The following is a 115,343-nucleotide window of genomic DNA, read 5'->3' on the forward strand; positions in this document are numbered from 1 at the left end:
TTCTCCCCCAGGGAGAAGGGGAATTGAATCTCTTGCTCCCCTCTCCCTGAGGGAGAGGGGCTGGGGGTGAGGGCAAAACCTTTCAACCAAGTGGGTTTCACGTTAAGTTGACACCACTGAAAACTGCCATGCCCTGTAAAATATATTGATGGGTCGCCAACATTATTTGATATTGTACCGTTTTGAAAAAAGAACGCGACAAATGGGTAGGGCACGGCACCAGTAAGATATTTGATATGCCAAAAGATTGTGGATGCCGTGCCCCTACAAAGAATTTATCTGTCGCCAACATTATTTGAATTGGTATTAGCTGATCGTTGGCGGTGCGTTACTGTAGTAACTTGCGCCTCAACATTTTCAGGTTCTGCTTAAGTTGTAGAAACTTCAGTTAAAGCTGTAGAAGCTTCAGCTTTAACGTTTCCGTGTTCCGCGCAAGCTGTAGAAGCTTCAGCTTTAACGTTTCCGTGTTCCGCGCAAGCTGTAGAAGCTTCAGCTTTAACATTTCCGTGTTCCGCGCAAGCTGTAGAAGCTTCAGCTTTAACGTTTCCGTGTTCCGCGCAAGCTGTAGAAGCTTCAGCTTTAACGTTTCCGTGTTCCGCGCAAGCTGTAGAAGCTTCAGCTTTAACGTTTCCGTGTTTCGCGCAAGTTGTTACAGAGTAAACCAACGGCGAATCAACTCTATACCAAAGCCATAATCTTGCCCAACTTCCTCAATCAACTCCCTTGGCAACAGCAACTTGAGAGTCTGATCAGCATTAGGAAACTGTTACGATATAGCTTGAATATTCACCTTGCAACAGCAGTGAGTACTTGACTCTGGCTGTAAGAACTTCTCTGATTCAGAGCAGCATCTACATTCTCACTGAATTTTACTGAAAATATTTAGCAGAGTGCTAACTGGGCTATCTAGTTCGGCAGATGTCAGACTGCGATGAGACTGGCGGATAGCTTCCATATTTGTACAGCTTTCTCAACGTCGTGCATTCAGTTCAATTTGTGCTGCTTGTGCTGCCCAGCGTTGATGACTGGTAGTTAAGTATTCCAGCGCTGCTTTTCCTTCAACTGGGTTATGTTCGATAACGAAAAGCAAATACTCATCTAAGCCTGGCAGATGTAAACGCTGCCACTCATCCCAGAAAGCAGAGTGATAGCGAAATAAGCAAGGGCTTTTAGCATTACGTATTTTGTCTAATCTGAAGAGTCGATAATTCCATACTGTCAGAAATGGCAAGAATAAGAAAGGTCGCCATGAGTGAATAGTTAAACCCAAGCCTACCGCCAAGCCGAACGTCAAGCCTACCGCCAAGCCTCCCACCAAGCCTACCGCCAAGCCGAATGCCAAGCCTACCGCCAAGCCAAACGTCAAGCCTGCCACCAAGCCTTGCGCCCAGCCTACCGCCAAACCAAAAGTCCAACCGAACGCCAAGCCAAACGTCAAGCCGAACGCCAAGCCAAACCCTAAAACAAACGCCAAGCCAAAAGTCCAACCAAATGCCAAGACAAACATCAAGCCGAATGCCAAGACAAACGCCAAACCTACCGCCAAGCCGAACGCCAAGCCCACTACCAAGCCTACCGCCAAGCCGAACGGTACGCTAATAAATATAGTTGCAGTTGGTGTACCTAATGCCCACAGCACCAAACCCAGCAGTAAGTTAACCAGGATAGGTAAGATGATGTATCCCTGAATAAAAAGTCGCCACAGAGCAAGATTCCGCCATCTTCCTTGTCCTATAAAGGTAATTAAAGAGATATCGGTGTCTAACGTTGAGTCAATGCGTTTGAGGTGATTACGCCAAGCTGCGGGACGAAAGAATAGCCAAAATAGCAGTTGCAGGCTACCCAGTATCAAGTTAGGGTGTTGCTCTGGTGCATCGGTGTAGGCGTTGTGGGGTATGTTTGGTGATACCATAGTTTCCCGGTTCGGGTTGACGCTAACTTTTTGATACATCAAATTATCTTACTGGTGCCGTACCCCTATGGGTATACCTTGGTTGTGAATGCGATCGCCTTCTCTATGAATGCTCATTCATAAACAAACCTAACTCATACCAATTCAAATAATGTTTGCGACAGATAAATTCTTTATAAGGGCACGGCATCCTCAATCTTTTGGCATATCAAATATCTTACTGGTGCCGTGCCCCTACTCATCTGTCGCGTTCTTTTTTCAAAATGGTATTAACTTTTCTACGAATTTACACGCTACCATCAACAATCGGCGGTGCGTTGCGCTACGCGACAAGACACCCTACGCATCCTATTACCAATTACCAATTACCAATGACCAATTACCAATTACCCAATGACAAATTACCCAACTTTCTCTGCTTGAAACAATTCAATCACATCACCAGCATGACGGGCGTGCATATCAAGCAGCTTCATTTCCCAGGGTAAAAATCGGCGTGGTTCGCAAAAATGTGTAGATAATACGCCGACTAAATTACCTGTGCGGCTGGTTAGGGGTGTGGATTGGACGGCGCGATATCCTGCGGCTTTAGCGATCGCACGCCCAGGTGCAAAATTGGCATCGGTTTCGATATCTTCAATAATCACAGTTTCTCCAGAACGCAAGGCGCTGATACAAGGCGAATGTGCTGCGAGACTGACTGTTTGCAAGTTATCGATGGCAGTTGCATTAAAGCCGCGTTGAACTGCAATCTGCTGCTAGCAGGTATCTCTATCAAAAAGATGAATGTAGCCCATATCTGTGCGATGCATAGCGATAGTCCCCAATCCCTAGTCCCCATTACCCCTTATCCCCAGAGGGGGCCCCGAGTTCCCCAGTCCCTAATCCCTCCCCGCCAACGAAGCAACAATCAACACCAACTGCCTCGGTTCAACGGGTTTGGCAATGTGCATTTGAAATCCGGCTGCTAGGGCTTCTGTGCGTTCAGTATCTTCAGCGTAGGCGGTGAGGGCGGCGGCGGGAATTTGTCCGCCAGCTTCAGGACTTAAGGCTCTTACTTGACGAATTAAATCGTAACCGTCTTGTTCTGGTAAACCAATGTCGGATAATAAAATATCGTAGCTGTTGGGGTTGGCTATTAAGGTGGATAGGGCTTCATGGGCGGATGCAACGGTTGTTACTTCTACTCCGTACTGCTGCAGGGTAACGGTAAATAACTGGCGAATATCGGCTTCGTCATCGACAACTAAAACCCGCACACCTGCTAATGATCTAATATTCTCAATGGGGATTTCTGGCTCGTTTGGTACAGGGGCTAACTGTGTAGCCACTGGCTGAGAAGTTGCTGGGGGCTGTGTTTGCAAAGGTAGCCTGACTGTAAAAGTTGCACCTTGGTTTTCACCAGGGCTTTCTGCTTCAACTGTACCGCCGTGGAGTTCTACTAAATGGTGCACTATGGAAAGTCCTAGCCCTAAACCAGGGTTTGAGCGTTTTCTGCTACCATCAGCTTGCCGGAAGCGCTCGAAAATATAAGGCAGAAAGTCGGGTTTAATACCTTTGCCTGTGTCGCTAACTTGAATTTGAGCAGAGAAATCGGTGTAATTTAGGGTGATATTAATTCTGCCCTCGTTTGGGGTGAATTTAATGGCGTTAGAAAGCAAATTCCACATTACCTGCTGTAAGCGATGGGGATCGCCGTTGATGCTTCTGGGTGTGGAATCTAGCTGCGATTCAATAGAGATATTTTTGGCTGCAGCGGAGAAGCTAACTACTTCAATGGCGGCTGTAATTATCGGTAAAAGCTCGATAGGCTCTGCATCCAGGCGCAGCCTTCCGGCGCTGATGCGTGAAATATCTAACAAATCTTCTATGAGCTGGGCTTGAGCTGTAGCACTGCGGTTAATTGCTTCTAGCCCTTGATTAATTATGCCTGGCTCGAGATTGGGCCGCTGGAGTAGTTGTGCCCATCCCAGTAAGGAATTGAGGGGATTACGCAGTTCGTGAGAAAGAATTGATAAAAACTCATCTTTGGCGTGGTTAGCTGTTTCCGCCGCCGCCCGGGCTGATTGTTCTTGTGTGAGCAACTGAGCGCGTTCTGCTTCGAGTTGCTTTTGTTGGGTGATATCTTCAATTACCAGCAAAATCAATTGCATATTCTCGATTTCCGGCATTCTGCGGGCATTGAGGCGCATGATTTTATGCCCAATAGATTCAAAGTTATGCTCAACTTCCAAATCTTGAAATGGGGCATTGCTGGGAATCACATCATCTAAGAGCAATCTCAATCGCGGGATATTCCATTGTCCATTGCCGAGTTCAAATATCAAGCGCTGTTCTGTTTCTGTGGGCAATACTTCAAAGGTTTCGTAGAAAGAGCGATTAGCTCGAATTACTCGTAAGTCTAAATCCAGCACCAAAATCGATTCCCGCACTGTATCTACAATTGCTTCGGCGTAATCTCTGGATGCTCTGAGCTGCTCGGTGCTGCGTTTGAGTCCGTCAATGTCAACTAATACCACCACAGCACCGTCAATTTTATCATCTATTGTGCGATAGGGTCTGATTCGCAAATCATACCAGTGTCCTTCCGAGTCTTGTAATTCTTGGGTTTTAAAGTTGAGATTCCCAATAACTTCTAAAATTTGTTGCTCTAAATCGGAGATATTTAAGTTGTGATTAATATCACTAATTGGTCGCCCGATATCCGTGGAAATTAAGTTAAAAATTGTGCCAGCCACCGGAGTAAACCGCCGAATCCGTAAATCACCCCCTAACATGAGAATGGGAATATTAATATTACTGAGCAAATTCTGCAAATCGTTGGTAACTTGAGTTGACTCAATATTGCGCCGTTGCAGTTCGTCGTTAATGGTATTTAATTCTTCGTTGGTTGCCTGAATTTCTTCTTTAGCGGTTTCTAATTCCTCATTTGTGCTTTGTAATTCTTCGTTACTAGAAAGAATTTCTTCATTAGCTGCTCTCAGGTTTTGATTAGTAGCTTGCTGTTCCTCAATGATTGATTGCAGATATTCTTTAGTAGTTGCTAGCTCTTGCTTAAGTGCGTTAATCTCATTCTCAGCCGCAGCTTGTTTTCCCCGCCGAGATTTACTACCAGCGCTAGCTGACTCTGAGGAAATAGCTGTTGCCGATGGCATATCTGCAAACATTACTAAAAAGTAGCTTTCATCGTCACGGACAGATTGAAACGGCACCACATCAACCTGCACCACCCTAGCTTGGCCGTTCTCAATAATTTGAATACCTTCTTTTGTTACTGAAGTTTGTCGCTGTTTTGCTTGGTGGATAGCGGTGCGTAACTCTAGCCGCAGTTCTTCTTTGGCCATCTTCAACAAATTAAAGCTAGGCCTACCTGCAGGGGGTTGGAGATAGGAACTAGTCTGCCCGCGAAATTGCACAATCTCTAAATCTTTGTTAATCACTACACCCACCGGAGCATACTGATTTAACACTATTTGGTCAGCAGTTCTCTGCATTTCCATCTCATCCCAATCATTCTCATTCACTGGTGAGCGTTGGGTATTTGGTTTTAGAAGATAGTTGCTGGCGATCAGATCTATACCTAACTGAGCCGGAGCCATTTTGCGGCTATAAATTTTGAACTTTCTATCTACTAAAGTGAATAAATTAGCAAACTCCCCTACTGTCTCTGAAGTACCTAACATCAAGAAGCCAGTGGGTCTGAGACCATAATGAAAGATGGGTAGAAGTTTCTTCTGGATAGGAGTTCCCAAATAAATCAGCACATTGCGACAGGTAATCAAATCCAGGTGGGAAAAAGGCGGATCGGCAATCAGGTTTTGCCGAGCGAAGATACACAACTCCCGCACTGGCTTACTAATCTGGTAGCCACCTTCTACCTGCACAAAAAAGCGGTGTAGACGTTCTGGCGAAACTTCTGTGACTTGGCTGGGCTTGTAAAAGCCCATTCTCGCTATTTCAATGACCGCTTCATTAACATCTGTAGCAAAAATTTGGATTGATGTATTCATTACCTGATCAGCCAAAAACTCTAGCAAGCAAATCGCTATTGAGTAAGCTTCTTGACCAGTGGAACATCCCGCCACCCAAATGCGGATAGGTATATCTGGCGTGCGATTTTGGGTAATAACAGGAAATACTTTGGTTTTTAAGGCTTCAAAAGATTCGGGATCGCGAAAAAAACTAGTGACGGTAATCAGCACATCTTGATATAACGCCATGACTTCTGTCGGATTTTCTAGAAGATAGCTGACATAATCTTCCAATCTTTCCAGTTTGTATAAAATCATCCGCCGCAGAATGCGCCGCTTGAGCGTATTTTGCTTGTATTGGTGAAAGTCAACCCCTGTAGCAGAGCGTAGCAAGCTAAAAATTGTCGATATAGCATCGCTGCTTTCTGGGATGACTTCAGCCTTTGCTGCTTGCTGCTGGCTCTTGATATAGGGATGACGGCTCAACTTTGTCAGTTCCTCAGCAATCTCTCGTGGGCTGAGAATAAAATCTACATTACCCGAAGCTACAGCATTACTCGGCATCCCAGTGACTTTTGCCGAGTCTTGAGTCTGGGCAAAGGTAATACCACCAGCTTCTTTGATATGTTCTAGTCCCCGTGCGCCATCGCCATCGCTTCCTGAAAGTACTACGCCAATTGCTTTACTTCCCCGTTCCTCTGCTAAGGAAATCAAGAAAGCATCCACCGACATAAACAACCCATAGGTTTTGGCCCGGGGAGTCAGGTTCAGCACTCCCTGAGAAATGGTCATCTTGGCATTAGGCGGAATCACATACACATGATTTGGTTCCACAACCATGCCATTCTGGACTTCTACTACAGGCATTTCGGTTGAGCGTGAGAGAATCTCGCTTAACAAACTTTTTTGATTAGGACTCAAGTGCTGCACTATGACAAATGCCATCCCGGTATCATTGGACAAATGGCTCAACAATTCTGTAAAAGCTTCCAATCCCCCCGCTGAAGCACCCATCCCCACAATCGGAAATAATTCATCTTGATTATTCTCCTGCTCATTATTCGATAATTGAGTAGCCGGGGCATTAGCTAGAGATTTTTTAGCAGACCGCTTAGAGTTCATTATGTGAGCAGTGATACGGTTGGATGTTACATAAAGTTAGTGCTTGCTTGCCCACTTTTCCCACAGATAAAATGAGCTTTAGTCTTGAGCAATCACAACAACAGATATTGTTTGCACTTTATCAGAGATAAGTCCGAGCAGCTAGCCAGTCAGAATTTGAGCTTACAAGTGATAATCGAGCAATTCGATTTAAGTTCTCAAATTATATGCCTAGGCAGGTAACTTTTAATAGAGAACAGCAAATAAATAATCAGGCTCTACTGATTTTTTTGATAAATCAAATATGAGTTAGATATATATGTAAAATATTGTTTATGTACATTTAGTAGATATTACTTGAATACATAAATTAATTGATTCCCTCTTTAGGCAGAAATTTGCAGCGTTGCAAAGACGCGATTAAGAAGACGCGATGAATCGCGTCTCTACAAGATTTATGATGCCTTTGCTAAATTCTTCCCTGATGCTCAGTTTTAATCCAACGTGATCGCGGTTTTTGGAAACATAACTTGAATGTGGTCACAATCATCGCCGGAATCCAATGCACCATGTAAATTGAACCTTGGATAGTTGCCCAAAGTAAAGACCATCCTTTTAAATTTTGATATTGGTAAATCCCCGCTATAAAAGCTACTGTGAGAATAATGCTGAGTAAGGTTTGTAGGGGTAACAAAACTGGGCGATCGCTTTTGATGATTGTCCACAATAAATCAGGTATCAGCCCAATAGGAAGTAAAAATTGTAAGAGAAAAAATAAGAGTAAATCAATAGATTTAGCCCAGCCCAAAGTTAAAATTTGGGGAAAATAATCAAGGTAACGCTGATAGCCACCTTCCGCCCAGCGACAATGTTGCAGCCATAAGTTTTTCCAAGTTGTCACCGCTTCTTCTTGAATTGTGGGAAAGGTAACAAACTCAATTTCTGTACCTGCTAAATACAACTTAAAACAGAGATCCAAATCATCAGTAACAGTGTCTTCACTCCAACCTTGACACCTTTGCAGCAATTCTCGCCGCACTAACATTCCATTACCTCGCAGTTCCGACATTCCCCCAACAGCAATGCGATGAGTTTGCAAAAAACTATCGCAATTCATCTCCATTTGCTGACAACGAGTTAAGAAATTAGTCTCTGCATTCATAATTGCTTTTCGCACCTGTACAGCACCAACACCAGGTTTCTGAAATACAGGTACAGTTGCCATGAGAAAATTAGCAGGCAGTAGCGCATCAGCATCACAAACTAAGATAATTTCTCCTCGCGTCAAAGGAAAAACTGCATTTAAAGCGCCCGATTTACCACCTTTTGATTCCCGTTGATGAACTTGTAGCGTCGGAAATTCAGCTTGTAATTGCTGTAAAATCTGGGGTGTAGCGTCCGTACTACCATCATCTATCACCCAAATATCCAGGCGATCGCGCGGATAATTTAATTCATATAAACTGTAAACTAAATCAGTTAAGACAGCACTTTCATTTTTAGCCGGAACTAAAATTGATACCTGTGGCAAACCAGCATCACTCTCAATTACCAAAGGCGCAGGCTTAACTATCAGCATTCGCAGAGTTTGCACAGCCAAAATTACCGTTAACCCCACCATCAACCATTGCGTTTGGGGTAGCCAATGCCACAAACTGACAAAACCCCACACCAGTAATAATACTAGAGTTGCCTGCAAACGGCGATCGCGATGAGCGCGAATATCCTTCCTGGGCTGATAGATGCTTCTTCCCACTGTTTAGCAATTATCTTCAGTTTGCATATATATTAACGTGTTCAGTACTGGCTGAGGAGCAAGGAAAGCAGAGGGATAAGGGGAAATAACACTTACCAATTACCCATTACCAATTACCCATCCCCAGTAAAGATTTTTATCATTTTAATTTACCAAAGACTTGTATTACTATATAGTTATATCATATAATAAGAGTTATAAGGTAAAACTGCTGTAGGATGTCAGTCGCAAACCGCCTTATGGTGGTATCAGTAGGTGAACCTTGTAACTAGTATGAGGAGCTGGTTGACTCTGGCTGTATTAAATAGTTACCGGGGGGAATTTTATGGCTCGAATTGTAGTGATTGGTGCTGGAATCGGGGGATTACCCATTACCTACGAATTGCGACGACTACTGCCAAAAGAGCATCAAATTACACTGATTTCCAATACCCCTAAGTTTACTTTTATTCCTTCCTTACCTTGGGTAGGCTTGAATATTAAAGAACTTGAGAGTATTCAATTAGATGTAGAAAATCTGCTAGTAAATCGAGGAATAAATTGGATATTAGGAGGAGTTAGCCAAATTCAGCCAGAATTACAGCAAATTGTTGTCAACGATACTGTAATTCCTTATGACTATGTAGTGATTGCTACAGGTGCAGAGTTAGCATTAGACGCAATACCTGGATTAGATCAAGGATATGTGCAGTCAGTGTGTAATCCACCACATGCACTCAAAGCCGCGGAATGCTGGAAACAGTTTCTCAAAAAGCCAGGGCCGATAGTAGTAGGTGCTGTACCCGGCGCTAGTTGTTTTGGCCCAGCTTACGAGTTTGCATTGCTAACAGATTGGCTGTTGCGGCGGTATGGGATACGGAGTCGCGCCCCCATTACTTTCGTCACACCAGAACCCTATGTTGGACATTTGGGAATTGGTGGGATGGCAAATTCTGCGGAATTGGTAACCAAATTACTCAAACAAAAGGAAATTACAGTACTTGAGAACACCGCTATTAGCCATATTGGGCCAAACACAATTTACCTATCAGATGGGCGTTCTCTACCCTTTGCTTTTAGTATGCTGCTACCGCCATTCCGAGGGCCGCGATTTTTAAGAGAAGCATCTTCTCTAACCGATCCCAAGGGATTTTTACCTGTATTACCCACTTATCAACATCCTCAGTTTCCCTCAATTTATAGTGTTGGAGTAATTACCCAACTCAAACCACCCGAACAAACTCCCATTCCTATTGGTGTACCTAAAACAGGTCAAATGACCGAAGCAATGGGAGTAGCTGTAGCTCATAATATTGCTGTGCAACTAAAGGTAATTTCTGCACCTTCGGTAACTCCCACCTTAGAAGCACTTTGTTTAGCCGATTTTGGCGACACAGGAATTGCATTTTTAGCAGACCAAGTTTTACCAGATCCAATTACTAAACAAAGACGCAGAGCCATAGCTAAAGAAGGGCTTTGGGTAAGTTGGGCTAAGACTGCTTTTGAGAAGTTTTTCCTAGCTAAAATGCGTTGGGGTTTAGCAGTTCCTTGGTTCGAGCATTGGGGATTAAATATGATGAATTTAACCCTAGTTAAACCAATTGAAGAATTGGAGATAACACAAAATCATCAACCTGTGAAAATGAATTTTTAAATCGTAATTAGAGATGTAGGGTGTGTTGTCGCGCAGCGCAACGCACCAATGCAGAAGGCACCAAATAAAGGTGAGCTAATGAACAGTGACAAGCGCAATAGTCAGCTAAAAATTTACTTTCACTTAGTAGATATTTTAGCGTTAATTACTTGCTGGACTTTGGCATTCTTGACAGGTTTTTTATTGTGGTTTCTCCCTACAGGAAACAGTGTGAATAGAGTCGCTTGGTTTTTCGGTTTGTTAAAACATGAATGGGGCAAACTTCATTTATTCATGAGTGTAATTGCTTTGTGTATCACAACGATTCATATTGTAATTTCTTAAAGAGTTTTACAAAGTTTGAATCATCGTCACAATTTATGGGAATAATCTTTATTAAAGATGTATGGAAATTGCACTCAACCCGAATGAATTAGAACTACTAGCACGCCGCTTTAAAGTTCTTGCAGAACCCACAAGATTGCAGATTTTAGGGGCATTATGCAATCAAGAGCAGACCGTACAGGAAATATGCGATCGCACTGGTCTTAAACAAGGAAACGTTTCTAGACACCTACAACTGATGAAAGATGCAGGAGTCTTAACTTGTCGCCGCGAGGGTTCATGGCGCTACTACCGTGTGATCGACACCGAACTTTTAGCCATGTGCAAAAATCTTTTCCGCAACGTTATGAGGTGATTTGTCGTTAGTCATTTGTCATTTGGTGTTTATCCCAATTACCAATTACCCATTACCCATTACCCAATCCCTTGGAGTTAAAAACATGACAGAATTATTTTCCCAAGCATGGATGCAAGCTTACGCAGAGAAATGGAATCAAGAACCTGAACTAGCAGATGCGCTCAATCAAATTCATTTCAATTCTGTAATTGGTTATGGTTTTGAAGATGAATCAGAACCTAGAGGTGTACTCACCATTGTGGATGGAAAAGTCATTGAAGCAAGTGCTTACAATGGGCAAAAACTCAACTGGGATCTGCGTGCTGACAAGGATCATTGGCAACAGTGGGTAGCTAAGGGCTTAAACATGATGGGTTTGAGCATGGCTTATATGTCGCGTAAGCTGCAATTCCGTGTGGGAGATTATCTCGCCATGATTAAAGATCCACGCATGGCAGGGCCATTTATCAAATCTTTCTCGGTTATGGGTAGGGTATGAAAAGGGCATGGGGCATAGGGCATAGGGCATGAGAAAGACAGATTTTCATGCTTGGTTGTGCCAAAACCTGCCGTGAATGGCTCATGAGATGAACTCTGCGCCTCTGCGTCTCTGCGTGAGATAAATTATCCCGCATTTATGCAACGCCGAAAATTACTCCCAATCTAAAATCCAAAATTGTCATGAAACGTACTCTCAAAGAAAACGAACAAAATCAAACTCAAACTCAACCTTTCAGCTTAAGCGCTAGACAACTGCGATCGCGGCAAGCAGAATTCGTAATTATCGATGCTCGCAGTTGGATGGAGTACGTTCTTGGGCATATTCCCGGAGCACGTTACCTCAGTCAAAGCTGTATCCTGAAGGAAATTCCTCAAGACCAACTCATAGTAGTCACTTGCCTGTCAGGACACCGCAGTTTATCAACCGCAAATTGGTTAATAGAGCAAGGCTACAGTAAGGTTTACAACTTACAAGGCGGCATCATGACATGGCAACAGTTAGGCTATCCTCTGCAACGCGGAAACAATCCCTAGCTATTTGATGCTGAATTTATAGAAGAGCAGAATCAATCTTATGTTTAACGATCAATCGTCCCTCAACTTGGAACCAACTCATACAGACACTACCCCAGAACCAGCCCCAGAACTACAACCCAAAAAACCCAAGCGGCTGGGGATGATTGCTTTGATTACTGTTTTTGCGTTAGCTTTGCTCGCCGCAGGCATCGCATTTGGGGGTGTGGCTTGGTTCTGGTTATTGCGTCATCCTTCCGAATCTACGGAAACTGCAACGGTGCATCTTGAACCTCTAGAGGTGGAAACTACAACGGCTGCTCAAGAATCTATAGCTGGTGACAGCAGTCTCACTGGTACTATCGAATCTGTAGAGACTGTCACCACTACCAGCCGTATTCAAGGACAAATTAAAAGTCTCCCAGTGGTAGAAGGAGATCAAGTCAAAGCCGGTCAAGTCTTAGCCATCATTGATGTTAAAGATATCCAAGCCCAAGGGAATCAGGCATTAGCAGCCATCGCCCAAGCACAAGCGGGTGTGACAGTCGCGGCGGCGGCGCAAATGCAAGCAATGGCTAGTAAAACTCAGGCAGAAGCACAGTTAAATCAAGCCGAGGCCGGACAACAACAAGCCGAAGCACAATTACAAGAAGCAGCAGCACAATTAGCTGATGCCCAGTTAAATCAACGCCGGATGACAATGCTGCAAAAAGATGGTGCAGTTAGTCAGTCACAGTTGGATCAAGCGAATACACAGGTAGCATTAATTCAAGCGCGGATTAAACAAGCCAATGCGGGTATCGATCAAGCTAAACGCGGTATTGATCGCGCTAAAGCAGGCGTACAACAAGCCAGTTCCCAAGTTCAACAAGCCCAAGGCGGGGTAGAACAAGCACGTTCCCAAGTCCAACAAGCCAAAGCCGGACAACAGCAAACCCTCGCTAATTTAAACTATGGCACTGTCACCGCACCCTTCGCAGGCGTAATTACCAAAAAACATACAGAAGTTGGTGCGATCGCGGGGCCAGGACAGCCGATAGTAACATTAGAAAGCACCAACCGCCTACGTTTAAGTGTCGCAGTCCCCGAATCCTTAATTACTTTAGTCAGACTGGGAGACGAAGTGACAGTACAGCTAGATAGTGTTAACCGTTCTGTTACTGGTCACGTGCGGCAAATTGTACCTTCTGCTAACTTAAATTCCCGTAGTTTTACGGTGAAGGTAGCCTTAGATAATTCCTATAAATTAATGCCAGGAATGTTCGGCCGCTTAGAACTACCGCGAGAAACTCGCACAGTGATGATGATTCCGCAAAATGCTGTGTTTAAGCGTGGTCAATTAGAAGGAGTATATGTAATTGCTGCTAATAATATTGCTCAATTACGCTGGGTAAAAACCGGGAAAGTACAAGATAACAAAGTAGAAATTGTCTCCGGGTTAGAAGCAGGCGATCGCATCATTACTAGCAATGTTGAAGAACTGCGTGATGGACAGCAGGTTATCGCTAATAAATAAAGAGTTTTGTCTCACGCAAAGGCGCAGAGGCGCAAAGAATTAAAAACTCTCTTCTCCTCTTATTCCTTAGTGTTCTTCGCGTCTTCTCTGCGAGACGCTTCGCGAACGTGGTTCGTTTATATCTTCCCCATCTCACAAAACTGCATATTTTATGAACGGTAAAAGTTCAGAATCCAAACTTGGTTTTGTTGGCAAACTAGCCAAAAAATTTATCGACTCTAAATTAACTCCCCTCATTATTTTAGTTTCATTATTATTAGGCATTGGGGCAACGATAATTCTCCCCCGCGAAGAAGAACCGCAAATTACAGTTCCAATGGCAGATGTATTCGTGCAAATGCCTGGTGCAACTGCTAAAGAGGTAGAACAGCGGGTTACTTTTCCAATGGAGAAGTTAATTAAAGAATTACCTGGTGTCGAGTATGTTTATTCTACTTCTAGCCCTGGTTCATCTGTCGCCATTGTCCGGTTTTATGTAGGGCAAAAAACCGAAGATGCTATTGTTCAACTTTATAACAAGTTATATGCTAACTTCGATAAAATTCCGGCTGGTGTTTCTCAGCCATTAATTAAATCTCGCGCCATTGATGATGTCCCGATTCTAACGCTCACTTTGTGGAGTAATGAAGCCAACGCTACCGATTTACGGCAAATTGCGGCTCAATTAGATGAGCAAATCAAGCAAGTGCCAGATGTATCGGAAACAACTTTAATTGGTGGTCAAAAACGACAGTTACGCATCGAAGTTGACCCAGTTAGGTTAAATGCTTTCGGATTAACTCCCTTAGATATTTCCCAAGCATTACAGTTACAAAATACAGAACTAGCCAGCGGTGCTTTGAGCCAAAATAATCAATCATTATTAATTAGAACGCAAAGCTTTATTCGCTCGGCAGAAGATGCACAAAATTTAGTTGTGAGTGTGGCGAATAATCAACCTGTATATTTGCGGGATGTCGCCACTGTTAGTGATGGTGCAGAAGAACCCGCTAGTTATGTATTTTTCGGACAGGGTAAGAAACAGGGTGAAGCGGATGCAGTAACAATTGCGATCGCCAAACGTCCGGGAGCAAATGCAATTCAAGTTTCCCATCGCGTATTGCACAAGTTAAAGGAGATTCAGCACAATTACATCCCCAACTATGTACAGCTAACAGTCACGCGGGATTATGGCGAAACCGCCGCCGAACGTTCTAACGAGTTGTTAGTCCACATGGGTATTGCAGTAATTTCTGTAACAGTTCTCATGTGGTTTGCACTGAGTAAGAAAGAGGCAATGGTGGTGGCAGTTTCCATCCCTGTAACCTTGGCGCTAACCCTAGCTAGTTTTGTATTTTATGGCTTTACCCTTAACCGTGTAACATTTTTTGCGTTAATTTTCTCTATTGGTATTTTAGTTGATGATGCGATCGTGGTTGTAGAAAACGTTGGTCGTCATTTGCAACTTCCCGAAAACAAAACCCGAATGCAGTTATCGCACAATCGCCAAAAGACGCTACAAAAAATTGTTCTCGAAGCTGTAGACGAAGTAGGAAATCCCACAATTTTGGCGACTTTAACCGTAATTGCGGCAATTCTGCCAATGGCATTTGTCGGTGGATTGATGGGGCCTTATATGCGTCCAATTCCTTTGGGTGCGTCTGCGGCGATGATTTTCTCCGCGTTAGTAGCGTTTATTGTTGTGCCTTGGGCAACGATGCGCTTTTTTGGCAATTACAATAGTCACAATCACGGACATGAAGAAGAAGACTTTCTCAGTCGGCTTTATCGCCGCTTCATGGGGCCGTTAATTGCGCGTCGTCAATGGGGAAACGCCTTTATTGCGGTGACACTGGCGTTATTAATCGCAGCCTTGGGATTAGCGGGATTTCGGTTAGTTATCCTGAAAATGTTACCCTACGACAACAAAAGCGAATTGCAGATTGTCCTCAATATGCCAGAAGGGACAACCCTAGAACAGACGGCTAGGGTAACGAAAGAAATGGGGCAATATCTCACCACAGTACCAGAAGTCACAAACTATCAAAGTTATGTTGGTACTGCGTCACCTTACAACTTCAATGGCTTGGTGCGACATTACTTTTTACGTTCTGGTGCCAATATTGCAGATATGCAAGTGAACTTTTTACCGAAGGGGGAACGTAATCGGCAAAGCCATGATATTGCTAAAGCTATCCGCCCCCACCTCAAGCAAATTGCTGATAAGTATAACGGTCGTGTGCAAGTAGCGGAAATACCCCCAGGGCCGCCAGTGTTGCAAACTTTGGTTACCGAAGTCTACGGTGCAGATTATGAAAAACAAATTGAACTAGCTCAACAAATCCGCCAAATTTATAAAAATACCCCTGATATTGTGGATGTGGATTGGTACATGGAATCACCACAAACAGAATATCAATTAGTAATTCAACGAGAAAAAGCCGCCCTCAATGGTATTAGCCCAGCGCAAATTTCTCAAGTATTACAAATTGCTCTTTCTGGGCAAAATGTGGGTTTACTTCATGATGCCAACTCTCGTGAAGATATCGCCATTAACTTGCGGTTAAATAAAGCAAATCGCACCAGTTTGGCAGACCTGAAATCTTTAAAAATGAAGGGAATCAATGGTAATTTAGTCGCTGTCAGTGACTTAATTCAAACTGAAAAGACCACCGCCAATCACAGTATTTATCACAAAAACTTAAAGCCTGTAGTTTATGTCACGGCTGATGTTGCTGGGAAAGTCGAGAGTGCAGTTTATGCCATGCTCAATGTGCAATCTCAAATAGACAACCTCTCCCATACTAAAGGCTATAACATTACTACCCACTTCACCGAACAACCCCCAACTACAGAAAAATTTGGCATTAAATGGGATGGGGAATGGCACGTTACCTTTGAAGTATTCCGCGATTTAGGAATTGCTTTTGCTGTAGTTTTAGTGTTGATTTATGCCCTCGTAGTTGGCTGGTTCCAATCCTTTATTACTCCCTTAGTAATTATGGCAGCAATTCCCTTTTCTCTAGTAGGAATTATGCCAGCCCACTGGCTAATGGGAGCATTTTTCAGCGCTACCTCTATGATTGGCTTTATTGCCGGAGCCGGAATTGTGGTGCGAAACTCAATTATTTTAGTAGATTTTATTGAATTGCGTCTGAAAGAAGGAATCCCTTTAGAAGAGGCAGTAATTGATGCTGGTGCAGTGCGCTTTCGCCCAATGTTACTCACAGCAGCAGCCGTAATAGTTGGTTCCGCAATTATTTTAACTGACCCAATCTTCCAAGGATTAGCAATTTCCTTAATGGCTGGTGAAGTCGCTTCTTTATTATTATCGCGTTCAGCCGTACCCATTTTATATTACAAAGTCTGGCGAGGTAAAAAATCAAAACAAAAAGCTATCCCTATTCCCTCTGCAATTGTCAATTAAATATTACTCAGATTTGATTTTTGCAATCATGTAGGATGCGTTAGCGATAGCGTAACGCATCAGTGACAAAGCTTGTGTACTAGGCTAAAAATTTCATATAGTAGTAAAAGCCTTATTAGACAAGATGTGCTTAAAAACAATCAAACTACTTTATCAAAAATTTATAGTGAAAATACTTACACATTTTAATAATGCATAGGATATGATTGAATTTATCGGATTAGTCATCGATTAAACATTGGGTAATGGTGAACGAGCGACATCATTTTACAAGTCCAGAACAACAAGAAACAGAAGTCTGGATAGATTTAATGCGTGAAAGACTGAAATGTCTGCCTAATAAATTATTGGCTGCAGAAATTGAGCATTATTTAAAAACAATTGAAGAAAATTTGCATAATGAAAGTCTTATTGATAATTGTCTCTACAACATTCAAATCTTACGACTCAAAGGTCAACAACAGCACTGGACAAAGTTAAATTAGCCATCACTGATTGAAATAAGCTAAAACATATCTAATTTGCTGATTAAATTTTATCAATCTCTTGTGGGGGAGCCACTGTGTTGCGAGGGTTCCCCGCGTTGTAGCAAGTGGCGTTGGGCATCTTGCCCGCCCAAGTCATGCAACTTAAATGCTGATTAGCTTAACCTGTTTTATAGACTTGAGTTACAAACTCAAAAATGCGAATGTGGTTCTTTTTTACAACCATCATTATTAAATTTATTAAATTTGTAAGGGTGCAACATTGTTGTACCCTTACTTGTATATCTCACTAATTCACTACTTGCTATGGTTCAGCCTGGGAATTAAATCAAGAATGCTTTACTTCTGGGAGGAAAACTATTGTAATTGCAGATTACTGCCAAATGTAAATCAGAATAAACAACACAATCCAGATCACATCAACAAAGTGCCAAAACAATGAAGTGGCATTGACACCAAAGTGACCAGTATCATAATTACCCGGATTAAAAGAGCGTACCAGAATAATCGACTGTAGCAAAATCCCGGTAAGTACGTGCAAACCGTGAAAGCCGGTGAGCAAATAGAACATCCCACCGAAAACGCCAGAAGTAAAACCAAAGGCGAGGCTGTGCCATTCAAGCGCCTGTCCTAATAAAAAGTAGCTACCCATAGCCATTGTAGCTGCAAGAAACAGACGAAATTTCAGTAAATCGTGACGTTGTAAAGCTCGTTCTGCCAAGTAAATCACGAAACTACTGGAAACCAGAATCACTGTATTGATTGCGGGGTCTTTAATTTCTAATCCAGAGACACCAGCCGGTAGCCAGTTAGGAGTGGTGATTTTGTAAACAATATATCCAGCGAAAAAGCTTAGGAAAATAACACTTTCTGATAGCAAGAAGACGATGAAGCCAAACATCTTATTGCCTTCTTCGTCGTGGGTATGTTCACCACTTATGTGATGCGACTCCCCAGAAGTGAGATAACTGTCCATTGCGGAAATTCTCCTTAACCAAATTCAGTAATGAGTGCTGAGTGGAGACAAAGTAGTCAACACCTTGATTGCAGAGGGTAATAAACGAACCGCAGAGGACGCGGAGGACTCAGAGATATGAAACTCTGCGTTACTCAGCGTTAATCCTGCTTCCTCTGCGGTTAAAAATTACTTACCTCAAGCGAACGGCTTGTAGGCGGAATCGGACGGGGCCTTAATGTTAGCAGTCAATGGTTCAGACTTACCGTAGCCGTAGGGTTCGCTGATAACGATGGGGATTTCTTCAAAGTTTTCTACTGGTGGTGGTGAAGCAACCAACCATTCCAAACCAATAGCGCGCCAAGGATTAGCAGGTGCTTTTTGACCATGCATCCAGGAAACTACCATATTGAAAATGAAGGGTAAGGTAGACATTCCTAAGAGAAATGAGCCAAGACTAGCAATGATGTTCCAGAATTCATACTCTGGTGCATAGGAAGAAATCCGGCGTAACATCCCTTGCAATCCTAATGGGTGCATGGGTAAGAAGTTGAGGTTAGTACCAATGAATGTTAACCAGAAGTGCAATTTGCCCCAGCTTTCGTAGTACATCCGTCCGGTCATTTTGGGGAACCAGTGGTAGATGGCTGCATACAAGCCCATTGTCACTGTTCCGAATAGGACATAGTGGAAGTGACCAACTACAAAATAGGTATTATTGACGTGAACATCTACAGGTACAGAGGAAAGCATAATGCCAACGATACCTGCGAAGACGAACATGATCAACGCACCCAAGGCAAATAACATGGGTGTAGTTAAGCGCATCTTTCCACCCCAAATTGTTGCTACCCAAGCAAACACCTTAATGCCAGTCGGTACAGATACCAACATTGTGGTCACCATGAACAGCATCCGCATCCAAGCAGGTGTACCACTGACATACAAATGGTGTACCCAAACAATGGCGCTAACGACTGCAATTAACAGAGAGGAAATCGCAACTACTTTGTAACCAAATAAAGGTTTGCGGCTATAAACAGGGAAGATTTCGGAGAAGATGCCGAAGATGGGCAGAATGATCACATAAACGGCAGGGTGGGAGTAAAACCAGAAGTAATGTTGGAACATTACTGGGTTCCCGCCTCTGCTGGGGTCAAAAAAGGCTGTGCCAGCAGTGAGGTCTAGTAGCAACATGACTGCACCAGCTGTCAAGGCAGGTAGACCAAAAAGTTGGATAATTTGGGCGCTAAACACTGCCCAAACGAATAGGGGCATTTTAAAGAAGCCCATACCTGGTGCCCGCATCTTGACGATGGTGGTGACAAAGTTAACTGCCCCCATAATTGAGGAGACACCAGATATTGCTACTGCCAACAACCAGACAACTTGACCATTAATTAGGTGACCTGTGGGGTTTTGCAAGCTAACTGGAGGATAAGCCCACCATCCAGCTTGGGCTGGCCCACCTGGGACAAAGAAGCTGGCCATCAAAAGAATCCCGACTACTGGCACCATCCAAAAGGCGACGGCGTTGAGGCGGGGAAAAGCCATGTCTCGTGCCCCAATCATTAAGGGCACTAAATAGTTAGCAAAACCAACTAAAGATGAGCGTACAAGGGACACCCACAGATCTTGCAAGACGGGGAGCATTCATCGGTGATATTTTAAGATAATCTTGTTTTTGTCAATTAGAAATTATGCTGAAAATTGGTAAAAGTCAGTTGTCCAATGCCACCGCCTAAACCGCTATGGTGATTAGGTTGGGCGAATTGTTCTGGTAACCAATCTTGTTTTTTTAGAAGTCTTGCAAAATGGGGTTCTAGGGTATTGAGAGTTGCTTGGCGATCGCCTTCTGTGTATGAGAGAATTTGTTTTGCGATCGCTACAAACTCACGTAAGTCAGGACTATCAATAAACCATTCGTCTGTTGCTAAGGATTCGAGAATAGTTGTATGAGTCATAACATTCCATACAGGGTTGGCGAAATAAGTATTTTTTACAAATATTAAAAAAATATGTAGTTTTTTTAATATCTATTTTTTTTTGATTCCTGCTTCAATGTGCTTGAACAGAAAAATTTATACTCTTTTAAGATGCTGAGAAAAAATATAAATTTTCCTCTCAGCATCTTTTTAGATAGGAAAATTTTGGCTGGTAAAAGGCAGATGTAAATAATGTTTTTACCAGTCAATATCTCAAGATTATGTATCCCAATCGATCCCAGGTTAATACTCAGTACGCATCACCGTAAAAGGGGGTCGTAAATATCGAAGTTTGACGTTGGCTAGAGTGAAATTAAACCCAACTAACTAATGATTGAATTCTCCAATGTAGACTGTTGACTGTTGACTGTTAACAGCCCTGATTAGTAGTTATGCAATTTAGACGGGCGTTAGCTTAACTCTGGTTATACCTATACCTGAGTTGTTATCAATTAATAATTCTCCCAATAATCAACTTTACTCTGCAATATAAAAAGTCAAAGCTTGTCTCAGTTACATCAGACTCAATCTTGAGCTATCGCCTCTCAGTTTTTCAATTATTAACAAATCTCCTCCTGTGGTGAGGTGGTAATTATGACAAACTTGTCAGTTTCGCAAAGGTCAGGAAGCATTCAATTAGCTGAACTGGCTAAAGATACTATTGTGGCTTTAATCATTCAAGTGACTGGTTTAGTTCTGATATATCTCCTGCAAATATTTCTGGCGCAGTGGATGGGAAGAACTGAATATGGCATTTATGAATATGTCATGTCTTGGTCGTTATTGTTGGCAGTCCCAGCAGAATTAGGTTTACCTACTACGGTTTTGCGTTTGCTTCCTGAATACCGAGTTAAGCAGGAATGGGGACGTTTACAAGGTTTAGTGCGTGGTTGTTGGTTACTCGTATTTTCCAACAGTTTACTGTTGATTATCTGCGCTACTGGGACAATTTTAGTTATTAATTATTACCATAGTTTTGTCTATGCAACTCCGCTACTGTTGGGGATGGGATTAGTATTACTACAGAGTTTGGCTAGGTTCCAACAAGAAACAGGAAGGGCGATGGAAGATATTCTTGTAGCCTTTATCCCATCACAAATTATCTGGCCTGTTTTGGTGCTGGTTGGTGGATTTGTATTTATGCAAACCCAAGATTATTTGACTAGCGTACCAATGATTGCGATCGCTTCCGGTATGTTTATGGTGATCGTTGTCGTGCAACTATACTTATTGTGGAAGAAATTACACAGTAACTTTGAAACAGCAACGCCAGTCTATGCTTACCGTGAGTGGTTAAATATTGCTGTCATTTTGTTAATTCAACAAGCATCTTTTGGAATTTTAAGCCAAACAGATACAGTAATGATTGGTTCATTTATTGGCCCGGAAGCAGCAGGTATTTACAACGCAGCCGTGAAAACAGCCGCCTGGACAAGCTTTGTTCTACAAATTGTGAATATGGTAGCTGCACCTGTATTTACAACTTTGTATACCAAAGGTGACATTCCAGAATTACAAAAAGTGGTTTCTTGCGTAACTAATTGGATTTTCTGGCCGACTGTCGCTATGACAATTTTACTCATGACTTTTACGCAACCAATACTCAATCTGTTTGGTGCAGGTTTTATTGAAGCTAGTTTGTCCTTAAAAATTCTGATTATGGGACAGATGGTAAATGCTTTATGTGGTTCCGTAGGGATTTTAATGATTATGACTGGTCATCAAACTAAATCCTTACCTGTAATTGTTGTTAGTGCCTTACTTAATATAGTCTTGAATGCGATATTAATTCCCATATTTAATATTACTGGGGCAGCTATAGCAACAAGTTTCACTATGATTGTCTGGAATATTTGGCTAGGTGCTTTAGTTGTTAAATATGTTGGTGTGCGTCCTTCAATTTTCTACACTCTGTTTGATAGAGAAAATGAATCTGTAACGTAAGGAAGCGCAATTAATCCGAACTATTTAGAGTTTTAGGGGAAAGGAGAAAGTTTAAAGGTTTGTCTTTTCCCCTAATTGTCATCCTGAAAGCATAAATGCAAAAGAAATGATAGCCATAAACCGAAGTTTTATCTCAGCTAATTTCTCTAAAAAACTGGTATTAATCTACCTTTATATTCTTTATTGATGAAATCTCTAACTTGGGGATTTATAAGCAGCTTATTTAACCTTTGAATTTTTTCTTCATTTTCTCGCCCCTGCAATGTGACTAAAGCAAGAGCATATTTTTTGTCCTTAACTGTTTCTGCTCCCATAGAATTAGGTTCTATCCCCGCTAAAGCAACAGTTTGAGCCGAAGAAACGATGAAATCTACATCATTAATCGCTCGGACAACTTGGACACCTTCTACTTCTTTAATTTTCAAACTTTTAGGATTAGCTGCAATATCTCTTTGCGTCACAAATTCGCCAATATTATCTTTTAACTTAATTAAACCATTAGCTGCTAATAATCTTAACCCTCTATCATTATTAATTACATCGTTAGCAATGGTGACAGTGGCATTTTGAGGAATTTCATTCACTGACTTAAGATTTTTAGAAAAAAGGCCCAGAGTATTGAGATAAATTGTATTCAACGGCACTAAATTAATTTTAAGTTCCTTCACAGCATTATTCATAAAAGGTTTATGCTGAAAGAAATTAGCATCAATTACCTTATCTCGTAATGCTGTATTAGGCTGTATCCAGTCATTAAATTTTACTACCTCAATTTTTAATTTCTCTTGAGGTGCAAGATTCTTGTTAACGAATTTCAAAATATCTTCGGAAACTATCCCAGTCACCCCAACTTTAATAATTTCTTCTTGTTCAGTTTTGGCTACAGTTCCAGAAATTCGGCTACAACCTGCAACAACAAGTGAAGCAGTAAATGCACTTCCTGCTGTCAGGAAAAAACGGCGATTAGTTTTTGTCAAGGGAAGTAGATGCTGCTGCTTCTTCATAAAAAAATATTTTTAAAATTCATTAAAATCTCACGCCGAGGCACAGAGAAGCTAGCAAAGTATCTCTAAAAAACTCTGCGTACCTCCGCGCTAACTTTGCGTTTCTCTACGTTAAAAAGTTACTTCTTCCGCAACTGTCGTGCTAACAAATCACCAAAAAACTGGATAATTTGTACTAGCAAAATCAACACAATAATTGTGGCAAACATGACTCCCACATCAAACCGTTGATAGCCGTATTGAATTGCTAAATTACCTAAACCGCCGCCACCAACAGCCCCAGCCATTGCAGAAGAATTCAAGAGACTCACAATTAAAATTGTCACCCCCAAAACAATCGAGGGTAACGCTTCCGGAATCAAAACTTTCAAAACAATTTGCCAATAGTCACAACCCATTGCTTCTGCTGCTTCTATTAACCCTTTATCAACTTCGAGAATACTAGTTTCCGCAATCCTCCCAAAGAAGGGAATCGCGGCGAGAGTCAAAGGTACAAGTGCGGCGGTACTACCGATAGAAGTACCAACAATTAATCGTGTTAAAGGTGTGAGGACTACAAGTAAAATAATAAATGGAAAAGAACGCCCAGTATTAACTATTGCACTTAATATTTTGTTGAGTTTGGGAGCATAGAGAACATTACCAGGGCTAGTCATTACTAACAATAAACCCACAGGTAAACCCAAAAGTATCGCGACAACGGCGGAGACTCCCACCATGTAAAAAGTCTCCTGACTTGCGAGCAATAAACTGTTAATTAATTCCCATCCTTGCATTAATGCACCTCAACTGCATATTCTGAGTTATGTAAGTATTCCAAAGCTTGCGTTACCTTAATCCCTGCAAGTTCAACTTGAAACTGACCGACACGGCGATCGCCTACAGTTTCTACGCTACCATTGAGGATATTCACATCAATATCAAAACGACGCGTCAAGGTAGTAAATATAGAATTTCTCGCACTTTCATTAGCAAATGCGACTGTTGCCAAAACTGTCCCAGGACGAGGTATATAGTTATGAGAACGGGGAAAGAACTCTCTAGCTAATAAAGAATCAGGTTGGGATGCTAAATCGCTAACGCTACCTTGTTCTACAACCTTACCAGCATGGAGTATCGCCACGCTATCGCAGATTTGTTTAACTACACCCATTTCATGAGTAATTAGCAAAATCGTCAATCCCATGCGTTGATTCAAGTCACGTAATAGTTCTAAAATTGAACGTGTCGTTTGGGGATCGAGGGCTGATGTTGCTTCGTCGGAAAGTAATACATTTGGTTCTCCCGCTAAGGCGCGCGCAATTCCCACCCGTTGCTTTTGTCCCCCAGAAAGTTGTGCAGGGTAAGCATTGGCTTTACCTTCCAAACCCACCAATGCTAGCAATTCTTCAACTTTAGCTTTGCGTCGCAATTTGCTATAACCAATCACCTCCAAAGGGAAAGCGATATTTTCAGCTACAGTTCTACAACTGAGTAAATTAAAATGTTGAAAAATCATTCCTATACGCTGGCGTGCTTGACGCAAAGCTACGCCGCTAAGAGATGTGATTTCTTGTCCGTTAACTCTTACATAACCAGATGATGGTTTTTCTAATTGATTAACGCAGCGAATTAATGTACTTTTACCTGCGCCACTTTGTCCTAATACGCCAAATATTTCACCTGCTTTAACGTGTAGATTTACACCATCTAAAGCGACTATTTTGTGTTCGCCCTGGTGGTATATTTTGCGGATATCAATAAACTCTATCATTTACAAACTTCTCCATATATACGAGTTAATTTTTTATATTCTTTGCGTCTCTGTCTTGAAAAGTTCAGATCGGAGGAAACCTCCGCTCCGACTTTTCGCTGCGCCTTTGCGTGAGATTTATATCTTTTGTTCACAGTGTGTTTATAAAAAGAAAAAACGAACCACTAAGGCACAAAGGGCGCAAAGAAGAAATTAAGGAATAGGAAGTACAGCACCTTGATATTTATCTTTGATAAATTGCTTTACTTTGTCATCGCGTAACAATTTATGCAGTTTTTGAATTCTCGGATCGCTTTCTTTTCCTGCTAATGTGGTTACAGTCACCGCATAAAGTGGATTTTGTGCCGACTCTAATGCTAAAGCATCTTTATCTGTTTTCATCCCAGATTGCACAACCCAATTACCTGTAATTCCTGCTAAATCTACATCAGGGAGAGTGGGAATTGCTTGCGATCCAGGTATCTCTTTGATTTGCAAATTTTTCGGATTTTCAATAATATCTTTGGGACTGGCTGGTTGAGCATTAGGTTTGAGTTTAATTAGCTTTGCTTCTTCTAATACCTTTAAGGCGCGATGAGCGTTACTAACATCATCAGGAATTGTCACTAAAGCTTTATTAGGAACTTCTGCTAAAGATTTATGTTTGGTAGAAAATATCCCTACAGGATTTAAATGAATTTGAGGAGTAAAAGCATACATTTTGAGGTTTTTGCGCTTGTCATAATCTTCCATATAGGGAATATGTTGGAAGTAATTGGCATCAATTTGTCCATCTTTTAACGCAGTATTATTTTGCACGGGGTCGTTAAAAGTGACAATTTCAATATCTAACCCTGCTTCTGGTGCGACATTTTTTTTCACAAATTCTAAAATCTCCCCAGCGGGAACAGGCGAAACTCCGACTTTGATTTTTTCTTTTGCTCCGGTTGCAACAGTATTTGCAGCAGTTGTTGCAGTAGGATTAGTTGCTGTCGTCGTTGTACCGTTATTTTGGGGTGAACTACAACTAGTTACCGTAGCTATAAAAGATGCAGTTGCTATAACAAAGAATCGACGTTGAATATTCATGCGATCGCCTCTCTTAAATATTGACAAAATCCCACTTTAATGGATTGATAAATCCAGACACAAATGACCTGAGGACAATCTCAGCCGGTGCGTTGCGCTACCCGACAACACACCCTACAAAATGTATTGTTTTTTCTTAATTACAGATTTTGAGAAATCCCCCTAAAATTAGGGGGAACAACAAAGAGAACACGTTTTCAAACAGTACGCGTCACTCGCTCACACTCACAAGCTGAGGAAGTTCGGCAATGGGAATATCAAGAAAGTAAGACAGTACTTCCCGTCGCCAAGCATCATAAATTACTCCAATTCCTGCAATTTCTGCACCAGTCGCATCGTGGACAATCTGCCAATGCTTTTGCAAATAAGGATTGCGTCGCCTTTGTCCCTCTTCGTCGAGTTCTAATAACTGCGCTGCAATTTCTGCTTTCTCTGTTTGTGAGGCTTTATCATATTTACTTTGCCACCAAGCTAAAACTCCAAAACGGTGGACGGCTTCATCAGGTAAAATTGTTTGACTGGCAAATTTAGAAGTCACTGGATCGACAATTTTTGTAGTACGGCTGTTTAAAATTAACTGGGCGACTATATGCAGTTCATAGTGTAATTCAAAAGCTATGAAACCCAACCAATTACGAATTGGTAAATCTCCCATAAATTCCCAGTGATTTTGGACTTCTTGAACAATTTTTTTTGTAGGGTCTTGTCCAGATAATTCCCAAACTCGCTGACGCGTAAATTGGGCGTGTGCGCCATCATCACCAATTTGACGACTTAAAAATAGTTGCAAGTCTGGGTCGGGTATTTGGTCAATAATCTTGCTACAAACTTGAACAATATACAAGTCGTGGGCTGCGCCACCTATGCGGAATCGATAGAACTTCTCAAACTCTTCTGCTGTGGTTAGTTGTCGCGGTTCTTGAACGCGAGTAGTAGGAAAATTTGGGGCGTGTTTGGCAATGATTTTATCAATGGTTTCAATTTCAAAATCAGTTGTCCAAGCTGGGCGCGTTAAGGTTGCAGTCATAAAGCCTTCCTTGATTATTGCAGATTAAGCTACTAGTTCTCGCGATCGCACTCGTGGCATTACTTCTTCAGCAAAACGTTTCATTTCTGGGGGAAAAGGTTGGAATTGCAGCATGAAAGTATCTACACCAACTTCCACAAAATCTGCAATTCTGGCGGCTACAGTGTCATAACTACCAACTAACCCAGCCGCTGTACCGCCATTACTTCCCACCCCTGGATATTTCGCCATATTCTTGAACATGACTACATCGGGTTCCACGCCTTTCATCAGTTCGGTTCTGTCGTCTTGTTGGGCGAGTTCTCGCAGGTATTCATATTCGGCTTGGGCTTCTGCATCAGTAGGACGCGCAATGACAAAAGCTGACATCGCAAACCGCAGGGGATTGGGTTTTTTTCGTTCCCGCTTTCTTACATCAGCAATAGTTTCCCTAATGACATCTAAGGGGCGACCATTGAGAAAGAATACATCTGCTGTTTCCATTGCCAAATCCTTCGCTGCATCTGATTCTCCTCCCAGATATACAAGGGGATGAGGTTGCGCTATAGAACGCGGACGCAAGCATAAATCACTAATTTGAAAATATTCGCTGTGATAATTAACTTTTTCGCCACTCCATAAAGCTTTTACCACTTCCATCCACTGCTGGGAATAGCGATAGCGTTCATCATGAGGTAGGAAAGGAATTCCGGATTTTTGCAATTCCGGCATAAACCAGGCGCTAATTAAATTAATTGCAAACCTACCACCACTAATGGCATCAATATTTAATGCCATCTTCGCCAACACTACTGGATGAAATAGCAAAGGTTTAATAGCGGCGATAATTTCTATAGATTTAGTTGCTTCTGCTAGGGCGGCTGCGGTTGTCCAAGTCTCTAGCTGGTCTAATTCTTGATTTCTCGGATTGATAATGTGTTCGGCGATGAGAGTGGTGGTAAACCCATAGGCTTCTGCTAGTTGGATGAGTTGCTTGGCTCTGTTATAGCTAGCATCACGGGGTTCATACGGGTGGTTCATCGCGCCACAATTGCCGTAAACGGGAATCCAAATCCCGTATCGTGGCTGAGGCATATTTCTACACCCTCTTATACTAGAGGCTAATTGTGCTGAAATTTAAGCGGGACAGGAATTTGAACGTTTGATTTGATGAATTTGAATAAACTCCGGTTTTTTGACCAATTTACCGTAGTATTGGTATATAATAATTTCACAAATAGCTGACAAAAGCAATGGGTGAAGTAAAGAAAATTTGTAATTGTCAGTAGGTGGGGGTTGGGAATTAGGGAATGGGTAATGGGGAATGGGTAATTGGTGAAGGGGAAATAATCTATGGCTTTTGACTCTTGACCGAAAACCCTTGCCTTTTGTTGTTCAATATGTGAAACTTTCTTTAACAAAATACTAAAAATCTACCAAGTTACTGTATTTTTAATTAGATTGCGTAAATTTGCATAAAATCTCATGGCAAAAATGCCAAAGATTAATGTTCCTTAGCTAAGGATTGTAGGTCAAAAGCTTATTTTTATAACTCAGGGTGACAATGCCGATTGTAATTGCTTGAGACTGCGTAGTTTATATAGTTATCTCTATTTAGAGATATACCTAAGAGAGCAAAAAACGCAACATTGATGGCTCATGAGTAGAGATTTCAAGATAGCAGTAAGCAAAATTTCTACATTTATATTCACAGACAATCACTCATAGATTAGGAGGTTTTATCGCATGGCATTGGAAACACGCGGAATGCACTTGACGTTGAAAGAACTAAGCAAGTCTTTTGGGACAAAAACAGTTCTACAAAATATTGATTTAGAAATTAAGCCAGGCGAATTTGTGGCTATTGTTGGTCGTAGTGGATGCGGCAAAAGTACAATGCTGCGGCTAATTGCCGGCTTAGATGCACCGAGTGCAGGTGGTGTGTTTTTGAATGATGAACAATCCCACCAGCAAATAAATCCCACCATCCGTATGATGTTTCAAGATCCGCGACTTCTGCCTTGGCAACGAGTCATAGCAAATGTGGAACTAGGCTTACTGGGTTCTAACTCTAAAGCTTATGTAAGGCAGACAGCTTTACAAGTGCTGCGGGCGGTGGGATTAGAAGACCGCGCGCATGAGTGGCCATCTGTCCTTTCTGGGGGACAGCGCCAACGAGTGGCGTTAGCAAGAGCCTTGACTAGCAATCCTTCGCTATTGCTGCTAGATGAGCCTCTAGGGGCATTGGATGCCTTAACACGGATTGAAATGCAGCAATTATTAGAGAATTTATGGCAGGAGCAGCAATTTACAGCCCTGTTAATTACTCATGATGTGGAAGAAGCTGTAGTGTTAGCAGACAGAGTAGTTTTGATTGAAGATGGTCAAATTGGTCTGGATGTCAAGATTGATTTTCCCCGCCCTCGTTCTCGGGGAGATGCAGAGTTTGCCAAGACAGTTGAGAAGATTTTACAACGGGTAATGACCAGACAAGAAAGCGATCACGCGTCTGATTATGCCCTTGATTCGGAAGCAGCTTAGAACAATTCCTAATTCGTAATTAAGAGGGGCGATGGTACAACTATTAGCTAAAGAAGAATCTCAAGATTGGATTTCTATAGCATCCTCGATAGCTGCAGAGTTGACGGCTACTGCAGTAGAAAGAGACCAAAAAGCCGGACTTCCAGATGTAGAAATTCAACTGTTGCAAGAAAGTGGTTTACTACCTTTAGTCGTACCCCAAGAATATGGCGGTACTGGTGCAACTTGGGCAGAAGCTTTTAAAGTGATTCAACAACTCTCAACAGCAGATGGTTCTATTGGCCAGTTGTATGGCAATCACCTGAATTTGACAGCTTTAGCTCATGTTTCGGGCACAGTAGAGCAAAAATCAAGATATTATCGCGAAACAGCCGAAAAAAATCTCTTTTGGGCAAATGCGATTAATACAAGAGATACCAGGCTGAAAATTACTCCTGATGGCGAAAATTTCCGGGTTGATGGAGTAAAAAGCTTTGGTACTGGTGTAGCGATCGCAGATTTGCGTGTCTTCTCTGCCCTCCAAGATGGTGTAGAAGTGCCCTGGTTGTTTGTGATTCCTAAAGATAGACCTGGGGTAGTTTCTAACCAAGATTGGGATAACATCGGACAACGTCGCACAGATAGCGACACATTCACCTTTCATGATGTATTGGTAAAAAAAGATGAAATCCTGGGATATCCTCATCCTACTGATAGTGCTTTTGGTACATTTTTGGGAATCATCGCTCAATTAACCAAAACCTACATATATTTAGGGATTGCCGAAGGCGCATTAGCTGCGGCGAAAGAATACACCAAAACTCAAACTAGAGCTTGGATTACCTCTGGAGTAGACAGCGCCAGCAAAGACCCGTATATTTTGCGGCATTATGGCGAATTTTGGGCAGAACTGCAAGCTGCCATTGCGTTGAGCGATCGCACCGCCGCCCAAGTGCAACAAGCTTGGGATAAAGGCGCTGATTTGACTTTTGAAGAACGAGGAGAAGTGGCAATTGCAGTTTTCTCCGCTAAAGCTTTGGTTACCCGTGTGGGGTTAAATATTACCAACGGCATCTTTGAAGTCACTGGTACTAGATCCACAGCTACTAAATACGGCTTTGACCGCTACTGGCGTGACTTACGCACCTTCACCCTCCACGATCCAGTCGATTACAAACTCAATCACATTGGTAATTGGGTACTCAATCAAGAGTTACCAATTATTACTCAGTATTCTTAATTGGGTAATTAGTAATGGGAATTTATTTCCTTGTCTCCCTCTGCTCTCCAATCCATAACGGGAAATTGACATGACAACAACAACAGACCTCGATTTTCGTGCGCGCGAGGCACTACGTTTAATTGGCCCCGATCCCGACAACTGGGTGAGCGATCGCCCAGGCATTGACCACAATGTCACCATAGTAGGTGGTAGTGGTAGCGGTAGCGTCTTCGCATTTGCATTACGGCGTGCAGGTATTGGTCGCGTAACTGTCATTGATGCAGCTAAGGACGAAGCTCTGGCTGGCGTGTGGTTAACAAGAGCGCGGATGAAAAAGCTCCGCACACCAAAAAACCTACCTGGCCCAGAATTAGGGATACCAGAATTATCTTTTCAAGCCTGGTATGAAGCGCGACATGGTGCAGAGGCCTACGCAGCAATTGACCGGATTCCGAGAGTACTTTGGGCTGAGTACCTCAGCTGGTATCGGCAGTTTCTGGGTATTTCTGTGCGATACCAAACAAAGTTGGTGCGAGTTGAACCTGTTGATGATTTCTTTCGCCTGCACTTAGAGGTAAACGGTGTACCGCAGGTGGAGACTACACGCAAAATTATCTTTGCTAACGGTGTGGCTGGTACTGGTGGCCCATACATACCTCCAGTACTAACAGATTTACCACGTACACTGTATGCACATACCTCTGATTTAATTGACTTTGAAGCACTGCGCGGTAAAACTGTCGCAGTGTTGGGTGCGGCAGCTTCTGCTTTTGATGCGGCTGGGGTAGCGTTGGAATCAGGAGCCAAGGAAGTACATCTATTCGCACGGAGAGATGCGATCGCATCTTTACCAATCAATCGCGTGCGTGGCTATCCCGGTGCTTACTTCAACTATCCAGAACTATCCGATGCAGCTCGCTGGTTTCAAGCTTGGCGATTTCGGCAAGTAGGTTCGACACCACCACCTGATGCAATAGAAAGGGTAATCGCTTTTTCTAATTTTTACCTGCACCTGTCTGCACCTTGGAAATCTGCAAAGGATCAAGGCAATCGCATTGTCGCCCAGGTAAACGATAATGTTTTTGAGTTTGATTTTGCGATCGCAGGTACTGGTTACTTTGTTGACCCGACAAAGCGCCCCGAACTAGCCGACTTTTCACAGCATATTGCCCTATGGCGCGATCGCTATCAGCCACCAACCGAACAGCTCGACGACGATTTAGGTACTCACCCTTACCTTGGCAAAGCCCACGAATATTTAGAGAAAGTACCTGGTACTGCACCACACCTGAAAAATATTCATGTCTTCAATCCGGCTGGTTTTGTCAGCTTTGGTCTACCAATTGGTGATGTACCCAGCATTCGCCGAGACATACCTGCAATAGTGTCCTGCATTAGCCATGACTTATTCTTCGCTGATTGGGAACAGCATGAAGCACGCATTACTGGTAATAACATCGCCCCCGACTTTGAAGACTCATTGTACGCCGCAGCAGTTTGGAAACAGCCAGCTAAGGTAGGGACTGGGTACTAGGGAAATGACCGAAGCAATTTTAGATTTTAGATTTTGCGGAAAGTTGCAAGGAGGGTTTCCCTCCGTAGCAAACTTTTCAAGACGGATTTTGGATTAAATGAAAATTTGAAATCTAAAATATTTGGTCTCAAGCCTCTGGGTTAACCCAGAAGAAAAACAAAAATTTTTCAATGTTTAAGCCTCTTCTTCATAAGGAGAGGTTAATCCAAAAGACGCTCGCGGACTTGCTCTAAGCGTTCGCGGTAGCGTCTCGTAGAGAAGCTATGCCGTTGGCGAAGCCTCTCGAAGAGAAGGCTTTACGCTGCGCTATCGTCAATCCAAAATCCAAAATTGAATGACAATTTGAAACAAAAGCTAGACAACATCACCGCAGAATATCGAAGTGTTCAACTAAAGTGAAAACGAGACTTAGACTAGCCGATAAACGAGATGCATCACAAATGCTGGCAATTTATGCGCCCATTGTCCGCGAAACAACAATTTCTTTTGAGTTAGAACCACCTAGCGAAGTTGAGTTTCAACAGAGGATCGAGAGCTACCAACAGCAGATGCCTTGGCTAGTTTGCGAAATTAATGGTGAGATTGTTGGCTATGCTTATGCTAGTCCTTATCGTACTCGTGCAGCCTATCAATGGTCTGTAGAATCTTCCGTATACGTTGGTGAAAAATATCGTCGCCAAGGAATTGCTAAAGCCTTGTATACAGCACTATTGAAGTTACTGCAACTACAAGGATTTTATAATGTAGTGGCTGCGATCGCTTTACCTAATCCAGCCAGCGTAGCTTTACATGAAGCTATTGGTTTTGCGTCTGTTGGAGTCTTTCACCGAGTTGGGTTTAAATTTGGTAAGTGGCTTGATATAGGATTTTGGCAATTATCTCTCCAATCAGAGCCATCTTTCTTAATTAATCACCACAGTACACAATCTATCAATCCACCACTTTCCGTATCAGCAATCCAAAAATCGCCTTTGTGGGATGAAGCATTAACAACTGGACTATTGCAACTGCGAATTTAACTCAGTAAAACTCTGCGGATCTCTGCGCGAACTTTGCGTTCCTCCGCGTTAAAAAACCTTGCTTTCAAAAAACACCTAAAATATGTCAGAAATCACCAACCTCTCTGCATCCCAACTAATTTCACTATACCGCGATCACCAATTATCACCCGTTGAAGTTACCAAAGCTGCCCTAGAAAGAATTGATACTTACAATAACTTAGTTAACGCCTTTGCGATCGTAGATGAAAACACAGCTATTGCTGAAGCTCAAGCCTCAGAAGTTCGTTGGTTAAATGGTAATCCCCTGAGCTTTGTAGATGGAATACCCTTTACAGCCAAAGATTTATTGTTAACAAAAGGTTTACCCACACGGCGGGGGAGTAAAGCAATTAACGCCAATCAACCTTGGGAAGAAGATGCACCAGCAATAGCCCGTTTACGAGAACAGGGTGCAGTATTACTGGGAAAAACCACAACCTCAGAATTTGGTTGGAAAGGTGTCACCGATAGCCCTCTGACTGGTATCACCCGTAATCCTTGGAATACAGAACTTACCCCCGGAGGTAGTAGCGGCGGTGCGGCTGTGGCGGCTGCATTAGGTTTGGGAACAATCCACCTGGGTACAGATGGCGGCGGATCTTCTCGAACACCGGCGGCGTTAACAGGGGTATTTGGTTTCAAACCGACTTTTGGGCGTGTTGCTGGTTATCCCTCAGCCCATACTGGAACTTTGTTTCATATTGGCGTTTTGACTCGCACTGTTAACGATGCAGCCGTCACCTTAAATGCGATCGCTCATCCGGATGTGCGTGATTGGTATGCTTTACCAGATATACAACAAGACTATACTTTAGATTTAGATCAAGGTGTAGCAGGATTGCGAATCGCCTACAGTCCTAACTTTGGATACGCCGATGTCGATCCAGAAGTCGCCGCCTTAGTTAAAGTTGCAGTGGATGTATTTGCCAAACTTGGTGCTGTTGTTGAAGAGGTAGATCCTGGCTTCACTAATCCCCGCAGTATTTTTCAAACATTATGGCAAGCCGGTGCAGCCAAGTTACTACGTGGTTTTAGTGCAGAACAGCAAGCTGTAATTGAAGAAGGTTTACGGAATATCGCTCAAGAAGGCGATCGCATTACATTAGCAGAATATATCAGCGCTCAAGATGCACGGGAAGCATTAGGAAGACATCTGCAACAATTTCACCAAAACTATGATTTATTAATTACTCCCACCTTATCTGTAGCTGCTTTTCCCGTCGGACAAAATCGTCCGCCGTCATATATTGACAATCCCCAGCGCGATTGGTCACCGTTTACATATCTGTTTAATCTCACACAACAACCTGCGGCTTCTGTACCTTGCGGCTTCACCAGTAACGGTTTACCTGTAGGTATCCAAATTGTCGCCGCTAAATACCGAGATTTACTAGTATTGCAAGCCGCTAAAGCTTATGAAACGGTTTCACCTTTCGTTATGCCTTTAGACTTGTTTAAGGCTAGTAAAAAACTCTCGTAGTCATTGTAGTTGGGAAAAATATCAGTCGCACCTTCGTTAAATAATACTTGGGCTGCATTGTCTGAAGCGATACCAATAAATGCATATCCTAACTTACGTGCGGAACGAATATCCCAAACACCATCGCCAATGTAAACAACATCTGAGAAACTTTGATTGTAATAAATTTCAGATCGAGAATGGGCAATCGCCATTATCCCCTCTCGTGAATCGTCATCATCCGAAAATGCATAGGGAATATTATCAATAGGAAGGTGAGCCGATTTTAACTTGAATATTGCTGATGCAGTCCAACCGCCTCCCGCAAAGGCTACCTGATAGTCATCAGACGCAAGTAGCCTTTGCAACATATCAAATGCACCTGGTATGGCGTTGACTCCCCCATTTGCTTGTGCGCCATCAACGAGTAATTCTAAAAAACGCTGTTGAAATACTTCAACCTCTCTAGATGTAGGAATGCGAGCAAGTTTACTCTGACAGACTTCTTTTAAAATGCAAGCATCTGTGACATGTGTATATGATGTCCAGTCCCTTGATACTTCAGAAACAGCAAATACTTCAGACAATGCCTGTAAATATGATTCATCATCCAGGTGATTGGATTCAGTCAGAGTGCCATCAATATCAAACATTACTAATTTCACCATATTCACCGCAACGCATGACTAATCAATTAGCATTTGTCAAATCTATGCTGAAAATATAAAACTTTGATAGATCAAGTCTCATTTTGGGAATTTACATTACTTGTGTTCTGTCGATGGACATGAGATGCTAATTTATATTAAGTACGTTTAACCGATAAAATTACAGTATTTTATTTGTGAAAGCAAATAAAATATAGATTTGGTGCAGCTTTTAATCAAGGATGTAGTAGGAATTTTTTTGCAGACTTACACAATATTCGTGCGAGATAGTAGGGAGTGGGAACATGAATGTAAAATATTTCTTGTCCAGGCTAAGAAAACCCAAGGTTAAGCCGAAAATCTTTGCTGCGTTAGCAATGTTTTTTGCTGTATTATTGATTATTCCTTTATCACCACTTTCAGCATTTTCAGCTAACCCTAGCGCTAAAATTCAGTTTGTTTCCCCCAATTGGCTGGCAGAAAATTCTCAAGATAAAAATTTACGAATTTTAGATGTCAGGAATTTTCCTCTCGACTATATAGAGGGACATTTATCTGGTGCTGTAAATATTGCTGATACTGCTTTTCGCGGGCCAAGAGAAGGTTTACCCGTACAGTATTGGAATAACGAAAAGTTAGGACAAATCTTTGCCAATTCAGGATTAACAAATAATAGCCGCGTGCTTGTATATTCAGATGGTAGAGATGTTTTAGGGGCAACAATGGTTGCTTATTTACTAGAACGTTCTGGATTAAAAGATATCGCTGTATTAGATGGTGGCTATACAGGTTATAAAGCTGCTAACAATGTCACCAAAGAATTTCCGCAGTACAAAGTTGGTAAATTCCAAGTCAAAGATAACCCTTCAGTTCGCGTCAATTTAAATGATGTGAAAAAACTGATTGGTAAACCAGGAGTGACATTTATCGATCCTCGTCCTGAAAAGTTATTCCGAGGCGAAGAAAATATTTGGATACGCAATGGACATATTCCAGGGGCGCGAAATATTCCTTGGGTAACATTTATGGATGCCCAGAATCCTCACAAATTAAAGTCATTAGATGAGATTAAGAAGATTCTCGCTGATAAAAAGATTGACCCCAAAAATGATATTATTGTTTCTTGTAGCACCGGACGAGAAGCAACATTACAATATGTCGTCTTAAAGCATCTTCTGGGTTATCCCAAAGTCAGAATTTATGAAGGTTCTTGGACAGAATATAGCGCCCAAAAAGATTTACCAGTAGCTACTGGAGATGAGAAATTAACCTAATACCAAATCAAGAGAAATCCATGAAATATGCAATTTTGTTAATTGCAGCATCTCTCGTAACATTCTGCCCCATAGCAGATGTATTTGCAGCTAACAATCCTACTCAAGATAACTTAGTTAGCTGTAGAAGAAGTAAAGACCAACCACCAGAAAGTTCTACAAGCGATCGCTCTGGCGCTTAGTATAGTATTTGACCATTTCATAACGAATTAAATTTAGCAATACTCTGCTAACAGGTGTACTGACTCTGTGTCCCCACCGAAATAAGAGCGGCGGTTTCCGTCGCTCTTATTTCTTTGTAATTTTAACAAGATTACGAAACACCCCATATAAATTTGCTTGTCTTAATGCATAATCGGAAAATTTTTGCATCATGATGTAGATAGATTATACATTTCAAGTATTTTTTGATAGTAAGTAAAAGGTTAGTATAATATTGGACAGTAGGCTTATTTACGAGAAAAGCGAGTATGCGACAGTCAGCTTCTAGTTCTCAACAAAACCTTGCTCAAAAAATTGCAAAGTGGAAAGCTGGACTGGCTGACTTGGGAAAACGAAATCCTCTCATCAAATTTCGGCAAGATAGCCCTCGAATTTTAGAAATTCTCACAGAGGAACCAGATGTTCTCTTCAACAGTCTTACAGAAGAGAAAAAATCGCTACATTTTAAAATCGTTGATAGCGAATATCAAGATATTATTCAGTCGAGAAAAAATAAAGCATTACCATCTGAGAAATATCCTCTTGAATTAATTACTCGTCAAATAGGTAACGAGCAAATAAAACGGCTGAATAAATTGCGTCTTGAGGCGCGACGTTCATTTGAGGAACGAGGAGTAAATAGTCTATTTCTGGCGCTTGGAACGTTGACATGGTACGACAAAGATAAGCCAGAGGATGCTTTGCTCTCGCCACTAATTTTAGTTCCTGTGGAATTAATTAAAGAACCTAGAAGAGATGCTTATAAAATATCCGTCTTAGAGGAAGATGTTGTATTAAATCCAACGTTGGTACAAAAGTTAAAGCAAACTTTTGGGATTGAGCTTCCAGAGGGAGAAGCTATACAAACGCTAACTTATAAAGAAATTATTTCTGAGATTAGGGAGCTATTAGCAGAACAAAAGACATGGCAAATTAAAGAGAATGTATTCCTCTCACTGTTCTCTTATGCCAAAGCTGCAATGGTTCGGGATATTATCGAAAATGAAGCTCTAATTTTTGAACACCCAATTTTACAAGCGATTAGTGGTGATTTAACTAATTATCAGTCTAACTATAGAGAACCCCTACCTGCATCTGCTCTAGATTCACAAGTTAAACCTGAACGAACATTTCAAATTCTTGATGCTGATTCTAGCCAGCAAGTTGTGATTGAAGCAGCAAAAGCTGGTTCTAGCTTTGTAGTTCAAGGCCCCCCAGGAACAGGTAAAAGTCAAACTATTGTAAATATGATTGCGGAACTGATTGGCAATGGTAAATCAGTTTTATTAGTTGCAGAAAAAGAGACAGCGCTGAGTGTGGTTTATAAACGCTTGGCTGAATGTGGTTTAGATCATGTGTGTCTTAATCTTCACCATAGTGGTACAACAGATAAGCGAGAACTTGTAAATAATCTATCAAAAACTATTGAATACATTAAACAAATTGATAGTGCAGAAAATAATCACCTTTTCTTTGAAAGGCTTGTTTCTACTCGTCAATCGCTAAAATTATATCTTACTAGTTTACACACTAAAGAAAAACCTTTAGAAAAATCACCGTTTGAGATATTTGGTGAGCTTTTGAAAAAAGAACGCGAAAGAGTTCCCAGTATCAATGTCAGCTTTTCTAACTTCAGTCAATGGAATCCTAGCAGATTACAAGAAGCAAAAAATTTATTAAATCAATTAGCGCAATTCCTGCCTTTCTTTAAAAGAGAAAAAACAACTATTTGGGCAAAAAGTTCTCTAGATTCTTATTCCTTTGAAATGGAATTGCAAATTACAGAGGAAATAGAGGAATTTCAGCAAGCAATTTTTTCAGTCCAAAAGATTAATCAAGAATTACAAGAGATTCTACAAGTTCAACCTTTGTTGAATTTAGAGTCTCTCAATAGGTGTTATCCAGCCCTAGAATACATACGAAAAGCTCCATCCAATCTGCCAGAAAACTGGACTGGAGTAGATATATCAATTGCTCAAGATGCTTTCATTATTCTGCAAACAGACGTTCACGAGATTGAAAAAAATAAGCTTTCGCAAGAAGCACAAAATCTGCTGAGTCGTATTTCTTCATTTCTACCATTTTTAAGAGGAGAAAAAACAACTATTTGGGCAGGAAGTACTTTAAAGTCTTGCTCTGAAACACTGGAATTAGAAATAAATAATAAAATCAATAAATTTCAACAAGTAGTTTCTTTAATTCAGGAAACTAGTCAACAGCTTCAAATAATTCTTAAGCTTCAACCTTTATTGAATTTAGGAGACTTAGAAGCTTGCTTTCCTGCACTTCAACATATATTGAAAGCTCCAAATAATTTACCTGATAACTGGACTGGAATAGATATATCAACTGCTCAGAATACTTTTACTATTCTGCAAGCAGATTTTCAAGAGATTGAAAAAAATAAACTTTCGCAAGAAGCACAAAATCTGCTAACTCAGATTTCTTTATTACTACCATTTTTAAGAGGAGAAAAAACAACTATTTGGTCACAAAGTACCTTAAATTATTGCCCGGAAAAGCTAGAACTAGAAATAAATAATCAAATCAATGAATTTCAACAAGCAATTTCTTTAATTAAGATAACTAGTCAACAGCTTCAAATAATCCTCCAGCTTCAGCCTTTATTGAATTTGGGAGATGTAGAAGCTTGCTTTCCTGCACTTCAACATATATTGAAAGCTCCAGATAATTTACCTGATAACTGGACTGAAATAGATATATCAATTGCTCAGAATGCTTTCACTAAGTTAAAAACGGATGTCACATTTCTAAAAGAAACTGAGCCATATTTAAAGCAAAAATATTATCCTGAATTTTTCTCCGCAGAATTACCTGCTTTAGCTAATAGATATCAGAAATACAGCCGCTTTTGGTTTCTTCGAGTTTTTAATCCCAGATATAGGCGTGATTTCAAGCTTTTAAAAAAACTAAGCATTAAAAAAGGACAGATTTCCCACAACGAATTAAAACGTGATTTGGCACAAGCTGTTCAAATACAAGCTGCACGCAACAAGCTATATCAAATCAATTACCCAGCACGTAAGGTTTTTGGCTCTTTATTTAATCCAGAAGTTTCTAATGAAGCAGAATTAAAAGAAATTGAACAAGCTTTAAATTGGTTAATTGGCTTACAAAAGTATTCGCTGGCTGCTGATTCTGTCCAGCATATTGTAAATTCCCCCTCTGGGCGGCGCGAACTGGCTGAATTAGTTAAAAAACTTGAATCTCTCCTTGAAGATATTAGCCGAGGAATGAATTTCTTATTTTTATACTTTAATGAGAATGATATTATTGGGCAATATCGGCCTCACAATCAAATTTTATTTACCGAACTGGCAAATTTTTTAAACATAGCTCAATCCAATTTACCCGACTTCCGCAAATGGTTAACGTATAAAGAAATCTATGGGCAATTAGAAAGTTTAGGACTCCAAGATTTCTTAAATGCTTTGCGAGATAACAAACCTAATCCTATTGAGTCTGTACAAAATAAGTTAAGTCATATTAACTACCAGCCTCGTCAGGTTTTTGGCTGTTTATTTAATCCAGAAGTTTCTAGTGAAGCAGAATTAAAAGAAATTGAACAAGCTTTAAATTGGTTGGCTGGCTTACAAAAGTATTCGCTTTCTACTGATTCTGTCCAGCGCGTGATAGATTCTCCTGCTAAACGGCGTGAATTGGCTGAATTAGTTAAGAAATATGAATCAGCCCATAACAGTATTAGGAAAGGATTAGATTTCCTATTCTCTCACTTTGATGAACATGACATCACAGATTCTTACCTACCTCGTAATCAAATTACTTTTGTTGAACTAGAGACATTCCTAAACTTGGCTCAATCTGAACTACCTTATTTTCAAGAATGGCTAACCTATAAAGAAACTTACCAGAAAATTGAAAAGCTGGGTAATGATAAATTCTTGGATACTTTGCGTGACAACCAGATTGAGCCAGAAAAGTGGTTTCCAGTTCTCGAGAAACGAATTTATCAAATATGTCTTGATGCCATCCTTGCCAGAAAACCTGAGTTAAAGAATTTTAACTTTGAAGTACATGAACGACAAATCAGCGAGTTTTCTCAACTCGATTATAATCAACTAGATACTGCTAGAAAACGTCTAAAACAGCTTCATGTGCGACGCTGGCAAAACTGGGAAAAGACTCCGCTTTCTCAAGCTGAGTTGCCAAATTTGAAAAGAGAAGCGACTAAGAAAAGACAACATTTGCCTATACGTAAACTCCTCAACAATACACAAAAGGGGATACCAAATTTAGTTAAAGCCTTAAAGCCTTGCTGGATGATGAGTCCACTTTCAGTTAGCCAATATATCGATGCAGATGTAGTACATTTTGATGTACTCATTTTTGATGAAGCATCTCAACTTCGGACAGAGGATGTAGTTCCTGCAATTATCCGTTCTAATCAAGTTATTGTGATTGGTGATAAAAAACAACTTCCTCCCACATCATTCTTTTCAACCGCCAAAGACAGCGAAGAAGATAGTAATGATGAGGATGATGCAAGCTATGAAAGTGTTTTGGATGAATGTTCAAATTTTATGTTTGGGCGAATGCTGAAATGGCATTATCGCAGCCAAGATGAGCGTTTAATAGCTTTTTCTAATAAGCATTTTTATGACTCTCAGTTAGTTACATTTCCAAACCCAGTTCAAAATCCAGATTTGGGAGTGTGGTTTAAGCACGTTCCTGATGGTGTTTATGATCGCGGTAAACGCACAGATAATCGGCATGAAGCACAAGTAGTTGCTCAATTAGCGTTAGAGCATTTTCAACGGTGCCCCGAACAATCTCTTGGTATTATTGCGTTTAGCGAAGCCCAAGCGGATGCGATTCAGGAGCAAATTGAGATTTTAGGCAAAGAACATCCTGAGTTGGAGACATTTTGCAGCGATAATTCACCGCAATACTTTCTTAAAGCACTGGAAAACGTCCAGGGTGACGAGCGAGATGCAATTATACTCAGCGTCGGCTATGCTCGTGATGATCAAGGTAAACTTTTTCTCAACTTTGGCCCCTTGAATCGCCAAGGTGGAGAAAGACGGCTTAACGTAGCTGTAACGCGGGCAAAAAGTAAAATTACGCTGGTTTCTTCCATCCTAGCTGGTGACATTGATTTAACACGTTCTCAAAGTAAAGGTGCAAAAGCACTACGTGATTACTTGGAATACGCAGCAAGTGGTGGAGAACGACTGCAAGGAAACTCTTACACGGATAAGCTTCATTTTGACTCGCCGTTTGAAGAAGATGTTTACCATGCTTTAGTGCAGCAAGGATACACTATCCGCACTCAAGTTGGATGCTCAGGATATCGGATTGACCTTGCCGTAGTCAATAACAATTGCCCAGGAGAGTTTTTACTAGGAATTGAGTGTGATGGTGCATCTTACCATAGTTCACCGACTGCCAGAGATCGCGATCGCCTTAGACAACAGGTGCTAGAAAGGCTAGGTTGGAAAATTTACCGGATTTGGTCAACAGATTGGTTTCGTAATAAACCTAATCAAGTGCGTCTGTTGATAGAAAGAATCAAACAACTTGACAAATAATCATTTGGTTAAGGGGGAAAGGGGAAAAGGGAAAGTTTATACCAATGCCCAATGCCCCATCCCCCATGCCCCAAAATCACACTGTAACTAATTCCCTCCTAACAACTGCTGACTCAGGTTTGACCCAAATATTATCTAGTCCACCACTGAGTATTCTGTATTGCTGATTGGGGTCTTGTTGGGGATAATCTTCCCGTTTATGCATTCCTCTGGTTTCTTGGCGTTGCAAACCACTGTTGTACATCCAACGAGCGGTAGCAACCATCGCCGCAGCTTCGCGCGATCGCACAATTTGGCTATCATCTGGAGTTTGACTGTTGCGAATCTCTTTCCACAGGTGATTGAGTCTATCTAAGGATTCACTCAAACCAGTTGCACTGCGGAAGAGGTTGCGATCGTAGGGGAAGACTTCTGCTTGCGTCGCGGCGATCGCATCTTCTGGCGATACATGATGATTCCCTGCACCTTGCAATCCCGCTTCACCAACACTGCGAACACTCCGCAAGCTAGCTTTCTCACCCAAACTCAAAGCATAGGTAGCTGCCGATTGTCCAGACCAGTAGCCTGAAGACATAGCCCAAGCTGCATTGTGGCTACCTCCACCTGTGAAGCCACCACAAATCAACTCCCTAGTCGCCGCATCTCCCGCCGCATATAGTCCACTCACTGAAGTTGCACAGGTGTAATCTGCAATCCTAATCCCACCTGTACCGCGCACAGTTCCCTCTAAACGTAGAGTTATTGGGAAACGTTGGGTAAAGGGATCAATTCCAGCGCGATCGAAGACCACAAAGAAATTCGCCTGAGAAGACCGCATCCAAGCTTTAGTTTCCTCATCCATATTTTGGTCGAGGCGGGCATAAACTGGCTGAGTCAGCAAAGTTTTGGCAATTACAGAACGACCGCGTTTAGAACCTGCACCCTCAATTACCGTACCATCTTCATAGGTAAAAGATGCCCAGTCATAATAACGAGTCTTGGTAACTGAAGAAAACGCCGGAGAAATTGCATAAGCGTTAGAAAATTCCATACCAGAGAAATCTGCACCAGCTTCAGCCGCCATTAACAAACCATCTCCAGTTAGCACATTACAACCCAGGGCTTTACTTAAGAAAGCACAACCACCAGTAGCAATTACAACTGCCCCAGCTTTGACTGTCCAGCGTTCCCCAGATTGGCGATTGATACCTCTAGCGCCAGCCACAGCGCCTTCTGCATCCAGCAGCAACTCTAAAGCCGGACTATGATCTAAAATTTTGACACCTGCTTGCTTAATCTTTTTCCGCATAAACCGCATATAATCCGGCCCCTGTAAAGAGCGACGGATAACTGTACCATCGGCATCAACGCGGAAAGGATAACCCCAATCTGCAAGCGAATTAATATTGTCATAGGTGCGATCCAAGACACGAGTCATCCAATTGCGATCGCACAAAAATCCACCCATCGCCTCCCGACTCGCCATAGCAGCTTCTCGCTGTTCTGCATCTGGTGGAACATACCACACACCATTCCCCGATGCTGCGGCTGCACCACTTGTACCGCAATAACCCTTATCAGCCAAAATCACACTTGCGCCACTACTAGCTGCACTCCAAGCCGCCCAAGTTCCAGATGGCCCGCCCCCAATTACCAATACATCTGCTATCAAATTGAGATGAGAAATATTCTCTAAAGACCCTTTACCAATAGAACTATTCACAAAATCTACTCCTGACATTTATTTAGACAGTAACTCGTACATTTTTCTCTGCGCCTCTGCGACTCTGCGTGAGACAAAACCTAAATTAGGAAAATGGATAAAGAGTCAAGATAATAGCAATTCCTTAAAATTCAGTAATCGATTCAGCCCTTAAAACCTAGATGATGCAGAACTTTCTGAATTTTGACTTTTGAATTTGTATTGCCTTTTTCCCTTTATCCACATACAGCGAGAGTAGCTTTTAGCAGAAATTTAAAGATTAGGAACCTGCCAATCTTTAATATCAAAATCTGACCTCAATAATTTCTGAACGGTTAAAAACTGCTTTAACGTTTTAACCCTTCTTACTGATAGAGATGATCCTGACTTATTTAAAAATACTGTTTATTGACCAATTAAACGGGGTTTAATTTAGGAGTATTGCATGGCTATGTGTAAAATTCAAGCCTTTAGACAATAAAATATCAGATTGTATAAATTTATGTAAGACCAATATTTAGTTTTACTAAATAAGTTGTTTTCTAGGACAGGTGCTGGATTTGACGTTATTTTCAGCTTACTAGCAGCCTCTTCCCCGATTCTGAACTCAGGTTAAGTTACATATCCTTAATCTTGACTAAATACATGGATTTACTGGAGAATAAGTCTCGCTTATGTCAGTCAAATCCTTTTAGTAAGGAGATAGACCTTGAGTAACGAAAATCTTACACTCAAGAAAATAAAGAACGAGATCAGTGGTACGGTGTTTTCTCTACCATACTACGTAGCTCAAGAGCAGGGCTATTTTGCCGATGAGGGGCTAGATATCGAGTTCGTCCAACGAGGGTCAGGCGATCGCTCACCCGGTATCCAGCTGGTTGATGATCATCGGTTGGTAAGTTCTTTTGGTGGCCCTTCGCTGTTCGAGCAAGGTGAAAGTAGCCTCTATCGTGCTTGTGAATGGGGACAAGTACGTCGTACTTATGATAGTTCCCGTGGTGGACAAGTTGTGGCAAAACGTGCGGCGATCGCTAGCCAAGCAATTATTGTCCGGCCAGACTCCCCCTACAATATCCCACAGGATTTAGCTAACGTTCCCGTGGGCGTGAACTTTCACCACGGCTCCCACTATATCGCTATCCAAACCCTTGAAGGTTTCTTACCCAAAGAGGAAATCAAAGTAGTACATATAGATGGTGGTGGCGATCGCAAACGCTTCAACCGATTTGTAGCTCTACGTGATGGGTTAGTTGATGCAGTTGCAGTCATGGAGCCTTGGATTACAGTAGCCGAAAAACTAGGCTACAAAATCATTGCCGAGGCTCACTATGTAGGGTTGGAAATTGGTAGTCCAGAACTAGATCAAGAAACCTTCGAGGCGATCAATAAGGCAATCCGTCGAGCAGTGAAGGATTTACAAGCCGATCCCATCCGCTATGTGAAGTATCTCATTGATGACGTAGCCGAGGATATTGTACGCCTTGAGCCTTCAGACTTCCGTCGTAACCGACTACGCTACGTAGATCCAGCACCATACCCAGAAGCCGACTTCCGTCGTACCTACAATTGGATGGTAGAGTGGGGACTCATCGAGCCTGATGCCACTTTCCAACAGATTGTTGATAACCGAGTTGTCGCGCTGACATAGTACTGAAAAAGGGTCTAGAGACTAGTACCACCGTAAATTCAAAATTCAAAATGAATATAGCGTTAGCGTTTCATTTATTTGGGATATAGCGTTAATACCAATTTAAACAAAGAATGCGACAGATTGTAGGAGCAAGGGCATTGCCTTGCCCTCTAGAGTATAGTTATATGTCGCAAACATTATTTGATTTGGTATTATTTACGCCGTGATGTACTAGTCCTATAGCCAAGCTAAATACACACACATAAAAGTTGGGGCAAGGAGCATTTAAAAATTCAGAATTTCAGATTCAGAATATCTATCTGATAGTAATTTGAAAAAAGAATGCAACAGATATACAGCAGATGATAAGTTGGCGAAGTACAGATAATTGTAAGTGCAAGGCAGTGCCTTGCACTTACCTCCTTTACCTAAAATAGGCTGTATAGTCTGAAAATTTGCTGATTTTTTTGCTTTCTTAATTTTGAATTTTGAATTATTTGCCTCAATCTTTTCTTATTGAAATCGCTCTTGAATCTCCCAATGTATACACGTAGAAACTTTTTTAAATATGCTTCCATAGGAGCAACCACCGCTCTAGCTACAATGGGTTGGGACAGCATAATTCAGCCCGCAGCCAGTCAGGGAACTATTAATGTCAAACTGGGATCAGTAACTGGTATTAACTCCATTGATGTTTGGATTCCCGAAGATTTAGGTTTTTTCCAAGCTGCTGGTTTAAATGCAGAAGTAATTACATTTCAAAGCAGTGCCAAAATGCGAGATGCTTTGATTGCTGGAGAAATTGATTTCTCGGCACAAGCACCTTTACATGTTTATCTATCTCGCCTGAGAGGTGTGCCTTTAAACGTTGTAGCTAATCGTCGCAATCTTGTTGATACTTCTTTAGTTGTACGTTCTGATTTACGCTCTCAAATTAAGTCAGTTGCTGACCTTAAAGGTAGAAGAATTTCGGCAGGTGAAATTGGTACTTGGAGTTGGGCAGTATTAGTCAAATATCTGCGTCAAAATGGTCTGAGCGATAAAGATGTTGAATATGTGCAAAGTACAACTGCATCTACCTATAGCCTGGTAAAAACTCGTCAGGCTGATGCAGCTATTGCTGGTGCGCCTGATTTGCACAGATTACTTAAAGAAGGAACAGTATTTCAACTACTAAATGCTCTCGATCCCAAGGTGCATCAAAAATATTTTGGTGCTAGGGAAGCTATGACTCGTGCATGGCTCAGTCATCAGCGCGTCACTGAGCAAAAACCCGAAGCAGTTAAGAGGTTGATTGTTGCAGTCAATCGTACTTTCACATATATGCACCAAACTCCACCAGAACAAATCCTCAAAGCAGTGGGCAAACGCTTTGATAATGCGAATTTAGATGCAATTTTGACAGGTCTTCGTACTGAACTCAAGCGCTCAGTTCCCAAAAATGCCTCGATTAGTCAGTCTGCATATCTTGCCGATCAAAAAGTATTTTACGACACGGGAATTATTAAGAAATTAGTTCCCTATTCTCAAGCAGTGTTCGATAAATTTGCTGGAAATAGAGCATAGTTAACAATTCAAAATTCAAAATTCAAAATTCAAAATTAAGAAACTATAAAGGAGGTTAGTCTTACTAATTCATCATACCCAATGCCCAATGCCCCATGCCCCATGCCCAACTCAATGATTGAAACTCAAAATCTCTCCATTTCTTATTGGAGTAAAAATAAGCGGATTGAAGCTTTACATGATGTTAGTTTGAGCATCAATGCTGGTGAATTTGTCACACTTATTGGCCCTAGTGGTTGCGGTAAGAGTACCTTATTGAATGTGATTGCAGGGTTAATTAGTCCTGGTACAGAGGTACAAGGGACTTTTAATACTAGTGGTATCAAACAAATTGGCTACTTGTTTCAAAAGCAAACTTTGCTACCCTGGCGCACAGTTTTAGATAATGTTACGGCTCCTTTAGAGATTCGTGGTGTATCGCGAACTGAAGGGAGAAGAAAAGCCTTAGCGCTACTGGAAAAATATGGTTTGTCTGGTTTTGAACATAGTTTTCCCAGAGAACTATCGGGAGGTATGCAGCAGCGTGTGTTGCTGATTCGGACGCTGATTTATGAACCCGATGTAGTGTTGCTTGATGAACCTCTGAGTAGTCTAGATGCTCAAACACGCGCTTTGTTACAGGATGAATTCTTGCGATTATGGCGTGATACAGGATGTACCTTTTTATTGGTAACTCATGACCTGGATGAAGCGATCGCACTTTCCCAAAGAGTATTTTTATTAAGTTCACGTCCTGGCACAATTGTCAAGGAATTTGAGATTAATTTACCAAAAGATAGATCTGCGATCGCAATTCGCACTGATTCTCAATTTCAAACTATCCAGCGTGAGATGTGGTCAGATTTAACTAAACAGGTATTACAACAACAAGACCAAGGATTCGCACTCTTTCAACGCTAACAAAGAATAACATGAGAACCACCCGCAATAAGAGCGTATCTGTCGGACAATCTGCGCTTTCTGCTAATCGTAAACAGACAAAAATTTCTGGTTCTATTCCCAACACAATTACCTGGGGTCAACGCATAATACAATTAGCAATTCAACTCACTCCTTTAGTAGTAATTTTAGTTATTTGGGAACTGGGTACAGGCGCGTTCAGCTTTCCGCAATTTATTGAACCTGCGCTAGTTGGTAAACCTAGTCTAATTGTCAAAGAATTACAGCAACTATTTGCTGAAGGCACAGTATTTAAACATATATTCGTCACCTTTCAAGAAGCAATGGGTGGGTTAATTTTAGCCATGACTGGAGGTATAAGTTTAGGAATTTTATTAGCTTATTCTCCACAAGGAGCAATTATAACTTTACCTTACGTCCAAGTCTTTAATTCTATACCTCGTATTGCCCTAGCTCCCTTTTTTATTGTCTGGTTTGGTATAGGATTACTCTCCAAAATCTTGCTTGCAGCTTTAGCCGCTTTTTTTCCCATCTTTTTTACCACATATCAAGGACTTCAGAGCATAGAACGCGAATTAGTTGCAGCATTTCAAGTTATGGGTGCTAATCGCTGGCAAATATTAAGGATGGTTGTATTACCTTCAGTTCTAACTTGGGTAATTGCAGGAATTCGTACAAGTTTAGGTATGGCTTTAGTCGGTGCGCTTGTAGCTGAATATATCGGTTCTACTAAAGGTTTAGGCTATCTTTTAATGGCAGCACAAGGAACATTGAATGTTGATAAAGCTTGGTCAATATTAATAGTTTTAGCATTTATTAGTGTTTTACTCGATTGGGGCGTTCGGATTTTAGAAGCGTATCTTTTACGCTGGCGACCTAATTCTAGAGAATTATAAGTTTATGAAATAATCAATAATTGGTGTAGAATATCTGGCGATCGAGAAACATAATGTCAAATTTATATATTTTTTTGTTGCAAAATATTCAACTTGTCGTCATAAACACGGACACAACCAATAGTCCAACATATATGATACTTACTTGTTGCATTTTCTAACTTTCCTCTTGCCAATTGTAGGGTGGGTAGTGCCCACTCTACTTTCCAAATAACTGACTGCTTTAGTGTCTAAAAAATACTAAGGTAAATCTACCTATGGTTTTAGTTAAAAACAAAAGCCAAACAATAAATTGCTGAATCTGAACCCAGAAAAAACTTGAAAAAATATCCAATTTACTTGTGAGTTCATTACATATTTGAGTCCAAAGTATATCTCATGAAAACACTTCCTACCTACGACCCAACATTATTTGAGGGTGCTGCTGAAAGCTATGCTCAATACAGAACCAAGTATCCATCAGAGGTATTTGCTAAACTCACCGAAATCTTTCATATTAACGGACAAGGAAGACTTTTAGATTTAGGTTGCGGCCCTGGTTTAATCGCAATCCCTCTCAGCAATCAGTTTCAGGAAGTAATTGCTGTAGATCCCGATCCAGATATGATCGAAGAGGCTAAACGCCAAGCCCAAATCGCTGGGAGAAATAATATTACCTGGCTTGAGCAAGGTGCAGAATTAATTAATTCTAGTTTGGGTGAATTTAAACTAGTCACTATTGGTAGAGCTTTTCACTGGATGCAACGTGAAATTGTGCTTGAGCGTATTTATGAATTGCTCTCTGATGATGGTGGATTTGTACTGCTCAATACTAATGAAAATCCTTGGGAAAGTTCACTTCCTTGGAAGCAAGCTGCAATCAGAATTGTCAAAAAATGGTTAGGTGAGGAAAGACGAACTGGACAGAGAGGAAAGGGTATTCGCACTCCTGTAGATCCTCCTCATGAAGTTCTAATTGCTCAATCAGCTTTTGCTCGTCAAGAAGTATATGAAGTCTCGTTTGAAAAGAGTTGGACAGTTTCTAGCTATCTTGGTTATTTATACACTACAGCTTTTGCTCTCAAAATTTTCTTTGGTGACAATGTAGAGCCTTTTGAAGCAGATTTGAAACAAGCATTACTGGAAGTTGAGCCTTCAGGAAATTTCACCGAAGAGATTACAGCATCACTGCGAGTTGTTTGGAAGCATTAAATTTTCACGTTCCTAATTCATAGGAACAGAATATTTAAATCTGTAGATACGGAAAAATCAAGGTAAAAAAAGATGAGCAACACTAATTCTACTACTACTACCGCAACTAATGGTTTTGCCCAAGCCGTGCAACCTATTTCTAACCAAGTTATCACCACCGATACTCAAGGTTTGGTTGCAGGATTTGTGAATATTCCTGTCAAAGATGGCGAAATTCCCGTTTATAGAGCGCAACCAGACACAGGTGACAATTTCCCGATTGTCCTGGTAATTCAGGAGATATTTGGTGTACACGAACACATTCAAGATATTGCCCGTCGCTTTGCTAAGTTGGGATATTTAGCGATCGCACCGGAATTATTTATCCGTCAGGGTGATGTGTCAAAATTAAGCAATATTGACGAAATTCGCCCGATAGTAGCAACAGTACCCGATGCTCAGGTGTTATCTGACCTTGATGATACTATAGCTTGGGCTGTCAAATCTGCGAAAGGAAATGGCGATCGCGTCGGAATTACAGGCTTTTGCTGGGGTGGTCGGACTACTTGGCTATATGCTGCACATAACCCGCAAATTAAAGCAGGTGTCGCATGGTATGGGCGACTGCTAGGCGATACAACAGAACGTCAGCCTCAGCATCCCGTTGATGTCGCCTCTAAGCTAACAGTCCCAGTTCTCGGACTCTATGGCGGTCAGGATGCAGGTATTCCCCTGGATACAGTAGAAAAGCTGAAAGAACAACTCAAATCTAGCAGCAGTAAATCTGAAGTCATCGTTTACCCCGATGCACCCCACGCCTTCTTGGCTGATTATCGCCCCTCTTACCGAGAAACAGAAGCTAAAGACGGATGGGAGCGCCTTCAAGCTTGGTTTAAGCAGCATGGATTGTAATATCTAGCGAAATAGCTAATTTTTAAAGTTACAGATGAGTACAGAAGCGATTTTTGTGGCTCATCTGTATTTTTTGCTTACAAAAGAGTTTGTTAATAGGTGACCTGGATAAAATTGGGCAGCAGGGCCGGGAATTACCGCCCATTGTAAATCGTAGGGTAATCCCTCCAGCACCCCAGAGGCGGCAACAGTTTCTTGTAAAGCGTTATCCTGCTGTCCGACGATGAGCTTGACTCGCCCATTGCTAGCACTCATAGGTGCAGCCGTGACTGAAGTTTTACCATTTTCGCTTTTTTTCAAGTCACGGCAGCTAACGATCGCTCCCGCAGTTAATACGCCCAGGGATACGAGAACATCCCGCCGGCTAAATTTCATGATGAGTTCTCACCTGTCAGCGCCTCCTCTAGAATATAGACTTCTGCCCAATTAATCCGCACCAACCAAGCAGCTGTAATCGCCGCTCGAACTCCATCTGCATTATCGACTAAGACAATACGAGAATTTCTGGTTCCTACCCACTGTCCTGTCTGCTGTACCAGCTGTCCGCCGGGTGCTAAACGCGATCCGGGTAAATGTCCGGCTGCAAATTCTTCTTGTCCACGGACATCTAGTAAATAAAGCGATGGCTGCGCCAACGCCAAGGGCGAACGCAATCCAGCATCTTGCTCATTTTGGAAATGGTTCAGGGTTTGCTTGTCTATTGTTTTTAGACCAAAACGTGCTTTTAGTCTATTAGCAGCAGCAATTGCTTCTTCTAAGGCAGAACCAGTAGGTAATGGTGCAAAATTTGACTTCCCAGAATCTAACTCTAAGCCTTCTATCAGCCACGCCATTGTGCCGTTTTCTAGGGATGCAACTTTGTTGGGTACACCTGCATCAATCAGGGCTTGAGCGCCAATGATACTGCGGGTTCTACCAGCACAATTCACTACTACTAGAGAATTGGGGTCTTTGACAACCTCGTGAAAGCGGTAAACGAGTTCAGCACCAGGTAATGCGATCGCACCAGGAATACTGAAGTTTTGAAATTCGGGAAGAGTGCGGCTATCTAAAACTACAATATTATCGCCAGCATCGATACGAGACTTGACTTCACTGACTGACAGGTGAGGCGTACTGTAGAAATGTTCGACAAATTCACCGAACGCTTTGCCAATTACATTTACCCCTGTGAATAGCTCATATCCAGCTTCTCGCCATGCCGCAGTTCCACCACTGAGAATGCTAATGTTGCTATAGCCCAGTTCTGCAAGCTTTTTGGCTGCACGTTCTGCAAGTACATTATCCCCTCCATCGTAGAGGACAATCCGAGTATTACGGCGCGATACTAAGGACGCGATCGACAATTCCAAATGGCTAAGTGGTAGCGATACACTCAGAAGGATATGTCCATCACGGGAATGTACACCAGTCTCGCGAACATCGAATACTGCAAGTTCTTCTCCATCTACGAGTAGTCCCCGCAGTTCCAAAGGTGTGAAGCGCCTAAAAGGTGTATCATCCTTGTCTAGAACGGTGTCAAGTTGAGTTGTGGAAGTCACGTCGCTTCGCTCCGAATTCAAAATTCAAAACTTGTACTGAGCTTGTCGAAGTATTCAAAATTCAAAATTACAATCCCCAAATAATCTATAAACTACTAATAATCTACCGATATACCGTAGATTATGCTCCCAAATTTCCCACAAGTTGTCAATTTGTTGTAACAATCAGTAAGCTTTTAGAAAATGGGCATGGGGCATTGGGCATCTGTGTCAACTTAAGGCAAAACCCAGTTACCGCAAGGAACTGAAGTTTCTTGCTAATAGCCAAAGTCATCGTCAGATTCCTCAATATCCTCAAAATCTTGAGTCTACTTCAGTAGGGGCGGGTTCACAGATATGCTCCAATAATTCACGACTATCTCGCTTAACCCGCCCCTACTTGGGTTATGAGCCTGAGAATTCATTCTCAGGCGGGCGACAAAGCTAAGTCCAAGACTATTTTTAGCTTAAGTTCATTGATTTTCATGCCCTTTTTGTGCGATCGCTCACATCAGAGTCTAGAAAAAGGCTCCTGTGGGTAGAGGTGTACCGTTGATTTCGTAGTTGCCGATCGCACGCGCTTTGAAAGCAGCTGGATTGTGGGAAGATAGGGTGCGGGCGTTGCGCCAATGACGATCTAAATTCGAGCTTTTTTTAGTTGTGGAAGCGCCACCAACCTCAAATAACAAGGTAGTTGAGCGCAATGTCAATTCATCGACAACTAATTTAGCTTTGGTTGTTCGCAAAGAAGCTGCGAGGGAAGCAGCTGATTCATCTTCGCCTTTAGCGCGGGCGGTAATAATTTGATCAAGTCCATCGGCGGCTGCTAACACGATCGCTTCCGCAGCAAAGGCGTTGGCGGAAATTTGCCCTACTGTTTGCTGGATGAGTGGATCGTCTGCTGCTTGCTCGGCTACAGCATGGTAGAAAGTTCGGGGTCGTTTGTGGACAAGGTTTGTAGCATCGCGCAGCACGTTACGAATAATACCTGTGTTAACAGCAGTTAAGAACAATTGCGGAATCGTAGCGTTGTAAGTAAGGAGACTGTTATCTGCATCCGTATCAAAAACTACTTCATCTGCCTCTATGCGAACATTTGTGAATGTTGTAGTTCCTGTACCTGTTAGGCGTTGTCCAAAGCCATCCCAATCGTCTACAAGCTCAACCCCTTCGCGTTTAGTGGGTACAATCGCTGTTGCTGGAGTGCCATCGGGTGCTAATAGGCGCACAGCAACGAAATCTGCATACAAACTGCCAGTACTGTAATATTTTGAGCCATTGAGCCGATATCCACCTGCTTCTGGTGTGAGTTTCGTATTCAATACTGTGCCACTACCAGCTCGTTTAACTTCTAGTTCACTACCAGCAAATCCGAAGAATGCACCATCAACAACCGCCTTCAGCCAGCGACGATTTCTGTCGCTGCGTTCAGATCGCAAAATTCGCTCAATTACAACGAAATGATTGCGGATAATATGAGCAACGTTGGGGTCAGCATCTCCCAGGCGAATTATGACTTCAAACAGTTCGCGTAAAGTGCTACCACCGCCACCTTCAGCTACAGGGACTCGCAATGCACCCAAGCGCGATCGCCTGAGCAGGTCGATAATATCAAAAGGCAAAATGCGATCGCGATCGCGTTCCGAAGCACCCAGAGCAATAAAATCAAAAAGCTGCTGGAGTTCCGGCGAGTTGGCTTTTACAGGGGTTGTAAACTCGAAGGTTTTATCTGCAAGTTTCTCTGGACTCTTAATCATTATTTCTCTCTCTAAATATCGTGGGGAAAATCTACCATTAGCGACTGATGGGTAAATCCAAAATCTAAAATCCAAAATCCAAAATTGATTTACAGTGCTGGGCGTTGTTGATTTACCCATAACTGCACAGATGGCCTTTCCCATTGATGCTTGGCGTAAGCTACCAATTTATCGGGTACTGAGTCGCCGTTGAGAATTAGGCGATGGAGTATTAAGGCCAAATCCACATCAGCAATAGACCATTGACCGAATAGGTTTTCAGTGTTGCTAGCAAGCAGTAATTCAGCAGCAGAGAATAATTTCTCAGCAGCTTTTTTTGCTTCCAAAGAAAGCGGTGGCTTTTTGACTCCGTAGAAAATAACCTCAGTCGAGCGTTCTTGTTTGATGGGCGCGAGGTCGCTGCGTAGCCAAGCTTGTACCTGACGCGCTCTAGCTCGACTCTGTGGTTCTTTTGGGTATAAAGGAGTACCGGGAAACACCTCATCGATATATTCTGCGATCGCAGAGGATTCAGACAAAGCGAATCCGTCATGAATCAAAGTTGGTACGCGCCGCGTTAAGGACTTGGCTGCAAAATCTGGCTCGTTTTGGACATTAGCAGCTAAATCAAGAGTTTGGATATCGAATGCTAATGCTTTTTCATGCAGAGATACGAAAGCCGAGAGCGCATAGGGGCTAGCGTACTGGGAATCGACATAGAGAAGAAGCGATGTAGATGACAATGTATTCTCCTATGGTGGCTAGTAATGTTTTTGACAATTGTTGTATAGATGCAAGTAGAAATTGGGAAATTTTTAATCTGCAATCTTTAAAACGCAGGTGCAATTGTACCTTTAAGATAGTTACTGATATACTCCTTTAACTTGGGATCTACAACTAGCTGATTGAGCTTTTGAACATTTGGATCGTTGATTTTTGATTGCACAGTTGCTAAACCAACTGCATAATTTTTGTTAGCCATACCAACTTCATCTAAGATAATAGGTTCTAGGGTTACCTTTGCTTGGACAAGAAAAGATGCAGATGTCACAGCTAAATCTAAATCATCCAAAGCTCTGACAATGGCGTAATTATCTAATTCCTTAATTTGCAGTTTTTTGGGATGATCAATAACATCCTTGACACTAAAATACTCACTGGACTTTTCTTTTAAATTGATTAAGTCGATGTGCTTGAGGAATTTTAAAGCCCGATCCTGATTGCTATCATCATTAGAAATTGCGATTGTTGCCCCTACAGGAACTTCATTCACTGATTTGATTTTCAGCCGTTTAGAGTAGAGTCCAGTTATAGAGGTATAACTACGATTTAACATCACAAAATCCGCGTTGAGTCTTTTGGCGGCTTGTTTCATAAATGGTTCATGCTGGAAAAAATTAGCATCAATTTCTCCACCCTTGAGAGCATCGTTAATTTTCACCGAATCAGCAATAGTTACAATCTCAAAGTCGAAGCCTTGACTAGGGGCTATTTCTTTTTTAATGTACTTTAAAACATCTTCAGTGGTAGTATTACGAGAACCGACTTTCAGTAAAGCTGTCTTAGCTGGCTGAGTAGTGGATTGACTAACTGCCTGGCCACTTGGCTGACTATTGGAGGAATTTTTATTTGATGAACAACTGGCGAAAAGAACGGATAAAAGCGTGCTTACCGTTACTAGCAGAAAATAGCGGCGGTTGATGCCTGTAAAATTAATTCCTTGATATTTACTCCTCATCTTTTTTATTTCCTAATTTAGAATGAAGGTACGATAGTACCTTTATAGTTGGCGTTGATAAAATCCTTCAATTTGGGATCTATAACTAATTGATTTAATTTTTGAATATTCGCATCATTAGATTTTGATTGTACAGTTGCCAAGCCTGTGGCATATTTTTTATCTGCCATACCAATTTCATCTAAAACAATGGGAGTTAGACTTATTTTGGCTTGGAGAAGTAGAGATGAATAGGCAATACCTAAATCGAGGTCGTCTAATCCTCTGCCGATGGCATAATTATCTAATTCTTTAATTTGCAGCTTTTTAGGATGGGCTATGACATCTTGCACAGTGTAATAATCGCCTGATTTTTCTTTTAAGTTAATTAAATCTAGGTGTTTGAGAAACTTTAAAGCGCGATCCTGATTGCTATCATCATTAGAAATGCCAATAGTTGCCCCTACAGGAATTTCGTTAACAGATTTTATTTTGAGCCGTTTTGAGTAAAGTGCATATACAGTAGTATAGCTGCGATTGAGCATGACAAAATCTGCATTTAGTCTTTTGGCAGCTTGTTTCATAAATAGTTCATGCTGGAAAAGATTAGCATCTATTTCCCCATTTTTTAGGGCATCGTTAATTTTTACAGAATCACCAATTGTCACAATTTGAAAGTCTAAATTTTGACTGGGTGCGATTTCTTTTTGGATGAATTTTAAAATATCTTCTGAAACAGTATTGCGAGAACCAACTTTGAGTTGTGCGGTTTTAGTTGATTGGCTAACTGGTTGGTTGGTTGATTGACTAGTTGAGGAATTTTGGTTTGATGAACAACTGGCGAAAAGAGTTGATGCAATAGCACTTCCTGTTCCTAGCAGAAAATATCGGCGGTTGATTCTCATTGAACGAATTATTTGAGATTTGACACTTATTTTTGATAGTTTGTTTGAGCAGGGGTAATATTAATAGGACTTACGCACAGGTTATAGAAAATTAAACCGCAGAGGACGCAGCGAAAAGTCGGAGCGGCGGAAACCGCCGATCTGAACTTTTCAAGACAGAGTACACAGAGAGAAGTCTGAGCGCTGGCTTCCAGCGAACAGAACTTCGGTGGTAATAAGAGTTTGAGAGGTTTTTGCGTAAGTCCTAATCAATTCAAAATTGAGAAAATTTGAATTTTGAATTCTGCGTAGTGATACTAGAAAAATCCCCCTATCGGTAATGCAGTACCGTTGATTTCGTAATCTCCAATAGCACGGGCTTTGAAGTGGCTGGGATTATGGGATGACAAGGTGCGGGCGTTGCGCCAATGGCGATCTAAGTTGTAAACAGTCTTGGTGCTGGAAGCGCCACCGACTTCAAATAGTAGGGTGGCTGAACGCAGTGTTAGATCGTCTACTATCAATTTTGCTTTGGCAGCCAGCAAAGAAGCATTTAATGCCGCAGCGTTTTTAGCTTCTTCACCTTGAGATAGTGCAAGATTGAGACGATCAAGGGCATCTGCTGCTGCTAAAACGATCGCTTCGGCAGCAAAGGCATTAGCAGAAAGTTGACCGACGGTTTGCTGCAATAATGGATCGTCGCTGGCTTGCTCAGATACGGAGTGGTAAAAGGTTCTCGGACGTTTGAGGACTAGATTTTTGGCATCGCGCAAAACGCTGCGGATAATCCCTGCGTTCACAGCCGTTAAAATTAAATGGGCGACAACTTTGTAGGGTACATTGTCTGCATCTGGATCGGTTTCTTTGATAACTTCATCTGCTTCGACGCGAACATTTGTGAACGTCGTCGTTCCTGAACCAGTCAGCCTTTGCCCAAAGCCGTCCCAGTCGTCTACTAGGGTAATTCCTTCGCGGTTGGTGGGAATGATTGCGATCGCAACAATACCATCAGGAGTCAGCAGCCTTACATAAATTAAGTCTGCAAACAAACTGCCTGTACTATAGTACTTGATACCGTTCAAACGATAGCCATCGCCATCAGGCGTTAATTTCGTACTGACTACTTCACCACTCCCGGCGCGTTTGGCTTCGAGTTCAGTGGCGGCGAGTCCAATAATTGCACCATCAACTACCGCCTTTAGCCAGCGACGATAGCGATCGCTCCGTGCAGAACGTAAAATCTGCTCTGTGACAAAGAAATGATTCCGCAGAATATGTGCAACGTTAGGATCGGCATCCCCCAAGCGAATTACAACTTCAAATAGTTCGCGGACATTAGCACCACCACCACCTTCAGCAACGGGGATGCGTAATGCACCTAGCTTGGAACGCCGGATGAGGTCAATGACATCATAGGGTAAGATGCGATCGCGTTCTCTCTCAATAGCCCCCAGCGCAATAAAATCGAAAAGCGCTTGCAGTGCCGGCGAGTTGGCGGTAACTGGAGTTGAGAACTCGAATGTAGAATCTATAGCTTTTTCTACTGGTTGAATCATGATTTTTCTCTGCAATAGATAGCTTCGGTGGCGATTTACTTAGAAAAATCCTCGTGGTGGGAGTGGTTTGCCGTTAATTTCATAATCTCCCACCGCACGGGCTTTGAAGTGACTGGGGTTGTGCGATGCTAAGGTGCGGGCGTTGCGCCAATGCCGATCTAAATTTGAGCTTTTCTTAGTTGTGGAAGCACCGCCAACTTCAAATAATAGAGTGGCTGAACGTGTTGCCAAGTCATCAACAATTAATTTCGCTTTGGATGCACTTAAAGAAGCTGCCAAAGCTGCTGCTAATTCAGATTCTGCACCTTGGGCTTTAGCAGCAGGGAGGCGATCCAGCGCATCAGCAGCAGCCAGGACAATTGATTCCGCAGCAAAGGCGTTGGCGGAGATTTGCCCGATAGTTTGCTGCAATAGGGGGTCATCTGCTGCTTGCTCGGCTACGGCGTGGTAAAAAGTTCTGGGGCGTTTGTGTACAAGATTAATAGCATCGCGCAACACGTTACGAATAATCCCTGCATTCACCGCAGTTAGGAACAATTGCGGCACGATATTGTAGGGTAGATTGTCTTTGTCTGTATCTGTCTCTAAAATTACTTCATCTGCTTCGACGCGGACATTGGTAAAAATAGTTGTCCCCGTGCCTGTTAGCCTTTGTCCAAAGCCATCCCAATCATCGATTAGTTCAACACCATCGCGATGGCTGGGAATAATTCCCGTAGCTGCACTGCCATCGGGTGTGAGTAAGCGTACATAGAGATAGTCTGCATAAAGACTACCTGTGCTGTAATATTTCGTCCCATTCAAACGATAGCCATTGCCATAGGGTGTTAATTTGGTATTCGCCACTCCGCCACCACCGGCTCGTTTTAGTTCTAGTTCAGTGGCGGCGCTACCGAAGATTGCGCCATCAACTGCGGCTTTAATCCAGCGCCGATTTCTTTCGGTGCGTTCCGAACGCAAAATTCGCTCTGTAACGGAGAAATGATTGCGGACAATGTGAGCAACATTCGCGTCAGCATCACCCAGACGAATAGCCACCTCAAACAATTCCCGTGCAGTACTACCAGCGCCACCTTCAGCAACGGGGATGCGTAATGCACCTAAGCGGGAACGCCGAATCAATTCAACCACATCATAGGGCAGAATGCGATCGCGATCGCGTTCCGCAGCCCCAACAGCAATAAAATCCAAAAGCTGCTGGAGTTCTGGCGAATTGGCTCTCACCGGTGCCGAGAACTTAATTTGATGGTCTAGAACTTTCTCTACAATTTGGGTCATTGTTTTTCTGTGTGAATATTTGATTGAGAAAATCGCGCTTAGTAGTCTGTCGCAAAAATTTCGAGGGGTAAAAAACGAACCTCAAAGACGCGAAGTGGGCTAAGGAAGAGAAGAAGAAACTTACCCTACATAATTAATGCGTCAGACTACTAGAAAAATCCTCGCTGTGGTAGCGGCGTACCGTTGATTTCATAGTCCCCAATAGCACGGGCTTTGAAGTGTCCGGGATTATGGGATGCTAAGGTGCGGGCGTTGCGCCAATGACGATCTAAATTCGAGCTTTTCTTAGTTGTGGAAGCACCGCCAACTTCAAATAACAGAGTTGCTGAACGTAGCGCCAAGTCATCAACAATTAATTTCGCCTTAGCTGCACTCAAAGAAGTTGCCAAAGCTATGGCTAATTCTGCCTCTTCACCTTGACCTTTAGCAGCCGTCAAGCGATCCAAACCATCAGCCGCCGCCAGGACAATTGATTCCGCAGCAAAGGCGTTAGCGGAGAGTTGCCCCACGGTTTGCTGTAATAGGGGGTCATCTGCTGCTTGCTCGGCTACGGCGTGATAGAAAGTTCTGGGGCGTTTGTGGATGAGGTTTGTAGCGTCACGCAAAATACTGCGAATAATCCCTGCATTCACCCCAGTTAGGAACAATTGCGGCACAATATTGTAGGGCAATTTATCTGCATCTGGGTCTGTATCAAGAATTACTTCATCTGCTTCAACTCGGACATTTGTAAATGTAGTTGTTCCCGTGCCAGTTAACCTTTGCCCGAAGCCGTCCCAGTCGTCTACAAGGTCAATGCCCTCGCGCTTAGTTGGAATAATTACTGTAGCAACAGTATCATCAGTTACTAATACCCGCACGAAAATTAAGTCTGCAAAAATGCTGCCAGTACTGTAATACTTTGTCCCATTCAAACGATAGCCATTGCCATCGGGTGTTAATTTTGTAACTGCTACTGCACCGCTACCAGCACGCTTGACTTCTAATTCAGTTAAAGCGAGTCCAATAATTGCGCCATCAGCAACAGCTTTCAGCCAACGGCGATTTCTCTCGCTGGGTTGAGCGCGTAAAAGCCTTTCTGTGACCGAGAAGTGATTCCGCACAATGTGAGCAACATTCGGGTCAGCATCTCCTAGGCGAATTACAACCTCAAACCATTCCCTTGCAGAACTACCAGCACCACCATCAGCAACGGGGATGCGTAATGCACCTAACCGAGAACGCCGGATCAAGTCGATGACTTCAAAAGGGAGAATGCGATCGCGATCGCGCTCACTTGCACCCAGAGCTATATAGTCTAATAGGGTTTGCAATTCCGGCGAATTAGGCGTAACAGCAGCCGAAAACTGCAAGGTAGAATCGATAACTTTTTCTTCAATTTGAGTCATGGTTATATATGGGGCATGGGGCATTGGGCATTGGGCATGGGAAATTAATAAACTTCTTTCTTTTCCTCCTCTTCTTTGCACGCCAGTTGCTTCAAGTCGGCAGAGCCGCCCAACGCACTGGCTTGTCTCTGCGTCTTTGCGTGAGATAAATCATTCCGCAATTATGCAACGCCAAAATTCATTGGCTCACGCTCAAAAGTTTTGGTAGTTGCTCAACGGGAGTATCAAGCAGATAAGCGAGAACTTCTCTGCGCCAACCGTCGTAAACGGCGTTAATACCATCAACTCCGGTAATACCCTTGGCTTTATGAGCAGTATCCCAATGGTCTATCAGATAGTTCGTGCGTCTTTGCTGAATCTCTTCATCTCGCTCTAACAGTCGTTGAGCTAGTTCGGCTCGCTCATTTGCTGATGCTTTATCATAAATTTGCTTCCACCAATCAATGACTGCTAACCGATGCGCTGCTTCATCAGGTAGTATTTTGTCTACAAAATAGCTGGCGGTTTTGGGGTCGCTAATTCGACCTACTCGGCTTTGCAGCAGGAATGGCCCGACAACATGAAGCTCATAATGGATTTGAAATGCAGCGAATCCCAACCAATCCCGCACAGCAGAGTCACCCATAAATTCCCAATGTTCTTTTACCTGTCGCTGAATCTCATTGATGGGGTCATAGCCTAATAACTCCTGTACTCGGAGGCGACTATTAAGGGAGTGTGCGCCATCATCCCCTAATTGGCGACTCAAAGATAATTGCCAATGGGGATCGTCAATTAATTGTGCGATCGCTCTAGCAATTACCTGTACAATAAACAAATCGTGGGCGGCTCCAGCAATGCGAAAGCGAGCAAAATTCTCTTTTTCTGCCTGTGTCTCAGGCGGACGAGTTTCTACTTTTTCTAAGTTGAGTAAATAAGGCGCATGTTGAGCTGCTAGCTTATTGAGAATTTCAGTTTCGTATTCTTCCGTCCACACAGGTTTACTTAAACTTGCAACCATTAGTTTTCTCCTAAATTTAACGAGCAGAAATTATCAAACCTTGAGCTTTTCGTCTGGGCGGTTTAATCCAAAGTGTTCTCACAAGGTCTTTCCTGTATATTCGTAGCGACAAATTACCATCTAATTGAACGAATTATTGTGTTATTTATCCTCATTTTTGTAGCCTCCTAATTTAGAAGACTGGTAACACAGCATCTTGATAGGTACTGTTGATAAATTCTTTGACTTTAGGATCGATAATCATTTGATTCAGCTTTTGAATTCTGGGGTCATTTTCTTTACCCTGCAAAGTTACTAAGCCTAGAGCATATCTTTTATCATTGGTTGATTCTTGAATAATCGGACGCAAATCTAACTGTTTTGCTTGAATCCGTAAACTTCCTAAAAATGCACCTAAATCCACATCATCCAATCCTCTAACAATAGCTGGCCCATCTAATTCTTTGAATTGGAGATTTTTCGGATTCTCTGCAATATCTTTCACAGTGGCGAGATTTCCTGATGTATCTTTCAGCTTGACTAAATTATTAGCTTGTAAAAACTTTAAGGTACGATCCTTATTACTAGCATCACTTTGAATAGCGATTGTCGCACCATTAGGAATTTTGTCTAGAGATTTAATTTTTTTAGAATAAATACCCAAAGGTGTTAAATATGTTTGATTCAACATCACTAAATTCAGGTTGAGTCTTTTAGCCGAATCTTCCATAAATAAACGATGCTGAAAATAGTTAGCATCAATTTCGCCACTCTTTAAGGCGTTATTAACTTGTACCCAATCACTAAATTTTACAATTTGAATTTCTAAACCCTGACTGGTAGCTAATTCTTTTTGAATAAACTTCAAAATATCTTCAGCAATTACAGACCAAACACCAATTTTAATTGTGCTGCTTTGTTGTGAGTTTGATACATTCTGACTAGTTGGTGTGCTGGTAGATTGATTTTTATTTGAGGAACAACTAGCAAAGAAAACAGATGCGATTGCACTTCCACTTCCCAGGAGAAAATAGCGACGATTGATAATAATTGCACGAATTCCGTCACGGTTACTACTCATGTTTGTTTTCTCCTGGCTGGTATTGCAATTAATAAAAGTGGAATAGCATGATCATAAATTTATTGTGGTGCGGGCATCTTGCCCGCTATAATTATCATAATTAAATGCCGATTAGCTTAATCATTCGCACTAACTAACTGAGGCAATTGATCCACTGGAATATCTAGCACATAAGAAAGAATTTCTTTTCGCCATGCATCATAAATAGCTGGTTGTTCTTTGACTTCTCCAGTACCAAGGGCTACTTGATTAATTTTCCAATAGTTTTTTAAATAAGCATTGCGGCGTTTTTGTCCTTCATTATCTAGTTCAATAATCTGTGCGATTAATTCTGCTTTTTCTGCACCAGAAATTTTGCCGTATTGATTGCGCCACCAATCAATCACACCAATCCGATGTTCTGTTTCATCTGGGAGAATTCTTTGGGCTACAAAATTACTTGTTTCTGGGTCGTTAATTTTAGTTAACCGCTTATTGACTAATAAACCTGCAACAATGTGGAGTTCGTAGTGAAACTCAAACGCTAGAAACCCGAACAAGCTACGAGTAGACAAATCGCCAAAGAAATCCCAGTGTTCTTGTACCTGGCGTTTAATTTCATTAATCGGATCGTATCCCAATAATCTCAAAACGCGATCGCGGCTATATTGAGCATGTGCGCCATCATCGCCTAACTGTCGGCTTAAAAATAGTTGCAAGTGTAGGTCATCTGGAACTAAATTAGCGATCGCCCGACCGATAACTTGCACTATATAGGAATCATGGGCCGCACCTGCAATCAAGTACTGTGCAAAGTTTTCCTGCTCTTCTTTGGAAGTAATCGGTCGAGGTTCATCTATAGGTGCAGGTGGAATATGGGGCGCTAGTCGAGCGAAAATGCGATCGGCGGTTTCAGTTTCAAACTCACGATAGCCTGGACGCGCTAAAGCTACAGTCATGTATTAACCTCACTGCAAAATTATATAACTACCAAACTATTTATCTCACCTGACAGCAAGTCGCTCTTTTTCAGGTGAGCGTAAAACTGAGCTAATTAGATTGAGTAAAAAGCCGATGGAATGCCAACAATTGATGAATCTGCGGATTTGAGAATTAAACTCGACAATTAGAATTAGCGATCGCCAATTCTTCTACTCTCTACATTATGCTTAATTCAAAAATCTTTGTGAGAGATATAAACCTAATTTTAATATAGGTTTATAGCAGATTCATTTCAGAAAATCAAGTATGCGTACTAATAAATTCTTGCGAAACAATAAGAGTTAAACCATTCTCAGTCTGGAAAAGTTTATCTACCATACGGTAGCCTATGTTCTGGGTAAATCTTTTGGGAATCTCTCCTGTTTTACTCGTATTTGCTAGCTCTAATTTGCTGTTAAACCTTTGTTAATTAACACAGGTCTTGAGCAAAATGTATAGTTTGTTGACAAAGAGCTTGTAACTTCTGTGTCTTTCAATTACTATTATTGCATTAAACTACTGTAAATCAATCGACAATAAGTATTTTCAATGCTGCTGCAATTGGCATAGTCACTTACAGAAGACATCTACAAAAGATGTCTTCTGGTCTTTACTATAGGATTCCTATGTGATTTTTGACATCTAGATTAGTAGAGTTAGCATCTCAACTCTACAATTAATCTCTTAGTCTAGAGGGCGTTTTCCATAATCAAGCTGGATTCCTATATTCAGAAATTAGGTGTTGAACTTAGTCTCAACAGATAACCTTTGTGTATAAGTCTTGAGTCCAAATTCTTCACACCCAAAAAGGCATGAAATATGAGCTTCAACAGCCAAGTTATCGATAAACTAGCTTCTCAAGATTTGCCATACGTAGAGGCCAACCTCAATTACCTAGTCCCGATGGCGCAAAAACCTGTCAACTATACCTATGAACCACCATCAGGTATTCCCCGTTCTAATACAGCCTATGAGATCCGCAAATCTCGAATCTACAATGCTCGTTCTAGAAGAGAGGATATTCTACTGGATCGAGAAGGATTTGCTTTTACCGAACATAATACCAATGTCCGCGACTTCTATAACGAAGACGAAATACGTCAAGTTTACTACCCAGAAGCAGAGCAATTATTAAAAGAAGTTACAGGTGCAACTAAAGTAGTAATCTTCGATCACACCCTACGCAATGCCGATATCAGCAAGCCAGGTGAAAATAAAATTAGAGAACCTGGTAAGCGCGTACATAATGACTTTACCGCTAAATCTGGCTATACAAGAGCGCGCTGGGAGTTAGAAAAAAGAGGCTTAGGTAATGATGAGATTGAAGCCCTCTTACAGAAAAGATTTGCCATTATCAATGTTTGGCGGGGAATTGCAGATACAATTCAAGAATCGCCATTAGCATTGACTGATGCACGCACTATTGAACCACAAGAACTAGTAGCTGGTGATTTAGTATATCCAGATCGCACTGGTGAAACCTACGCCGTCACATATAACCCAGAACATAAATGGTATTACTTCCCCGAAATGCGGCGAAACGAAGTCATATTTATTAAATGTTTTGATTCTGCAGAAAACGGGCCTGCACGTTTTTCCGCCCACTCAGCCTTTGACGATCCAACTAGCCCCCCAAATGCGCCAGCAAGACAAAGTATTGAGTTGCGAACATTCGTCTTTTATCCTGAGTAAATACCTCAGATGTTACGCATTTAAATTGTATATTTTGCACTAAGGTTGTCAAAAGTCCAGAGTCAAGAGTCAAAGGTTAACTTTTACTCTTGACGCTGAACAAACTTAACGCGAATATATTGAATCGAGGCTGGTATTCATTCTTTAACTCTGCAATTACGAATTACGAATTACGAATTACGAATTATTTGCACTGATTAATTGCATTAGTAAAAGTCCCATCCCATAGAGGCGTAACATTCACCTTAGATGGAATTACACCAGTTTTTGCAAAGGTATCTGCTACCCTTTGTTGAGAAGCGATCGCTTCCTTGGATACGGGACGAATTTGAGAACGGCGTTGTTGTAACCCCTCTTTAGCATCATCTAGAACTAGCTGGAGATCTACACCGATTGCTTGTGCATAGGCTTGAGACCAAGTTTCTAAATTCTTGCTGTTGGCTTCTCGCCAACTTTGAGCTTTTTTGAGCCGACAAAGAAAGTCACCAATTGCAGCTTTTTGATTTTGATCTGCGATCGCCTTCGGAGATGCGAAAATCAAAAAGTTACCACTAAGAATATTTTTGGCTGACTTTAATTCTCTAGCACCATCTTTCTTTGCTTGTTGAATTGCATAACCGTAAGTAGCCCAAGCATCTAAATCACCTCTCCTAAAAGCTGAAAGTCCATCAGGAATAGTTAAGGCAACAGCATTAATATCTTTGAATGAAAGCCCCACTTCTTCTAACATTTTGATGAGGAAATAATGGGCTGTAGTCGCTCGTACATAACCCACTTTTTTACCTTTAAGGTCGGCAACAGTTCTAGCTTTAGAATTTTTGGGTACAAGTAATGTTTGTCCCACAGTCGGCCCTCTGTTAGAAGCAATTAGCTTGACTGCAGCATTAGATTGAATGCCAAAAATGGGCGGTATCTCACTCCCAGAACCCACATCAATTGCATTAGCATTGATAGCTTGTACTATCAAATTTCCGGCGGTAAATTCTTTAAACTCAACTTTGTAAGGAAAGTTATCTTGTTTTGCTAATTTTAAGAGTAAATCCCAGCCACCTTTATATTTAGCAACACGCAAAGTCACATTTGATAAGTTTTGTTTTTGTTGAGCCACTGCAATATCTTGAATATTACTTGCAGTCAACCCCACAATAGACAAGCTCAAAACTGAGCTAAAAGCGCATATAGCCGGAATAGTTTTAAATGAAACTTCCTGAGTTAGTTTTTTAGGTTTTGAAAAATCAAGCCAATTAGCGATCCGTTTCAATGCGGTGAATTTCATAAATGACTCTATAGCTCCTAATTCATGTTTGACAAAAATCTGCTTTATAACAACTACAAAGAAAGATAATTTCCTTGTAATATCAAGAAATAACTATTTATGCTGATTAATTGCATTAGTAATAAATCTATCCACTAGGCAGCTATTAGCCGGATAGAATGATATTTACCAAGCGTAAAATACTGTAATTCTATGTGATTACGTGTGTTAAATTAATATCGCATAAAAATCTATCTAAAGCAATAGACAATGAATCGACTTTTAATTTCTAAAAATTCATAAAATTAGCATAAAATCTATCATGCCTTACTGTTGATATTTAATGCACATTTGATAGTGGGGATTGTGAGATGGCTGAATTATTACAACTACCAGAAGCAAAAGACAGAGAAACTATATATATTGCCTTACTACCGCAAATTAAAAATTTAATTGCAGCAGAAAAAGACTTAATTGCAAACTTAGCTAATATTACGGCTGTTTTGCATCAAGCATTTAACTTTTTCTGGGTAGGATTTTACAGGCGGATTGATGATGAGTTAGTACTTGGCCCATTTCAGGGAACTTTAGCCTGTACTCGCATACATCTTTTTCAAGGTGTTTGTGGTGCAAGCGCTTCTCAAAAACAAACAATTATTGTCCCTGATGTTGATTTATTTCCTGGGCATATTGCTTGTAGTTCTGCTTCTCGTTCCGAGATTGTAGTACCTCTTGAAGACGCAGGAGAAGTGCAACTAGTACTTGATATTGATAGTGACAAAATAAATGATTTTTCTACCAGCGATGCTTTTTATCTTGAACAACTTATAGAATTAATTAAACAACGACATTTTGATAGTTGCAAACATAACTACCAAGAATAGAAGTGGCTGTAATTCCAACTCCATTTTCATTAGAAAACAAAATTGCCCTAGCGACTGGCGGGAATAGCTATGGCATTACTGTTAATGCTGTAGCACCAGGTTGTTTTGCTACAGAAACCAACGCAGATTTAGCAGCCGATCCAGAAATCGCTGATTGGCTGAAAAAACGTACTTCCCTTGGACGTTGGGGAGATCCCAAAGAAATGGCTGGTGCTGTGGTTTTTCTAGCTTCTAACGCTGCATCTTATGTGACAGGTCAGATTTTAGCTGTTTATGGTGGATACTTGAGCCATTTGTAAGCAATAACTCAAATCTGCGATCGCTCTTTTCCTGGTGATGAGAAGAGGAAGAAAATAGCTAAAGAATAGTTTCTTCCTCAGTTTTCTCTAAGGACGATTTCCCGATGGATATTGATGCCCTAAGATAGGATGGGGTGTGTAAGGTTCTTCTAAAAATTTGAGTTCGTCTTGAGAAAGCTCTAAATCTACAGCCTCCGCAGCTTCTTTGAGATGTTCTATCTTACTAGCGCCAATGATGGGAGATGTCACACCTGGTTGATGTAATAGCCAAGCTAGAGCAATTTGTGTCGGTTTAACGCCTCGTTTTCCAGCTAATTCAACGACGCGATTGACTACTTGAAAATCAGAATCTTGATAGTAGAGATTGTGAGCAAATTCGTCAGTTTTTGCCCGCAGAGTTTCGCCATATTCTGATTTACTGCGATTCCCTGCTAAAAATCCCCGCGCTAAGGGACTCCAAGGAATAATACCAAGTCCTTGATCGAGGGCGAGGGGTATGACTTCTCGTTCTTCTTCCCGATAAACTAGGTTGTAGTGATTTTGAATTGAGACAAAACGAGTCCAGCCGTGAATATCTGCTGTATAGAGAGCTTTAGCTAATTGCCATGCAAAAACACTAGAAATTCCTAAATAACGGACTTTACCAGCTTTGACAATATCATGCAGCGCTTCTAAAGTTTCTTCAATCGGTGTTTCATAATCCCAACGATGAATTTGGTACAAGTCTACATAATCTGTCTGTAATCGCCGCAAAGAAGCATCGATACTGTCAAAAATATGTTTGCGAGATAGTCCTTTGTCATTCGGCCCGTCGCCAACTTTACCATGTACTTTGGTAGCAATTACAACTTGGTCTCGTTGAGCAAAGTCTTTCAAGGCGCGCCCAACAATTTCTTCACTCGTACCCAAGGAATAGACATCGGCGGTATCAAAGAAGTTAATTCCCAAATCCAAAGCCAGTTTGATAAATGGGCGACTTTCTTCTTCTTCTAATACCCATTCGCGTAATTTCCGAGAGCCATAAGTCATCGTACCCAGGGTAATACGCGATACTTTTAGTCCAGTTTTGCCAAGATTTACATATTTTGTCATACTGCCTGCTCTACTTTTTGTTGAAATGCTTAATAATGTTGTGTGCGATTTTGCTATAGCCTTTTAACCATGATTTCCCTAGATAATTGCAGGGCTATAAGCATGACGTTGCAAAAGCTAGTATAATACTACTGTAACTTAATCGACTTACCGGAGTTAATGAATATAAAATTAAGAATTGCACATAAATGATAAATAGGGAACAGTATATCGGGAAATATTTAACAGAGGCGGGTTTTGGCAAAATATTCTAGAGCAGAAAAGCGATCGCACTCAGCACAAAATCGAAACAGAAGCTCAGGAGCATAGTGAAAACTATCTCTACTGTGCAAATTTCAAGATAAATTCTCTAGTATAGTCCGGTTAGACTATAGAATTAACGTATATTAAAATTAATCTAGCTATAATAAACTAAAGATAAGTTGTTATTACTGTTAAATAAAATACATTAAAGTATCGATTAAAACTTTAATATATCTGGCTAACCATAAAACACAATATTAGGCACAAATAATGAATGTATCTAATTATTCTGCCTAAAGATTTAAGAATATATGTTTTCTAAATATAAAAACAAGACTTTAGTTGATTTAATTTAGTTATGCTAATATTTAGATAGCCTAATGCTCATTAGAAAATATTAGTTTTCTCGTTTTAGTGAGTTACATCTCCTTGTGTTGAGGGGCTAGAGGTGATGATGTACCTCATGCATATCTTTCTGAAAATACAGGATGCATCAGAGTAGTTACTGTTTTTATTGCAAATGCTATTGCGTTAGTCCTGTTTTGTAGCTTTTCAGCAATTAATTCCCATAAACTTTGTCTTTCACTATCTAGAAAGATAGGTAGATACTAGAAAGCAAAATGCGTAAGTAATGAAAATAGGAGATAGGAAGAAAATAATACTCCTAATTTCTCATGATTAGCTATTTTGTCATCATCTTCAACACTAGGAGAAGCATGAAAAATACTCAAGTCGTCATTAAAAAAACACTTAGCGAAACAGTTTGCAAAGCTAACCAGAAAAAACTCACTTGCAATAAACCACCACAACCAGGTTCAACCCAAGGAAATTGTCCTTTTGATGGTGCAATGGTTTCTGTAGGCGCTATTACTGATGCTATTCATTTAGTACATGGTGCTGTTTCTTGTACTCACAATCCTTGGGCAAATCATGGTAGCCTTTCATCAGGCTCACAGTTATACCAAACTGCTTTTACTACCGATTTTAGTGAGGGTAATATCGTTTTTGGTGGAGAAAAGAAACTCTATAAAGCGATTGTAGATGCTGCTCAACGCTATCATCCGGCTGCTATTTTCGTTTATGCTACTTGTTTGTCTGCTTTGATTGGTGATGATATTGAAAGCGTCTGTCAACTAGCTAAACAACAAATTAATATTCCCGTTATCTATGTCAATGCGCCGGGATTTCTTGGGAGTAAAAATTTAGGTAATCGTATCGGTAACGAAGTTTTATTAAATGCTGTCATTGGCACAGCCGAACCTGAATTTACTACACCATTCGATATTAATATTGTTGGTGACTATAACGTTGCAGGTGAAACTTGGAATATCTTACCCTTATTTCAAAAAATGGGAATTCGGGTTCTTGCTAAAATTACAGGCGATGCGCGTTATCAAGAAGTTTGTTATGCTCATCGTGCTAAATTAAATGTAGTGCTTTGCTCAAATGTAGCCATCCAAATGGCACAAACTATGGCAGAGCGCTATGGAATTCCTTATATTGAAGAATCTTTTTATGGTGCGGCTAACTTAAACAATTGCTTGCGGAATATTGCAACACAATTAAGTATCTCTTTGGGAGATAATATTGTTGCTTATGATTTACAAGAACGTACAGAAAAGTTAATTGCTCAAGAAAATGCTGCTCTCGATATTGCTTTAGCTCCTTACCTTGCTGATTTAAAAGGAAAGCGCATTTTGCTTTCTACAGGCGGTGTCAAAAGTTGGTCACTTATTTTAGCAGCCCAAGACTTAGGAATGGAAGTTATAGCAGCTACAGATGGCAAAACTACAGAAGAGGAGAAAGCTAAAATTAAACAATATCTTGGTGCAGATGGAATGCTGTTGTCTGATACAACTCCCCCAGCAATATTAAAGGTATTAAACCAAAGCAAAGCTGATATTTTAATTACTGGTGCTGGTAATAAATATACAGCACTCAAAATGCGAATTCCTTTTTTAGATATTAACCATGAACGTCATCATGCTTATGCTGGTTATGCAGGTTTGGTAGTATTAGCACGGGAATTACATGAAGCTTTGTATAGTCCTATATGGCAGCAAATTACCAAATCTGCTCCTTGGGATGACAAAATCAGCTATCAGCTATAGCCACAAGTTTCTCCTGTAAAGTTCGGTGTCATGAATCATCTCCTATACACCTTTTGGTTAGTGGGAGATGTTTTTTTATAAAAACCAGGTTTATTTCAAATAAAAGTTAATACAGTTCAGTTAAGGATAATTGTAGGTTGGGGAGCCAGTGCGTTGCGGGGGTTACCCCCGTTGTAGCAACTGGCGTTAGAGCGATAGCGAAACCCAACATTCTCGCGGAAATGTTGGGTTACCCTGCGGGAAGCCGCTGCGCGTCTACGTTCCTCAACCCAACCTACTGAACCGTATTGAAATAACAGTTACTTATTCGCTAAAGTTTAGATTTTAGATTGAGTATATTTTAATCAAAATCCAAAATCTAAAATTAATTTATCGCTCTATCCAACGTCTCACAGTTGCCAATTGTGTAGAGAACCATAACGCACCTAAAATGCTTATACTACCACAGACAATTAAGGCATGAGTCGCACCAAATTTGTCAGCTAAAGTTCCAGCTAGCAAATTTCCAAAGGGGATTGTACCCACTGTTGCTAAAGCATAAAAACTCATAACTCTTCCACGCTTATCCTCAGCAACTAGGGTTTGAATAATCATATTGCTACTTGTAATTTGTAGGATGCTAAAGCAGCCTGTAAACACCAGTACGATGATGGAAAGCTCGACTTGACGCGATAGTGAAAAGGATATCAGACTTAAACCGATCGCAACTTGAGATACTACAATTACACGCTCTAAGCCTCCAATCCCTCGCCGCATACTTAAATACACACAAGCCAGGAACGAGCCAATCGGCGCTGAGGTGCTGAGGTGTGCCATTGTAGTTGCATCTCCATTTAAAACCTTAGCCGCAAAAACAGGCATTAGTGCAATATGAGACATCCCCACTAAACCATTTAACGTCAGCATGAGTAACATGACTTTAATGGCGTAGAATTGGCGGACATATTCAAATCCCTCCCATAATTTCAGCAACGTATCTCTAATACCACTAAGAGCTTCCATCGGTCTAACTGGTAGCCGCATTGCTAGTATGGTGAGGATAGCAGGAATATAGCTAAGGGTATCGTAGAGAAAACAGTATTCTACCCCTAAAGTAGCTATCAAAATCCCGCCCATAGCAGGCCCCAATACTAAAGAAGAACTTAACATGACTGAATTTAGCGCGATCGCATTACTCCAATCAGCGCGATCGTCTACGGTTTCAGTGACGATTGTATGACGCACGGGCATATCTAAGCCCTTCAGCAAACCATTGAGAACACTCAGTACCAATAGGCTAGGAAAAGTAATCCATTTAGTAAAAGTCAGAATTGTTAATGCCAAGGAAACGCTAATTCCCAATATCTGCACCAACATTAACAAGTCACGACGACTCCAGCGATCAGATAATATCCCCGAAAAGGGAATCAGTAATACAGTAGGTAAAAATTGAACAAACCCTGCAACCCCCAACAACCAAGCCGATTTAGTCAAATCATATACCAGCCAAGGAATAGTTAATTGCTGGGTCATAAATGTCCCAGACATTGATAGTAACTGTCCTCCGAAAAGCAGGCGAAAATTACGCCAGCGTAAGGCGGGTAAATAGTGATACGTGATATTCGTGATGCTTTCCCCGAATTGTCTATGCCAAATTTTCATGAGGAAAATTTCATTATGGTCTACTAATAATTAGATTAACTAATGATACTAGAATAATCGCTATTTGCTTGTCTGTTTGCCCTAACACTTTTGCCTACTGGATATTGGCAGAGAAAAATCTAGACCAGAGTATGTATGCAAATATAGAAAATTCCTATTTAGTGATTGCATACTACGTTAAATCTATCGGAATAATGTATGATAATCTCAGTTATGCTCCCAGGATAAGAAAGTTGCTAGTAAATATTGGATATCGGCAACATTTCTCAGGAAATCGGCGAGTGTGAACACCTCCTGACAGATAAAATTCTGGAGAATCTTCATGGGCTATAAACATATAGAAGTTAAACAAGTAGCTGGTTACATCGGTGCAGAAATTGGTGGTGTAGACCTTTCCCGCTCTCTTTCTGACGAGCAAGTCCAAGAAATTCGTAAAGCATTATTAAAGTGGAAAGTCTTATTCTTTCGTAATCAGAACATCGATCATGCTGCCCAGGTCGAGTTCACATCTCGTTTTGGCGAAGTGACTTTCGCTCATCCCTTGGGAGAACCAGAACCAGTTCCCGGATTTCCTCAACTCAAACCTGTAGACCGTAAGCTTTATGAACGCCAGTATGGTTTCCGCACTGGCGGCCCTTGGCACACAGATGTTACAGCAGCCATTAACCCACCAGCCGCATCAGTTTTACGCGCAGTGACTGTTCCTAGTTTTGGTGGTGATACCCAGTGGAGTAACCTGGTTGCTGCCTATGAAGGACTATCTGCACCATTACGCGATTTAGCAGACACACTAAAAGCGGAACATCGCTTCAATGGGAGGGGATATGAAACCCGCGACAACAAATTTAATGAGCGCATTGCGGTTAATCCCCTAGTTTCCATTCACCCAGTCGTCAGAGTTCATCCTGAAACTGGTGAACGTGCTTTGTTTGTTAACCCTGGCTTCGTCTCCCGCATTGTGAATGTCTCCCCAGACGAGAGCAAGTATTTGCTAGAGTTGTTCTTTAAGCAAGTCACTAAACCTGCCTATACTACCCGCTTCCGTTGGAACAGTGGTGATATAGCTTTCTGGGACAACCGCGCCACGGTGCATTTAGCTCCACAAGATTTGGATCATTTGGATGTGGAACGTCTGCTTTATCGCACCACCATCACAGGTGATGTTCCTGTAGGTGTTGATGGTTCTCGTTCCGAAGTGGTTCATGGTGAAGCCTTCAGCGCTGAAGTACCAAGTGTATTCAAGCAAAAAGCTGGGTCTGTGGCAGCACAACCAGCACTTTCATCAAACTAAGTTTTGAGTCATGATTGCTGAGTAAATTTAAAAATACTCAGTAATGATGAACGCAGACATGAGCCCTTGTAGCTCTACAAGGGTAACTTTGCATAACCTAAATCTCTGGAGAATAAATTATGGCGTTGCATAATAGAGGGATTAATTGAGGTCATCTACTATGCAATGTCCATACTGCTGTATCTGCGTTGTATGGGTCATAATGAAAGTCTCCAGTCAATTTGGATAAAAGGCGATCGCAATGTTTCTCAGGCAGGCGATCGCCAAAGTTTTTGATCTACAAAAGAGCGCTGTACAAATCTGGGAATTACGAGCGTATGTGCGATAAATAACCCACAATATCTGCGTCACCTGTTAGAGGTGCAAAGTCCTGATATGCTGTTAATGCATCTTGTTTGACTTGTTCGGGAACGATGGGGAATGTGGTAAGGATGTATGCAAATTCTGCTTCGGTTAAACCGTAGAGGTGAGCTATAATTCCGTCGAGTTCTGCGCGGAGTTTGGCTCTTTCGCTTTCGTCGGTGACTCCGTTGGTGTGGGAATCGAGTCCAACTTCTTGTGCTAGTTCGTCAAATTCTGGCGTGGTGCAGATGAGTTTGGCTGCGCGTTGTACAATTTCGTTGAAGTATTTGCCACCTTCTGTTAAACGTGGGATAGGTAGTTGGTAAACGTAAAAAAAATTTACATTAGCAGTTACTCTTAGACGTAGTAAATAATCTAAAACAAAGCTATTCCAAACTCCGCCAACATAAAGCATTACATCATAGTTGATTTGACGATTTCCTTCATAGTCATATGTACGAACAGATTGAAAACTTTCGGCATGGAAATTAGGAGGAATTATTGAGGAAATCATTGTTCTTGCATCTGTATTCCTCGCAATTTTGCGAAAACCAAGTCGATAACTTTGATAGTCAACTTTTTGTCCTTTATCTTGTTTTCTTCCAAGTACAGCTGCTCTTCCTTCTTTTTCAACAATCCAGTAGCGTGGTTTTTCAAACTGGTGGTTAAATTGGTGAATCATTTTGCCTTCATATAAAGGCATCATTCCAGGTTTGCTATCTTTGCAAAAGAGATAGCTATCATTGGTCATGTGAAATTCGCTTTGTAAACTAATATTCCAACAGTTATTTAGCTTTTGACCTAAAAGTGGATATTTAGAAACTTTTTCTGCTATTGAGAAATCATAATTATTCGCAAATTCAACTATTCCTAAACTATCAGGTGATAGTTTCCGTACCAGATCAATGGTAATTGGCAAACTCTCATTACTTGGGAACATTTGAAGTTCCTGTACATCATGACGCATAAAAGCAGATGGAAATTCTGTTGTTTTTCCACCCTTCACAAAGGTAAGTACAACAAATTTAAAACGACTATCAACTTCTTCAAAAATTGTTTTGCGATTTTCAAAGCAGAATAAACCTGTAATATTTGTTTGATTAAACAACATTTCTCGTAGTTGTTTAGCACCTAAGTCAGTATAAATACCGCTAGGAATTACAATTCCACACTCACCATTTGGACGCAAAAGGTTAAAGCACTGTTCGAGAAATAATTTGTAGAGATTAATATCCGTTCCAGCTTTCTTCCCATTCACAACAGAAATCTGATTTTTGTACTGTTCAGATGAACGAAAATAAGCACTTATATGAGGATATTGGCTTTGATATTCTAACCAAGCTGCTGCAACTTCAGGATTTTCTAAAAGTATTTTCTGTTCTTTTTCAAAAACCTTAATATCCATCTTATTCTTCGTCACTAGTTCATTATGCTGTGCGAAGAATTCTTTCGCCTGGGGCTTAAAAATTTCCCAAGGTGGATTAGTTATAATCGCGTCAAACCCACCCCTTCCCAAAACCTTATCAAAGTGATAACCCCAGTGAAAAGGCTTCAACGCAGCAATATCATCAACATTTAAAACCCGCTTCTTTGGTTTACCAGTTAACTGAACTTCCTCATATTTAATACCTAAGCGCGTGCTAAACTCATCCAAAAGTAAAACATTTAATTTTTCTTGTGACTTATTATTTATCTCATCAATAGATGCACGCAACAATAAAAGTCTTTTATCTTGATGTGTTCCTTCATCTAAACCCCCAACTTTCTCCTTTCCAGGGATGAAAGCGTGTTTTTTATACAATTCAATTGACTTATTCTTCTCCTCTAAAATTGACTGATATGTATAATAAGAACTAGATTGGAATAAACTTAATTGCAAATCGGGATTTTCTTGTTTGTATCCCCGTGCTTTAGCTTTCGCTGTTATTTGAACTTTATCAAATACAGTTGCATCAACTTTCATCAATCCAATCAGCGAATTACCCGCCATAATATTAAAATCAATATTAGGCAATGGTTCTAATTGATTCACATCATGAGCAGAAGACACCAAAGCTAAAAATAAGCGAAGTTTAGCAATTTCTGTCGCTTCCTCCATGATGTCAACCCCATAGAGATTATCAGTAACAATCCGTTTTTTTAAGTAATAAGATATAGATTGATGTCTGTCTCGAATATCTTTAATTTGTTGCTTTAAACTTGCATCTCCTATGACATCAATCATCCCAATTACTGCACCGTAAACTAGGATAAGTGTTTTCATCGCCGCCACAAGAAATGCACCCGAACCGCAAGCAGGGTCAAGAATTGATAATTTTGGCAGAATATCATTAATTAATAAACGACAGATATTTGCATCTAGTTTAAATATCAGTTCGTTATAATCTTCAAAAGGTCTATACTTATCAGATAAAGAATCATTAACGCGGTCTAAAATGAGTTTATGAATCGTTCTATCACAAATATATTCAGTGATTTGCGGACGAGTATAATAAGCACCAAATGCTTTTTGATTGACGTATTTTTCCAGTATGTAGCCTAAAACGTCCGGCGATATTTCGTCGTCTTTACCTTCTGGTGTATCATCTAAGTTCCAAGAATATTTAGCAAATAACTCTAAAACTTTTTCAAATGCTATATCAGGAATTGAAATATTATTTTCTTGTTCAATGCGATGTTGAAGGAATAATCCACCATTGAGGTATTTAATCACCCCGACCAACTTTTCTACTGATGGGTCACGGTCTTCTTCTGGTGTAGCAAAACTGTCAAAAAATAAAACTTTCAGAAAACTACTATAAAAAAGATTCTCACCTTTATCTTTACTTTGGTTGAGCCGATTTTGTAAATAATTTAAATCTCCGTTATCCAGAAAACTCTTACGTTGGAGGAAATAAACGAACATCATCCGATTGAAAATTACCGATGCATACCAACGTTTATCAGCCTCGTTGTTGATTCCTTTTATATGCTGTAAAAACTGCTTATGTTCTTCTTGAAACTCTTTATAAAATTTCTTGGTTACAGGTTCTACATCAAATGCATCTTGAAGACGACGTGCAATTTCTACAACCGAAAGATTATCATCTTCGAGTTCAGTAATATCAATAACTAAAGAACCGAGCTTACTTAAAAATAAGTCTCCCGGTTGACCCTTGACGTACAAAGGCTCACGAACTGTAAAGACGCGATTAATCGCGTCTCTACGTTCTCGCTTCACCCAATACCAAAGACTTCGAGTACGCTGACTATCAATAAATATCAACAGATTTTCAGCGATTAAATTAGTAACTTCTTTGTGAATTTCAGCCCGAATTTTTGCATCAGGAATATTACCATCTGCTGCTGTAACTTCAAAAATAGCTACACCAGAACTCTCAGCAATTCGCTGGTATTGGTAAGTTTTTTCTTCAATTTCCAAGTGTACAGCTTTTTTCTGCGAAGAATCTGACCAACCCAATTGTTGGATAAACAAATCCTGAAATTGAAATTTATGTAATAATTCTCGTGTTTGTTGAAAATTAAGTGTCATGATATACTACCCTGGCAGATAAAAATAGAATTTTGTGTAGTAAAAAACGAGCATAAAAAATATGCCCATAGACCAAAATCTTGGAGCCACGACCCTTAATAAATAAGGATTTCTTTATAAAAATGGAATAATACTGATACTTTGATAACCTTTTTCACTACTAAAAGGCTCAGTCTTAATACTGCTAAATCACACGTTTTTATATGAGCATATAACGCAATTAGCAGTATATTTGCGGTTAAAATTTGGCAGTATAAAAATATTTTTTTAATTAAATCTCAGTTTATCAACCTAATAAAAGCTTAAAAGCTTATCTAATAAGGCTTTAGAGAACTATAGATAATTACTTAGGAAAAGCTAAAGATAGCCTCAGTAACACTGAAATAAAAGATAAAATCAATACGCGCTTTTGCGTGTTTATTTATGGTTATATAAGGAATGCGATCGCAAGATAATTATTTTGTAAGTATTTATGCAGCAAGCTGCCGCACAATTTTTTAACTAAAGCTCAAACAGCCAAAGACATCCTCTACAGATAATTGCCAATTTCCTAATACGCTGAGGACAGGTAAAATATCTTTTCCTTGTTTTATTTCTGGTAATTGATTGGGCTGAAAAACCATTATTGATTCATCATCAGAGTCAAGAAACCAACCTAGCTTTGCACCATTTTGGATAGAAAATGTGATTTTACGAATAACCCGGTTAGCAGATTGTTCTGGAGAAAGAACTTCAATAATCCAATCAGGAGGAATTTCAAATTTGTTGGCAATTCTGCCATTTTGACGTAAAGGAATACGTGACCACTCAAAAATAGCAACATCTGGAACTAACGACATCCCCCCAAATGTGCAGCGTAACTCTGGAAATGCGTAAGCTAACTTTTGTGGTTTGCCAATCTCATTAATACTAGTCACCAAAAAGCTTTGTAAGGTACTGTGTTCTCCCTGGGGCATGGGTTTTTGGTAAATTTGACTATCAATATATTGGCTGGCTGGTTGAGTTTCCGGTAATTTCAAAAAATCTTCTAGGGAAAAATTTGAGGATAAGTGAGATGATAATGTCATAATTAATTACCCAATCCCTATAATTATTGTACGATATGTTGCTATCCCTCAAACAATCCTAAAGAACAAATGATTTGAGGTTCCCTTTTCTCAATTTCTTCGCTGACAATACACAAGCGATCATCCATCCGCAAAGCAACTACTAATTCTGCTAATTGCTGAATACTAATACCGCTTTTTAATTGCCGATTTAAAGTATCAATCGCCGACTGTCTTAATGGGTAACGATAAATATCATCAATCGCTTTTAATAGTTCCTCAGTTACAAATAAAGTACCCTTCATCTCCTGTGCATAACTTTTCAATCGTTCGTAACTACGGAATCTTGCACCCGATGGTCTACCCAATTGACCACCCATATTTTTTTCTTCCTCAGCCAGCAATTGGGCACCTTTTTTAACTAGCTCGTGATGTTGTTTATCTTTAGCTATTGCTGGTGTAGCTTCATCACAAGCTGCCATTTTTAACACAGCTAGTTGCGATTGAGTAACACTATTACCATTGCGATCAACGTAAATTAAAGCATCATTACCCTCAGTGGTTTTCATATACATTAATACCCCTTCCGGTTGCACTGGTTGAGGTGTATGTTCACGAGTAGAATAAACCACATTCGGCATTTCTTCGATAGTTTTTTTCAACCCTGGATTATCATCTGTTGCTTTTTTCCAAATTTGAAATGCTTCTGATGTTAAGTCAACTTCTGTATCCTCATCCCCATCTAAAATACCCGATTTCTCATTATATAAATCCAAAATTACTTGTGCATCATCATCCTCAAAAAATGCCTCATCAGTTCCTACAACTTCGGCATTTTCTTGCAATCTTTGCTTGAGTCTTCCCCGCAAATTAATAATCCGTTCCACACCTTCAGCAGGAAGAAAAGAATAACAGAGAATTTTATCAGCATTTTGTCCAATCCGATCAACCCGTCCAGCCCTTTGAATTAATCGAATAATTGCCCAAGGTAAATCCCAATTGACGATAATTGCACAATCTTGTAAATTATGACCTTCACTTAAAATATCTGTGGCGATTAATATACGTAATTCATCTGTTGATGATACCCTATCTCGCTGATTATTACTCACAGGGCTAAATCTTCCCGTCAGTTCCGTAGGATATTGCGATCTCCCGGTTACTCCTGCTACTTTGGTAATATTTTTTGCCTGTAAGTTATCTGTTATGTAGCGTACCGAATCTGCAAATTGTGTGAAAATTAATACCTTTTCACCAGGGTGAGTTTTTGTTAACAGATTGATTAAGGCTATCAATTTTTCATCTGTTTGAGAATTCCATTTACCAATATTTTGTAATATATTAATTAGTGCTTTCGCATCGGCTAATAAATCTTTATTGAGTTTTTTAATATCAAATAATGACGAACGCAACCACTTGAAGCGACGTTGATATCGGGTAGTATATTCCTGATAAATTGACTCTGCTTGTTGTCTAAAAACTTTTTCGGTTGACCCCATCCCTGCTGGCGAGGAGAGAATTTCTTCTCCGGCTTTTTCTCCCTTCTCTGCTGGCGGAGAATCGGGTGAGGAGGTGAGGTCATCTTCTTCTATTTCCACATCAAATAAACTTGCTGTAACTGAATCAGCATCCTCATCATTATTCCTCGTATCTAATAATTCTGCATCTTGAGTACCAATAGGGATATCAAGCGCGTTTTCTAAAGCATATAAATAAATAAAATTCCGTAAAATGTGACGTTCAATTGATTGAATAAAAGCAGAACCACTACTTTCTAAGCGTTTAAATAAATTAGTGCGGGAAAAACCCATCAACCTCCGTCCCCCACGAAATAAGCCACTAATTTGGCGCTGTTCTGCATCTGTGGGTGGTTGTTTAGGTTTTGCAACTACATAATTACCCAATCCATAACGGGGTAAATTTAATTGATTAATTACTTCAATTACTGCTTCTGAATAAAGACCAGAATAGGAGTCATTAGCAGTATCTAAAGTAAATTTAATAGTGCGCGGTAAACGGTCGGGAAAATAAGAACGTCTCCCATCGGGAAACTCTAAATATTTGCGTATTACTTTTTGTTTATCTTGAGTAAGAGAAGCAGAATTGAGGTCTGATTTGGCATAATTATCTTTAATAAATGAACGAGTCCGCCGCACCATATAGCGTTTCATCAATTCTCGCCAATCGTCGGGATGTTCGCTTTTTTCAAAAGCAGCAAGAGATTTAACAGAACATTGATGCTTTCTAATAAATTGCAATTCGCCTAAGGAACCGCCACCCAATTCATTAATTAAAGCTTCTGGTCTAAAACCCAAATCCTGGTCTTCAGGAACAAATAATCTTAATTGAGCAGAAAGGTCAAGATAAGTTTTATTATATGGTGTTGCCGAAAGTAAAATACATTTGCTTTCATTGGCTGCGATATATTCGGCGATCGCCCGATATCTTTTACCTTCGCGATTGCGTAAGTTATGACTTTCATCTATTAATACAACCCGATAGCGACGCAATTCTGGTAATAAATTTTGGACTTTACTAATGGGCATCACCTTAGCATAAAGCCGATAATCATCGACATAGTCCTGCCACATCAAAGTTAAGTTTTTTGGACAGATAATTAAGGTTTCCCAAAAACAATCTTCTTGTAAGATTTTTGCTAAAGCTGTTCCAACTAATGTTTTACCTAGCCCCACCACATCACCAACAATTACCCCACCACGGCGAGTGACATGACGCGCTGCTAGCTGTACGGCAGCTTTTTGGAAATCAAACAAATTATTAAATTCACGAGGAATTCGGAATTCGGAAATTCCGGCGATCGCTTCATGGGATAAATGATAAGCAATCTTCAAGTAAATATGATAAGGGGGAATTAATTCTTCTCTTGCCCAACTATTATCAATTATTTCTGCAAGCTCTTTAGAAATATCGATACAGCCGTAATCTTTCCAACGGTCTTCAAACCACTTTTGCAGTTTATTCGTTGCATCATGGTCTAAAATATCAACATTTAATTCCCCTTGTTTTCTCAACCCTGCCAAAGTCAAATTACTACTACCTAAAAACCCAACTATCGGACTATTGGGGTCATGACGATGAACGAGGTATAACTTAGCATGGAGGGGATGGGCTAAAAATAATTTAATAACTAATTTCTTCGTTTTTAGTTGACGACTTAAGCGACGTAACCCCACTTCATGATCGTCTGTTGGCGCACCTATAGTAAGCTGTTGGCGAAACTCCGCCGCTATCTTTTTTTTGAGACGAATAATAGTGCTATTATCGAGCTTACCCTCCCCTGCACCCAACGTAAATGCCGTATGCACCTCATCGCTGGGTAAACCTTGCATCCCCACTAACAACCGACAACAAGAAGTTTCTCCACCCACATACTGTTCGATTAAATCATCAAGCTTGCGCCAGCCTCTGAGGTTAAAATAACCCACGCAAAAATCAGCCCGATAAGATATTTTGAGGGTATCCCGCAAAATCGGTAGCAGTTGTAAGTCGATGTTGTCAAAGATGCGTGGCATGATTTCATACTCTGTTGGAAATTTTTGGTGGTTTAATGGTAGTTTTCTATGAGTATAAGATCTTGGAATTGTTTGTACCAGATGAGTAAATAGCCTAAAACCATGCATTGGCTCAACTGCTTACACTGCCTGTACTTTCACCTAAGATTTAACTGCACTAAGCTTGAATCCGGCGGCTAGAGAAACTCCTTTTTGGCAATTTGGCACCAGATTATTCGCGATATTTACTCGCGAATAATCTTTATTTTTTGATGTTTGCCAAATTGGGCTGCTCCCGTTGTTTGAAACAACGGTATTCTTTACGAAAAAGATAAGGTTCAAAGCCGTACTTCGTCCCGCTACGCTAACGCCTCTTGTGGACGATGGCTTCCTCGCTTCCTTGGTTGAAGCCCCACCCGCAAGTGGTGTGGTTTTTCTCCTCTGCTTCCCTGCTTTTTCACGCCTGGTTGGCTCTCTCTAGGTCGATGGATTGTGCAGCTTGACGAAACGATGCTATCGACGTAAGGCGATTGGAGGGACAATCCCACAGAATGTATTTGAAGCAATCAGGAATATCTACCATTCGCAGCTTTTTTGCACTCCTAAGCAGGTGAATATTTTGATTGTGGCAAGCTTGGAGGTTGTAATTGGGGATTCTGTCACAAAGATGATGAATGTTATGGTAGCCGATATCGGCGGAAAACCACTTTAAAACCGTGGGTAACTCCAGATAACTGCTGCCCTTAATTGCTCCTTCGAGATAGTCCCACCCTTCAGTTTTGTGGGCGTAAGAGCCATCAAAGTTGTGCTGAACAAAGAAGACGCAGATGAGGATTGCCCCAGCACCAGTTAGCGTGATTGAGTAAACGCTCACGAAAAAACCAAATCCAAGTAAATACCCCAGGAAAATCCAGCTGCCGACTACACAAATGTTGTTGAACAACAGATGCCAAAACTCAGCCGCAGTATACCAATTTCTAGACTTATGAGAGGAGATGATTCGAGGTAAATCCATAGCAGGATCTTGCTGCAAGCAAGTCAGTAGATGAGTGATAAAATCGTATGTTCCTGCAATCAGGGCGAGTCTTGGCTTAATCGCGACATAGAAAAAACCTCCAGGAAAGATCATCAATGGGTGCCTCAGTAGTTCATAACGCCTTTGGGCAGATGGGCTCAGACGAGCAAACTCCTCAGTAGAGATTAATGCACTAGGACCGCGATAGCGTTGCCAATCACCGTTGGTTTTGTGGTGATAGGCATGTCCTCTTGACCACTGATATTGAGGGATCGCGTTGATTACCCCCAGAATAAAACCGATAATTTGATTAACCCTTTTTGAACGAAACAGTGAATAGTGTCCGCAATCATGCATTAAAGAAAAACAACGCGCTGAAAACAGCGTCATCAAAACTATAGTAGGCACAAGCAACCAAAAACAAATAGCTGCTGCTTTGTGTGCTAAAAACCATAAAACTATATAAGGCACAACCGTATTCAGGATTTGATAAGTTGCCCGCAAGTCGCTGCTGTTCATGTAAGGAGTCAGGACAAAATCTGACTTTTTCACTGCGGTTTCCATTAAATAAAACTTTCTCCTAGCGGCTAGTGCAAAACTGAACATTGCAGATTCAATGCAGAACAATATCACAGATCCCATCCTGAAGCTGCAAAGCCACAATAACACTCTGCTGTTAAGTCTCCTAAAACTGAGGGCTTGAAAAACGAGATTTTAGATTGTAGCCAAGAACCAATTTGTCAAACCGCAGAGCCAGAGCTAACCAAATTACTCGCTTTGCTGTCGTTGTGGGTTGAGGCGATCGCATCTCTTGCACTGAAGAAAGAACAAGCTTCCTACAATTGGAAGGGTACGATTGTGAGGATACACCAAAAACCGGAACTGTATTGGTCAGCTTAAGCGAACAAGTGCAAGAATTGAAATTGCGATCGCCCAAAATAACCAAGCAGTCAGGGGGAATTGCAAGTCATTGAATAACGTAAAAGACAGATAGAATCTATCCGTCTTCAATAAGCGTGCGTATCATTTCAGCAATTGCGATCAACCCACCATTTGCCAAATGCGTAGGCGCAGCCAGCCTTTGGCATCGCTCGTAACAGAAATTTTCAGCCGACAAACTAATCTAAAAAGAGAACGCCACAGAGAAATCATGTCTCAAAGAAAAACCGAATTTGATGTGTCTCGCTACATTCCAAGGAAGAACGAAACTCTATCCGAAAAACTGCTAAGGCTAGCTATATTATTTCGTTTGGTGAAGCCGTTGAATGTAGATAAAGCAACAAAAAAAATGATCATGACAAACCCAGAGTTGCTACCGCAGTATCTCAACCAACAACACGGCGATGACATTGCCGTTTAGAACTTTTACTTCCTTGACAAATTTTTTGTACAAATCCTTCTTGGTTTCATCTGGCATGACCTCAAGGAACTCAACATCACCGAAACTGTCTATCAACTCTTTTTGCAAACTTGCCCCAACAAAAGCGAATTGAATGTTTTGTTGCTGAAGTTGCTGAATCTTGACTACTGTTCGGTCGATTGCTTCTTCAATGATCGAATCTCTGGGGAGTTTTCGCAGTACCTCAAGACGAGATTTAAGCTCGATAATTTCCGGAGTATCTTGGTTCGATGGCTGGTTGCTGACAACATAGTCCCTGAGTTTGATCGCTCTTGTTGTTAGGGCAGCGTCAACAGCATCGACAACCTTCAAGAGTGAAACTGCGGTTCTATTGCTACAAGCAGTTTCGCCGTAAACCCTGCGACGTTTGCATCGCAATCCCATCGATCTCTTAGCATCATGGACATAACATTTCCCTCCGCAGGAACCGCAGATAATTTGCCCAGACAATAAACGCGCGCCAATATCTGTTTGTGTGGCACCCTCAAAGTTCCTACCCCACAAGCGTTGATTTTCTCTAAGCCGAGTTTCAATCTGTTGGTAAACTTCTTTTGAGATCAAAGGCTGATGGGTATTTTCTCGAATATCCCATTTTTCGGGGTTAACGCGATTAAATTTGACGTTATACCTAGTGTGACCTCGCAGCACTGGGTTCAACAACCAAGAGCGTAGCCCTGGAGGGGAAAACTGAATATTGAATTCTTTTATAAAGTGTTGAATAGTATTTCGCAGCGAAGTTTTTTCAGATAAAAAATATTGAATAATTTCCTGGGCTATTGCCCAATTAGTTTTTCCACTGGGCTGATGTATAGTCAGATCAGCAACATATTTCCCGTCAACTCTAGCGAACCCGAACGGTGGCTGATAAGCTTTGTTTTGTTCGCGAAAATGCTCTAATCCGTGGTTTACTCTGCTCTGTAACAACCGAGATTCAAACTCGGCGAGTCCTGCCATTTGATTGAGGGAAAACCACCCAAATGGGCTTGACGCATCTTCTACGGGGGCATCTAAGATAACAAGTTTGATATTCAACTTTTCGAGTAGTGCTATTGTTTTAGCGATGGTCATCACAGACCTACCCAATCTATCGATTCGAGTGATAACGATTTCTTTGATTTGTCCTTCGCGGCACATCGCGAGCATTTTGTTGAAGTTTTTCCGGCTGTCGCTTCGCCCAGATTCGATGTCAGAAAAAATCAAGCTACAGCTAGCTTTTTCAATTCTGGCGGTCTGCTGAGTCAGTGCGTCGCGCTGTTCAAATTTCGATACTCTAACGTAACCGACCCGCATAAAGCTCTAAAACTCAATGTCAGAGCAGTTTAGCACAAAATGTCCGTTGTTAGTTCAACCAAAGAAGGAAATGTCCACAAAAACAGCATCACAGTGCCGTGCATGGTGAACATCCCGTTATAGAAAGTGCGGTCTACTAGGTCTGATTCGGGTGTAATCAGTTCTCCCCGAATCACCATTGCAAAGATACCGCCGACTAAAAAGAAGATGAATGCGGTAACGAGGTATTGGATACCAATGACCTTGTGGTCAGTGCTGAAGCTGAAGTATTCTTTCCAATTCCCTGGTGATTCGTGGTGAGGTTCCTCACTAGGGAGATTAACGTTTTTTACAGAGATGTTTGTCATCGGTGAGTTTCCTTTCAACCAGGATAATTGACTAGAGGTGCTGATTCAGGTGCGACTGTAGCCCATCCGGTTTTGCCTGACTGACTGGTTGCTTGGGCATACTCATCAGCTGCTTGATTGTATGCGGGAGTAGGTGCTTGGGTTGCAGCTTGGGCTAGCCATTGGTGGTATGCTTCGGGAGATTCAACCACTACATTGGCGTGCATGGTGGCAAAGTATGTACCACTATATTGAGAGTCGGTCAGTTGGTATTTGCCAGGACGAATGGGAGTGAACTCAAAGTCAATATTGTGGTTGGGAATGATGTCTTGCTTCAGTCGGAATGCAGGGATATAGAAGCCATGTAGTACATCTTCTGATTTTAGTGCCAACCGGATGCGGCGATCGCTTGGTAGATGTAGTTCGGTACTAGTAACATCTCGTTCGGGGTAATGAAATACCCAAGCCCATTGTTTCGCAATCACATCGATGTTTTCTACTGGTTCAGCTAAAGCCTCAACTGATTCATCTTTGGGTGCTGCATAAGCCGATTCCATTCCCATCGGATTATGCAGATGCACTAATTCCATTGGGCCTTGAATGCCCATTTGTTCGTAAATTTGGTAGCTGTAAGCTGCAATCCAAAAGACTAGCAAAATGGGGATGGCTGTCCACACAACTTCTAGGGTGATATTGCCCTCAATTGCTGGGCCATCACTATAATCATTCTTGCCAGCACGATGGAAGAGGACAGAATACAACAAAACGCCAGTAACACCTAGAAAAATAAACGCACCCAGGGTTACTAAAAAGCTAATCAGATCATCAATGAGTAGAGATTCAGCCGCCGCCTGTGGAGGAAGCCAAGAATAGGACTGTTTACCTATCCAGAGACTCATAACAGTCACGGCGATCGCACCGATTATCAGTGCCACAATATTAAAAATCTTCTGGATTGTCATAGTCAGTGGTAATTGTTGGGCATGGGGTATTGGTATCAGTCATGAGTCATTGCACAAATGACAAGGGACAAATGACAAATGACTAATACTGATTAATTGAACATAGTGTTGAGGTCTTTGCCCAATCGCAGCAAACTATCTGCGGTGTTGTGAACACCAAATTCAGCAGCTAATTGTGCGCCTAAGGTGCCGTGGAGGTACATAATGAACATGACTGTCACACCTGCGATGAGATAGCGCCATTGCACTTGTTTTTCTTCATCCCGGCGAGTAACAAAGCGCTGATATCCTCTCCAGACAGTCATACCGATGATGATGGTTAATAACAGCACTCCACCAACACCATGCCAAATCATTGTATCCATTGCTGGGAGTCCCCAAGCACTTTTGACATCGGCTGGTGGTTGCGCTAACAGCATCTCATAAAAGCCAGCAGCAACTGTAAAACAGGTAATTACTGATGACCCTACCATGTTGTACCAGCCAACATCAAATAGGTTGTCACGTTCCACAGAAATGGCGAAAAATTTGAATACCCATTTTTGGAACGGGAACAATGCCCCAACAATATCAAAGGTAATCCCAATGATAAATAAGCCTAGGGTGAGATGAACTAAGTTGGGATGAAGCGGAATACTGTAAGGTAAGCCGTTGGGGCCTAGTTGGTCGCCTAATTGGTTAATTAATTCTGCGTTCATGGCGAGATATTATCCTTGAGTGCTTCTACAACTGGTACTGTGTGCAATCCATATACCCAAACCAGTTCATCACCTAGGTATACTTGCAAGCCAACTATTGCTATCAAAATTAGCCCAGCTCCCAGATAATAAAATGTGATGCGCTTGGGATCGCGGGCGCGAATTACATAACGCCAAGCTGTAATCGCGGCAATAATTCCTGATAGCGACCAGCCAATGAGTGTATGTACGTTCAATACAGATTTAGCAACTTCGTAGGGTTTGGCTAAACCTGCTTCAAATTGACCGAAAATGATGGCGACAAAGATAGAAATTGTCGCAATCAACATATTCCACCAACTTACCTCAAACAACCGAGAGTTGCGGGTAAAATAGCCAATTACATCACAGCAAAAGGCAAACAATACCATTGCAATTACGAAGTGAACCACAATGGGATGAATCGTATCTGGATAGGGTAGATTGTGGTCGTTTAAATTTGTGAGATAATCAAACACGGTATTCTCCTAGGCATATCGGCTTTACCTCAAACAAACTTCTGTAATTGACACCCAAGAAATTTCACCAAAAATTATCTACCCATCACCGGAATATAGAAATACATTATAGTTGGGGCGCTATCCGGTTGTTTAAATATTAAGGTTGTGGTAGACAATTTGAGCGAGTTGGGTGCAATTACAAATTCAGAAGTTTAGTTTTTACTCATTGATTCATCGTGGCATATTGAGATAACGGCTCTTAATGTTTAACAAAAAAATCGCCGTTTGCTCATTGCTTTCTTAAAGCTATCTTTTAGCTTAAGGATTTTTTTAGTACTTGTCAAAAGAGTCAAAATAAAAAAGTTTGGAGTAGTGTTTTTAGCAAAAAAACTTTATTGAAAACGTAGCTATTTTAGCAGCTTTATAAAACGTAAATGTAACATACCAATTTTTAGTTAATAGCTGACAATTTTTAAATATTAATTTGTGATTTTAATTACTAAAGCTAGCTAATGGAGCTATTTATCTAAATTAATTCGCTGCAATTAATAAAAAATATATGCTCAATCTCACTATAGTAAAATCTATCAAATTACTGATTGTTTTGGTGTGAATACTGCAAATACAAGGCTGATACAAAAATGCGGCTGATGTTTTGAGCAATCTTTAGAGGAATAATATATCTCGCAATAGGATTGTTTAGCAATAAATCTCGAAAATAGGGAAGTGCTACAGAGATGCGATCGCATACATAGCTGGTGGTGTTGAAGGTCAAGAGGGTAAAAAAGCGATCGCTTATACTAGCTTTGAGCATAACCGACTTAGGTACTTGGTGACTGCAACAAAAACTAGAAGCAAGGTCTTCCAGGCTACCTGTATGATCAAAGCAATCTGTAGAAGTGAGAAAAATATGAGTACTTACAAAATCGAGTTCAAAAATGGGATTTTGCGAGTTAACTTTGGTGAACCTGCCCAAAATGACCAGATTGTCAAAGATGCAGCCGCCCGATTGGAAAAAATGGCGGAGTCAGGAGAACTTGTAGGAGGCCCACTGTTGAAGATTAACGGGCCTATTTCTATACCTGTGGCGTTTGTTTTAGCACATAAACTAGCTCATATTTACGGTGCAGTTGGTTTTTTCGATCCCAAAATAGGTAAATATGTGATTTCTATCACACATAACCCTGCATATAAATTAGGCGACTTGGTTGATTGAGTAGCCAATTTAACTCTCTGCTGTTGCATAAATTTGGGGATTTACGGTGATGATACAGCGGGAGTAGTCGCATTTAAGCAAATTCACCCATGAGATGTATGCTTGCGTTTCTTGGTGAGGTGTGGTTGAGAATTGCTGGAGTATGTACAAATGACAACACAGATGGATAAGACAAATTCTATAACAATTGCTATTGCTTGGTGTTTGGCTTGGGGTAATAAGCGCGAACCTAATGATTTAGTCACACAAACTCGTCAATCGTTAAATCAGAGGAAAGAATTACCAGAAAAATTTCAAGAATTCATGAGACAGGTACAGAAATTACAGCAAGAAGAATTTCCTGATTCTCTAGAGAAATTAAAAGTCTTACCTGAGAAGTATCCAGAATATTGGAATAGGGAAATTGGTTTAGTCTATGGTGGTGCAACTAAGATTAAGCAATATGTATTTGAATCTTCAAAAATTCAAGATATTCGCGGTGCATCTGCCTTATTAGATAGAATAAACCTGATTGATTTACCTGCATTCTTTAATCGTAATTATGCCACTGCAGATAATCCTAATCGTTATAATGCTGAATGTAATGAAGTTAGAGCATGGCTAAATAAAAACTTCCACAAAGATATTAACTTATCTGAAGTTCTGATCCCAGAACTAATTATTTATTCTACAGGCGGTAATATTCTGGCTTTTTGTCCAGCTGCATTTGTTGATGATTTGGCCAATGCGATTGAAAAACGCTATACAGAAGAAACTTTAACAGCAAATTCTTGTGCAGTTGGAGAGAAATTTAAACTACTAGAAATTCACTTTGGCTTGCTCCGAGAGCCTATTGAAAATACATTCTGGTTAGATTGGTATCGGCAAAATTATCAGCAACCGCTAGTGCAAGCTTACTTTGGTAATTTAGAAAAAAATCTCAAAAACTCGCAAACAGAAAAATGCTCTAATTTAGCTGTTGCTGTTGAAGAGGCTTTTGCTGACCGTAAAAGTTTTAATGAAATCACTACCAAATTAGCAATTTTATTTCATCAACGTCGCAGTGGTCATGACTATTTTAATCGTCCTAGCCGACGTTATCCTCCTATGTTTGAAACTCATCCTTATTTGATACGTGATGAGGGAGAACGGAGAACAGCTTTAGTAATTGTTCAACCGCCAGAACTACCTAAAGAATCTCATTTTTCTGAGGTTTCGGCTCGTAAACACTTAGTCGGTTACAAAGCAAAAAAAGGAAAACCCAGAATCCCTGAATGGTATCAAAATTCTCAATTAACATGGAAAATTCCTATCATTGAAGGCTGGGTAGATAAATTTAAGTCATTTCTCAAAAATAATCCTAATTTAGCTCAAAAATACTATGCAGGTATTGAACCTGAAGAGATTGAAATATCTCAAAACCTCAGCCATATTGCCAATGCTAGTAAAGGGTTTGTAGCCTATATCTATGCTGATGGCAATAATATGGGTGGTTATATTCAGAAAATTCGTACTCCAAAGCAACATCAGACTTTTAGTAGAGATGTAGAATTAGCCACAGAATATGCAGTGTATCAAGCACTAGCACATCACCTTCATCCTCATGAACTCAAAAATCTTAATGAGGAAGAATCAGAATCAGGTTTACAGAATGGTGATATAGTTCATCCATTTGAAATTATCACCATTGGTGGTGATGATATTATCCTCATTGTTCCAGCTAATCAAGCATTAAATATTGCAAAAACTATTGGTGAACAGTTTGAAAAGATTCTTCTCAAGGAAGTACCTTTAACAGAAATAGCAGGAAGTGAGACTATCCTTGGCTGTTATGAAACTCAGTCAGACAATAAGCCAATAGAACAGAAAAAAATACATCGTTATAAACCTATAGAAGCTAAAATATCTAAATGTCAACTCAGCACTTCTATTGGTGTACTAATTACCGCATATAATACACCTATTTACTATGCTAGAGACTTAACAGAACAGTTACTTAAATCAGCTAAAGAACGTGCTAAAAAATTAAGAAAAGCTGGATATTGTGGCGGAACAGTAGATTTTTTGGCTATGAAATCAGTTACGATGATTTCTTCCGACATCAAAGAATTTCGTAAACAAGCATTACTAAAAAATCTAAAGCCAAAGCTAAAATTGTATGCTGCTCCCTATACCTTTCATGAATTAGGAGGTTTGATCAAGGTTATAGAAGCTTTGAAAGAAGCTAAATTTCCCAAATCACAACTTTATCAAATACGCAGTTTACTAGAAAGAGGTAAGCAAACAGCTATTCTCAATTATCGTTACTTCCGGGTAAGACTCAAACAAGGAAAACCAAATTTACAAGAATACTTTGAAGAAGCTTGGTGTCAGCCTAAAGATGCAAAAAATAATGGAAATCTAGCACCTTGGATGTATGATGATGGCTCGCTGGAAGATGATAAATCAGATTATCCTTTGTTTGAAACAATTTGGCGAGATGTTGTTGATTTGTATGATTTCATTGCTGCATCAGATGATGATAGTGATGTCGATGAAATAAAGATTGTGACTAGCAAAACTGAATTATGATCTATCTCCAGCAATTATCTAACCCTATTACTTCCTACCAAATTACAGCTGTAATTAAATCAGCTTTATGTGTTGGTGCAGGGGGTTCATCAGGTTCCCTAGCAGATAAACCAATTGTGCGTAACTCTGAAGGAAATTTACTTATACCCGCTTCTCAAATTAAAGGTCGGCTACGTCATGAATGTGAAAAAATTGCCAGGGGATTACATTGGTCAATTTGTGATTCTCCTAATCCTCAAACTATGTGTCCTCAACGAGCAGGATTAATTGGGAATTTTGAGCGTCCAGAATATCAAGTCTCAAGTGATGAGGGAAATTATCATTGTTTAATTTGTCAAATATTTGGGAATCCGGTTTTAGCTTCTCGTGTTATTTTTGATGATTTAATTTGTACAGAAGACCCTGATAATTTACCAGAAGTATTGCGTCCAGGCGTGACAATTAACCGCCGCCGACGTACCGCCGAAGAAAATAAACTTTACTTTTTAGAAACTTCACCAGCTAACACTCAATTAAGATTTACAGGACAGATTCATCTATCAGGCGCTCCAAGTTATGCAGGAGCATTAATTTTAGCGGGACTGCAACATATTCATGCTTTGGGTGCTAGTAAGTCAACAGGTTTGGGATGGTTACATTGGGAATTACCAAAATTACCTCTAGAACAAGCCGCGTGGGATTTTTTGGCAAAAGGGTTTGAGCAATGAAACAAATAAATTTAGAAATTAAAGCACTGTCTCCTTTAGCTATTGGACGACAAAAGCCTGGGGGTTCTATAAGTGAGGCGGAAACTTATATTCCTGGTTCTGTGATTCGTGGGGCGATCGCATCTGTAATATTAAAACGAGCTAATACACCCATCACGCATGGCGACGATTTTCACGAGCTATTTTTAGGTGAAAATCCCGCTATCTTCCACAATGCCTATCCTGCTGATTTTAAAATTAAATCGGAGGTCAGAGTATTACCTAATACGGCTTTAAGTTCCAAAAATAAGCCAGGTTTTAAATCACAACCTAACGATCCTAAACATAATGGTGTTTTTGATACATTAATAGACCGTTTCTGTGCTGAAAGTTTTAGTCATATTTACGATCCTAATTGTCCTGTTGATGGTGGTAGAGTCGATGCTTTTACTGGCTTTTATCAAGTGCAGAATAGATATTATCGTAATTCGACAACTAGCCGTTTATTAACTAGAGTAGGTATTAATCGCCGCCGAGCGACTTCTGAAGAACAGGTGCTTTATAGTATAGAAGTGTTAAATGAATCTCAAGATTATCAAGAAAAACCAGTCATATATAGAGGGACAATCTTCGTTGCAGATGATTTAGCAGAACCTTTATACAATTTTCTGAACAATCATCCAGAAGATTTACGTTTAGGTGGCGCAGCTTCACGGGGCTTAGGAAGAGTCAAAATTACAGTTAATCTACCTGGTGAAATCAAATCAACTGTTAACAATAGAGTTAAAGAATTTAATCAAAGATTACGCCAACGCTGGGAAGAATGGAAAAATATATTTGGACTTCCCATCCAAGATTTACCAGAAAATCGTATTTATTTTACCGTAGATTTGCAAGCAGATGCCATCTTAACTGATAACTGGCAACGCACTACTGTAATTTCGGAAAAGATGCTTCAGGATTTTGCGGGTATTAATAATTTTTTGGAACTTCATGCAACTTATAGCAGCTATGACTATCGTTCCGGTTGGAATTCCGCTTGGGGTTTAATGAAAGATGTGGAATTGATTACTAATAAAGGTTCTGTGTATTTATTTAGTGTAAAATCAGAGGATTTATGGGAGAAAGCCTGGGAGAATTTAGAAATATATGGAGTAGGCGATCGCACCTGTGAAGGCTTTGGAAAAGTACAAATTTGTAATGAATTTCATCTAGTATTGAGAGAGGAAGCAGTATGAGTAATTTATCAGAACAACAGACAGATTTACAAGTGCAAAAAGGAATTCGCCTAGCTGAAGATGAGCTAGTTATACTTATTCAGTCTGCATTAGACACAGGAAAATATGGAGATTTAGAAGAATCTCAATTTCGTAATTTATTGCGTGTATCAGACACTACTGATAGTGTAGAAGTAATTAAAAACTTTATCCGTTATCAAGTAGGTAGAGATAAAAAATGGGGTAGAGGTAAAGGTTCTCTCGCAGAGCAAATTATCGAAGATATTGATGGCAATATCAAGAAAAATGCTCAAATAATTGCTGAATGTTGTCAAAGTGATTATAAACCTATTTGGCTAGAATTGATTCGCCGTTATTTAGGCTATGGCGCACGTCATCTGAAGTATCTAAAAGATGGTAAAATTTAGGAATTTTCCAGAATTAAATTAATAGTTAAATGAACAAATTAAAGGAAATAAATATTAATATATGTCGGAAAGAATAATGTTAGTCCTGATTGGAGGTCGTAGTGGAGTTCCAGCAATTGCAGGAGTTCTTCAATTTCTTGATCAAGTTGATAGAATAAAATTTTTGCTGTGTATAGAAGAGCAATATTTACAATTTCAAAAGAATATAGAAAAAGTTATTAAGCAAGAAAGAAAAAATTTAGTTTGTGATAACGAAACTGATGTAATCAGTGTTGATCCTAACAAATTTGATGAAGTATATATAGCTGCACAAAAACTTTGTCAAGGTGTAGAACAGTTAAAATATGTAAATTTAAGTACTGTTCCTCAATCAATGGCTTTTTCAGTTTATAGTTATGTTCAGGAAAAGTATAAAGATGTTTTAGTATTTACCGTAAACACAGATCAATCGCAGATCATTCCACTAGTTTTTGGTAAACAACCTGTAGCTTTTAATAAGCAATTAACTGTAGAAAATTATGTTGCTATGTATGGTTTTAATATTTTCAAAAAGAAATTATTCCATGAAAGCAATATAGAAATAATAGCAAGATATATTGTGGAAAATATTGATATTTCAAGAAAAGTTCTTTCTGTGATTCGCAGTAATGCAGGTAGTGGGAACAGTATTAAAGCGCCAAGAGGATTCAGAATCCATGCAGAAGATTTTACTAAATTAAGGATATTAAATAGTGAATTAGAAACTTTTTTTAAACAATTAGAAGTTTATTCAATTATTCATAAATTTGAAATTTTGAATAATATCATTAAATTTCGCATAGAAACAAAAGAAAATTATGCTTTTTTGGCTGGAGATTGGTTAGAGGTATTCGTATACTCCTCAGCTAAACAGTGTAGCTTTGATTCTGTAGAAATGGGAGTTGAGATAGATAATTATCGAGGCGAGATAGATGTGTTTTGTTTAAACAGTGCTAATGCAATGATTTGTGAATGTAAAACTGGTGGAAAACTGGATGCTGACGATTTGTCTGTTTTGAGTTCAAAAGCAGAGAAACTAGGAGGAAATTACTGTGTAAAATTATTCATAACAAGCGAAGGTGTCGTAGGAGAAGAATTTCTAAATAAGGCAAGAAATAATAGAGTTGTAGTGGTGTCAGGAAATGAACTAATTAGGATGAGTAACATCTTAGGAAAAGAAATGCAATCTCCTACGTATCCGAGGCGCTAAATAAATCTACAAAATTAATAAAAAACTATGTTTGACACATTCAAAAATCGCTTAGAAATTACAGGCGTACTCACCACAATTACAGCATTACGTATCAGCGCAGGTCGTTCGAGTGAACCAATTGGATCAGATTTACCTGTAATTAAAGACAGTTTGGGTAATCCATTAATACCAGGATCTAGCTTTAAAGGTGCAATGCGATCGCGCTTAGAAAGTTTCCTCAGAGGTATTGTAGGAAATAATCGCAAATTAGTAGCCAATCCAGCTATTGAGGATGAATGGTCAATTACATCCCAGGAAATGAAGCAGTTAAAAGACGCTTACGATGATGACCAAGCTTTAACTGAAGCTATTCTCCAACATACTGACTTACCATCTCTGCTATTTGGTTCACCCTGGATTGCTAGCAAATTCCAAGTCAGAGATTTAACTGTAGTCCCTGATACTTGGTTTGGACAGTACCAAGAAAGAGACGGGGTAGCTATTGATAGAGACACGGAAACCGCAGCAGATGGGAAACTCTACGATTTTCAAGTAGTCCCAGCAGGAACGCAGTTTGAGTTTAAAGCGGTGGTAGAAAACGCTGAGGATTATGAACTGGGACTGTTGATGATTGGGTTACATCAGTTTGAGACAGAACAAATACCTCTGGGTGGAGGGCGATCGCGTGGCTTGGGTGTGGTTAAACTAGATATTGACAAAATGTACTGGTTAGATGTCAGCAACAACCCAGAAAAATTACTGACATACTTGCAAGAATTGGTAAATAGTAATTCATCAGATAAACTACCCAGCTATCAAGATGTCAAAGAGTCCAATTTAAAGCAAGATTGGACAAATTCGCTGATTCATTATTTACGAGAAAATCAAGCTAAGACTCAAACAACTGAAGTCACGCCAAATTCTTGAGGAGGGTAAATATGGCTTTCAGCAGTTTCAAAACTATCGGGGAAGTTCTTAAAGCGTTTCAAGTGACTTATACTGAAGCAAATTTTGTCAGTGAAATTGCTTTTACTATTCCTGACTATTTCCGTGAAGATTTAGAACTAATGATGCGGGATGCTGTTGTTGATAATTCAGAGTTTGCAATTTGTGAAAATTTGATTTATCCCGTACTCAAAGAAGTTTGGAAGACTTACCGCAGTAAGTTTATTTTATGGAGTCATCAATCATTAAATTATGACGAGAAATTATCAGGTTTTCCTGAATACATTTTAGCTAAACGTTCACCATTGGGTAAATTCGTATTTGAAAAACCATACTTTATTTTAGTAGAAGCCAAGCAAGATAACTTTGAAACTGGCTGGGCGCAATGTTTAGCAGAAATGGTTGCAGCCCAAAGACTAAATGGTGAATATCAAATAGTGATTTATGGTATTGTTTCCAATGGCGAACGCTGGCAATTTGGTAAGTTAGAATCAGACATATTTACCAGAAATAGTACTTTCTATACTATTCAAGAACTAGATAAATTATTTGCTGTTGTTAATTTTGTATTTCAACAATGCGAAATACAGTTAAATAATTTAGTAGCGGCTTAATCTGCAATATTTCTTTAACTAAATATAGCTATGCATAAAAGATTTGTTAACCATTGTACTATTGATTTAACCCTAATTCCTGATGGGCCGATGCTGATTAAATCGGGTAAGGAAGGAGCCGATCCGACTAAGCCGGATATGGAATTTGTGGAAACGTATCATGCTGGTGGGCGTTCTATATATTTACCTGGAAGTAGTTTAAAAGGTGCAATTCGCGCCCATGCTGAAAGAATTGTCAGGACTGTAGGTAGAGATAAGCGCGATCCAAATAACTCAAATTTTCTTTGGGCTAACGATCCATTAAGTGATAAATATGATTATCTCAAAACTAAAGATGGTAAGGATTTACCTGCACCAGATATTTACAAATTATCTAGTTTTACTGACCAATTATTTGGTAATACTTCTATTGCTAGTAGATTGAGAATTGAAGATGCTTATCCAGATAAATCTCAGCCTCTGAAAATTGAAGAACGTAATGGTGTAGCAATTGATAGGGTTTTTGGTTCGGTAGCGGTGGGGCCTTTTAATTATCAAGTTTGTACTGCGGGGGAATTTAAAACTAAAATTCACCTCAAAAACTTCACTCTTTCTCAACTAGGTTTAATTGGTTTAGTGTTGCGCGATTTAGATGACGGTTGGTTTGGTTTAGGTTTTGCTAAATCTCGGGGTTTGGGTACTGTACAGGTGAAATTGAATCAAGCAGTTGTGCAATATCCTGGTTGTGTTTTATCGGAAGATAAACGCCAAATTCAGGCTATTGGTAGTCAAAAACAATGGAATCATACTTATCTCTTAGGTGCGGGAGAATTTTTGGCAGATGAAGACGCACAATTATATGGTTTCTCTAAACCCGATTATCAAGATACTCCTGTAGCAGCACAAGAGATGAATTTAGGTTTTGGTGTGCAACTTACTTGGCGAGATGGTACGGTTACAGATTTATTTGAACGTGCTGTTAAATCTTGGAGTAGTTTATTAGGGGTATCAAGATGACGGCTTTTGTTGGTGTAAAAGAAAAACTTTTATCAGTTGCAAAATTACTTGATTTAATTCAAGAATTTGCAATTGAACCTAGTTACTACTTCCTGAGATGGACTCATAAAGTTAGCGATAATTGGAAACAAGTACCCACAGAAAATGACTTCCCGATGCTGGAAGGACAAATGTTTAATCAAAATTGTGAATTGCGGTGGAAGTATAAACGTAAAGATAGTTATGAAGTGCTGCTTTTAAGTGTTGCTGGTGAGTATGCTGATTTTAGCCCTGTGGGTAAAGATTGGGATATTCAAGATAGAAATGCTCATTTATATGGATCTACAGAAACTCGTTTCCCTAAAGGATTTCCTGAGAAAGCAGCAAATATCGCCCAGCGTTATTTTATCGATAAACAAACTTCTACAGTTCACTTTGTCGCTTTGACAATTACACAGTAATTATGACAGTAAATCGCCCATCAAGACCTCAACAACCACCTAATCGCCCTAGCGGTGGGGATTCATCATCTGAACTTCCAGAAAAACCTTATAAATTCGTTTCTTTTCCCCAAGAACGCCCTAATTTACAGCGTCCGGCTGGACATCATAAATATTTTAGCGATCGCCTGCATGGTACTTTGTATCTTACCCTAAAAGTGCAGACTCCTCTCCATGTCTCTACTGGGGTGGTGGTTATGGGTAGCGATATTGGTCAAAAAATTCCCCTGATTAAAACTATGGTACAGGGTGTTGACCAAAAACTCTCGATTCAAGGTAGTTCACTGAAAGGTTGTATCCGCTCTGTATATGAGGCGATTACTAATAGTACTTTAGCAGTTATTACTAATAGATATAGAGATAAAATTCCCCCAGAACGCTTACCTTGTCGCCAGAAAGAACAACTTTGTCCTGCTAGTAGAGTTTTTGGTGCTTTAGATTGGCAAGGTTTGCTAGATTTTAACGATGCAAAGTGTGAAAATATCAGCTTTTCTACAGGGTTTATACCTTCATTATATCGTCCTCGTCCTGATGAACGTGGGGCATATTTTATTAGAGGAAAAGTTGCTGGACGCAAGTTTTATTACAATACTAATAGAGCAATTGATAAAGGTCAAAATGCGGGAATGCCTGTACAACAAGCTGGTAGAGAATATATTTTTACGACTCAATTACATTTTAAAAATTTGACAGCAGAAGAATTAGGTACTTTATTAATTGTCTTAGGACAAGATGCTAAATATCCGATGGCTTTAAAAGTTGGCGGTGGTAAACCGATAGGGATGGGAACAATGACTGTTAATATCGATAAAATCCACCAACCGCAAAACTTGAAACAGCGTTATTCTTCTTATAATCTCAATCAAGCTGATGAGTTGATTGGGGAAAAATTACAACAATTTATCCAAAAAAATATTCAAGTAGCACATTCACGCTTGATTCAAAAACCGCAATTAGAAGAACTGGCTGCAATTTTACGCTATCCCACCGAACGCGAACCACCATCGGGAATGTACTAAATTATGACAATAGCTGAATTATCATCCGAATCTCTCACAGATGCACAGTGGGAAACTGCCCATGCGATCGCCCAAATTTTAGTTAAAGAAAATACAGATGTCAACGAGTTGGGTAAAGCTGTCGCTTATCTCCGCGCTTCTGTAAACCAGCCAAATGCTACTTCCCGGTTCTTCCAATACCTGAAAACCCTCGTCAGTAATGGTAGACAAATTGGACACAGTGGTAAAACTACCGATTATTACCGCAGTATTGAGAAAGCTTGTAGCGATTATCTCAAAGGTGTAAACGATGCTGATACGATGCTGCAAATTTTAGGTTGGGTATCGCGTCTGATGCGTTATTACAAAGATGCTGGTGTCCCGATTGGGGAAATTGCGACTCCCAAAGCGCTACCTGTTGAGTCAGCGCGTCAAGCGGAAATTGCGAAAGTAGCGCAAGCTCAAGATTTTCAAGTTGAGCAAATTATTGAGGCGAAGGTTACCAAAATCAATGGTAATAAAGTCACCTATGAAATTTTGGGGACGATTAAGTTAACCGAGAAGGAACCGAAGCAAGCTAGTTCTCTCCATGAGGGACAGGTGGTGAAGGTGAAAATTTCGGCTGTTAAGGATGATGGGACGATTAAAAGCGTAAAGTATGTAAGTTAACTCAGTATTAATGCTTTAAGTTTTTTATAGGTAAGGCTTGACGAATATATATCTGTGAATCATATTATTTACATTGCAAATTTTTAGTTAAGTCTTACGTGCTTTCTCTAGGCTTAATAGAGAACAGAACCTTGAAAATTGCATAAATATCTTGGTTGTTAGGGTAGATTTCCATACTACCCTGAAAGGAAAAAGTGGTTTTGCGGCCGGGTTACCAAATCGCTGAAACCCTAGTTTTTTCGTAGACCCTGCCGATTGCTTATTCTGTAAGGCTTTCAGGGATTTTTTCTGGTTATTTTTGGAGGGGAGAAAAATAAAATGAGTACCCCGTCGCAAACCGCCTCTGGAAGCTATGGGTGATAAGGGTTTCAAAGCGAGGGGTTACAGTTACCCTTACCCCGCAAGGGGATGGAAACAATTGCTTCGCCTATAGCAAAAACAAAAGGAAACAACATAGGTTACAGTTACCCTTACCCCGCAAGGGGATGGAAACATCAACCACATCAGCTATATAGAACACTTCATGGAGTTACAGTTACCCTTACCCCGCAAGGGGATGGAAACTCATACCCGTGAATCGCTCACTCTTCACAGGCTTCAATTTAAGCTTACTTTTACCCCTTAAGGGGATTGAAACAATTGAAATTCAGCACTGAAGTCCTTGCTACGAGACGGTTTTTCAGAAGTAATTTTTGTATTGCGTGCGGTGTTTACTGTTTTTCAAACCCTGAGTGTTACTGCTCTGAAGAATGATGGAAGTATTAAAACTGTGAAATTGATTGATTAATAATGAATTCTTACTACTAACTTCTTCTTAGGTCTAATAGTATATAAAGTAAGGCTATCTTAGCCAGCAATCTTTATAGGAACAAAACATGAATCAACAAATAACCACATACTTGGGTGAATCGCCCCCTGTTCTAGCATTAAGCTCAACTGAATCAACTTTTCAAGCAGCATACAGTACGAAGTCTTTAATAAATAGGAAATTATTATACATGGCAATCGAAGTAGAGTATATAGACGAGTTCGAGCAGTGGTACTTAACGCTTGGCGAAGCAGAACAAGACTCTATTGATGTTGTAGTAGAGTTGCTTGAGGAAAGAGGTGTGAATCTTCGCTCCCCCTATAGCACAGATATCAAGGGTTCTCGTCACGGAAATATGCGAGAACTTCGGATACAACATAAGGGAGAGCCATACCGAATATTGTATTGTTTCGATCCTCGTAGGATGGCGGTACTCCTTTTAGGAGGTAACAAAAAAGGTAACGATCGCTGGTATGAGGAGAATGTACCCAAAGCTGATAGACTCTACGACGAATTGCTAAAAGAGCTAGAGGATGAAGGATTGATATGAAGACAAAGCCTTTTAGTGAATTGCGAAAGCAGATGTCACCTGAGCGAAGAGAAAGAAATAAAACTCGCGCTCAAATTGCATTACTTCATCTTACCCTAATGGAATTGCAAGAATCCTTGGGATTGACACAGGATGAGTTGGAAAAAAAACTCGATGATTTTGATTCTACAGTTTTAGAGTTAGAGAACCAAGAGGACATTCAAATTTCCGCCCTCTCACGCTATATTAAAGCTCTTGGTGGGAATCTCAAAATAGTAGCTGATTTCCCCGAAGAGGAAATTGTTCTTGCTCAATTTGAGTAAAAACTAGTTCTTTTTGAAAAAGAAAAACGCTAAACAGTATCTTGACTTATCAAAAATGTCAAGTTATCATTTTTCTGGCTAGAGAAAAAGTGTTTTCCCCGCAAGGGGATTAAAACACTCCTCTAGTATGGTGATTGAACAGTTGTTTCAGTTTTCACCACTTCCCCGCAAGGGGATTAAAAATTAGGTATTATATTTATTCAGATTGTTAACCTATAAAATCAGGCTGAAAAAGAGCGATCGCTTTTTCTGAGAATGATTATTTTTCGCATCAAGAATTCACCAAGCAGACTACAGCAATGCGATTGGTTGAAGTTTATGACTAACTGTGAATTGAAAGGATGAATTTTACACTAAAAAGTCAAAAAAACTAATTTATTTTTAAGTCATAAATAAATTCTCTTGGAAACAGAAAAATAATCACCAGAATATTGAGCGAGTGTTTTACAATCTGTAATATTTTGCTAATTACCTTGAAAATAAACAATTTCAGCAATTAAAGACAGCGTAAAAACCCAATTTTTGCTTTACATAACTCAACAATTGTAGAGTTAATAACTAATTACGAATTATGTTGAAATTGATCCCTATTTATTTTTAATTCAATGTCCAATGCCTAGAAATTACATAGATATCAATACCACAAGAGATAACATTTTAAACTCATATCAATTCTTCATGAAGCCGCATAGAATCAGATCCCCCCTAGCCCCCCTTTTTAAGGGGGGAACCGGAATAAATCTATCAAGTCCACGCCACTTGCTTCAAGTCGGCAAAGCCGCCCAACGCAGTGGCTCCCCTTATTAAGGGGGATTTAGGGGTATCTAAATATGTGCAGCTTCACAGACAGGAAATGTTTTCCTTCCCAATCCCCAATCCCCAATCCCCAATCCCCAATCCCCAGTCCCCAGTCCCCAGTCCCCCACAGGGGATGAAACCACAGTAAAATATTCCACATTATTTGCATAGCAAGCAGCGATGGCAAGAGCAGCAATATCTACCACTCGCAAAGCCAAGTCCAAATCTGTATCTACGTCCTCTGTTCCTACGTGGGCTGATGATACAGAATTGTTGGGATTGGTGTTTGACCTTGAAGCTATTAGTTCTACTTCCCTATATTCGCAGTATACAATTGGGCTTCATGCTTGGTTTCTTGACCAAGTAAGACAATTCAATCCAGAACTCTCGGCTTATCTCCATGATGGCGAATCGGAAAAGCCTTTCAATATCTCAGCGTTGGAAGGTCAACTCGTTCCAACTGGTAGACAGCTACATCTAGAAGCAAAGCAGACTTACCACTGGCACGTTAACGCCCTATCTCCGAGGGTAGCGCAGTTTTTGGGTCAATGGTTAACCCAACTGCCACAAACTTTAGCTTTAAGAGATGCACCCTTGCAAATCAAACAGGTGAGTATTGCCCATCCACCCACAACCTACGCGCAATTGTTGCAGTCATCTGTGGAGAAACAAACTAACATCAGTCTCAGCTTTGTTTCCCCTACCAGTTTCCGCCGCAAAGGTCATCATTTCCCACTTCCAGTTCCTGTAAATCTCTTCCACAGCTATTTGCGCCGTTGGAATGACTTTTCGGGAATTCCCATAGAAACAGAAGCTTTCCTCGATTGGATAGATGAAGGGGTGATCATCCATCAGCATCGCTTGGAATCGGTAAAAGTGGCGGCTGGTAAACGTGGTTCTGTGACTGGCTTTACAGGGGCGATTTCCTGTGGTTTGAGTAAAGCTGCTTTAGCTAATACAGAATTTACCCGCTTGTTTTATGCCTTAGTTCGACTTGCACCTTACTGCGGTACAGGACACAAAACCACCTTTGGACTCGGACAAACGCGCTTAGATTGGTTGGAACCAGAACCAACTACACCCACGCAGTTACTGACAAATTTGCTGGGGGAGAGGATTGCAGAATTAACAGAGATATTCACCGCCCAAAGGAAACGCACAGGAGGCGATCGCACTGATAAAATTGCTGCAACCTGGGCGACAATCTTGGCAAGGCGCGAAATGGGAGAATCTTTGCAAGTAATAGCCGAAGATTTAGAAATGCCCTATACTACCGTGAAAACTTACGTTAAGTTGGCGCGCAGGGCGTTGAAGCAAGACTAGGGACTGGGGATTGGGGATTGGGGACTGGGGACTGGGGATTGGGGATTGGGGATTGGGGATTGGGGATTGGGGTAATGGTGGAGTACACTTTGGTGATGCAGTTAAATTTAAATCTTAAATAAGCATAAATACTAAATAAAAATGTATAGTTTATAACGTTTTTAGTTGCAAAAGTTTAACATTACAAAAGTAAATATTGGCTAAAAGTCTACAATTTAGATGGTAGCTTCCTCAAAAGATATGTGTAACACTAAGGAGCTACTTCAAGCTAATTTTAAACGGAGGTCAGGCAATGGCTATCGCCACCATTAATCCTGCCACTGGGGAGACAATCAAGACTTTTGAGGCGCTGAATGATACAGAAATTGCTGCGAAGCTAGATTTAGCGGGTCAGGCTTTTGAGCATTACCGCAAAACTAGTTTTAGGGAGCGATCGCAATGGCTGATCAAAGCTGCTGAGATTTTAGAACAAGAAAAGGCAGAATTTGGCAAGTTGATGACCCTGGAAATGGGTAAGCCTTTAAAAGCTGCGATCGCAGAAACTGAAAAATGTGCGGCTGTCTGTCGCTACTATGCAGAAAATGCGGCTGATTTCTTGGCAGATGTTTCTGTAAAAACCGATGCTAGTCAGAGTTTTGTGCGTTACCAGCCATTAGGTGTGATTCTCGCCGTGATGCCGTGGAATTTCCCCTTCTGGCAAGTATTTCGCTTTGCTGCGCCAGCACTAATGGCAGGGAATGTCGGTTTACTTAAACACGCATCTAATGTACCGCAATGCGCCTTAGCAATTGAAGATATTATTCGCCGTGCTGGGTTTCCCCAAGGTGCTTTTCAAACATTATTAATCGGTGCAGCGAAAGTTGCTGACTTAATGGCTGATGAGAGAGTCAAAGCTGCTACCTTAACCGGAAGTGAACCTGCTGGTGCATCCTTAGCAGCTGCGGCGGGCAAGCAAATAAAAAAAACAGTCCTAGAATTGGGTGGAAGCGATCCATTCATCGTGTTAGAGAGTGCTGATATAGAGACAGCAGTTGTCACAGCTACTACAGCACGAATGTTGAATAGCGGGCAATCATGTATAGCAGCGAAACGTTTCATTGTTGCAGAAGCGATCGCTGATAAATTTGAAAAACTGTTGTTAGATAAATTTCTGGCTTTAAAAGTTGGCGATCCCATGCAACTAGACACCGACTTAGGCCCATTGGCAACTCCTGATATTCTCGAGGAATTAGACCAACAAGTTCAAACTGCCGTTAAAAGTGGCGGTAAAGTCCTCACAGGAGGACAACTTTTAGCTGATCGTCCGGGTAACTTTTATCCACCAACCATCATCACAGATATTCCCCAAGATAGTGTGATCGCCCAAGAAGAATTTTTTGGGCCAGTAGCCTTATTATTCCGTGTTCCCGATATTGACGCAGCCATTAAACTCGCGAACGCCACACCCTTTGGCTTAGGCGCAAGCGCTTGGACAACCAACAACCAAGAACGCGATCGCTTAGTTACAGAAATTGACGCTGGCGCAGTATTTATTAACGGAATGGTGAAATCCGACCCCCGCCTACCTTTCGGCGGTATCAAACGTTCTGGGTATGGCAGAGAATTGAGCATTCAGGGAATACATGAGTTTGTCAATGTTAAAACTGTGTGGGTTAAATAGAGAGTCAAGAGTCAAGGGTCAAGAGTCAAAGGTAAAAGGTTAAGGATCAAGATTTGTAGAGACGCGATTCATCGCGTCTTTAGTCTAGGGTCAAGGGTAACAAATTATTTCCCTTCCCCTTTCCCCCTTCCCCCTTCCCCCATCCCCCATCCCCAATCCTAATGAGGAAACAAATATGAATACAGCAGAATTATTAGTACAGTGTTTAGAAAACGAAGGTGTAGAATATCTTTTTGGACTTCCTGGTGAAGAAAATCTCCATGTTTTAGAAGCGTTAAAAAAATCTTCCATTAAATTTATTACTACCCGTCACGAACAAGGCGCAGCATTCATGGCGGATGTCTATGGACGCTTGACTGGGAAAGCTGGGGTTTGTCTTTCTACCCTTGGCCCTGGGGCGACAAACTTAATGACAGGGGTAGCTGATGCTAATCTTGATGGTGCGCCATTAGTAGCAATTACTGGGCAAGTGGGAACAGATAGAATGCATATCGAATCCCATCAATATTTAGATTTAGTGGCAATGTTTGCCCCGGTTACTAAGTGGAATAAGCAAATTGTTCGCCCCAGTATTACACCCGAAGTTGTGCGAAAAGCATTCAAGCGATCGCAATCGGAAAAACCAGGTGCAGTACATATCGATTTACCAGAAAATATTGCCGCTATGCCTGTAGAAGGCAAACCTCTGCGTAAAGATAAAATTGAAAAAACCTATGCATCTTTTGCTAGTATTCGCGCTGCTGCTGCGGCAATTTCCCAAGCAGTAAACCCATTAATCTTAGTAGGTAATGGAGCGATTCGCGCCCAAGCAAGTGATGCAGTTACCCAATTTGCTACCCAACTGAATATTCCCGTTGCTAATACTTTTATGGGTAAAGGCGTGATTCCTTACACTCATAACTTAGCTTTGTGGTCAGTGGGATTACAGCAACGTGATTTTATTACCTGTGGCTTTGATAACACCGATTTAGTAATTGCTATTGGCTACGATTTAATTGAATTCTCACCAAAAAAATGGAATCCTGACGGACAAATTCCTGTTATTCATATTGCCCTCAGTTCCGCAGAAATTGATAGCAGTTATATTCCCCAGGCAGAAGTAATTGGTGATATTTCTGATTCTCTGGTTGAAATTTTAAAGTTAGCCGATAGACAAAATAAACCCAATCCCTACGCTATCAGCTTAAAACCAAATATTCGTGCCGACTACGAAGAACACGCCCATGATGATGGCTTTCCTATCAAACCGCAAAAATTAATTTATGACTTGCGGCAAGTGATGGGCCCAGATGATATTGTCATCTCGGATGTAGGGGCACATAAAATGTGGATTGCCCGCCATTATCATTGTCATAGCCCCAATACTTGCATTATTTCCAACGGCTTTGCGGCAATGGGAATTGCCATACCTGGCGCTTTAGCTGCAAAACTCGTTTATCCCAACCGCAAAGTAGTGGCTGCAACTGGCGATGGTGGCTTTATGATGAATTGCCAGGAATTAGAAACAGCCTTGCGCGTCGGTACTCCCTTCGTCACCTTAATATTTAATGATGGTGGCTATGGATTAATTGAGTGGAAGCAAGAAAATCATTTTGGCCCAGGACAGTCAGCTTTTATCCGCTTTGGTAATCCTGACTTTGTCAAATTAGCCGAAAGTATGGGTTTAAAAGGTTACAGAGTTGAAGCTGCTACAGATTTAATTCCTGTCCTTAAAGAAGCGTTAGCCCAAGATGTACCTGCGGTTATCGATTGTCCTGTAGACTATCGTGAAAATCGCCGCTTCACCCAAAAAGCCGGCGAGTTAAGCTGCAAGTTGTAGTCCTCTGATACTACTCGGTTAAGGATTTTCAACTCAGAATTTGGTTTGGGGAAAAGGTGAAAGGGTAAGGGTTAAAGGTTTTTTCTTACCCCTTTTCCCCTTCCCCTTTTGCCCTTAACCGACAAGTATTGAGTCTTCTGGTGCACATCTTCATGTTGGGATAGCCTAACGCACTGCCAACAATATCAAATGCCCAGATACCCGACTTTTTCAAAAATTCGGGTATTTAAATCTCTATCAAGTTAAGTGAAATTACACCTAATACAGTTCAGTTAAGAAAAATAATTGACAACAAAACCAAAAAACTAGTTATACCATTTTGAAAAAAGAACGCGACAGATGGGTGGGGGCACGGCACCTGTAAGATATTTCATATACCAAAAGATTGTAGATGCCGTGCCCCTACAAAGAATGTATCTGTTGCAAACATTATTTGAATTGGTATGATTCAACAAAAAACTCAACAATAATTTTGGAGGGGGTTTGGGGGATTCTCCCCCAATTGAGCTAGCTGTTTCCACAACTGACAAATCAATCACTAATGAACTTATCTGAACTGTATTGCCTAATAATGACCCTTACCAAGGATTACCCACCATTGTAAATGCTGCCCAATAATAAGGATGAGACAGGGATCTATCCGGTTCATCAATACTTGCAGCAGGTAAAGGCAAACTGGACACAGGTTCTAAACCTTGAATTTGACCATTTTTGAGGAAAACTTTGCCTGTAGCCATAGCTACTTGTGCTTGTCTTAAGGCTTCAGCGCGAATAGGTGCGGTTTTCAAGCTTTCGTAGAACTTCGTCATTAAGGCGGCTGTTCCTAAATCGCTGACATACCACAGACTCGCAACACTAGTTTTGACTCCAGCTAGAACAGCTAAACCAGCAAACCCAATCTCTGCTTCTTCGTTTCCGATCGCAGTGCGACAAGCACTTAATACCATCATCTCAACTTGGGGGTCATTTAAGCGTAATTGCCGGATTTGGTCTAAACGTAATTTATCTTCCCACAATTGAATATAGGATTTATTCAAAGTACCTGGCTCAAAGTCTGCATGGGTAGCCATGTGGATAATCCCAAATGGTTCTTGACGACGAACGGCTTTGAGATTAGCTAAAGTCGCTTGTTTATCTAACAGCAACTTACCTTGCCATAGTTTCGTCACTAATGTTGATATTTCCACTGGAACTGCTGGCAAAGGTTCTTGTCCTTGGGTACTTTGGGAAACACCTAAAGCTAAAACTTGGGATTTTTTAATGTCTGTATACAGGGTATTAGTTAAACTAAGACTGGGCATTAAACCCACGCTATATTTTTCTACCAAAAAGCTTTTACCATCGTGAAGGGCTGCCATTGGTGCAGAACGTAAGCCGATGTCTGGCAGAAATACTAAATTGGTGATTCCTTGTGTTTGCAATTCTGCATTGATTGGGGCAATTATCCAATTATAAAGTTGGTGAGATGGGCGCAAATAAAGGTTATTGCCTGGATTGATAACCTCTTGGCGGAATTGATTAGCTGCTTTGAGAACTTTGGTTTTTGTCGCTTCGGGAATGCGTTTACGAATAGGATTACCTTTGCCTGTAATTACTACTATTTCCAGTTGTTCATTATCTTGTTCGGCTGTAGTATTTAGCTGTTTATTAGCTGAAGTAGGTGCAATTTCTACAGGTACAAAACTGAGGTAAATAAATGCTGGTTTAACACCAGTGGCTTTCTCAATTTCAATAGCTATTTCTTTGGCATCATCTGGTGATTTGAGTGTATTACCACCGACACCTAAACGTTGCTCATATTCCCCAGTGAATTTCTCTTCTGGGAGTTCCTCGCCAACTTTTTTATCTTCACCACCACCATTATTATTTACAGGCTCGTCAACTTTTGTTGGTAGACAATTGAAATTGCACACAGGAATATCTGGCTTATTTGTCTGTGTGACGTTGATACCTATCTGCACAGGTGTGGAAGTAGAAACACCATCACTGGCGCGAATGGTGAAGGCATTGAGTACACCAGTAGTATCTGTTGGGGGTGTGTAAACTAAGTTAGAACCGCTTGATACTGTAGTCACACCAGGAACAACAGCCGCACCATTGACAGTTAAAGTACCAGAATTGACTGCATCAATGCGAATGGTAGTGTTGTCGTTGTTAGCATCGGTAACTACTGCCCCTAAACTACCAAAGTTGACTGCTACAGACTGATTTATTTGAGTATTAGGTAATGTTGTGCTGGCTGTTAATGTTGGGGGACTGTTGACAGAATTAATTGTAATTCCGGTGGGAGTGCCACTCGCTGCACCGCCATTAGGTAAGACAGGTGCACTCAAACTACCCGCAGTAATGATGGAAGTTCCCCCAGCGTTGAGTGCGCCTGCTGTACCGTTGACGCTAGCATTACCTACAGTAAAAGGCACATTATCAGGGCCGCCATCATGTTGAATTGTGATGTTACCACCGATAGGTGGTGCAGAGCTACCACCTCCCCCAATGGCGGCAATAATACCACCAGTGGCGATCGTATCTCCAGTAGCTAATGTCCCTGTTCCTCGCACCAGTCCATTAGTTAGGACTTGGACATCACCGCCAGTTACAGTACCTCCCGGTTCCGTCGTGGCTTGGCTGTTGATTGTGGTAAAGGTAATTGTGCTACCAAAAGGATTAGTCGTTCTGAGAGTGACGTTTCCAGCTGTAGCCGTAGCATTACCATCGACATTCAGTGGGGTAGCTGAGGAATTAATTGCACCAGTCGTAATATTAGCCGCAGCAGTTAAGTTTACTGCACCGGATGTCGCCGTATAATTGCCACTCGGCCCGCCTTTGATAACGGATGAGTTAATATTGCCTGTCGTGATACTACCCCTACTACTAGTTGCTTGAACGGTTCCGCCTGTAGCTGACTGGAAACCCCCAGTTGCAGAGGTATTAATATTACCTGTATTGATATTGCCGACAGCAGTTAAATTGACAGTCCCCGCCTGACCCCCAGTCACGTCACTGATATTGGTGCTAAGATTTCCCAGGGTAATCGCACCCCCGCTACTAGTAGCAGTAATATTACCTCCGTTATACCCACCACCGTAGCCTTCACCCCCAAACACAAAGCCACTAGTATTAATATTGCCCGCAATAATGTTACCTGTTGCAGATAAATTGACATTACCGCTAGGAACAAAGTTACCTGTAGTGTTGAGATTTCCTAGTGATAAACTCGCACCGGAGATGAAGATATTACCTCCAGTTGTATTGATAGTATTGCTGGTATTGGCAAAGGTCACAGCACCATTTTGTGAAGTTAGCCGGAAATTACCTCCACTGCCTAAGTTTAGCGTCGCCACACCAGCTGCAGTAGTTACCCCAGGTGTATTCCCAGTAATGGGGTCAATAGTAATATTTCCTGTGGCTTGTAAATCAATATTGGCACCAGCAGTACTCAACGCACCCCAAGAAATAGTATTCGCACCATTATCAGCCAATCCAAAGGGAATATTACTCGGTGTCCCATCAAAAGTACCACCTGCGGCGGCATCAATAATTCTTAAGGTGCTGGGGTCGAGTAACAAAGTCCCCAATGTACCATTAGCAGCAGAAGTATCTACCTGACCATTGAAGGTGAGGAAATTTTTACCCGATACTTCCACAAAACCACCATTACCACTATTCACACCGCCACGTGCTGTAATTTTACCGAGAAATTGGGCGGTGTCATTAGCCCAAGTTATGACCCTTCCCCCATCACCATTGAGGTTACTATCGGCAGCAATTACCGATTTACTGTCAACATAAGTGTTAGTAGCAGTTGGTACAGTTCCCTGACCTTTATAATCGCCACCTATCAAGACTGTACCGCCACCGTTATTCCCAGAGGCGTTAATATTAGCATCAACTAAACCGACTTGTTGACCTAAAATATTAATCTTCCCGCCTGTTGCACCGGAGGCATAAACTTTCCCAGACACAATGGTTGTACCGGGAGTAGTGGGAATAGTTGTGTTAGACGCGGAAAGTTTTACAGTTCCATCAGCATTAGCAGTTAAGCCTGTGTTTCCGACAGTGAGTAATTCTGGTAAAGAGGGAATGGGGATTGTCCAGTTATTTGGTTGATTGCTATTAGCCGCTGACGGTTGAATTTCTAGACTCAGCAAATTACCAGGCTGGCTGAGGCGTACCCAATTTTCCCCCGGTACAGATGTCACTAAAATTTGCCCAGATGGTGCTGTCAGGGTTCCGGTATTTACTACAGTTCCACCTAACAGGCTCAAACTTTGCCCATCAGCCACAGCCAAATTACCAGCATTTAATATAGCTCCTGGTTGACTCATGGTAAAGGCGAAACCTGTGGGATTACCAACTAAAACTGAGTAGTTATTTGCACCAGTAGCATTAAACCAACTATTACCAAAAGCAATTCCGTTGGCTGTGGTGGCGGTAAACGCACCAGGAACATTTAAGCTAGCATTCGGCCCAAAAACAAATCCGGCGGGATTCATCAGATAAAGGTTAGCAGTCCCTCCAGTTACCTGAATTAAGCCATTAATAATGGAAGCATTACCACCTGTCACCCGACCTAAAATATTTTGCAGATTGGGATTGGCTTGGAAGTTAGCAATTTGTTCTGGTGTTAAACCAAACTCTTGAAAACTGTGGAATAGGTTAGTACCATTACTCGAAGTCTGACCACCAGTAATATCCAGCCTGTTGCCATTGGGTGTAACTATAGTATTTGTACTATCGTTAGCAGGTATAATTTGTTGGGCTTGGGCTGTGGCAGCAGTTAGAGTTGCAACTAAAGGGAGGATTCCCAAGCAAAGTGGCTGGGGTTTGGGTAAGCGTCTGAGAACTGAATTGCTGTTTAAAAAAGACTTTGCACCTTTGAGAACGTTAGTGAGAAAATGCTGTGAGGGTTGCTTGTGACGTAAGAAAAAGTGACCAGTGGAGAGTTCAACATCGATTTGATATTTATCAGCCAGTCCTCGCCGTTGCAATGCTTGAGCAATAACCTGTTGAGAACATAACAGTAGTTCTAGCTGGGCTTGTTTAGTGATATTCCCTGCATGGTGGCGGTAATAGTAAAGTGGCTGCTGAATATGTGCAACTTGGGTGACTTCCGAAAGCCGCAAACATAAATCGTAGTCTTCCGCATAATCCGGGGAACCATTGAACCCATCTACTAAGTCATAAATAGAACGACGAATTAGGCGGAATTGAAAAGTCATGAAATCAACTAACAGTCGTTCTTGAGAGTAGGGAATCAGACTGCGCCGACCATATCTAATAACTTTACTCTTGTCGTCAACATCTAGATAATCTGTGTATACAAAGCCGATTTCTGGTTGACGATTGAGGATAGTAACGGTTTTTTCCAAGGCGGTTGGTGCTAAGTAGTCGTCACTATCTACCCAGCCGATGTAGGTTCCTGTAGTTTGAGCGATCGCATCTCGCCGTGCTGCTGTTATTCCTTGATGCGGTGCTGCTACTACCCGCACCCGCCTATCTTGCCCCGCATATTTTTGTGCGATCGCTACTGAATTATCTGTAGAGCCATCATCCCACACCAGCAACTCAAAATCTCGCCATGTCTGCCTCAGGACGCTGGCGATCGCCTCTCCTAGAAAATGCTCCCGATTGTAATTCGTAATGACAATGGAAATCGGCAGTGACATGGAAGTTCTCCAACGCAATTTCTAATCTCTTACCAGCATATTTATCCTATCGGATATCACTGATAATTTTGCAGTGTTAAATGTAATTAAATATATTAATTTTTTTGAATATGCATGGCAAAAATATGATATTTAAATATTACTGTGGCTAAAACAATTTTCCGGAATCTCAACTAGCCAGGTGTTTAACTAAGTAAACAGTAATTAAGCGTATAGTGCAGTTTTACAAAGCTCTAGCGCCTTCTGCAGTTTCTTTGAGAAGGCGATATATTGGCCATGAAACTGATAGCTTATACCTGATAACTGAGAACTTTATACATCATCCATTTCAGTATAGTGAAATGAAAAAAGGTATAAAAACTAATCTTAATTCTGAAGTTTTAATTCCGCAAAGTACGAAAATATATCAAAAAATTGATTCTTTGGGAAGTACCCGCAAGAAATCAATAAAATGTCGATATCAACGCCAGTTTTTAGCTACCGTCCATCAAGCTTTTAACTATATTTTTAATAGGAAATTTTTTATATCATTCTTGTATCAAAGTTTTGGTTTCAAAAGCAGTTTGTTCATTCTGCATTTAATTGGAATACTAGCTGTCACGGGCTTGAAAGCCACAGCTAACCAAAACAGTACTGAGTTAAAAGTACTGACTCCTGAGTCGCAAAATAGTCCTGAGTTGCAAAACAGTCCTGAGTTTCAAAGCAGTGCTGAGTTAAAAGTCCTAAGTCCTGAGTCAAAACCCAATTACCAATTACCAATTACCAATTACCAATTACCAATTACCCAATCCCCAACTCCCCAACCACCA

89 protein-coding genes and 1 pseudogene (1 of these 90 only partly in view) are annotated in these 115,343 nt (G+C 40.8%); 48 read left to right on the plus strand and 42 right to left on the minus strand.

The window, feature by feature from the left end:
* Positions 1-368: 368 nt before the first annotated feature.
* The 5 genes from AACU25_RS32480 to AACU25_RS32500 form a co-directional block, all read right to left on the minus strand.
* Positions 369-665 carry a hypothetical protein gene (locus AACU25_RS32480; protein WP_096582764.1) on the minus strand — a complete coding sequence of 99 codons (297 nt, stop codon included), beginning with the start codon at positions 663-665 and terminating at the stop codon, positions 369-371.
* A gap of 305 nt (positions 666-970) precedes the next feature.
* Positions 971-1,951 carry a hypothetical protein gene (locus AACU25_RS32485; RefSeq protein ID WP_096582766.1) on the minus strand — a complete coding sequence of 327 codons (981 nt, stop codon included), beginning with the start codon at positions 1,949-1,951 and terminating at the stop codon, positions 971-973.
* A 362-nt stretch (positions 1,952-2,313) separates the two neighbouring features.
* Entirely contained in the window at positions 2,314-2,622 is a 309-nt protein-coding gene (locus AACU25_RS32490) for a GAF domain-containing protein (RefSeq protein WP_190445676.1), read from the minus strand.
* Positions 2,623-2,793: 171 nt separating this feature from the next.
* Entirely contained in the window at positions 2,794-7,005 is a 4,212-nt protein-coding gene (locus AACU25_RS32495) for a chemotaxis protein CheB (protein WP_096582770.1), read from the minus strand.
* A 448-nt stretch (positions 7,006-7,453) separates the two neighbouring features.
* The gene (locus AACU25_RS32500; protein WP_096582772.1) at positions 7,454-8,740 is read right to left on the minus strand and encodes a glycosyltransferase family 2 protein; all 1,287 of its coding nucleotides are present in this window, start codon (positions 8,738-8,740) and stop codon (positions 7,454-7,456) included.
* 325 nt (positions 8,741-9,065) lie between these two features.
* Between AACU25_RS32500 and AACU25_RS32505 the strand changes: the two genes are divergently transcribed.
* From AACU25_RS32505 to AACU25_RS32540, 8 genes are all read left to right on the plus strand, one after another.
* The gene (locus tag AACU25_RS32505; RefSeq protein WP_096582774.1) at positions 9,066-10,373 is read left to right on the plus strand and encodes an NAD(P)/FAD-dependent oxidoreductase; all 1,308 of its coding nucleotides are present in this window, start codon (positions 9,066-9,068) and stop codon (positions 10,371-10,373) included.
* Positions 10,374-10,451: 78 nt separating this feature from the next.
* Positions 10,452-10,697: a DUF4405 domain-containing protein gene (locus tag AACU25_RS32510; RefSeq protein WP_339382093.1), complete on the plus strand. Its 246-nt coding sequence runs from the start codon at positions 10,452-10,454 to the stop codon at positions 10,695-10,697.
* 61 nt (positions 10,698-10,758) lie between these two features.
* Entirely contained in the window at positions 10,759-11,052 is a 294-nt protein-coding gene (locus AACU25_RS32515; protein WP_096582778.1) for an ArsR/SmtB family transcription factor, read from the plus strand.
* Positions 11,053-11,137: 85 nt separating this feature from the next.
* Positions 11,138-11,533: an SCP-2 sterol transfer family protein gene (locus AACU25_RS32520; RefSeq protein ID WP_096582780.1), complete on the plus strand. Its 396-nt coding sequence runs from the start codon at positions 11,138-11,140 to the stop codon at positions 11,531-11,533.
* A gap of 182 nt (positions 11,534-11,715) precedes the next feature.
* Positions 11,716-12,069, plus strand: a complete 354-nt coding sequence (locus AACU25_RS32525) for a rhodanese-like domain-containing protein (RefSeq protein ID WP_096582782.1) — start codon at positions 11,716-11,718, stop codon at positions 12,067-12,069.
* A 40-nt stretch (positions 12,070-12,109) separates the two neighbouring features.
* Positions 12,110-13,564 (plus strand): efflux RND transporter periplasmic adaptor subunit, encoded by a 1,455-nt coding sequence (locus AACU25_RS32530; protein WP_190445675.1) that lies wholly within the window; start codon positions 12,110-12,112, stop codon positions 13,562-13,564.
* Positions 13,565-13,715: 151 nt separating this feature from the next.
* On the plus strand, positions 13,716-16,970 hold the full coding sequence (locus AACU25_RS32535) for an efflux RND transporter permease subunit (RefSeq protein WP_096582784.1): 3,255 nt from the start codon (positions 13,716-13,718) through the stop codon (positions 16,968-16,970).
* A gap of 245 nt (positions 16,971-17,215) precedes the next feature.
* Entirely contained in the window at positions 17,216-17,455 is a 240-nt protein-coding gene (locus AACU25_RS32540) for a hypothetical protein (protein WP_096582786.1), read from the plus strand.
* Positions 17,456-17,828: 373 nt separating this feature from the next.
* On the opposite strand, the gene AACU25_RS32545 is transcribed toward AACU25_RS32540, so the two are convergent.
* The 3 genes from AACU25_RS32545 to AACU25_RS32555 form a co-directional block, all read right to left on the minus strand.
* Complete coding sequence (locus AACU25_RS32545; protein ID WP_045867837.1) at positions 17,829-18,431, minus strand: cytochrome c oxidase subunit 3; 603 nt, start codon at positions 18,429-18,431, stop codon at positions 17,829-17,831.
* A gap of 177 nt (positions 18,432-18,608) precedes the next feature.
* Positions 18,609-20,036 (minus strand): cytochrome c oxidase subunit I, encoded by a 1,428-nt coding sequence (locus AACU25_RS32550; protein ID WP_321206621.1) that lies wholly within the window; start codon positions 20,034-20,036, stop codon positions 18,609-18,611.
* Between the two features lie 65 nt (positions 20,037-20,101).
* Positions 20,102-20,374, minus strand: a complete 273-nt coding sequence (locus AACU25_RS32555; RefSeq protein ID WP_096582789.1) for a hypothetical protein — start codon at positions 20,372-20,374, stop codon at positions 20,102-20,104.
* A gap of 615 nt (positions 20,375-20,989) precedes the next feature.
* Here AACU25_RS32555 and AACU25_RS32560 point away from each other — a divergent pair.
* The gene (locus AACU25_RS32560; RefSeq protein WP_096582791.1) at positions 20,990-22,339 is read left to right on the plus strand and encodes an oligosaccharide flippase family protein; all 1,350 of its coding nucleotides are present in this window, start codon (positions 20,990-20,992) and stop codon (positions 22,337-22,339) included.
* Positions 22,340-22,485: 146 nt separating this feature from the next.
* Here the strand turns inward: AACU25_RS32560 and AACU25_RS32565 are convergent, their stop codons facing one another.
* The 6 genes from AACU25_RS32565 to AACU25_RS32590 all read right to left on the minus strand — a co-directional run bounded on the left by AACU25_RS32565 (position 22,486) and on the right by AACU25_RS32590 (position 28,265).
* Complete coding sequence (locus tag AACU25_RS32565) at positions 22,486-23,316, minus strand: MetQ/NlpA family ABC transporter substrate-binding protein (protein WP_321206620.1); 831 nt, start codon at positions 23,314-23,316, stop codon at positions 22,486-22,488.
* 146 nt (positions 23,317-23,462) lie between these two features.
* Positions 23,463-24,119, minus strand: coding sequence for a methionine ABC transporter permease (locus AACU25_RS32570; protein WP_096582795.1), 657 nt, complete (start codon positions 24,117-24,119; stop codon positions 23,463-23,465).
* Entirely contained in the window at positions 24,119-25,096 is a 978-nt protein-coding gene (locus tag AACU25_RS32575) for a methionine ABC transporter ATP-binding protein (protein WP_096582797.1), read from the minus strand. Before AACU25_RS32575 ends, AACU25_RS32570 begins: the two co-directional genes overlap by 1 nt.
* A 192-nt stretch (positions 25,097-25,288) precedes the next feature.
* Positions 25,289-26,191, minus strand: a complete 903-nt coding sequence (locus tag AACU25_RS32580) for a MetQ/NlpA family ABC transporter substrate-binding protein (RefSeq protein ID WP_190445674.1) — start codon at positions 26,189-26,191, stop codon at positions 25,289-25,291.
* Positions 26,192-26,375: 184 nt separating this feature from the next.
* Positions 26,376-27,191: a hypothetical protein gene (locus tag AACU25_RS32585; RefSeq protein ID WP_096582801.1), complete on the minus strand. Its 816-nt coding sequence runs from the start codon at positions 27,189-27,191 to the stop codon at positions 26,376-26,378.
* Positions 27,192-27,215: 24 nt separating this feature from the next.
* Positions 27,216-28,265 (minus strand): LLM class flavin-dependent oxidoreductase, encoded by a 1,050-nt coding sequence (locus tag AACU25_RS32590; protein ID WP_096582803.1) that lies wholly within the window; start codon positions 28,263-28,265, stop codon positions 27,216-27,218.
* Between the two features lie 651 nt (positions 28,266-28,916).
* On the opposite strand from AACU25_RS32590, the gene AACU25_RS32595 reads away from it, so the two are divergent.
* The 5 genes from AACU25_RS32595 to AACU25_RS32615 all read left to right on the plus strand — a co-directional run bounded on the left by AACU25_RS32595 (position 28,917) and on the right by AACU25_RS32615 (position 34,966).
* Positions 28,917-29,711, plus strand: a complete 795-nt coding sequence (locus tag AACU25_RS32595) for an ATP-binding cassette domain-containing protein (RefSeq protein ID WP_190445673.1) — start codon at positions 28,917-28,919, stop codon at positions 29,709-29,711.
* A 31-nt stretch (positions 29,712-29,742) separates the two neighbouring features.
* Entirely contained in the window at positions 29,743-30,930 is a 1,188-nt protein-coding gene (locus AACU25_RS32600) for an acyl-CoA dehydrogenase family protein (protein ID WP_096582805.1), read from the plus strand.
* Between the two features lie 70 nt (positions 30,931-31,000).
* On the plus strand, positions 31,001-32,446 hold the full coding sequence (locus AACU25_RS32605) for an NAD(P)-binding domain-containing protein (protein WP_096582807.1): 1,446 nt from the start codon (positions 31,001-31,003) through the stop codon (positions 32,444-32,446).
* Positions 32,447-32,841: 395 nt separating this feature from the next.
* Complete coding sequence (locus AACU25_RS32610) at positions 32,842-33,465, plus strand: arsinothricin resistance N-acetyltransferase ArsN1 family B (protein ID WP_096582809.1); 624 nt, start codon at positions 32,842-32,844, stop codon at positions 33,463-33,465.
* An 82-nt stretch (positions 33,466-33,547) separates the two neighbouring features.
* Positions 33,548-34,966, plus strand: a complete 1,419-nt coding sequence (locus AACU25_RS32615) for an amidase (RefSeq protein WP_096582811.1) — start codon at positions 33,548-33,550, stop codon at positions 34,964-34,966.
* On the opposite strand, the gene AACU25_RS32620 is transcribed toward AACU25_RS32615, so the two are convergent.
* Entirely contained in the window at positions 34,900-35,598 is a 699-nt protein-coding gene (locus AACU25_RS32620) for an HAD family hydrolase (RefSeq protein ID WP_096582813.1), read from the minus strand. The two genes, AACU25_RS32615 and AACU25_RS32620, sit on opposite strands and share 67 nt — an antisense overlap.
* A gap of 299 nt (positions 35,599-35,897) precedes the next feature.
* On the opposite strand from AACU25_RS32620, the gene AACU25_RS32625 reads away from it, so the two are divergent.
* The 3 genes from AACU25_RS32625 (at position 35,898) to AACU25_RS32635 (ending at position 42,637) form a co-directional block, all read left to right on the plus strand.
* Positions 35,898-36,866 (plus strand): sulfurtransferase, encoded by a 969-nt coding sequence (locus tag AACU25_RS32625; protein WP_096582815.1) that lies wholly within the window; start codon positions 35,898-35,900, stop codon positions 36,864-36,866.
* Between the two features lie 20 nt (positions 36,867-36,886).
* Positions 36,887-37,048: a hypothetical protein gene (locus AACU25_RS32630; RefSeq protein ID WP_190445672.1), complete on the plus strand. Its 162-nt coding sequence runs from the start codon at positions 36,887-36,889 to the stop codon at positions 37,046-37,048.
* 288 nt (positions 37,049-37,336) lie between these two features.
* Positions 37,337-42,637 carry a DUF4011 domain-containing protein gene (locus AACU25_RS32635; RefSeq protein WP_096582817.1) on the plus strand — a complete coding sequence of 1,767 codons (5,301 nt, stop codon included), beginning with the start codon at positions 37,337-37,339 and terminating at the stop codon, positions 42,635-42,637.
* A 76-nt stretch (positions 42,638-42,713) separates the two neighbouring features.
* Here the strand turns inward: AACU25_RS32635 and AACU25_RS32640 are convergent, their stop codons facing one another.
* Positions 42,714-44,339 (minus strand): FAD-binding protein, encoded by a 1,626-nt coding sequence (locus tag AACU25_RS32640; protein WP_321206619.1) that lies wholly within the window; start codon positions 44,337-44,339, stop codon positions 42,714-42,716.
* 688 nt (positions 44,340-45,027) lie between these two features.
* Here AACU25_RS32640 and AACU25_RS32645 point away from each other — a divergent pair.
* The 6 genes from AACU25_RS32645 (at position 45,028) to AACU25_RS32670 (ending at position 51,392) form a co-directional block, all read left to right on the plus strand.
* Entirely contained in the window at positions 45,028-45,966 is a 939-nt protein-coding gene (locus tag AACU25_RS32645) for an ABC transporter substrate-binding protein (RefSeq protein WP_096582821.1), read from the plus strand.
* Between the two features lie 522 nt (positions 45,967-46,488).
* Complete coding sequence (locus tag AACU25_RS32650; RefSeq protein ID WP_096582823.1) at positions 46,489-47,514, plus strand: ABC transporter substrate-binding protein; 1,026 nt, start codon at positions 46,489-46,491, stop codon at positions 47,512-47,514.
* Between the two features lie 114 nt (positions 47,515-47,628).
* Complete coding sequence (locus tag AACU25_RS32655) at positions 47,629-48,414, plus strand: ABC transporter ATP-binding protein (protein WP_321206618.1); 786 nt, start codon at positions 47,629-47,631, stop codon at positions 48,412-48,414.
* A gap of 11 nt (positions 48,415-48,425) precedes the next feature.
* A complete protein-coding gene (locus tag AACU25_RS32660; RefSeq protein ID WP_096582825.1) occupies positions 48,426-49,310 on the plus strand; it encodes an ABC transporter permease in 885 nt (294 codons plus the stop codon).
* A gap of 378 nt (positions 49,311-49,688) precedes the next feature.
* Complete coding sequence (locus AACU25_RS32665) at positions 49,689-50,501, plus strand: class I SAM-dependent methyltransferase (protein ID WP_096582827.1); 813 nt, start codon at positions 49,689-49,691, stop codon at positions 50,499-50,501.
* Between the two features lie 72 nt (positions 50,502-50,573).
* A complete protein-coding gene (locus AACU25_RS32670) occupies positions 50,574-51,392 on the plus strand; it encodes a dienelactone hydrolase family protein (RefSeq protein WP_096582829.1) in 819 nt (272 codons plus the stop codon).
* Positions 51,393-51,452: 60 nt separating this feature from the next.
* Here AACU25_RS32670 and AACU25_RS32675 read toward each other — a convergent pair whose 3' ends face one another.
* From AACU25_RS32675 to AACU25_RS32730, 12 genes are all read right to left on the minus strand, one after another.
* Positions 51,453-51,767, minus strand: coding sequence for a hypothetical protein (locus AACU25_RS32675; RefSeq protein WP_096582831.1), 315 nt, complete (start codon positions 51,765-51,767; stop codon positions 51,453-51,455).
* Positions 51,764-52,933 carry a rhodanese-like domain-containing protein gene (locus AACU25_RS32680; RefSeq protein WP_190445671.1) on the minus strand — a complete coding sequence of 390 codons (1,170 nt, stop codon included), beginning with the start codon at positions 52,931-52,933 and terminating at the stop codon, positions 51,764-51,766. The genes AACU25_RS32675 and AACU25_RS32680 overlap by 4 nt, the downstream gene beginning before the upstream one ends.
* A 497-nt stretch (positions 52,934-53,430) precedes the next feature.
* On the minus strand, positions 53,431-54,669 hold the full coding sequence (locus AACU25_RS32685) for an acyl-CoA dehydrogenase family protein (protein ID WP_096584363.1): 1,239 nt from the start codon (positions 54,667-54,669) through the stop codon (positions 53,431-53,433).
* 89 nt (positions 54,670-54,758) lie between these two features.
* On the minus strand, positions 54,759-55,391 hold the full coding sequence (gene yfcF / locus AACU25_RS32690; protein ID WP_096582835.1) for a glutathione transferase: 633 nt from the start codon (positions 55,389-55,391) through the stop codon (positions 54,759-54,761).
* An 86-nt stretch (positions 55,392-55,477) separates the two neighbouring features.
* Entirely contained in the window at positions 55,478-56,386 is a 909-nt protein-coding gene (locus AACU25_RS32695; RefSeq protein WP_096582837.1) for a MetQ/NlpA family ABC transporter substrate-binding protein, read from the minus strand.
* Positions 56,387-56,403: 17 nt separating this feature from the next.
* Positions 56,404-57,270, minus strand: a complete 867-nt coding sequence (locus AACU25_RS32700; RefSeq protein ID WP_096582839.1) for a MetQ/NlpA family ABC transporter substrate-binding protein — start codon at positions 57,268-57,270, stop codon at positions 56,404-56,406.
* A 296-nt stretch (positions 57,271-57,566) separates the two neighbouring features.
* Positions 57,567-58,805, minus strand: a complete 1,239-nt coding sequence (locus AACU25_RS32705) for an acyl-CoA dehydrogenase family protein (RefSeq protein WP_096582841.1) — start codon at positions 58,803-58,805, stop codon at positions 57,567-57,569.
* A gap of 39 nt (positions 58,806-58,844) precedes the next feature.
* Positions 58,845-60,083, minus strand: a complete 1,239-nt coding sequence (locus AACU25_RS32710; protein WP_096582843.1) for an acyl-CoA dehydrogenase family protein — start codon at positions 60,081-60,083, stop codon at positions 58,845-58,847.
* A gap of 149 nt (positions 60,084-60,232) precedes the next feature.
* Positions 60,233-61,471, minus strand: coding sequence for an acyl-CoA dehydrogenase family protein (locus AACU25_RS32715; protein WP_096582845.1), 1,239 nt, complete (start codon positions 61,469-61,471; stop codon positions 60,233-60,235).
* 178 nt (positions 61,472-61,649) lie between these two features.
* On the minus strand, positions 61,650-62,471 hold the full coding sequence (locus tag AACU25_RS32720) for a hypothetical protein (RefSeq protein ID WP_096582847.1): 822 nt from the start codon (positions 62,469-62,471) through the stop codon (positions 61,650-61,652).
* Positions 62,472-62,643: 172 nt separating this feature from the next.
* The gene (locus AACU25_RS32725) at positions 62,644-63,531 is read right to left on the minus strand and encodes a MetQ/NlpA family ABC transporter substrate-binding protein (RefSeq protein WP_199347216.1); all 888 of its coding nucleotides are present in this window, start codon (positions 63,529-63,531) and stop codon (positions 62,644-62,646) included.
* A gap of 116 nt (positions 63,532-63,647) precedes the next feature.
* Positions 63,648-64,469, minus strand: coding sequence for a hypothetical protein (locus AACU25_RS32730; RefSeq protein ID WP_096582849.1), 822 nt, complete (start codon positions 64,467-64,469; stop codon positions 63,648-63,650).
* Positions 64,470-65,310: 841 nt separating this feature from the next.
* Here AACU25_RS32730 and AACU25_RS32735 point away from each other — a divergent pair.
* Complete coding sequence (locus AACU25_RS32735; RefSeq protein ID WP_096582851.1) at positions 65,311-66,183, plus strand: CmcJ/NvfI family oxidoreductase; 873 nt, start codon at positions 65,311-65,313, stop codon at positions 66,181-66,183.
* A gap of 184 nt (positions 66,184-66,367) precedes the next feature.
* Here AACU25_RS32735 and AACU25_RS32740 read toward each other — a convergent pair whose 3' ends face one another.
* Positions 66,368-67,459, minus strand: a complete 1,092-nt coding sequence (locus tag AACU25_RS32740) for an ABC transporter substrate-binding protein (protein WP_096582853.1) — start codon at positions 67,457-67,459, stop codon at positions 66,368-66,370.
* Positions 67,460-67,809: 350 nt separating this feature from the next.
* Between AACU25_RS32740 and AACU25_RS32745 the strand changes: the two genes are divergently transcribed.
* Both AACU25_RS32745 and AACU25_RS32750 read left to right on the plus strand, forming a co-directional pair.
* A complete protein-coding gene (locus AACU25_RS32745; RefSeq protein ID WP_096582855.1) occupies positions 67,810-68,322 on the plus strand; it encodes a GAF domain-containing protein in 513 nt (170 codons plus the stop codon).
* A 2-nt stretch (positions 68,323-68,324) separates the two neighbouring features.
* Positions 68,325-68,621, plus strand: coding sequence for an SDR family oxidoreductase (locus AACU25_RS32750; RefSeq protein WP_199347215.1), 297 nt, complete (start codon positions 68,325-68,327; stop codon positions 68,619-68,621).
* Positions 68,622-68,708: 87 nt separating this feature from the next.
* On the opposite strand, the gene AACU25_RS32755 is transcribed toward AACU25_RS32750, so the two are convergent.
* A complete protein-coding gene (locus AACU25_RS32755) occupies positions 68,709-69,713 on the minus strand; it encodes an aldo/keto reductase (protein WP_096582859.1) in 1,005 nt (334 codons plus the stop codon).
* Positions 69,714-70,672: 959 nt separating this feature from the next.
* Here AACU25_RS32755 and nifE point away from each other — a divergent pair.
* Entirely contained in the window at positions 70,673-72,067 is a 1,395-nt protein-coding gene (gene nifE, locus AACU25_RS32760) for a nitrogenase iron-molybdenum cofactor biosynthesis protein NifE (RefSeq protein WP_096582861.1), read from the plus strand.
* Positions 72,068-72,436: 369 nt separating this feature from the next.
* Here the strand turns inward: nifE and AACU25_RS32765 are convergent, their stop codons facing one another.
* Entirely contained in the window at positions 72,437-73,708 is a 1,272-nt protein-coding gene (locus AACU25_RS32765) for an MFS transporter (RefSeq protein ID WP_096582863.1), read from the minus strand.
* Positions 73,709-74,030: 322 nt separating this feature from the next.
* Between AACU25_RS32765 and AACU25_RS32770 the strand changes: the two genes are divergently transcribed.
* Positions 74,031-74,999 (plus strand): TauD/TfdA dioxygenase family protein, encoded by a 969-nt coding sequence (locus AACU25_RS32770; protein WP_096582865.1) that lies wholly within the window; start codon positions 74,031-74,033, stop codon positions 74,997-74,999.
* 307 nt (positions 75,000-75,306) lie between these two features.
* Here the strand turns inward: AACU25_RS32770 and AACU25_RS32775 are convergent, their stop codons facing one another.
* The 4 genes from AACU25_RS32775 to AACU25_RS32790 all read right to left on the minus strand — a co-directional run bounded on the left by AACU25_RS32775 (position 75,307) and on the right by AACU25_RS32790 (position 85,010).
* On the minus strand, positions 75,307-78,873 hold the full coding sequence (locus AACU25_RS32775; RefSeq protein WP_096582867.1) for an Eco57I restriction-modification methylase domain-containing protein: 3,567 nt from the start codon (positions 78,871-78,873) through the stop codon (positions 75,307-75,309).
* 497 nt (positions 78,874-79,370) lie between these two features.
* Complete coding sequence (locus AACU25_RS32780) at positions 79,371-79,940, minus strand: Uma2 family endonuclease (RefSeq protein WP_096582869.1); 570 nt, start codon at positions 79,938-79,940, stop codon at positions 79,371-79,373.
* Between the two features lie 41 nt (positions 79,941-79,981).
* Positions 79,982-83,452, minus strand: coding sequence for a helicase-related protein (locus AACU25_RS32785; RefSeq protein WP_096584370.1), 3,471 nt, complete (start codon positions 83,450-83,452; stop codon positions 79,982-79,984).
* Positions 83,453-83,888: 436 nt separating this feature from the next.
* Complete coding sequence (locus AACU25_RS32790; protein ID WP_096584373.1) at positions 83,889-85,010, minus strand: fatty acid desaturase; 1,122 nt, start codon at positions 85,008-85,010, stop codon at positions 83,889-83,891.
* A gap of 135 nt (positions 85,011-85,145) precedes the next feature.
* On the opposite strand from AACU25_RS32790, the gene AACU25_RS32795 reads away from it, so the two are divergent.
* Together AACU25_RS32795 and AACU25_RS32800 are read left to right on the plus strand one after the other, a co-directional pair.
* On the plus strand, positions 85,146-85,346 hold the full coding sequence (locus tag AACU25_RS32795) for a hypothetical protein (RefSeq protein WP_190445670.1): 201 nt from the start codon (positions 85,146-85,148) through the stop codon (positions 85,344-85,346).
* Between the two features lie 160 nt (positions 85,347-85,506).
* Positions 85,507-85,806, plus strand: coding sequence for a hypothetical protein (locus AACU25_RS32800; protein WP_190445669.1), 300 nt, complete (start codon positions 85,507-85,509; stop codon positions 85,804-85,806).
* Here AACU25_RS32800 and xisF read toward each other — a convergent pair.
* The 6 genes and pseudogenes from xisF to AACU25_RS32830 all read right to left on the minus strand — a co-directional run bounded on the left by xisF (position 85,759) and on the right by AACU25_RS32830 (position 90,414).
* The gene (xisF, locus tag AACU25_RS32805; protein WP_096582871.1) at positions 85,759-87,135 is read right to left on the minus strand and encodes a fdxN element excision recombinase XisF; all 1,377 of its coding nucleotides are present in this window, start codon (positions 87,133-87,135) and stop codon (positions 85,759-85,761) included. The genes AACU25_RS32800 and xisF overlap by 48 nt on opposite strands.
* Positions 87,136-87,191: 56 nt before the next feature.
* Positions 87,192-87,482, minus strand: a pseudogene (locus AACU25_RS32810) (cbb3-type cytochrome c oxidase subunit I); the annotation flags it as partial.
* Positions 87,483-87,496: 14 nt separating this feature from the next.
* Positions 87,497-88,423, minus strand: coding sequence for a cytochrome c oxidase subunit II (locus AACU25_RS32815; protein ID WP_096582873.1), 927 nt, complete (start codon positions 88,421-88,423; stop codon positions 87,497-87,499).
* A 92-nt stretch (positions 88,424-88,515) separates the two neighbouring features.
* Entirely contained in the window at positions 88,516-89,121 is a 606-nt protein-coding gene (locus AACU25_RS32820; RefSeq protein WP_096582875.1) for a DUF2231 domain-containing protein, read from the minus strand.
* A complete protein-coding gene (locus AACU25_RS32825; protein WP_096582877.1) occupies positions 89,118-89,618 on the minus strand; it encodes a DUF2231 domain-containing protein in 501 nt (166 codons plus the stop codon). The genes AACU25_RS32820 and AACU25_RS32825 overlap by 4 nt, the downstream gene beginning before the upstream one ends.
* Before the next feature lie 574 nt (positions 89,619-90,192).
* The gene (locus AACU25_RS32830; RefSeq protein ID WP_096582879.1) at positions 90,193-90,414 is read right to left on the minus strand and encodes a hypothetical protein; all 222 of its coding nucleotides are present in this window, start codon (positions 90,412-90,414) and stop codon (positions 90,193-90,195) included.
* A gap of 96 nt (positions 90,415-90,510) precedes the next feature.
* On the opposite strand from AACU25_RS32830, the gene AACU25_RS32835 reads away from it, so the two are divergent.
* The 17 genes from AACU25_RS32835 (at position 90,511) to AACU25_RS32915 (ending at position 108,868) form a co-directional block, all read left to right on the plus strand.
* Positions 90,511-90,816 (plus strand): CRISPR-associated protein Csx3, encoded by a 306-nt coding sequence (locus tag AACU25_RS32835; RefSeq protein ID WP_096582881.1) that lies wholly within the window; start codon positions 90,511-90,513, stop codon positions 90,814-90,816.
* 150 nt (positions 90,817-90,966) lie between these two features.
* On the plus strand, positions 90,967-93,366 hold the full coding sequence (gene cas10, locus AACU25_RS32840; protein WP_321206617.1) for a type III-B CRISPR-associated protein Cas10/Cmr2: 2,400 nt from the start codon (positions 90,967-90,969) through the stop codon (positions 93,364-93,366).
* On the plus strand, positions 93,363-94,073 hold the full coding sequence (locus AACU25_RS32845; protein ID WP_096582883.1) for an RAMP superfamily CRISPR-associated protein: 711 nt from the start codon (positions 93,363-93,365) through the stop codon (positions 94,071-94,073). Before cas10 ends, AACU25_RS32845 begins: the two co-directional genes overlap by 4 nt.
* Positions 94,070-95,290, plus strand: coding sequence for a type III-D CRISPR-associated RAMP protein Csx10 (gene csx10, locus AACU25_RS32850; RefSeq protein WP_096582885.1), 1,221 nt, complete (start codon positions 94,070-94,072; stop codon positions 95,288-95,290). The genes AACU25_RS32845 and csx10 overlap by 4 nt, the downstream gene beginning before the upstream one ends.
* Entirely contained in the window at positions 95,287-95,697 is a 411-nt protein-coding gene (locus tag AACU25_RS32855) for a hypothetical protein (protein ID WP_096582887.1), read from the plus strand. Before csx10 ends, AACU25_RS32855 begins: the two co-directional genes overlap by 4 nt.
* A 61-nt stretch (positions 95,698-95,758) precedes the next feature.
* On the plus strand, positions 95,759-96,925 hold the full coding sequence (locus tag AACU25_RS32860) for a Card1-like endonuclease domain-containing protein (RefSeq protein WP_096582889.1): 1,167 nt from the start codon (positions 95,759-95,761) through the stop codon (positions 96,923-96,925).
* A 27-nt stretch (positions 96,926-96,952) separates the two neighbouring features.
* Positions 96,953-97,834: a type III CRISPR-associated RAMP protein Csx7 gene (gene csx7, locus AACU25_RS32865; RefSeq protein WP_096582891.1), complete on the plus strand. Its 882-nt coding sequence runs from the start codon at positions 96,953-96,955 to the stop codon at positions 97,832-97,834.
* An 11-nt stretch (positions 97,835-97,845) separates the two neighbouring features.
* Positions 97,846-98,466 (plus strand): hypothetical protein, encoded by a 621-nt coding sequence (locus tag AACU25_RS32870; RefSeq protein WP_096582893.1) that lies wholly within the window; start codon positions 97,846-97,848, stop codon positions 98,464-98,466.
* Positions 98,467-98,496: 30 nt separating this feature from the next.
* A complete protein-coding gene (locus AACU25_RS32875; RefSeq protein WP_096582894.1) occupies positions 98,497-99,462 on the plus strand; it encodes an RAMP superfamily CRISPR-associated protein in 966 nt (321 codons plus the stop codon).
* The gene (locus AACU25_RS32880) at positions 99,459-99,902 is read left to right on the plus strand and encodes a hypothetical protein (protein WP_096582896.1); all 444 of its coding nucleotides are present in this window, start codon (positions 99,459-99,461) and stop codon (positions 99,900-99,902) included. The genes AACU25_RS32875 and AACU25_RS32880 overlap by 4 nt, the downstream gene beginning before the upstream one ends.
* Positions 99,903-99,904: 2 nt before the next feature.
* Positions 99,905-100,960, plus strand: coding sequence for an RAMP superfamily CRISPR-associated protein (locus AACU25_RS32885; RefSeq protein WP_096582899.1), 1,056 nt, complete (start codon positions 99,905-99,907; stop codon positions 100,958-100,960).
* A gap of 3 nt (positions 100,961-100,963) precedes the next feature.
* The gene (locus AACU25_RS32890) at positions 100,964-101,608 is read left to right on the plus strand and encodes a hypothetical protein (protein ID WP_096582901.1); all 645 of its coding nucleotides are present in this window, start codon (positions 100,964-100,966) and stop codon (positions 101,606-101,608) included.
* A gap of 998 nt (positions 101,609-102,606) precedes the next feature.
* Positions 102,607-102,966, plus strand: coding sequence for a type II toxin-antitoxin system RelE/ParE family toxin (locus AACU25_RS32895; protein WP_190445668.1), 360 nt, complete (start codon positions 102,607-102,609; stop codon positions 102,964-102,966).
* Positions 102,963-103,268, plus strand: coding sequence for an XRE family transcriptional regulator (locus AACU25_RS32900; protein ID WP_096582905.1), 306 nt, complete (start codon positions 102,963-102,965; stop codon positions 103,266-103,268). Before AACU25_RS32895 ends, AACU25_RS32900 begins: the two co-directional genes overlap by 4 nt.
* A 978-nt stretch (positions 103,269-104,246) precedes the next feature.
* Complete coding sequence (cas6, locus tag AACU25_RS32905; protein WP_096582907.1) at positions 104,247-105,389, plus strand: CRISPR-associated endoribonuclease Cas6; 1,143 nt, start codon at positions 104,247-104,249, stop codon at positions 105,387-105,389.
* A 292-nt stretch (positions 105,390-105,681) separates the two neighbouring features.
* A complete protein-coding gene (locus AACU25_RS32910) occupies positions 105,682-107,049 on the plus strand; it encodes an NAD-dependent succinate-semialdehyde dehydrogenase (protein WP_096582909.1) in 1,368 nt (455 codons plus the stop codon).
* Between the two features lie 175 nt (positions 107,050-107,224).
* Positions 107,225-108,868 carry an acetolactate synthase large subunit gene (locus AACU25_RS32915; protein WP_096582911.1) on the plus strand — a complete coding sequence of 548 codons (1,644 nt, stop codon included), beginning with the start codon at positions 107,225-107,227 and terminating at the stop codon, positions 108,866-108,868.
* 578 nt (positions 108,869-109,446) lie between these two features.
* Here AACU25_RS32915 and AACU25_RS32920 read toward each other — a convergent pair.
* Positions 109,447-114,534: a CHAT domain-containing protein gene (locus AACU25_RS32920; protein WP_096582913.1), complete on the minus strand. Its 5,088-nt coding sequence runs from the start codon at positions 114,532-114,534 to the stop codon at positions 109,447-109,449.
* Positions 114,535-114,875: 341 nt separating this feature from the next.
* Between AACU25_RS32920 and AACU25_RS32925 the strand changes: the two genes are divergently transcribed.
* On the plus strand, positions 114,876-115,343 hold the 5' portion of the coding sequence (locus AACU25_RS32925; RefSeq protein ID WP_096582915.1) for a ShlB/FhaC/HecB family hemolysin secretion/activation protein. It continues 1,575 nt past the right edge of the window; the window shows 468 of its 2,043 coding nt (coding positions 1-468); the start codon lies at positions 114,876-114,878; its stop codon lies beyond the right edge, outside the window.

The sequence above is a fragment of the Tolypothrix tenuis PCC 7101 genome (genome assembly GCF_963874875.1).
Taxonomy (GTDB): Bacteria; Cyanobacteriota; Cyanobacteriia; order Cyanobacteriales; family Nostocaceae; genus Aulosira; species Aulosira tenue.

Coding starts and splice junctions, on each gene's coding strand:
- AACU25_RS32920 (WP_096582913.1), bottom strand. CDS start 114,534: ATGTCACTGCCGATTTCCATTGTCATTACGAATTACAATCGGGAGCAT.
- AACU25_RS32520 (WP_096582780.1), top strand. CDS start 11,138: ATGACAGAATTATTTTCCCAAGCATGGATGCAAGCTTACGCAGAGAAA.
- AACU25_RS32625 (WP_096582815.1), top strand. CDS start 35,898: ATGAATGTAAAATATTTCTTGTCCAGGCTAAGAAAACCCAAGGTTAAG.
- AACU25_RS32630 (WP_190445672.1), top strand. CDS start 36,887: ATGAAATATGCAATTTTGTTAATTGCAGCATCTCTCGTAACATTCTGC.
- AACU25_RS32535 (WP_096582784.1), top strand. CDS start 13,716: ATGAACGGTAAAAGTTCAGAATCCAAACTTGGTTTTGTTGGCAAACTA.
- AACU25_RS32745 (WP_096582855.1), top strand. CDS start 67,810: ATGGCTGAATTATTACAACTACCAGAAGCAAAAGACAGAGAAACTATA.
- AACU25_RS32830 (WP_096582879.1), bottom strand. CDS start 90,414: ATGCTCAAAGCTAGTATAAGCGATCGCTTTTTTACCCTCTTGACCTTC.
- AACU25_RS32585 (WP_096582801.1), bottom strand. CDS start 27,191: ATGACTGCAACCTTAACGCGCCCAGCTTGGACAACTGATTTTGAAATT.
- AACU25_RS32575 (WP_096582797.1), bottom strand. CDS start 25,096: ATGATAGAGTTTATTGATATCCGCAAAATATACCACCAGGGCGAACAC.
- AACU25_RS32845 (WP_096582883.1), top strand. CDS start 93,363: ATGATCTATCTCCAGCAATTATCTAACCCTATTACTTCCTACCAAATT.
- AACU25_RS32715 (WP_096582845.1), bottom strand. CDS start 61,471: ATGACTCAAATTGAAGAAAAAGTTATCGATTCTACCTTGCAGTTTTCG.
- AACU25_RS32875 (WP_096582894.1), top strand. CDS start 98,497: ATGCATAAAAGATTTGTTAACCATTGTACTATTGATTTAACCCTAATT.
- AACU25_RS32560 (WP_096582791.1), top strand. CDS start 20,990: ATGACAAACTTGTCAGTTTCGCAAAGGTCAGGAAGCATTCAATTAGCT.
- AACU25_RS32530 (WP_190445675.1), top strand. CDS start 12,110: ATGTTTAACGATCAATCGTCCCTCAACTTGGAACCAACTCATACAGAC.
- AACU25_RS32910 (WP_096582909.1), top strand. CDS start 105,682: ATGGCTATCGCCACCATTAATCCTGCCACTGGGGAGACAATCAAGACT.
- AACU25_RS32885 (WP_096582899.1), top strand. CDS start 99,905: ATGACAGTAAATCGCCCATCAAGACCTCAACAACCACCTAATCGCCCT.
- AACU25_RS32915 (WP_096582911.1), top strand. CDS start 107,225: ATGAATACAGCAGAATTATTAGTACAGTGTTTAGAAAACGAAGGTGTA.
- AACU25_RS32710 (WP_096582843.1), bottom strand. CDS start 60,083: ATGACCCAAATTGTAGAGAAAGTTCTAGACCATCAAATTAAGTTCTCG.
- AACU25_RS32685 (WP_096584363.1), bottom strand. CDS start 54,669: ATGATTAAGAGTCCAGAGAAACTTGCAGATAAAACCTTCGAGTTTACA.
- AACU25_RS32525 (WP_096582782.1), top strand. CDS start 11,716: ATGAAACGTACTCTCAAAGAAAACGAACAAAATCAAACTCAAACTCAA.
- AACU25_RS32600 (WP_096582805.1), top strand. CDS start 29,743: ATGGTACAACTATTAGCTAAAGAAGAATCTCAAGATTGGATTTCTATA.
- csx10 (WP_096582885.1), top strand. CDS start 94,070: ATGAAACAAATAAATTTAGAAATTAAAGCACTGTCTCCTTTAGCTATT.
- AACU25_RS32540 (WP_096582786.1), top strand. CDS start 17,216: ATGGTGAACGAGCGACATCATTTTACAAGTCCAGAACAACAAGAAACA.
- AACU25_RS32620 (WP_096582813.1), bottom strand. CDS start 35,598: ATGTTTGATATTGATGGCACTCTGACTGAATCCAATCACCTGGATGAT.
- AACU25_RS32895 (WP_190445668.1), top strand. CDS start 102,607: ATGGCAATCGAAGTAGAGTATATAGACGAGTTCGAGCAGTGGTACTTA.
- AACU25_RS32590 (WP_096582803.1), bottom strand. CDS start 28,265: ATGCCTCAGCCACGATACGGGATTTGGATTCCCGTTTACGGCAATTGT.
- AACU25_RS32605 (WP_096582807.1), top strand. CDS start 31,001: ATGACAACAACAACAGACCTCGATTTTCGTGCGCGCGAGGCACTACGT.
- AACU25_RS32820 (WP_096582875.1), bottom strand. CDS start 89,121: ATGAACGCAGAATTAATTAACCAATTAGGCGACCAACTAGGCCCCAAC.
- AACU25_RS32700 (WP_096582839.1), bottom strand. CDS start 57,270: ATGAGAATCAACCGCCGATATTTTCTGCTAGGAACAGGAAGTGCTATT.
- AACU25_RS32880 (WP_096582896.1), top strand. CDS start 99,459: ATGACGGCTTTTGTTGGTGTAAAAGAAAAACTTTTATCAGTTGCAAAA.
- AACU25_RS32870 (WP_096582893.1), top strand. CDS start 97,846: ATGGCTTTCAGCAGTTTCAAAACTATCGGGGAAGTTCTTAAAGCGTTT.
- AACU25_RS32735 (WP_096582851.1), top strand. CDS start 65,311: ATGAGCTTCAACAGCCAAGTTATCGATAAACTAGCTTCTCAAGATTTG.
- AACU25_RS32785 (WP_096584370.1), bottom strand. CDS start 83,452: ATGCCACGCATCTTTGACAACATCGACTTACAACTGCTACCGATTTTG.
- AACU25_RS32505 (WP_096582774.1), top strand. CDS start 9,066: ATGGCTCGAATTGTAGTGATTGGTGCTGGAATCGGGGGATTACCCATT.
- AACU25_RS32730 (WP_096582849.1), bottom strand. CDS start 64,469: ATGACTGTAGCTTTAGCGCGTCCAGGCTATCGTGAGTTTGAAACTGAA.
- cas6 (WP_096582907.1), top strand. CDS start 104,247: ATGGCAAGAGCAGCAATATCTACCACTCGCAAAGCCAAGTCCAAATCT.
- AACU25_RS32515 (WP_096582778.1), top strand. CDS start 10,759: ATGGAAATTGCACTCAACCCGAATGAATTAGAACTACTAGCACGCCGC.
- AACU25_RS32495 (WP_096582770.1), bottom strand. CDS start 7,005: ATGAACTCTAAGCGGTCTGCTAAAAAATCTCTAGCTAATGCCCCGGCT.
- AACU25_RS32890 (WP_096582901.1), top strand. CDS start 100,964: ATGACAATAGCTGAATTATCATCCGAATCTCTCACAGATGCACAGTGG.
- AACU25_RS32555 (WP_096582789.1), bottom strand. CDS start 20,374: ATGACTCATACAACTATTCTCGAATCCTTAGCAACAGACGAATGGTTT.
- AACU25_RS32725 (WP_199347216.1), bottom strand. CDS start 63,531: ATGAGTAGTAACCGTGACGGAATTCGTGCAATTATTATCAATCGTCGC.
- AACU25_RS32695 (WP_096582837.1), bottom strand. CDS start 56,386: ATGAGGAGTAAATATCAAGGAATTAATTTTACAGGCATCAACCGCCGC.
- AACU25_RS32900 (WP_096582905.1), top strand. CDS start 102,963: ATGAAGACAAAGCCTTTTAGTGAATTGCGAAAGCAGATGTCACCTGAG.
- AACU25_RS32720 (WP_096582847.1), bottom strand. CDS start 62,471: ATGGTTGCAAGTTTAAGTAAACCTGTGTGGACGGAAGAATACGAAACT.
- AACU25_RS32815 (WP_096582873.1), bottom strand. CDS start 88,423: ATGACAATCCAGAAGATTTTTAATATTGTGGCACTGATAATCGGTGCG.
- AACU25_RS32510 (WP_339382093.1), top strand. CDS start 10,452: ATGAACAGTGACAAGCGCAATAGTCAGCTAAAAATTTACTTTCACTTA.
- AACU25_RS32485 (WP_096582766.1), bottom strand. CDS start 1,951: ATGTATCAAAAAGTTAGCGTCAACCCGAACCGGGAAACTATGGTATCA.
- AACU25_RS32835 (WP_096582881.1), top strand. CDS start 90,511: ATGAGTACTTACAAAATCGAGTTCAAAAATGGGATTTTGCGAGTTAAC.
- AACU25_RS32615 (WP_096582811.1), top strand. CDS start 33,548: ATGTCAGAAATCACCAACCTCTCTGCATCCCAACTAATTTCACTATAC.
- AACU25_RS32665 (WP_096582827.1), top strand. CDS start 49,689: ATGAAAACACTTCCTACCTACGACCCAACATTATTTGAGGGTGCTGCT.
- AACU25_RS32705 (WP_096582841.1), bottom strand. CDS start 58,805: ATGATTCAACCAGTAGAAAAAGCTATAGATTCTACATTCGAGTTCTCA.
- csx7 (WP_096582891.1), top strand. CDS start 96,953: ATGTTTGACACATTCAAAAATCGCTTAGAAATTACAGGCGTACTCACC.
- AACU25_RS32595 (WP_190445673.1), top strand. CDS start 28,917: ATGGCATTGGAAACACGCGGAATGCACTTGACGTTGAAAGAACTAAGC.
- cas10 (WP_321206617.1), top strand. CDS start 90,967: ATGACAACACAGATGGATAAGACAAATTCTATAACAATTGCTATTGCT.
- AACU25_RS32775 (WP_096582867.1), bottom strand. CDS start 78,873: ATGACACTTAATTTTCAACAAACACGAGAATTATTACATAAATTTCAA.
- AACU25_RS32570 (WP_096582795.1), bottom strand. CDS start 24,119: ATGCAAGGATGGGAATTAATTAACAGTTTATTGCTCGCAAGTCAGGAG.
- AACU25_RS32770 (WP_096582865.1), top strand. CDS start 74,031: ATGGGCTATAAACATATAGAAGTTAAACAAGTAGCTGGTTACATCGGT.
- xisF (WP_096582871.1), bottom strand. CDS start 87,135: ATGCGGGTCGGTTACGTTAGAGTATCGAAATTTGAACAGCGCGACGCA.
- AACU25_RS32765 (WP_096582863.1), bottom strand. CDS start 73,708: ATGAAAATTTGGCATAGACAATTCGGGGAAAGCATCACGAATATCACG.
- AACU25_RS32660 (WP_096582825.1), top strand. CDS start 48,426: ATGAGAACCACCCGCAATAAGAGCGTATCTGTCGGACAATCTGCGCTT.
- AACU25_RS32755 (WP_096582859.1), bottom strand. CDS start 69,713: ATGACAAAATATGTAAATCTTGGCAAAACTGGACTAAAAGTATCGCGT.
- AACU25_RS32860 (WP_096582889.1), top strand. CDS start 95,759: ATGTCGGAAAGAATAATGTTAGTCCTGATTGGAGGTCGTAGTGGAGTT.
- AACU25_RS32790 (WP_096584373.1), bottom strand. CDS start 85,010: ATGGAAACCGCAGTGAAAAAGTCAGATTTTGTCCTGACTCCTTACATG.
- AACU25_RS32670 (WP_096582829.1), top strand. CDS start 50,574: ATGAGCAACACTAATTCTACTACTACTACCGCAACTAATGGTTTTGCC.
- AACU25_RS32740 (WP_096582853.1), bottom strand. CDS start 67,459: ATGAAATTCACCGCATTGAAACGGATCGCTAATTGGCTTGATTTTTCA.
- AACU25_RS32780 (WP_096582869.1), bottom strand. CDS start 79,940: ATGACATTATCATCTCACTTATCCTCAAATTTTTCCCTAGAAGATTTT.
- AACU25_RS32650 (WP_096582823.1), top strand. CDS start 46,489: ATGTATACACGTAGAAACTTTTTTAAATATGCTTCCATAGGAGCAACC.
- AACU25_RS32545 (WP_045867837.1), bottom strand. CDS start 18,431: ATGGACAGTTATCTCACTTCTGGGGAGTCGCATCACATAAGTGGTGAA.
- AACU25_RS32635 (WP_096582817.1), top strand. CDS start 37,337: ATGCGACAGTCAGCTTCTAGTTCTCAACAAAACCTTGCTCAAAAAATT.
- AACU25_RS32800 (WP_190445669.1), top strand. CDS start 85,507: ATGCGTAGGCGCAGCCAGCCTTTGGCATCGCTCGTAACAGAAATTTTC.
- AACU25_RS32855 (WP_096582887.1), top strand. CDS start 95,287: ATGAGTAATTTATCAGAACAACAGACAGATTTACAAGTGCAAAAAGGA.
- AACU25_RS32655 (WP_321206618.1), top strand. CDS start 47,629: ATGATTGAAACTCAAAATCTCTCCATTTCTTATTGGAGTAAAAATAAG.
- AACU25_RS32675 (WP_096582831.1), bottom strand. CDS start 51,767: ATGAAATTTAGCCGGCGGGATGTTCTCGTATCCCTGGGCGTATTAACT.
- nifE (WP_096582861.1), top strand. CDS start 70,673: ATGAAAAATACTCAAGTCGTCATTAAAAAAACACTTAGCGAAACAGTT.